The 87,535-nt window shown below is 70.3% G+C and carries 78 protein-coding genes and 1 pseudogene (1 of these 79 only partly in view); 26 read left to right on the top strand and 53 right to left on the bottom strand.

Features of this window, described 5'->3' with window-relative positions; all coding sequences use genetic code 11:
- The first annotated feature begins 533 nt into the window (after window positions 1-533).
- The gene (gene mobF, locus BLV96_RS40785; protein WP_143051100.1) at window positions 534-5,648 is read left to right on the top strand and encodes a MobF family relaxase; all 5,115 of its coding nucleotides are present in this window, start codon (window positions 534-536) and stop codon (window positions 5,646-5,648) included.
- 124 nt (window positions 5,649-5,772) lie between these two features.
- On the opposite strand, the gene BLV96_RS40780 is transcribed toward mobF, so the two are convergent.
- The 12 genes from BLV96_RS40780 to BLV96_RS40725 all read right to left on the bottom strand — a co-directional run bounded on the left by BLV96_RS40780 (window position 5,773) and on the right by BLV96_RS40725 (window position 17,822).
- Entirely contained in the window at window positions 5,773-6,207 is a 435-nt protein-coding gene (locus tag BLV96_RS40780) for a histone-like nucleoid-structuring protein Lsr2 (RefSeq protein ID WP_086681510.1), read from the bottom strand.
- 76 nt (window positions 6,208-6,283) lie between these two features.
- A complete protein-coding gene (locus BLV96_RS40775; RefSeq protein ID WP_086681512.1) occupies window positions 6,284-7,057 on the bottom strand; it encodes a deazapurine DNA modification protein DpdA family protein in 774 nt (257 codons plus the stop codon).
- Window positions 7,054-7,596, bottom strand: coding sequence for a VUT family protein (locus BLV96_RS40770; RefSeq protein WP_086681515.1), 543 nt, complete (start codon window positions 7,594-7,596; stop codon window positions 7,054-7,056). The genes BLV96_RS40775 and BLV96_RS40770 overlap by 4 nt, the downstream gene beginning before the upstream one ends.
- Window positions 7,593-8,264: a hypothetical protein gene (locus tag BLV96_RS40765; protein ID WP_086681518.1), complete on the bottom strand. Its 672-nt coding sequence runs from the start codon at window positions 8,262-8,264 to the stop codon at window positions 7,593-7,595. Before BLV96_RS40765 ends, BLV96_RS40770 begins: the two co-directional genes overlap by 4 nt.
- A complete protein-coding gene (locus tag BLV96_RS40760; protein ID WP_086681521.1) occupies window positions 8,261-10,117 on the bottom strand; it encodes a type IV secretory system conjugative DNA transfer family protein in 1,857 nt (618 codons plus the stop codon). Before BLV96_RS40760 ends, BLV96_RS40765 begins: the two co-directional genes overlap by 4 nt.
- A 42-nt stretch (window positions 10,118-10,159) precedes the next feature.
- A complete protein-coding gene (locus BLV96_RS40755) occupies window positions 10,160-11,281 on the bottom strand; it encodes a C40 family peptidase (protein WP_086681524.1) in 1,122 nt (373 codons plus the stop codon).
- Entirely contained in the window at window positions 11,278-12,546 is a 1,269-nt protein-coding gene (locus BLV96_RS40750; RefSeq protein WP_244180861.1) for an ATP-binding protein, read from the bottom strand. The genes BLV96_RS40755 and BLV96_RS40750 overlap by 4 nt, the downstream gene beginning before the upstream one ends.
- Window positions 12,547-12,812: 266 nt before the next feature.
- Complete coding sequence (locus tag BLV96_RS40745; protein ID WP_244180860.1) at window positions 12,813-14,321, bottom strand: SCO6880 family protein; 1,509 nt, start codon at window positions 14,319-14,321, stop codon at window positions 12,813-12,815.
- Window positions 14,318-15,811, bottom strand: coding sequence for a hypothetical protein (locus BLV96_RS40740; protein ID WP_143051099.1), 1,494 nt, complete (start codon window positions 15,809-15,811; stop codon window positions 14,318-14,320). Before BLV96_RS40740 ends, BLV96_RS40745 begins: the two co-directional genes overlap by 4 nt.
- Window positions 15,745-16,560, bottom strand: a complete 816-nt coding sequence (locus tag BLV96_RS40735; protein WP_244180859.1) for a hypothetical protein — start codon at window positions 16,558-16,560, stop codon at window positions 15,745-15,747. The genes BLV96_RS40740 and BLV96_RS40735 overlap by 67 nt, the downstream gene beginning before the upstream one ends.
- Before the next feature lie 3 nt (window positions 16,561-16,563).
- On the bottom strand, window positions 16,564-16,854 hold the full coding sequence (locus BLV96_RS40730; protein WP_143051098.1) for a hypothetical protein: 291 nt from the start codon (window positions 16,852-16,854) through the stop codon (window positions 16,564-16,566).
- An 89-nt stretch (window positions 16,855-16,943) separates the two neighbouring features.
- The gene (locus BLV96_RS40725) at window positions 16,944-17,822 is read right to left on the bottom strand and encodes a P-loop NTPase family protein (protein ID WP_143051097.1); all 879 of its coding nucleotides are present in this window, start codon (window positions 17,820-17,822) and stop codon (window positions 16,944-16,946) included.
- A 218-nt stretch (window positions 17,823-18,040) separates the two neighbouring features.
- Here BLV96_RS40725 and BLV96_RS40720 point away from each other — a divergent pair, with 218 nt between their 5' ends.
- Complete coding sequence (locus tag BLV96_RS40720) at window positions 18,041-18,751, top strand: hypothetical protein (protein WP_143051096.1); 711 nt, start codon at window positions 18,041-18,043, stop codon at window positions 18,749-18,751.
- 30 nt (window positions 18,752-18,781) lie between these two features.
- Here BLV96_RS40720 and BLV96_RS40715 read toward each other — a convergent pair whose 3' ends face one another.
- Both BLV96_RS40715 and BLV96_RS40710 read right to left on the bottom strand, forming a co-directional pair.
- Complete coding sequence (locus BLV96_RS40715) at window positions 18,782-19,981, bottom strand: hypothetical protein (RefSeq protein ID WP_143051095.1); 1,200 nt, start codon at window positions 19,979-19,981, stop codon at window positions 18,782-18,784.
- Window positions 19,974-20,306, bottom strand: a complete 333-nt coding sequence (locus BLV96_RS40710) for an ImmA/IrrE family metallo-endopeptidase (RefSeq protein WP_143051094.1) — start codon at window positions 20,304-20,306, stop codon at window positions 19,974-19,976. Before BLV96_RS40710 ends, BLV96_RS40715 begins: the two co-directional genes overlap by 8 nt.
- A gap of 489 nt (window positions 20,307-20,795) precedes the next feature.
- On the opposite strand from BLV96_RS40710, the gene BLV96_RS40705 reads away from it, so the two are divergent.
- Window positions 20,796-21,974 (top strand): cytochrome P450, encoded by a 1,179-nt coding sequence (locus tag BLV96_RS40705; RefSeq protein ID WP_244180858.1) that lies wholly within the window; start codon window positions 20,796-20,798, stop codon window positions 21,972-21,974.
- Here BLV96_RS40705 and BLV96_RS40700 read toward each other — a convergent pair.
- Window positions 21,928-24,291, bottom strand: a complete 2,364-nt coding sequence (locus BLV96_RS40700) for an ATP-binding protein (protein WP_086681552.1) — start codon at window positions 24,289-24,291, stop codon at window positions 21,928-21,930. The two genes, BLV96_RS40705 and BLV96_RS40700, sit on opposite strands and share 47 nt — an antisense overlap.
- A 790-nt stretch (window positions 24,292-25,081) precedes the next feature.
- Between BLV96_RS40700 and BLV96_RS50995 the strand changes: the two are divergent.
- The 9 genes and pseudogenes from BLV96_RS50995 to BLV96_RS51595 form a co-directional block, all read left to right on the top strand.
- Window positions 25,082-25,597: pseudogene (locus BLV96_RS50995) on the top strand (protease pro-enzyme activation domain-containing protein); the annotation flags it as partial.
- 302 nt (window positions 25,598-25,899) lie between these two features.
- Window positions 25,900-26,991 (top strand): S53 family peptidase, encoded by a 1,092-nt coding sequence (locus BLV96_RS50990; protein ID WP_244180857.1) that lies wholly within the window; start codon window positions 25,900-25,902, stop codon window positions 26,989-26,991.
- 82 nt (window positions 26,992-27,073) lie between these two features.
- On the top strand, window positions 27,074-27,943 hold the full coding sequence (locus BLV96_RS40690; protein ID WP_086681555.1) for a L,D-transpeptidase: 870 nt from the start codon (window positions 27,074-27,076) through the stop codon (window positions 27,941-27,943).
- A 35-nt stretch (window positions 27,944-27,978) separates the two neighbouring features.
- Window positions 27,979-28,728: a hypothetical protein gene (locus BLV96_RS40685; protein WP_091390262.1), complete on the top strand. Its 750-nt coding sequence runs from the start codon at window positions 27,979-27,981 to the stop codon at window positions 28,726-28,728.
- Window positions 28,729-28,865: 137 nt separating this feature from the next.
- On the top strand, window positions 28,866-29,972 hold the full coding sequence (locus tag BLV96_RS40680; RefSeq protein WP_091390258.1) for a hypothetical protein: 1,107 nt from the start codon (window positions 28,866-28,868) through the stop codon (window positions 29,970-29,972).
- Window positions 29,973-29,997: 25 nt separating this feature from the next.
- On the top strand, window positions 29,998-30,471 hold the full coding sequence (locus BLV96_RS40675) for a cupin domain-containing protein (RefSeq protein WP_086682731.1): 474 nt from the start codon (window positions 29,998-30,000) through the stop codon (window positions 30,469-30,471).
- Window positions 30,472-30,575: 104 nt separating this feature from the next.
- Window positions 30,576-30,773 (top strand): hypothetical protein, encoded by a 198-nt coding sequence (locus tag BLV96_RS40670; protein WP_086682735.1) that lies wholly within the window; start codon window positions 30,576-30,578, stop codon window positions 30,771-30,773.
- Between the two features lie 2 nt (window positions 30,774-30,775).
- Window positions 30,776-31,885, top strand: coding sequence for a 3-oxoacyl-[acyl-carrier-protein] synthase III C-terminal domain-containing protein (locus BLV96_RS40665; protein WP_086682737.1), 1,110 nt, complete (start codon window positions 30,776-30,778; stop codon window positions 31,883-31,885).
- Window positions 31,886-31,924: 39 nt separating this feature from the next.
- Window positions 31,925-33,724, top strand: coding sequence for a hypothetical protein (locus BLV96_RS51595; RefSeq protein ID WP_425266210.1), 1,800 nt, complete (start codon window positions 31,925-31,927; stop codon window positions 33,722-33,724).
- Between the two features lie 481 nt (window positions 33,725-34,205).
- Here the strand turns inward: BLV96_RS51595 and BLV96_RS40650 are convergent, their stop codons facing one another.
- The 5 genes from BLV96_RS40650 to BLV96_RS40630 are packed head-to-tail and all read right to left on the bottom strand — an operon-like array spanning window position 34,206 to window position 37,540.
- Complete coding sequence (locus BLV96_RS40650; protein WP_086682746.1) at window positions 34,206-34,508, bottom strand: hypothetical protein; 303 nt, start codon at window positions 34,506-34,508, stop codon at window positions 34,206-34,208.
- Window positions 34,501-34,866 (bottom strand): hypothetical protein, encoded by a 366-nt coding sequence (locus BLV96_RS40645; protein ID WP_086682750.1) that lies wholly within the window; start codon window positions 34,864-34,866, stop codon window positions 34,501-34,503. Before BLV96_RS40645 ends, BLV96_RS40650 begins: the two co-directional genes overlap by 8 nt.
- Before the next feature lies 1 nt (window position 34,867).
- Window positions 34,868-35,950 (bottom strand): hypothetical protein, encoded by a 1,083-nt coding sequence (locus BLV96_RS40640; RefSeq protein WP_086682754.1) that lies wholly within the window; start codon window positions 35,948-35,950, stop codon window positions 34,868-34,870.
- A gap of 46 nt (window positions 35,951-35,996) precedes the next feature.
- Window positions 35,997-36,899, bottom strand: a complete 903-nt coding sequence (locus BLV96_RS40635; RefSeq protein ID WP_086682757.1) for a hypothetical protein — start codon at window positions 36,897-36,899, stop codon at window positions 35,997-35,999.
- Window positions 36,900-36,928: 29 nt separating this feature from the next.
- The gene (locus BLV96_RS40630; RefSeq protein WP_086682760.1) at window positions 36,929-37,540 is read right to left on the bottom strand and encodes a vWA domain-containing protein; all 612 of its coding nucleotides are present in this window, start codon (window positions 37,538-37,540) and stop codon (window positions 36,929-36,931) included.
- 148 nt (window positions 37,541-37,688) lie between these two features.
- Between BLV96_RS40630 and BLV96_RS40625 the strand changes: the two genes are divergently transcribed.
- Complete coding sequence (locus BLV96_RS40625) at window positions 37,689-40,577, top strand: AfsR/SARP family transcriptional regulator (protein ID WP_244180856.1); 2,889 nt, start codon at window positions 37,689-37,691, stop codon at window positions 40,575-40,577.
- Window positions 40,578-40,679: 102 nt separating this feature from the next.
- Here BLV96_RS40625 and BLV96_RS40620 read toward each other — a convergent pair whose 3' ends face one another.
- Entirely contained in the window at window positions 40,680-40,859 is a 180-nt protein-coding gene (locus tag BLV96_RS40620; RefSeq protein WP_086682763.1) for a hypothetical protein, read from the bottom strand.
- A 127-nt stretch (window positions 40,860-40,986) separates the two neighbouring features.
- Complete coding sequence (locus BLV96_RS40615; RefSeq protein ID WP_091390255.1) at window positions 40,987-42,213, bottom strand: MFS transporter; 1,227 nt, start codon at window positions 42,211-42,213, stop codon at window positions 40,987-40,989.
- 71 nt (window positions 42,214-42,284) lie between these two features.
- Here BLV96_RS40615 and BLV96_RS40610 point away from each other — a divergent pair, with 71 nt between their 5' ends.
- Window positions 42,285-43,127, top strand: coding sequence for a LysR family transcriptional regulator (locus BLV96_RS40610; RefSeq protein WP_244180855.1), 843 nt, complete (start codon window positions 42,285-42,287; stop codon window positions 43,125-43,127).
- Here the strand turns inward: BLV96_RS40610 and BLV96_RS40605 are convergent.
- The gene (locus tag BLV96_RS40605) at window positions 43,117-44,319 is read right to left on the bottom strand and encodes an amidohydrolase family protein (RefSeq protein WP_086672247.1); all 1,203 of its coding nucleotides are present in this window, start codon (window positions 44,317-44,319) and stop codon (window positions 43,117-43,119) included. The genes BLV96_RS40610 and BLV96_RS40605 overlap by 11 nt on opposite strands.
- A gap of 10 nt (window positions 44,320-44,329) precedes the next feature.
- Window positions 44,330-44,851, bottom strand: coding sequence for a GlcG/HbpS family heme-binding protein (locus tag BLV96_RS40600; protein WP_086672231.1), 522 nt, complete (start codon window positions 44,849-44,851; stop codon window positions 44,330-44,332).
- A gap of 158 nt (window positions 44,852-45,009) precedes the next feature.
- Here BLV96_RS40600 and BLV96_RS40595 point away from each other — a divergent pair, with 158 nt between their 5' ends.
- Entirely contained in the window at window positions 45,010-46,098 is a 1,089-nt protein-coding gene (locus BLV96_RS40595; protein ID WP_208608459.1) for a sensor histidine kinase, read from the top strand.
- A complete protein-coding gene (locus BLV96_RS40590) occupies window positions 46,095-46,718 on the top strand; it encodes a response regulator (RefSeq protein ID WP_208608458.1) in 624 nt (207 codons plus the stop codon). Before BLV96_RS40595 ends, BLV96_RS40590 begins: the two co-directional genes overlap by 4 nt.
- On the opposite strand, the gene BLV96_RS40585 is transcribed toward BLV96_RS40590, so the two are convergent.
- On the bottom strand, window positions 46,719-47,714 hold the full coding sequence (locus BLV96_RS40585; protein ID WP_086672227.1) for an aldo/keto reductase: 996 nt from the start codon (window positions 47,712-47,714) through the stop codon (window positions 46,719-46,721).
- A 47-nt stretch (window positions 47,715-47,761) separates the two neighbouring features.
- On the opposite strand from BLV96_RS40585, the gene pdxR reads away from it, so the two are divergent.
- Both pdxR and BLV96_RS40575 read left to right on the top strand, forming a co-directional pair.
- Window positions 47,762-49,078 carry a MocR-like pyridoxine biosynthesis transcription factor PdxR gene (pdxR, locus tag BLV96_RS40580; protein WP_086672225.1) on the top strand — a complete coding sequence of 439 codons (1,317 nt, stop codon included), beginning with the start codon at window positions 47,762-47,764 and terminating at the stop codon, window positions 49,076-49,078.
- A gap of 103 nt (window positions 49,079-49,181) precedes the next feature.
- Window positions 49,182-52,421 carry a GH92 family glycosyl hydrolase gene (locus BLV96_RS40575; RefSeq protein WP_086672222.1) on the top strand — a complete coding sequence of 1,080 codons (3,240 nt, stop codon included), beginning with the start codon at window positions 49,182-49,184 and terminating at the stop codon, window positions 52,419-52,421.
- Here the strand turns inward: BLV96_RS40575 and BLV96_RS40570 are convergent.
- The 5 genes from BLV96_RS40570 to BLV96_RS40550 all read right to left on the bottom strand — a co-directional run bounded on the left by BLV96_RS40570 (window position 52,408) and on the right by BLV96_RS40550 (window position 57,539).
- Window positions 52,408-53,346: an RNA polymerase subunit sigma-70 gene (locus BLV96_RS40570; RefSeq protein WP_086672220.1), complete on the bottom strand. Its 939-nt coding sequence runs from the start codon at window positions 53,344-53,346 to the stop codon at window positions 52,408-52,410. The two genes, BLV96_RS40575 and BLV96_RS40570, sit on opposite strands and share 14 nt — an antisense overlap.
- Window positions 53,347-53,383: 37 nt before the next feature.
- Complete coding sequence (locus BLV96_RS40565; RefSeq protein WP_086672218.1) at window positions 53,384-53,935, bottom strand: SLATT domain-containing protein; 552 nt, start codon at window positions 53,933-53,935, stop codon at window positions 53,384-53,386.
- A 38-nt stretch (window positions 53,936-53,973) separates the two neighbouring features.
- Window positions 53,974-55,032 (bottom strand): glycosyltransferase, encoded by a 1,059-nt coding sequence (locus tag BLV96_RS40560; protein ID WP_086672216.1) that lies wholly within the window; start codon window positions 55,030-55,032, stop codon window positions 53,974-53,976.
- A gap of 87 nt (window positions 55,033-55,119) precedes the next feature.
- Complete coding sequence (locus tag BLV96_RS40555; RefSeq protein WP_086672214.1) at window positions 55,120-56,598, bottom strand: serine/threonine-protein kinase; 1,479 nt, start codon at window positions 56,596-56,598, stop codon at window positions 55,120-55,122.
- A gap of 140 nt (window positions 56,599-56,738) precedes the next feature.
- Window positions 56,739-57,539, bottom strand: a complete 801-nt coding sequence (locus BLV96_RS40550; RefSeq protein ID WP_086672212.1) for an inositol monophosphatase family protein — start codon at window positions 57,537-57,539, stop codon at window positions 56,739-56,741.
- Between the two features lie 29 nt (window positions 57,540-57,568).
- Between BLV96_RS40550 and BLV96_RS40545 the strand changes: the two genes are divergently transcribed.
- The gene (locus BLV96_RS40545; protein WP_086672210.1) at window positions 57,569-58,267 is read left to right on the top strand and encodes a creatininase family protein; all 699 of its coding nucleotides are present in this window, start codon (window positions 57,569-57,571) and stop codon (window positions 58,265-58,267) included.
- Here the strand turns inward: BLV96_RS40545 and ribA are convergent.
- From ribA to BLV96_RS40515, 6 genes are read right to left on the bottom strand one after another with little or no spacing between them, the layout of a single operon-like run.
- Window positions 58,256-58,909: a GTP cyclohydrolase II gene (gene ribA / locus BLV96_RS40540; protein ID WP_167379900.1), complete on the bottom strand. Its 654-nt coding sequence runs from the start codon at window positions 58,907-58,909 to the stop codon at window positions 58,256-58,258. The two genes, BLV96_RS40545 and ribA, sit on opposite strands and share 12 nt — an antisense overlap.
- Before the next feature lie 13 nt (window positions 58,910-58,922).
- A complete protein-coding gene (locus tag BLV96_RS40535) occupies window positions 58,923-59,927 on the bottom strand; it encodes a lysylphosphatidylglycerol synthase transmembrane domain-containing protein (protein ID WP_208608457.1) in 1,005 nt (334 codons plus the stop codon).
- Complete coding sequence (locus tag BLV96_RS40530; RefSeq protein WP_086672208.1) at window positions 59,924-60,748, bottom strand: methyltransferase domain-containing protein; 825 nt, start codon at window positions 60,746-60,748, stop codon at window positions 59,924-59,926. Before BLV96_RS40530 ends, BLV96_RS40535 begins: the two co-directional genes overlap by 4 nt.
- A complete protein-coding gene (locus tag BLV96_RS40525; protein WP_086672206.1) occupies window positions 60,745-61,812 on the bottom strand; it encodes a glycosyltransferase family 4 protein in 1,068 nt (355 codons plus the stop codon). Before BLV96_RS40525 ends, BLV96_RS40530 begins: the two co-directional genes overlap by 4 nt.
- Window positions 61,809-62,207, bottom strand: coding sequence for a 6-pyruvoyl trahydropterin synthase family protein (locus tag BLV96_RS40520; RefSeq protein WP_086672239.1), 399 nt, complete (start codon window positions 62,205-62,207; stop codon window positions 61,809-61,811). Before BLV96_RS40520 ends, BLV96_RS40525 begins: the two co-directional genes overlap by 4 nt.
- 31 nt (window positions 62,208-62,238) lie before the next feature.
- On the bottom strand, window positions 62,239-63,201 hold the full coding sequence (locus BLV96_RS40515) for a zinc-dependent alcohol dehydrogenase (protein WP_086672204.1): 963 nt from the start codon (window positions 63,199-63,201) through the stop codon (window positions 62,239-62,241).
- Window positions 63,202-63,278: 77 nt separating this feature from the next.
- Between BLV96_RS40515 and BLV96_RS40510 the strand changes: the two genes are divergently transcribed.
- A complete protein-coding gene (locus BLV96_RS40510; RefSeq protein WP_086672202.1) occupies window positions 63,279-64,028 on the top strand; it encodes a CDP-alcohol phosphatidyltransferase family protein in 750 nt (249 codons plus the stop codon).
- On the opposite strand, the gene BLV96_RS40505 is transcribed toward BLV96_RS40510, so the two are convergent.
- The 4 genes from BLV96_RS40505 to BLV96_RS40490 are packed head-to-tail and all read right to left on the bottom strand — an operon-like array spanning window position 64,025 to window position 68,336.
- Window positions 64,025-64,984, bottom strand: a complete 960-nt coding sequence (locus BLV96_RS40505) for a DNA polymerase domain-containing protein (protein WP_086672200.1) — start codon at window positions 64,982-64,984, stop codon at window positions 64,025-64,027. The two genes, BLV96_RS40510 and BLV96_RS40505, sit on opposite strands and share 4 nt — an antisense overlap.
- 35 nt (window positions 64,985-65,019) lie before the next feature.
- Window positions 65,020-66,585, bottom strand: a complete 1,566-nt coding sequence (locus BLV96_RS40500; RefSeq protein WP_244180853.1) for a hypothetical protein — start codon at window positions 66,583-66,585, stop codon at window positions 65,020-65,022.
- Between the two features lie 48 nt (window positions 66,586-66,633).
- Window positions 66,634-67,425, bottom strand: coding sequence for an oxygenase MpaB family protein (locus BLV96_RS40495; RefSeq protein WP_086672198.1), 792 nt, complete (start codon window positions 67,423-67,425; stop codon window positions 66,634-66,636).
- 32 nt (window positions 67,426-67,457) lie between these two features.
- Window positions 67,458-68,336 carry a LysR family transcriptional regulator gene (locus BLV96_RS40490; protein ID WP_086672196.1) on the bottom strand — a complete coding sequence of 293 codons (879 nt, stop codon included), beginning with the start codon at window positions 68,334-68,336 and terminating at the stop codon, window positions 67,458-67,460.
- 70 nt (window positions 68,337-68,406) lie between these two features.
- Here BLV96_RS40490 and BLV96_RS40485 point away from each other — a divergent pair, with 70 nt between their 5' ends.
- Complete coding sequence (locus tag BLV96_RS40485) at window positions 68,407-69,666, top strand: FAD-binding oxidoreductase (RefSeq protein ID WP_086672194.1); 1,260 nt, start codon at window positions 68,407-68,409, stop codon at window positions 69,664-69,666.
- Between the two features lie 3 nt (window positions 69,667-69,669).
- Here the strand turns inward: BLV96_RS40485 and BLV96_RS40480 are convergent, their stop codons facing one another.
- Window positions 69,670-70,092, bottom strand: a complete 423-nt coding sequence (locus BLV96_RS40480) for a nitroreductase family deazaflavin-dependent oxidoreductase (protein ID WP_086672192.1) — start codon at window positions 70,090-70,092, stop codon at window positions 69,670-69,672.
- Window positions 70,093-70,197: 105 nt separating this feature from the next.
- Between BLV96_RS40480 and BLV96_RS40475 the strand changes: the two genes are divergently transcribed.
- Complete coding sequence (locus BLV96_RS40475; RefSeq protein ID WP_086672190.1) at window positions 70,198-70,662, top strand: MarR family winged helix-turn-helix transcriptional regulator; 465 nt, start codon at window positions 70,198-70,200, stop codon at window positions 70,660-70,662.
- Here the strand turns inward: BLV96_RS40475 and BLV96_RS40470 are convergent.
- The 3 genes from BLV96_RS40470 to BLV96_RS40460 are packed head-to-tail and all read right to left on the bottom strand — an operon-like array spanning window position 70,659 to window position 72,444.
- Window positions 70,659-71,018: a PLDc N-terminal domain-containing protein gene (locus BLV96_RS40470; protein WP_086672188.1), complete on the bottom strand. Its 360-nt coding sequence runs from the start codon at window positions 71,016-71,018 to the stop codon at window positions 70,659-70,661. The two genes, BLV96_RS40475 and BLV96_RS40470, sit on opposite strands and share 4 nt — an antisense overlap.
- Window positions 71,019-71,077: 59 nt before the next feature.
- On the bottom strand, window positions 71,078-71,725 hold the full coding sequence (locus tag BLV96_RS40465; protein WP_143051093.1) for a cytochrome P450 family protein: 648 nt from the start codon (window positions 71,723-71,725) through the stop codon (window positions 71,078-71,080).
- Between the two features lie 44 nt (window positions 71,726-71,769).
- Complete coding sequence (locus BLV96_RS40460) at window positions 71,770-72,444, bottom strand: GNAT family N-acetyltransferase (RefSeq protein WP_086672184.1); 675 nt, start codon at window positions 72,442-72,444, stop codon at window positions 71,770-71,772.
- Window positions 72,445-72,496: 52 nt separating this feature from the next.
- Between BLV96_RS40460 and BLV96_RS40455 the strand changes: the two genes are divergently transcribed.
- Window positions 72,497-73,339: a PaaX family transcriptional regulator gene (locus BLV96_RS40455; protein ID WP_086672182.1), complete on the top strand. Its 843-nt coding sequence runs from the start codon at window positions 72,497-72,499 to the stop codon at window positions 73,337-73,339.
- On the opposite strand, the gene BLV96_RS40450 is transcribed toward BLV96_RS40455, so the two are convergent.
- On the bottom strand, window positions 73,326-73,721 hold the full coding sequence (locus BLV96_RS40450; RefSeq protein WP_086672180.1) for a RidA family protein: 396 nt from the start codon (window positions 73,719-73,721) through the stop codon (window positions 73,326-73,328). The two genes, BLV96_RS40455 and BLV96_RS40450, sit on opposite strands and share 14 nt — an antisense overlap.
- Before the next feature lie 67 nt (window positions 73,722-73,788).
- Between BLV96_RS40450 and BLV96_RS40445 the strand changes: the two genes are divergently transcribed.
- Both BLV96_RS40445 and BLV96_RS40440 read left to right on the top strand, forming a co-directional pair.
- Window positions 73,789-76,131, top strand: coding sequence for a bifunctional salicylyl-CoA 5-hydroxylase/oxidoreductase (locus BLV96_RS40445; protein WP_086672178.1), 2,343 nt, complete (start codon window positions 73,789-73,791; stop codon window positions 76,129-76,131).
- Window positions 76,128-77,294: an acyl-CoA dehydrogenase family protein gene (locus BLV96_RS40440; protein WP_086672176.1), complete on the top strand. Its 1,167-nt coding sequence runs from the start codon at window positions 76,128-76,130 to the stop codon at window positions 77,292-77,294. Before BLV96_RS40445 ends, BLV96_RS40440 begins: the two co-directional genes overlap by 4 nt.
- Here BLV96_RS40440 and BLV96_RS40435 read toward each other — a convergent pair.
- The 8 genes from BLV96_RS40435 to BLV96_RS40400 all read right to left on the bottom strand — a co-directional run bounded on the left by BLV96_RS40435 (window position 77,239) and on the right by BLV96_RS40400 (window position 86,655).
- Window positions 77,239-77,949: a DUF2306 domain-containing protein gene (locus BLV96_RS40435; protein WP_086672174.1), complete on the bottom strand. Its 711-nt coding sequence runs from the start codon at window positions 77,947-77,949 to the stop codon at window positions 77,239-77,241. The genes BLV96_RS40440 and BLV96_RS40435 overlap by 56 nt on opposite strands.
- A gap of 123 nt (window positions 77,950-78,072) precedes the next feature.
- Window positions 78,073-79,476: a GH1 family beta-glucosidase gene (locus tag BLV96_RS40430; protein ID WP_086672172.1), complete on the bottom strand. Its 1,404-nt coding sequence runs from the start codon at window positions 79,474-79,476 to the stop codon at window positions 78,073-78,075.
- A 42-nt stretch (window positions 79,477-79,518) separates the two neighbouring features.
- A complete protein-coding gene (locus BLV96_RS40425) occupies window positions 79,519-80,514 on the bottom strand; it encodes an ABC transporter ATP-binding protein (protein ID WP_167379899.1) in 996 nt (331 codons plus the stop codon).
- On the bottom strand, window positions 80,511-81,494 hold the full coding sequence (locus BLV96_RS40420) for an ABC transporter permease (protein WP_086672168.1): 984 nt from the start codon (window positions 81,492-81,494) through the stop codon (window positions 80,511-80,513). Before BLV96_RS40420 ends, BLV96_RS40425 begins: the two co-directional genes overlap by 4 nt.
- Before the next feature lies 1 nt (window position 81,495).
- The gene (locus BLV96_RS40415; protein WP_086672166.1) at window positions 81,496-82,476 is read right to left on the bottom strand and encodes an ABC transporter permease; all 981 of its coding nucleotides are present in this window, start codon (window positions 82,474-82,476) and stop codon (window positions 81,496-81,498) included.
- Entirely contained in the window at window positions 82,473-83,576 is a 1,104-nt protein-coding gene (locus BLV96_RS40410) for an ABC transporter ATP-binding protein (RefSeq protein ID WP_086672164.1), read from the bottom strand. Before BLV96_RS40410 ends, BLV96_RS40415 begins: the two co-directional genes overlap by 4 nt.
- A 14-nt stretch (window positions 83,577-83,590) precedes the next feature.
- On the bottom strand, window positions 83,591-85,261 hold the full coding sequence (locus BLV96_RS40405; protein WP_167379898.1) for an ABC transporter substrate-binding protein: 1,671 nt from the start codon (window positions 85,259-85,261) through the stop codon (window positions 83,591-83,593).
- Between the two features lie 206 nt (window positions 85,262-85,467).
- Window positions 85,468-86,655, bottom strand: coding sequence for an ROK family transcriptional regulator (locus BLV96_RS40400; RefSeq protein WP_086672161.1), 1,188 nt, complete (start codon window positions 86,653-86,655; stop codon window positions 85,468-85,470).
- Window positions 86,656-86,787: 132 nt separating this feature from the next.
- Here BLV96_RS40400 and BLV96_RS40395 point away from each other — a divergent pair, with 132 nt between their 5' ends.
- Window positions 86,788-87,535 carry the 5' portion of an ROK family transcriptional regulator gene (locus BLV96_RS40395; protein ID WP_086672159.1) on the top strand. 482 nt of this gene lie beyond the right edge of the window, so only the first 748 of its 1,230 coding nucleotides appear in the window; the start codon lies at window positions 86,788-86,790; the stop codon falls past the right edge of the window.

Below are 87,535 nucleotides of genomic sequence, written 5' to 3'. Positions count from 1 at the left end.
CGAACGCTCAGCTGTGTCAGCAGCAGCTACCCGCGGCTTCCTCACCTCCAATCATGCGACTGGGCAGCTCACATACACCCCACCACCAGACAACCGAAGACTTTCCCAGGCCGAAAGTGCCCAAACGGCCAGCGGCGACGATCACAACCGCCGGCCAGCCTCCATGACAGCCGGAAGATCACTGCGTGACACGACCAAGTCATCCCTATCTTAAATTCGCCCGGACCATCGAACGAAGACGAGCTGTCCTGGCCAGCCTCGCTACGTCGGTGCGACGTCGCTACCTGTTACAGTCGTTAGGAATGGGTTACTGCGAACCTTCTCCGCAGGGCGCAGCTGGCAGTAAACGATACGGCGCCTGATCAGCGTCTACAGGCTCGCACTGGCGAGCATCGTATTGCTCTGCTCCGCCAGGTCCCAGCAACTGGACAGCCTGAGCAAGAAGCCAGATCCTTCATACGCGCCGTTCGAATACGCACCGTTACCGGTAGCCGGTGGGCGGCTCCGCCTTTTCGGCGTAGCCTGATGTGGACATGATGGGCTTGCGCAAGCTGAGCCCTGGTGGTCATGAGTACCTCACGAACACGGTGGCGTGCGCCGATCGCAGCCGTGAGCTCGCACCCGGCGAGCTGTTAAGTGACTACTACCTCTCCCGTGGTTACCCGGCAGGCCAATGGTTCGGCGCCGGAGCAGAGCACTTAGGACTCTCCGGCGCAGTCACCCCTGCCCAGATGAACGCCCTCTTCGGCGAAGGCCGCCACCCCAACGCCGACGCCATCGAAGCCGAGATGATCGCCGACGGCGCCACCGCCGCCGAAGCGCTGAAAGCCACCCGGCTCGGCCGGCGGTTCCCCCAGTACTCCGCACTCGATCACCTGCGCTCCCAGGTATCCCAGGCGTATAAGGACCACAACCGCCTGCACGGGCACCCGGTCGGCGCGCCGATCTCCGCGGCCACACGCTCCGAGATTCGGCGCGGCGTGCAGCTTCAGGCCTACCGCAAAGCCCACAAGAGCAACAGCCCCGTCAGCGACACAGAACTGAACAAGTGGCTCGCGGAACAGAAACGCAACCTCAAGTCCGCAGTCTCGGGGTTCGAGGCCGTGTTTGCACCGGACAAGACCGTCTCCATCGCCTGGGCGATGGCGTCACCCACCGGACGAGCGCGCATCGTCGGCATGGCCCGCGAAGCCGCGCTGGACACCGTGTCCTACATGGAACGCAACATCGCATACACCCGCCGCGGCAACATGGGCGAGGCCCAGGTCGACGTCAACGGGATCACCGCCGCATTGTTCGAGCACTGGGACTCCCGCGCCTCCGACCCGCACCTGCACTTCCACGTGCTGATCTCCTCGAAGGTGCAACGCAGCGACGACGGCGAATGGACCGCCCTCGACGGCCGCACCGTGCTGGCCGCGACGGTCACCGCGTCGGAGTACTTCGACAACCGCCTACGCGACCTATTCCGCGAACAGGGCGCGTCCTGGGTGCAGCGCGGCGCCGAAGGCGTGGACATGAAGCGTCCGGTGTGGCAGCTGGAGGGCGTCTCGGTCGAGCTGGTGAAGCTGTTCTCCCAGCGCCACCGCCAGTTCGAAGCCGCCCGCGCGAAACGCATCGTCGAGTTCACGGCCAAGTACGGGAAGGAGCCAACGCCGAAGGACATCTTCGCCATCGACCGGGCCGCCCAGTACGACAACCGCCCCGGCAAACAGCCACCGAAGACGCTTCCGGAACATCTCACGGCGTGGCGCGAGCACGCGCTCAGCATCGTGCCCGCGAAAGTCTTGGACACCCTCGCCGACCGCGTCTTCCTCAGCGGACGCGCCGAACCCGATGCCTTCGACATCGCCAAACTCGCCCAAGCGACAAGGGATGTGGTGTCGGACAACTACAGCCACTTCTCCTGGTGGAACCTCGCCGCCGAAGCCCACCGCCAGACCGCGCACCTGACAGTGCCCGTCGACAAACGCGAACAGCTCGTCGACGACGTCGTCGACACCATCCTCACCCAGCCCGACACCCTCGCCCTCGTCGGCCCGACCGCCGTCAACGAGCCGGCCTCGTTGCGCCGCCGCGACGGCGAATCCGTGTTCGTCGAGCACCGCTCGACCCGCTACACCACCACCGCAACCCTCGCCGCCGAAGGCGACCTGGTCGCCTGGGCCCGCCGCGGCGGCGGGCACCGCCTGCACACCGACACCGTCGACAAGGCCCGCGCGGGCCAAGGGCTGAATGCCGGGCAGACGGAGATGGTGCGCCAGTTCGCCCGCTCCGGACGGCGCCTGCAGCTCGCTCTCGCCCCGGCCGGGGCGGGGAAGACCTCGGCGATGAAGGTCCTGGCCACGGCGTGGCGGCGAACCGGTCACCGCGTCTACGCCTTCGGCCCGTCCGCCCGCGCGGCCCAGGAGCTCGGCGCGTCGATCGGGGCAAGGCCGCACACGCTGCACCAGCTGACCACCGCGCTGCGGTTCGGATTCGCCCACCGGGCGTTCCCGATGGAGGCGGGCGACCTGGTGATCGTTGACGAGGCGGCGATGGCCGGCACCCACACCCTGCACAAGGTCGTGAAGTACGCGCTCAAGAGCGGCGCCGACGTCCGGCTGATCGGCGACGACGCGCAGCTGGCCGCCGTCGAGGCCGGTGGCGCGATCCGGCTGCTCGCTCACGATGTCGGCGCGGTCCGGTTCCGGGAGATCGTGCGGTTCCGCGGCGACGACCGCAAGGAGCAGGCTGCGGCGTCGCTGCAAATCCGCGCCTGGAACCCCAAGGGACTCGAGTACTACTTCAACAGCGGCCGGGTCTCCGACGGGTCGCTGGAGACGATGCGCGACGCCGCGCGCTCACACTGGCAGGCCGACCTCGACGCCAGCGTGCAGTCGCTGTTGATCGTGCCGACCAACGAGGACACCGTCGCGCTGAACATCGACGCCCGCGAACGACGCCTCAACCGTGGTGCGGTCGACCGTGGCCGGGAGGTGGAGCTGCACAACGCGACCACCGCGAGTGTCGGGGACTGGGTCGTCACCCGGCACAACCAGCGGCTGCTGTCGCTGTTCGGCGGGCGCGACTTCGTCAAGAACGGCGACGTCTGGACCGTCACCGACGTGCACGCCAGCGGCAAGATCACTGTGCAACACAAGGTGCACAAGGCCACGATCACGTTGCCGGCCGGGTACGTCCAAGCCCACGTCGAACTCGCCTACGCCGCCACCATCAACCGCGTGCAGGGCATGACCAGCACCGGCAACGCCCACCTGCTGGTGCCGCCGACGATGACTCGCGAGCAGTTCTATCCCGGCATCACCCGCGCCATGCTGCGCAACTTCCTCTACGTCGTCACCCACCACCATGTGATCGACCAGCATCGCGAAACCCCCGAACCAGTGTCGGCGTGGTCGGTGCTGACCGGGGTGCTGAACCACTCGGGTGCGGAGGTGTCGGCGACCGAGACGCTGCGGGAGGCCCAGGACGCGGCGGTGTCGATGGGCACGCTGGTGCTGCGCTACAACTACACCGCCACCTACCGCGACGAGGACCGCTACCGCGCCATCCTCGCCCGCCACGCCCCGTCCACGCTGGACCTGGACAGCGAGCCGGCGCTGATCCAGACGCTGCGCAACGCCCACGACCTCGGATGGGAACCCGATCCCCTCGTCGCCGCCGTGATGCGCTGGCGCCAGTCCCTGGATGAGGCCGACAACCCCGGAGCGGCGCTGCAGGCCCGGATCACCACCCACCTCGGGCGGCGTCGGCCACCCTCTGCCACCGGGCCGCCCCAGCCGGCCGATGTCACCCGCTGGCGGGGCATCGTCGACGCGATCGCCCCGCACGTCGCCGTCGAAGACCCCGACTGGGAGAAGATCTGGCTCCGCGCAGCTGGTGCACTGGCGTTGGGGTTCGACGTCGACGCCGCGCTGACCGTCGTCGCCCATCAGCTCACCGCCCGTCCTACGGTGCCGGATCCAATGCCGGATGACCGGTACGCCGACGCCGCTCTCGCCGCCGAGCTGGAGCGCCGACGTGACCGCGGCGAGGCCCATCAGCGGGCTGTTCCGTGGCTGGCCCGCCCCGACTTCGCCCACGTCCGCCACCATCCAGGGCACGCGCAGTACCTGCACGAGATGAACCTCGCGATCGCCGAGCGCGTCGAGCACCTGCGCGCTGCAGTGATTCGCGAGCAGCCGAAGTGGGTGTCGGGGCTCGGGCCGCGGCCGGACAACCCGATCGCGGCCGAGGAGTGGGATGACCTGGTCGGCGTGGTTGCCGCCTACCGCGAGACGTTCCGCATCGACGGCGAGGCGCCGCTGGGCGCCAAGCCTGACAGCCGCGGGGCGCGGGCACACGCCTGGCACACCCTCACCGAGCGCTGGGAGTCCTTCGGCCAGCAGCACGAGCCAGCCTCAGCCACACCCGCGCAGCCTCGCCCTGCGGCCCGACGGACCGAGTTGGACGAGGTGTTCGCCGAGTTCGATCACGTCGAGGAACGCGTCGTCCTCGAGCCTCTGAACGTCCTCATTCGCCGCTACGAGCTGCTGGCCCGCGACGGCGACGAGGACCGCTACCTCGATGTGCTGGCCCGCTACGTCCCCGACGCGGTCAACGCCGGCGCCGAACCGGCCGCGCTGGCGGCGCTCGCTCGCGCCCAGGACCGCGGGTGGCAGGCCGAACGCATCGTCCGCGACCTCGTCGACGACCGCGGGTTCAGCTGGGCCCAGGACCCGGCCGCAGTCCTCGCCAAACGGGTCAACGACCACGTCCGGACCCACGATGCGCCCGCCCGAATCGCCCCCGCCACCGACGAGCAGATCGCCCGCTGGCAGCAGATCGTCGCCGCGCACCTGCCCAACGCCACGGTAACCGAGGAAAAATGGGGCATCGTGTGGCGCCACGCCGCCGGCGGCGCCACCCGCGGGCTCGACCCCGACTGCGCGCTCGCTGACGCCGCCCGCCAGGTCGCCGGGACCACGAGCGGCGCCGACCACGCAGATCCCCGCAAGACCGGCGTGGCCCTCGTCAGCGCGCTCGTGCGCCAGCACGACGCCGGCGCCGGCCACCACTCCGCCCTACCATGGCAGGCCCAGCCGGATCTCGTGCACGCGGCTAACCATCACGGTTCCCTGGAACGGCTGGCAACGATGAACGCGGAGATCACCGCGCGCACCGACCAGCTGCGGGAAACAGCTGTGCGGGAGCAACAGCCGTGGCTCGTACGCCTCGGAGGCCGCCCCGACGACGCTGCACTCGCGCGGCAGTGGGATCACCTCGTCGGGCTCGCTGCGGCGTACCGTGAAACCTATGGCATCGCCAACACCGATGCTGCCTCCCCGATCGGCAACCAACCGCCCGGCAACGACCTTCGCGCCGACGCCTGGCGGGACATCACCCGGCAATGGAGGCACCTGATGACCACACCTGACCGCGAAGACGCCGCATCGGACGTGATGCTGACCCGGGAGTCGCTGCGCGACGCCGCCGATGACTACGCCGCACGGTTCTTCGCCGGCCTCGCCGCCGAAAAGGCACAGGAAGAAGAAGCCGAGGCGGACACTGCCGCGGCCGCACGGCGCACCGAACTGGAAGAAGAGCTCGTCGACGGCCACGAGGCCGGCTACGGCGAAAGCTCTCACCGCGGACTCACCTACTGAACCCGGTGACAGACGACGTCCGGCGAAGGCGGCCATGAATCGTGCATGTGGCCGTCTTCGCCGGACGTCGTTGTCCTGCCTTCGTGGCCAGGCGCGCTATGTCAGCATCGTCACATGGGCGTGTTTACTTCTTCGTGGCCACGACCTTCTTGCGCGGCGCTCGCTTGCGCGCAACAGGGGCGGGTTCGTCGACGACGATGGGCTGGCCGTCGTTCGCCTCGAATGCCTCGATGATCTCGCTGGAAAGACGGCCACGCTCGGACACGGTGTAGCCGTTGTTGTTGGCCCACTCCCGGATCTGGCGTGACCGTTCACGGTCCGCGGCTGCGGTGCCGGGCTTCTTCGACTGCGTCGACTCACCTGCCGCCAGCCGCACCTTTCGGCCGCCGATCCGGCGTCCCGCGGCGACGTAGCGGGCGAGTTCATCACGTAGCGCGGCAGCATTGTCGTCGGACAGGTCGATCTCGTAGCTCACCCCGTCCAGGCTGAACGGGACCGTCTGGTTGGCCGCGCCACCGTCGATGTCGTCGACCATCTCCACGAGAACTTTCTGTGCCATAACGGCAAAACCTCCAGTTACTCCGGCTGCCAATGAGAAGTGCCGGACGGTGTCACTATAACTCACCACCGTCGGACTACGCCGCGGTTGTCATATCGTTTCCGGATGTTCCGATGGTCCGGAGGATCTTCTGTCGCCAGCGGAGGGCGAACTTCACGCAGTTGTTGCATCGACGGTGGCCGCGGCATTCCGCTAACGGCGGCTCCCACCGCGCGGCGAAGGACCAGGCTAGCGAGTCGCTACTGACGATGTTGTCGGCGTACCGGGCAAGACCCAAGGTCTTCGCTCCGAAGGCGTGCAATCGATAGCCTCGCTGGGCGAGCGAACGCACGACACCCTCGACTTCTGCGGTGTGCTGGCGCCGGCAAATACTCCCGACTCCCACCACGGGCGCCACGGCGAGATCGACACCGCGTTGCTCGTAGCGGTCTGCGCAGCGGTGATAGTCCTCGATGGTCTGACCTTGCAAGACTGGGATGAACGGCAGTTCGGAGTCGAGGGATCGCAGCTGCAGGTAGTTGTTGATGGTGAGTTCCTGGTGCTGTGCGACATCGAGTCCTGTGCGCGCGAGGATCGTGTCTTCGCACATGTGGTCTTGTGGGGCGGCCCAGAGCAGGCGACCGATCTCGTCGCGGTAGCGGCGAATCCGGGCCGCGTACTCTCGCGGACTGGGACCGCACGCCCACGTTCCACACCGCGAAAGCTGGCTGAACCCGCCGGAGTCGCACGCCCAGTCGCACGACGCGACCGGCAACGTCTTGTACCGGCGCAGCGTGCGGTCGGACACGAACAACGGCACATCGAGCAGCCCCAGCCAGTGCGGCCGATGCGTCCCTAGCAGAAACCTCATGGTCGGCGACGGACAAGGGCGGTGACAATCGTTCCGGCGACGACGCCGTACGTCTTGCCCAGCAGGTGACCTGGTGTCAGTGCAAGGGAGGTGAAGGCGATCGCCGGGAACAGCAGCGAGTCGACGGCGACACCCACGATCCCGCTGCAAAGCACGGCAACGACAACGCCCCGCCGCCGGACGGCGGCGGAGTACACGGCCGCGTCGAGTACTTCGCTGACTGCGAAGGACACTGCCGACGCCGTCGCGACGGCCGGTCCGGCAACCACATAGGACAGCGCCGTGCCGACAGCAATAGCCACTAGTGAGATCCGCAGCCCGGCGAGGCGTTGCACCCAGTCCCGGACCACGAGCACCGGACCCGCCACGTACACCGCGGCCGCAGCGTGCAAGCCGAACCCGACGCCAACGGCGCCGACGTGCTCGGCCAGCCAGTTCGCGCCGACGACGCACCCAACATAGAGCGCGACTACCGAAACACGCACGAATCCGGTGCCCGTTTCGCGCCTGCCCGACCGGCGACGCGAACCGGCGGTCATGGCCCGCTGGGCGTGGTTTGCCGGTCGTCGACGCCGGCCGCGTCCGCTGCCCGTGCTTGCCGTTGTCGGTGTTCCAGGGTGAACCGGTCGGGGCGAGCCGGTGCGCCGGCGGTCTTGTGGCCGTCGGATCGGCAGCGTTGATGAACCCACTCGGTGGCCATCCGCTCGGCGAAGCCGGGCCGCCAATGGTCATGCCAGTACTGCGCATCACGCGCGGTGGCCTGCTTGCCCAGGTGGGCTTCGCGCCAGGTGTAGGTGAGGGTGGCCAGTTCGGCGACCAGTCCGGGATGCTCCAGCCAGCAGTCGGGGATGGCGACCGCGCGAGTCCCGGGGTTGCCGACGTAAGTCTCGTTGTAGTACTGCACAAAGTGCGCGACCGTGAACAGCGAAGTTTCCCCGCGGTGCTCCGTGTCTTCGGCCGCGTCCGGCGGCAGGAACATCAGCCACCGCGCCAGCCGCGGATCGCTCTCCGGCTCCTCGGTCAGCTCTGCGAGCTTCTTCGACACCTGCTCGATCTGCCGGCCCAGGACCTCGGCCACGGTCTCCAGCCCGGCGACCACCTCGTTGAGCTCGTCCAGCGACCGCGGCTCGAGTTCCTCTTCACCGTCTGTTCGCCGCTCGTCGTCGCCGACGTCGTCCGGGCGTGCGGCGATGTCGTCGTCGTTCATCGCAGATCACCGCCGTCGGGCAGCAGCAGCGGGTAGCCGTCGGGGGTGATCGCGGCCCGCCCGGAGCGAATCGCGGCGACGTCGACCTGCAGTTGAGGCCAGTCCGGGCGTTGTTCGACGTCGACGGTGCGGCCGAGGATCGGGCGGAGGTTGCCGTGCAGGATCAGCACCCGGCCGCGATCGAGGGTGCGGATGTCCCCTGCGCGCAGCGTCGGGACGGTCTCCTCCCCGCTGGCGCCGCGCCCGACGCTGAACAGCCCGTCGCTGTGGTGCTGATGGGTGCGGCGGCGGTGGTGCCCGGACAACGTCGACAGCCACTCCAGCGTCTCGTCGTCCTTCAACCCCGGGAACGCGGTCAGGGTGAGGGTATTGTCGATCAGCTGCAACCGGCCCGGCTCGCCGTAGAGCTCATCCAGCTGGGAGCGGGACTGCGCGGACCAGTGGATCAGCACGCCGCGGCCGGCGGAGTCGGCGATGATCGCCGGCAACCGCGGCACCGGCGTCCCCGCGAACAGCTCATCCAGGATCGCGGTCGTCGGCGGTTCCAGCCGGCGACGTTTGCGGCGCAGTGCGGTGTCCTGGGCGGTGGTGAGGATCTGCTCAACCAGCGCGGTCAGCACCGGCCGGGCCTGCGGGGCCTGGTGTTCCCCGGCGATGATGAACAGGCTGCCGCGGCGGCGCAGGAACTCGTCGATGTCCAGTTCCTCGGCTGGGCTCGGGGTGGCGAAGTAGCGGATCGCCGGGTTCATGAACGGTTCGATCGCGCGCCGCACGCTCATCCAGACCGCGTCGGAGGTCTCTGCGACCATCCCGATCTCCGACTCCAGGTTCTGCGCCAGCTGCGGATACTGCCGCTCCAGCAGCTCGACGGGTTCCCGATCGGCGGGTTTGGCGATCGACCACCGCACAAGGTGGTCGACGGTGCGGTGATGGGTGGCGGCGGCGAGCAGGTAGGCCTGCATGACGATCGTGGCCCTGCCCCGAAACACCGCGTCGTTGCCGCCGACGTTCTCGAGCCCGAGCGAGGACGCTTCGATCAGCGTCTCCGCCCGCCGCAGCGCGACCGCGGGGTCGGCGCAGCCGGTGACTGGGGACCAGCGGGCGTGCGCTGGCCACGACAGCGTGCCGGTGGCATCGATCACCAGCACCGGCCCGGCGCCCGGGCGGCGGGTGCGGGCCAGCAGGCACCACTCGGCGAGGTCGTTCTTCGTCGTCGACGCCACCAGGGCACCCGGTGCGGCGAGGACCTTGTGCACCAGGTCGGTGCGGCTCTTGCCCGACCGGGTCGGCGCGATCGTCCCGGTCGGGGTCTCCAGCGAGGTGACCAGCTGCTGGCGGCGGGGCCCTTGGTGCAGCGGGACCGCAATCTGCTCGACGGGCGCGGTGCGGCGTTGTTCGTCGGTGAGGTCACCGCGGGTCCACCTTGCGGTCTTGCGTGCGGCTGTGACCGACAGAGTCTTGGCCATCTCGCGGCGGGTGGCGTGGCCTGAATCGGTCGGCGCGACGCGTCTCCAGACCGGGATCGCGGCGCCCACACTGAGCCCGGCGGTGAGCATGGTGATGGTGGTGAACCAGACGTAGAAAGCCAGCTGGTGCTCGCTGACCGCGCCCGACCACGGGACCGGCAGGCGTGGTCCTGGGTCGGCGGCGTGGAAGGCGACCGTGAGCGCGAAGCCCGCCCACGTGGTGATCGGGGGCCACGTCCAGCTACCGGTATGGAAGCCAGTGACCAGGACGGCGGCGCTGACGGCGATCGCGCCGAGGGCGCAGAGGATCGCCAGGGCGGCGATCGCCAGGCCCATCAGGGCGGCGTCGCGGTCGAGGTTGAGGGTGTCGGTGCGTGTGCGCGGCATCGGCCGCTCCTCCCGGACAGCGGGAGAGCGGCACCACGTTATTCATCGGAGTGGGCTCCCTCCCGGTGGTGGGGAGGGCAAACCTGGGTCGGCAATCCGGCGGATCGCGACGATCTTCGAGGTCCAGGCCGAGAGGGGTTCAAGGATGACGCCGGTGTCGGTGTCGTAGGCGTCGACGATCAGGCCGTGTCCGGCGTACATCCCGACGTGCCGCGGCACCTGCGCAGTCCCCCGCGAGCCGGGAATGAACAGCAGATCCCCGGGCTGCACCTGCTCCAGCGACGAGACGGCGTGGCCCGCGTGGGCCTGGCTGATCGTGCCGGCGGGGATCCCGATTCCGGCGGCGGCCCAGGCGGCGAGCATCAACCCGGAGCAGTCGTAGGCGTCCGGGCCTTTCGCGCCCCACACATAAGGCTTGCCGAGCTGGCCCAGAGCGAAGCCGACCGCGGCCCGCTGGCGCACGTCGGTGGGTAGCGTGAACCCCGGTGGCAGCTTCGTTGGGTCCACCTGGCTCGGGTCGCGGGGCACGTCGGACCCGCCCTGGTCCGGGCACAGCGTCTTCACTTGGACGGCTTTGGTACCGCCGCCAGCTGGCGGGGTCGGGTTGTCCGGTCCGGTCCAGAACTGATCCACGATCGCGGCGGCAGCAGGTTCGCGTGGGGCGTAGCGGTCCGGGAAACCGCTGTGCTGGACCGCTTGCTCCGCGTGTCCTGGTGCCATGGTGTCCCAGCCGGGCAGCGCGATGAGGGCGTCGAGGAACTTGCCGGTGGCGTAGACCGGGTTGAGGATCTGCTCGCGGGTCCCCCACCCTTGGCTGGGGCGTTGCTGAAAGACTCCTAGTGAGTCGCGGTCGCCGTAGTCGAGGTTGCGCAGCCCGGACTCGACCATCCCGGTGGCGATCGCGAGGACCGCGGCCCGCCGCGGCAGTCGACGTTGCTGGACGACGTCGACGACGGTGCGGGCGATATCCATCTCGTCGGCGCCCAGCTGCTGGCGGTCGACCACGATGGAGCCGCCGCCCGGGCCGCCCTGATCGCAGCCGCTCAGCTGCACGATCGTCGCGGTCGCCGCAGGCCCGATCATCAGCGCCAGCACGAGGATCGGCAGGAACACCAATCCGCCCAGAGCGCCGGCGACACCCGCGAGCATCCCGCGGGGCTTCATGACGACGTCGCCGATACGGCGTCAGCGGGGAGCGGGTTCGGCTTCGACACAAGCTGAGAGTTGGTATCGAAGATCTGCCGCTCGATCCGGCTGAGCACCGTCTGCACTTTCAGCCCGGTCCGGTTTTCGATCTTCCACAGCGCCCGGCCCTGCCGATCGTTCGCCCACCCGGTCGTTGCCTCGTGCTCTTTCTCCGACAGCGCAAGGACATCAGCCAGCTCGCTTGCCACGCGCGTCGACTGTCCAAGAAGGACACGAATCGAGCACAGCGCGAGCAGGTCGCGGGCGATGGCGACTTCCTGAGAGCCGGTAGCGCCGACAGAGAGAAAGTCGCCGGGCTTGTGACTGACCAGCACCTGGATCTTCCGCTCGGCTCGAGACAGCCGTAGTTCACTGTCCACCGCTTGAACGGCGCGAAGCCCGAGCCGGAGCTGTCGCCAGATCTCGTCGCGGACGACGATCCGCAGTTCCCCGTCCTCCTGCAGATCCGTCGCCAGCGACGACCACGACCCGAGGCAGGTCAGCGCGACGGCGATAGCTTGGTCGCCGCGGGTGCGTAGCCGCGAGAGGTCCAGGCTCTGGATCGGGGCGTCCCAGTCGACGGTGAAGTTCGTGGCTGCGTCGAACAAGCCGGCCAACGGTCCCGAGATCAGGTTGGCCAGCGCGTCGGTGATCGAGCGGAGGTGGTCCAGGAATTGGCGGCGGCCGGCGAACCGCAGTTCCTGCCACAGTTGCTCGTCCGGGTCGGCCAGTGCCTTGTGGACGTCGGGGATGGTGATGGGCTTGAGGTTGGTGTAGCCGTCGTGGACGCCGAGCAGCTGCCGCAAGACGGCGGAGACGGCGGCTTCGTCGGTGACGGTGGGCCGGTAGCCCTGGGCTTCGGCCAGCGCGACCAGCAGCTGCACCCACCGGCCCAGCACCCCGTCGAGCTCGTCGCGTTGCCGCTCGGTAGACCAGGTGTCCCAGCGTGCGGCCAGGGGGCCGAGGTCGAGGGCGTTGAGGCGGGCGGTGCTTCCGCGGCCGAGCATGATCGGCGTGACGCCCAGGGCGTGCAGCAGCGGGGTGTATTCGCCTTTGACGTCGCCGGAGATGAGGGTGCGGACGCCGGTGAGCATCATCCGCAGCAGGAACGCCACCACGGTGGAGGACTTGCCGCGGCCAGGTTCGCCGAACAGGATCATGTTGGGGTTGGTGCAGATCGCACGCAGGACGAACTCGACCGGGTGCAGGTAGAACGCGCCGCCGGAGTGGACGTCGTAGCCCATCCGCGCTCCGACCGCCGGCAGCGGGCTCGCCGCCAGTAGCGGGAACAACCCGCCGATTTCGTGCGTGCCGGCCTGATAGACCTGCAGCGGCGCTGCGACCGGCGACCAGCCGTGCCCAGGGCGGGCGAACCCGCGCCGCGGCGCGGCCCGCTGGTTCAGGCGGGCGTTGCGGCCGTCTGGACGTCGACGTTCCGTCGGTCGCGTACCGAGCGCGGGTCCGAAGGTGGCGAGCAGTTCCGCCGCGGTCCGCTCGTCGATGCGGCGGCTCACGATGACCCGCCCCGCAGCCGCGGCAGCCCGACACCGACGGGCAGGACGGCGGCAACGAACCCGGCGTCCTGGGCCAATTCCATCCGCAGGAGCTGGAAGCGGCCGGCGATGTCGTTCTCCAGCTTCGCCGCGTGGTCCTCAACGTTCCACGTGTCCGGGATCGTGACCGCCGCGGCGACGGCGAAGCGGACGATCCCGTGCCCAGCTGCGACCGCGTGCTCCTGCGCCCGCGCCCCGCCCGCCTCACGGGCTTCGGCGGCGCCGGAATTGAAGCCCTTCGAGGACTTCCAGTCCCGCACCACCCCCGTGCGGAACCGCAGCCGACGCACGGCCTTGCGAGACCGGTGCTGGGACAGGGTCTCGTAGTGGATGGCCAGGCTGCGGCGCTCGCCGGCGGTCTTGACCGCCAGCAGCCCACCCAGTGACCCGAACACCGTCCCGGCTTCGGGCATCAGCACCGAGTAGGACACCGTCGCGAAGCCATCGTGGTAGTACGCCCGGGCCGAGGGCGCTGGGGCATGTACCGGGCCCGCCGTCGCCCAGCGCACGCCGGCGTCGCCGTCGGCCTGGTGTCGGCGAGCGGCGAGACTCGCCGTGGTGGCCGGGTTGAACCCGGTGCGGATCGTCACCGCTAACTCGGGACCCGACAGCCATCTGACGCCGGTGGCGCCGAGCGACTTGAGCTTGTCCTCAAGCCCGTCCAGCACCCGGTAGAGCACCGCGGCACGGCCGGCGACCCCGCCACCAGCCGCGGCAGCCGGACGCCGCAGAGCGTCTTCGGCCCCGGAGAGGGTGACGAAGACTTCGTGCCGGACCGACACCGCCCCGACCAGCCGATCCAGCTCCTCGGACGCCTGCCGCGCGAGCGCCGGCGCATGCGGGACCTCGTGTTCGGCGCGCCAGGCGTGGTAGTCGGCACCGTCGTCGGGGACGGTGCGCACCAGCAGGGTCATCCGGTCGATGACCTCGCGGTGCCCGATCGACAGCAGCAAATTGCCCAGCCGGTTGGCCAGCCGCCCACACTGGGCGTCCGAGAGCATCCCGACGCCGGCGTGGGTGAGGCGGGCGGTGGCGCCCCACCGCCCATCGCCGGTGTCGTGGATTAGGCACACGCGACCGAGGTCCCGCAGCGGTGGACCGTCGGGAAACCGCAATCGGGCCAGCACACCGGGCAGATCCGGCTCGTCGAGATCCTCAGCCTGCCCGGCGACGGCGCGCGACTGCCACCGTGACCAGCCCAGTGCAATGCCGGCGCGGTAGAGCAGCAGGTGCCCGAGCCACCGCAGCGCCGGACGTCCGCGGACCGGCACCACGGCCAGCGTTGCCGCTGTGGCGCAGGACGCGGCCAGTATCAGGGCCTGGCCGAAGTGCCCGGACGCGAGCGCGAAGATCACCGGCACGGCCAGTCCCACGCACACGAGCGCCTGGACCGGAGTGAGGCCGATGACCCAGCCCGCGCGCTCCTTACGGGACAGTCCTTTGTAGATCCGAGTCGAAATGCTCACAGCAGCACCGCGGCTTCCTCGGCCTCACCGGCAGCCGCGCCGCCGCCGCCGTCATCCGGCGGCGGACCGCTCCCGGGCTTCGGCGCCGGCGGGGTCGGCGGACCGGTGTCGCCGGGTGGATCAGCGGGTGGCGGCTGTCCCTCGTCATCACCGTCGTCAACAGGCCCGGCCACGCTCGCGCCGCCGACACCTTCCGCGTCCTCGGCATCGTCGGCCCCGTCAGCAGCCGAATCCGCTGCCTCGGTCACCGAGCCGGTTCCCGATTCTTCTGCCCCGGATTTGGAGGTACCACCGTTAAGCGCATCGCCGCCGGATGAGCCAGCGTCGTCTGGCCCGCGGGTGCCGTGCTCGTCCTCGGCCGGCCTGGTGGTCGAGTCATCGTCGGCGGCGGCCTGGTCGAATCGGTCGACGTTGGCCTGCTCCTGGCCGTCGCCGCTGTTTTCCCCGTCGCCGCTGTTTTCGTTGTCCCCGAACTCTGTGCCGACTTTGTTCCGGAACGCACCGGCTATGCGCCCGGTGATGCTGTCGGCGCCGTAGGAGTCCAGCCCGGCGTCGGAGAGCTTGTCCCGGAACACGCCCTGCGGGTCGGAGTTGGGGTCGACGAAGGCGAAGAGCTTGAACAGCACCATTGGCACGCACAACGCGATGAGCAGCACGCCGATGCCGGCCAGGAGCCCGGACAGGCCCTGCGCGCCGCCGAGGATCGCGACGCCCAGCGTCAGCACGTACGCCAGGGCCGGTTTCATCCCGATGGCGACCAGGCCCCAGCGGAAAACCGTCCAGTACCACCGCGCGGTCGCGTCCGCCATGAGCCCGGCCGCGGCGATGGGCACGGTGGCGACCAGGACGTAGATCGCGGCTTCGCGGAACACCGCCTCGAAGGCGAAGCCCAACCCGGCGGGGATCACGCCGAAAACACCGGCGAGACCGAGCACGACGTTCTTGACCTCGTCGGAGAGTGCGTCGGTGAAGCCGGTCATGTTCAACGCGTCGCGGAAGTTGTCCACGCGCAGACCCGTGGACAGGATCGCTTCGGTCAGCCCGTCGGCGGCGGCGAGGAACGCCGCGAGCACGCTCACGGTGACCGCGAGGGCGATCCCGTACTGGATCGGGCCGGTGATCAGGCGGACGAAGCCCCGCCCACCGTGCAGAACCGTGGTGATGATCTGCCAGAAGAACATGCCCAGCGCGATGGCCCCGGAGATCCACAGCGTCATCGGCCACAGGATCGACACCGGCCCGTCCGTAGTGGACACGGTGAAGAGAGAGAACTGGTCGACCAGCTCGAACGCGGTACGCAGGATGAACAAGGCTGCCGCCCAGGTCGCCGCCATGAGCGGCTCGAGGACCCCGGCCGCGGTCGCTTTGACCCCCGCGCCGGCCAGCCTGCCCAGCGCCTTCAGTAACTCCAGCTCCGCGGGCGTCATCGAACGCCGCCCTTGTTCAGGGGCCGGTAGCCGGCCGCGACCGATTCGGCGCTGCCCGGCCACGCCGACGCCGCGTAGGCCGCGCGGGCGCCAGGGGCGATCCGCCAGGCGGTGCCGGTCCAGCGCAGGGCCTGGCAGTCACCGATGCCCATGCGCGTGGCCTCGCCCTGGTAGTCGAAGCTCAGCTGCCCGAGCGTGCACACCACCACGAACCGGCCGTCGTCGACGGTGCCCTTGATCAGGCCTTGGGTGACCTCGTAGGTCACCGTCAGGCCGGGCTTGAGTTCACCAGCGCGGATGCCGGCTTCGTCACGGAAGGCCGTGAGCAGCGCGAGCAGGCCGTTGCCTTGCGGCGATGGGGCGTGCGGGAGCGCGGCTTCGCCGTATGCCCGCAGATAGGTGGCCGGGTCACCGCCGCGCAGCGCCGTCTCGTTGAAGTCGGTCAGCCAGCCCAATGCCCCTTCGGCGGTGGCGGGGAAGCCGTCGGAGATCACCCGGTTCGCGATCGGGGCCGGTCGCGGGACGGTGATCGGCGGTCCGGCCGTGGCGGTGGTGAGTTCATGTGGCAGGGCTGCCTCGGGCGGCAGGGTCAGCATGGGACGGATGGCCAGCGCGGTCGCCTCGTCGACCGGCGCCGTGGGTGCCGGCGAGGGCGCAGCGCCCGGCGGAGTCGCTGTCGGCGGCGACGACGGTGGTGCTGTTTCTTGCCGGGCAACCAGCACCACGGCGACCGCGACAACGAGCAGGACGACGACGATGATCAGGCGGCGCGTTCGCGTGCGGGCGCGCGGCGATTCCGTAGAGGTGAACATGGCTCAGCCGCCCGCGAAACTGTTGATCAGCGACCAGCCGATGCCGTAGAGGATCGCGCCGGCGACGGCGCAGAGCATCATGACGACGCCGACTTTCCCGGCCCTGTGGTGATCGACCCAGCGACCACCGGCCCAGACGATCAGCCCGATGAAGAAGCCGGCGATGAGCGCGACGCCCGCGCCCCACTTGACGTTGTTGAGCAGCCCCAGGATCTTGTCGCCGCCGACCGGGGGCGGCACCGGTGTCGGGTTCGGGATCTGGACGAGCCAGTCGATGACACTGTGCGCGGACATCGCGCCCTCCACATCGCTCCGCCCGACGTCACGTCAGGCGGGTCAAGTGGGAGGGCGTTGAAGTTCTTTGATTGAGTGGCCGGCTGGTCTCAGCCGGTGTCGTGGTCGGCGACGCGGCCGTTGCTGTCGCGAGCGTGACGTGGCCATCGAGCGCGTCGGCGGCGTGTCCGCTGCGGCAGCACGCGCCAGGAGCGCAGGAGTTGGTCGGCCGGTGTCCGCAGTGACGACGGTGTCACGTCGGCGGTGATGCCGTGCGCGGCGACCTCATGATTGTGGGGAAAGAACACCGCTTCGGGTAGCAGAACGCTGGTGCGGCGCCCCGCAGTGCCCGCGACGCCCTTCGGCCACTGACGAGCTCCGACGACGAGCAGCTGCGTGGGTGGGGTCACTGTGCCCGCGCGCACCCACGGCGCCAAGCGGGCCAGGACTTGTTCGGCGTGGGCGAGTGCGGGCACGGTGGGCCGCACCACCAGCGCCGGAATCGGTGACGGGCTGCCGACCCGCAGCCACTGCCCCGGCCCGAGCGCGGGATCGGACGCCAGCCGCCACGGGTCGTGACCGATGTCGACCACAGTCACGTCCACACCCCGGCCGCCACCGGGGTGCCAGTACGGCGGTGGCGGGAACAGCACCGCCTCAGCGGCGAGATCGGCCACGTCCAAGCGCGCCAGGACTGCGCGGGCCCGCCGGGAGAACCGGATACCTGCTGCGGGGCCGGGGCCGTCCCGTCGCGGTCCATCGGCCCGCGCAGCACGTCCCAGTCCGGATCGGACCGGATCGCCGGCATCGACGAGCAGGACCGAGCGGCCCGCCAGCTGGAGCGCATCGGCGATCGCGACGGCGGTACTCGTAGCGCCGGCCCCGGGTGAAGCCGCCAGAATCGGTACGACCCGGCCGAACGGCGACCAGTCGACCAGCTCGGCCGTCTCCTCTGCGGGTGTGGCCTGCTGCCGCTCGGTCGCCGGCACGTCCACACGGGAGCGAACGTCCGCAGGTAGGTTCTCCGATGTGACCATGACGGGCCTCCCCTCAGCGGTGGTGGTGCGCCGGTGAAGGGTGCGGCGGTCACAGCGGGACCGTGCTCCAACCCCCTGGACGGGGTGGCGTAGGTTGCTTTCTCTCGGCAAACCGAAGACACTGGCAACGAGTGTGGCTCTTTGCTTCGATGGTAGACGCAACTCGCTAGGTGTCAAATGCCGGCATTACCGCGAAGCAAACGCCAGGTGATGACGGCAATGGTGGGGGCGATGTGGGACGACGATACGAAGATGAACCAGTATTCGATGGCTGGGAAAAAACTGCGCCCGAGTACCTGGACTCGCCGATACCGCGCCGCTCCTACGCCGCGCAGCAGCAGTTGACCCTTGAACTGCTCAACCTGGACACCTTCGCCGAGCGGCTGACGTACCTGTTCGATCACGAGTCGACCTACTACGTGCTCGACGGCGAACCCGTGACCGATCCCGACGAGATCGCCCGCTTGGCCGCCGACGAGGCCCCCGGGTTCCGGAGTTTCGTCGCCCCGGCGACGCTGGTGGCACGGTGGGTTCAGGCCCGTAGCGGGGAGACCTTGACCAAACAGGCCCTCCACAACTTCAAGGGCGGGGTCCGGGCGAACACGCGCCCGCAGATCAACGATGCCTTAGCCGAGTTCTGGCGAATCCATCACAAGTTGCTCTACCCCAATGTTCCGGCGGCGGCCTTCGAGCTGCCGCATGACGAGACCGACCGCAGAGCCCACGAGCTGATGACCGAATTCGGCGGCCTCGACGTCAACGCCCGGAGAATCGCCAGCTACCTCGACGGTGCCCACGAAGCCGACAAGCAGCAGCTGCTGAAAGTGCTGGAACGGATCGCCCGGACCGCCCGCGGCACCGGCCACGGGCGGCCCAGCTGACGGGTTCCGGCGACTTGTTGTCACGCTCTGCTACCGGCGGGGCGGCTTCGGTCCCAGTTTCTTCGCCAAGCGCCGTACTCGACGATCGCTCAGCGCTGTTCCGGTAGCTGCCAGCCACCTGGCTCGCTGGTCGTCGTCGACGGGCAGCCGCTCGGTTTCGGGCCACCACGCCTCGGTGTCGGCGTCGTCGGTGTTGCCCTCGGCGTGCACCGCCGTCGGCCGCGATAGCCGCGCGACGATGACGGCAATGGCGATCTCGATCTCGACGGCGGTCGCCATCGGTTCGATATCCATCTCGTAGAGCAGTACGAGGTCCCACAGGTCGTTGCGTATCGCGGACCGCGTCGAGGAATCGATCAGCTGATCCACGATGAGCAGCGCGTCCTCGATCTCGACCATCTGCTGGATCGAGGTCAACGGCGGCCGGCGGCGGTGGACGAGCAGAATCCGCACGCGCCGCCACAGCCGCTCGATGGCGGCCTCTTGGCGTTGTGTGCGGCGCTGGTCGCGTCGGTCGAATATTCTGCGGGTTGCGGCGGCGAACACCGAGCCGGCGATGAACAGCACCAGCCCGACGCCGTCGGTGAACACCGCGAAGTGGGTGCCGCGAGGCGGGTGATGCGGGTCGAACAGCAGGTGCAGGACGACGCCGAGCCGCCAGGACAGCCCGACTAGCGACACCGCCACCCCCAGCTGCGCCAGGATGACTCCGCCGCGGACCCCGGCTACCTCACCCATCGCGACCACGGTCAACCCGAGCAGCAGCGCCGCGAGCCAGCCGACCATGTAGGTCAGGTAGATCGCGCTGTAGAGCTGCGAGGGCAACGTGGGGTTCTGGGGCGACCCGAAGAAGGATGTGTGCGCCCCGGCCAGCACGTAGAGGGTGACCATCGCCGCGGCGCAGGCCACGAAGATCGTGACGACGCCGGGCATGGGGAGGCGCAGCTGCCCGAGGGTGTGCAGGAACGCGGCGGTGAAGACCATCGCCAGCATGGCCAGCAGGTTGTGGACCACGATCGCCACGTTGTGCAGGCCGGTCAGCTGATCGGCCCAGTCCAGCGTCATCGGGTCCCCGGCCGCCAGCGACATGGCCATACAGGCGATGCCGGCGGTCAGGAAGTGGCGGCTGAGGGTGTAGCCGAACCCGCGGTTGACCAGCGCTTTCCGGGCCGACTCGGTCACACCGGCGGCCGCGGCGCCGTACCACAGGAGCGAGACCGCGTCAGCCATCGGCACACAGGTGCCGGCGGGATCCGAACGCCGCCCGCAACGCCGTCCGGCCGGGCGGGAGCCGGTCGCGGTGGCGTGCCATCCCGGCCCGGATGTGGGCGCGCAACCGGTAGGCGAATTGTTCGGCTTCGATCTCCCAACGATCGTCTGGACAGGAGCGGCGGCCGCAGACGTAGTCGCCGGGGTGACCGAGCACCAAGTGCCCGACCTCGTGGTAGGTGATGTGGGCGACGTGCGCCGGCACGGCGGCGGCCGCGATCCCGAGCCAGCATTGCGTCCGCGCGCGGACCAGTAGCCCGCTGGTCCCGCCTCTCCCGGTCGGCATTCGGCCTAGAACGACGGCTATTCCTCGTTGTTCTCCGAAGGCGTCGATGAAGGCATGCACATCGAATGGGTATCGGATCGGCAGCGTGGCGATGATGCTGTCGCAGTGCCGGATGAACTCGTGATCTTCGTATTCTGTCGTCTCCACTGTCGCCCCTGGATGTTGGTTGGATCCAGCCGGTCCCCACCGGCCCCTTGGTCACGCTCAGCACTGATGACCTTCATCGAAGCAGGTCAGAGCGTTGCCGCCATACTGACGGACGCGATACACCTCAGACGCCCGGAGACGCCCGCTGGATCCCGCAGTGTTCGTTTGCGGGGGTGTTTGCGGTCGTTGCGGGGTGGATGCGGCGCCCGCATATTTCCCGCGCGGGCCGCATTCTTGCCTGGTGGAGGGTTGATTCCGGGGTCTGCGGCCGACTAGTCAGAAGTCATGGTGCTGAATTCGGGGGACGCGCCGACGCGCGAGACTGACAGTGATCCGGCGACAATGGCACGCGGGTTCAACCATCTCGATCCCGCGGTCGCCGAAACGGCCTACGAGACGCTGGGGACGATCCGCCGGGGGTGTCCGGTCGCGCGCAGCGGTGAGCTGGATGGGTTCGTTCTGGTGACCGGCTACGACGAGATCCGCGAGGCCGCGCAGGCACCGGACCGGTTCAGTGCCTACGTCGACGGGCTGGGCGCGGCGGCGGTGGTCACCGAGATGCGGGAGGCCGTGGCGCCGATGTTCGAGACCGACGACGAGCATCATCACCAGTGGCGGCGCGCGCTCATGGACTTCTTCACCCCGGCGGCCGCGGCGGCCCAGGAGCAGTACGTCCGGGCGATCTGCCGGGAAACGCTGCAGGAGCTGATCCCCCGCGGTGCGGCGGACCTGGTCAGTGGCTACACCCAGCAGGTGCCGCCGTTGGTGATCGGGCGGGTGCTCGGGCTCTCAGAACTGGAGCGGGCGTGGCTCTCGGAGCACGTGCGCGCTCTCTACGGCGCCGAGACCGTGAGCGAGGCCCAGCAGATCGGACGGGTGTACGCGGATTTCCTGCTCGGACAGATCCGCGAACGCCGCGCCTACCCCGGCGATGACCTGCTCTCGCGCATGGTCACCGCCGAGGTCGACGGGCGCATCACCGGCGAGGACGAGCTGATCAAGATGACGATGCTGATGGTCGCAGCCGGGCATCTGACCACCGCCGACGCCTGCGCCACCGCGATCCTGCAGCTCCTGGACGACCCCGCGCTGCGCGAGCGCGTGACAGGTAATGCGGGGCCGGTCGAGGCGTTCGTCGAGGAGCTGGTCCGCTACGAGCCGGCGGTTGCGGCCACCGGCCGTACCGCCACCGTCGACACCCAGCTCGGCGGGATGCCGCTCTCCCCCGGGGACCGGCTGCTGCTGGCGTGGGGCAGCGCCAACCGCGATGAACGCCGCTTCGACGACGGCGAGGTCTTCCGCCTCGACCGCGAGCGCAGCCGGACACCGCACCTGGGGTGGGGCGCAGGCGAGCACCGCTGCCTCGGCCGCCACCTGGCTCGGGTCGAGCTGCGGGTCATGCTCGAGGAGCTGCTGCGCGCGCTCCCCGATTTCCGCCTTCAGCCGGACGCCACCGTGCGGCGCACGTTCGGGATCATCCGCGGGGTGGCGGCGCTTCCGGTGCGCTGGAGCCGTCGCTGAGCGCCGAGGTGTGCCGATACCACTCGGCGAGCTCCGTGCGGCCGCACAGGTTCAGGCGCCGGTAGATCTTCGTCAGTTCACCCTCGACCGTCCGCGCCGACACATGCAGGGCAGCGCCGATCTCGACATTCGACATCTCCTCGCTGACCATCCGCGCGATATCCCACTGGCGCCGAGTCAGTCGCGGCGACACAGGGTCTGCCTCGCCCAGAGCGAACGCCACGATCTGCTCGTCACGCCATCGGCTCCCGGTCAGGCGGGCGGCCTCGAACGCTTCCTCGCCGATGCCGTCGATGATCGCGGCGATCGCGATGTCCCGGTGATGGCGCAACCCGGGCAGGCCGTTGAACCGGACGCCGTGGCGGGCCTGGAGGCTGTCCGAGCCGCCGTACAGGTGGGCACCGCCGACAAGATCGCCGGCCAGCACGCGTTTGCGGGCTTCCTCTTCCACCCCCCAGGCGGGCCCCCACAGGTCGCCGAGTTTCACCTGCGCGCGCAGCGCGTTGCGGGCGCTCGCCTGCAGCTGTGACCCTTCGGGCAGGCCGCGGGTCCATTCCGCCCAGGTGATCGCCCATTCCGCACCACGAGCGTAGGCCTCGTCCAAGCACCACTGCGACATGCGATCGGCCTCCTCGACGGGGCCGTGCAGACCCGCGGTAAACGCGTGGAAGAGCGCCGCCATGTAGGCCGAGCCATCTGCGCCGGCCGCGCGGAAACCCTCCCGGGCCGCCTCCAGCTTCGCGTAGCCGCTGCGCAGGCCCATCGCCAGCGCGTCATAGGTGCCGTCGATGAACAGCACCGCCGGGGCGTTCTCCATGCCGATGCGCCGGGCGAGGTCAAGGCATTCGTCGCGATGGGCTTTGCCGCGCTCGCGGGCGCCGATCGCGATCCAGATCCAGCCGACCATCGCCAGCGCCGAGACCCGCACCGGCGACGGCTCCGCGGGGGCGGCCCGCAGAAGGTCGTCGACCTGGCGACACACGGGAATCTCGGTGGCGAAGAAGTACGGCGCCCGGGTACGCAGCAGGTCGACCATGATCGTCAAACCCCGCTCCACCTCGCCGCGTTCGGCACACCACATCACCACCCCGGTGATGTTGCCGGACTCGGCGTTGACCCCGGTCAGCCAACACATCTCATCGCGGCCGAACCACCCGTCAGCCGCGTCGCGCACCAGCTGCGCGACCCATGCACAGAGGCGTTCCTCGATCGCGTCCTGGTCACCGAACTGTGTCAGGCGTCGCCGGCCGTACTCGCGCAGGTAGTTGTGCTGACGGTAGCGACCGTCTGCCGACGCGCCTTCAATGATCGAGTGCCGGACCAGGTAGTCCAGCGTCGTCAGGATCACCGCGCGGTCGACGGCGGCGTCCGCGCAGACCTGCTCGGCCGCCTCGAGGGTGAAGCCGCCGGTGAACACCGTCAGCCTCGCCCACACCCGCCGCTGCACCTCGGTGCACAGCTTCCAGGATTCACCGATCGCCGCGTCCAGAGCCAGATGATGAGCTTGGACTCCACGGGTTCCCGGGGCATATCTCAAGGCCGATCCGCCTTCCAGGCGTTCGAACACCACGCGGGGCGATCGTCCGGTGCTCAGCTGGGCCGCGACGAGTTCCAGGATGAGCGGAATGCCGTCGGACCAGCGGACCAGGCGGACGATGACCGACCAGTCGTCGTCTGCGGTCAGCGGCCATCCGGCGAGCGCAGCGCGGTCCTGTAGCAGCTTCACCGCGTCGCACTCTTCGGCCTCGACGCGGCCGGCGTCCTCCTCTGGGACGCGGAGGGGATTGAGGTGCACGATGCGGGCGCCGTGGATCTCCAGCCAGGCGCGGCTGGTCACGATGATCTGCAGGTGCGGCGCCCGGTTGATCAGCAGGTCCACAAGTTCCTGGACGGGCTTGAGCAGCTGTTCGCAGTTGTCCAGCACAAGCAAGACACTGCGGTCGCACAAGAAACCGATCAGCACGTCCAGCGGCCGGGCGTCGGGCTGGTGGTTCGCGACGTGTAAATCTGCGAGCAGCAAGTTGCAGATTCGCTCTACTGTCGCTTCGTCGCCGGCTTCACCGCTTATTTCCTCAAGGCGGAGGAAGGCGGCCGCGTCGTAGGCGTCGCGTCGCTGCTCAAAAGCCTCACCGGCCAGTCGAGTCTTTCCTACTCCGCCGCTGCCCGTCACCACCACTACCGGGTCGCCTTCGTCGATATAGCCCTCGACCTCAGTCACCTTGTGTGATTGACCGATGAGTGTCGTCGAATAGGCCGCACCCGGTATACCGGCACTCGGCAGCGGCCTACGCGCCATGACGCCGATGCGTTGCACCATCAATGACGCTGTTGCACCCTGCCGTGGCCTGCGACTCCGGCATTGCCCCTCCTCGCCCCGTTCCCGCTCGTCGCGGGCATCGATCGATGCCTTCGACGACCCCTCACTGACAAGCGCCGCGTCACCCGAGGTGTGCGGCGCTCCGCGTCATGTTTCGTACCACGGGTAACACCGCAGCCCTCAAGCATTAACCAATGCAACACTCGATCGGGTTAATCGTCAACAACCGGGTAGCGTCAGTGCAACTACCCTCGGTAGTCGGACAGGCTTTCGGTCGATCGGCCGAAAATGGCCTTGCATACGGCTTACGGAGAGCACTTAACGCAATACCTATCGCAACCTTGCGGAGTAACAGCTACTCGGCGCACTCAAGGACGCTTTATCAATGGGCCACACACGTTGACTTTTGCCGAGATCGGGCTATTGTTCGTCTCAGCAAGGCGGATCGTGTTCCACGCCGGGGGAGGCGCGGTGCATGCGCGGTCGGCCTACCCACGTTGGGACTTACTCGTGCTCAGACCACTGGCAACACTATACGCCGGGACGGCTCGCGGACCGCCGTTGTCGCGTCCCGCCTTCGGCCATCTCCGCACTTCGTTCGCACCGGTCGCGCAGCGACCTCCACGATGACCAGGTCCTCTGTGGGCCAGTTCCACACCTGCCGAAGTCTCCGCTCAGCCCCTCTTCGCGTATCGCTGGCTGCGGCACGAGGCACACCCTCCAGCACGTCCATCACTCGACGGGCATTCACGCTGGATGGCTTTTCCCTTTCTTTTAAGGAGAAACCTCGATGCACAGCCGTCTTTGGCATGCCCTCGCCGCGACCGCGGCCCTACTCGCCTCCACCGCGGCCACCGCCGTCGCGGCACCCAGCACCCCCGCCGGCGACACCGGTGACCGCGCGCCCATCGCCGGCAGCACCCCGGCCTGGGCCACCCCGAACACCGAAGTCGCCCACACCAACGGAAACACCGTGCGGCACATCCAGGTCGCCCTCGCGTTGCGCGACCAGCCCGGTGCCGAACACCTCGCCGCGCAACTGGCCACACCCGGCACCGCCGGACACGGGAAGTTCCTGTCCTCACAGGAGTTCCTCGACCGATTCGCCCCGACTCAGGACACCGTCGAGCAGATGTCGCAGTGGCTGGGCACCCAGGGCTTGCACGTGACCGGGGTCAGTGCCAACCGGCACTTCGTCGACGCCGAAGCCCCGACCTCAGCGCTGGAGTCGGCGTTCGGTACGAGGATCGCCGCATTCCGGACCCGGATCGACGGCGCCACCCGGACCCTTACCGCCCCGACGTCGCCGGTCACCGTGCCGGCCTCGCTGCGCGCGTCGATCACCGCGGTGCTCGGGCTTGACGACAGCGCCGCTCTGCTCAAGCCCCAGCACACCCGCCCGGCCGCGGCGGCGGAGCAGCACTGCGCGCGGTGGTGGGGCGAGCAGAACAACACCGACGTCCCGCAGAAGTACCCCGCCGGATCCCAGTCCAACTCCCTCTGCGGCTACACCGGCACCCAGGTCCGAGCGATGTACAAGCTCAGCAACGGAACACCGGGGCGGGTACAACGATCGGTGTCGTCGGCGCGTACAACTCTGACACCGTCGTGGCCGACACCAATCAGGCCGCCGCCCAGCTCGGCGTCCCGCCGCTCGCGGCGAGCCAGTACAGCGCGGTTCTGCCGCAGGGCGGTTTCACCGACGTCACCGAGTGCGGTGCCGACGGATGGGCCGCCGAGCAGACCTTGGACGTGCAGGCCTCGCACACCATCGCCCCGGCCGCGAAGATCCGCTACTACGCAGGGAAAACCTGCAAGGGAACCGGGCTCTACGACGCGTTCAACCAGGCTGTCACCGACAACGCGGTGGACGTGATCAGCAACAGTTACGGCAACGCCGACGGCGAGTCCAGCTTGCCGCAGGCGGCGCGGGACCAGTTCAACTCGATGGCGCTGCAGGCGGCGATCCAGGGCCAGACCATCACCGTGTCCACCGGCGACGCCGGCAACAACTCCGGCCCCGTCGGCCATCCGACCGCCAGCTTCCCGTCCTCGAGCCCCTGGGTCGTGGCGGTCGGCGGGACCAGCGTCGGCCTCGATCAGAACAACCAGCCCAAGGTGCTCACCGGATGGGAGAACAGCGGCAACACCCAGTCCGGCGCCACCTGGGCGCCGCAGCGCGACGCCGACGGGCCGTTCGCCTCCGGCGCCGGCGGCGGCACCTCCGCCCTCTACGACGCGCCGGACTGGCAGGCCGGCGTCGTTCCCGACGGGAAGAGGGCGGTCCCGGACATCGCGGCGCTGGCCGACTCCTACACCGGGATGCTGGTCGGGCAGACCATCAGGGGCCAGTTCGGCATCGGCTCCTACGGCGGCACCTCGCTGGCGTCGCCGTTGATCGCCGGGCTCGTCGTCGACGCCCAGCAGGCCCGCTCCGGCAACGCCCGCGCCGGGCTACTCACCCCCGTCCTTTACGGCCTGCGCGAGTCCGGCGCGATCGCGGACGTCACGCCGCAGAAGGCCGGGGTGTGGACGCCGATGATGCACGCCTTCGGCGGCGTCGCCGTCCCCGGCGGGCAGGGCAGCTACCTGATCGACTTCGACGCCCGCCCGCAGAACCTCCAAAGCGGTCCCGGCTGGGACAACGTCACCGGCCTCGGCACACCCACCGACGGCTTCATCTCCGCGCTTTCCCAGTAACCACAGCCTCATTTCGCGGTGGGCCCGCGCGACAGCGGGCGGGCCCACCGCGGCCTCCAACGACTTGAGGAAGGACTATTCCATGTCCGAGACGCCACAGCCAGCACCGAACAGGTGGCGGGTGCTCGCGCTCTGGCTGGCTGGGATCGCGTTGGTCGGCACCGCGGGCGCGCTGCTCGCACCATCGCAGCCCGCACCCGACCGCGGTCGCGGCGCCGAGCCGGTCGAGCTGGGCGTCGAACTGCAAGCCCCGGTCGTGGCCGCCCGGGCGATCCCGAATCTCGCGGGGCTGCCGGAAGCCAGCACCTTCAGCACCATCCCGGCCGCTCCACAGGACGCGACAGCAGACGAGGTCCCGGACGGGCAGCTCGTGAATCCGACCGTGCCGGTGCCGGTCTATGACCAGCCCGGCGGAGCGGCCATCGCCGTCCTGCAGACCACCCAGCTGGGATCCGACACGTGGGTTCCGGTCATCGTCGAGGAACCGGGCTGGGTTCAGGTGCTGCTGCCGTCGCGACCGAACGGTTCCACCGGCTGGCTGTCCACTCAGGACAACACGCTCACCATCAAGTGGACGACCGACCGCGTCGTGATCGACCGGGCCGCGTTCCGGCTTACGCTCTATCGCGACCACCAGCAGATCGGTACCTGGAGCGTGGGCGTCGGCACCGCGGCGGCACCGACTCCGGCGGGGCGGACGTTCGTCCTGGCCTCGATGACCGACGCGAAGCAGAAGTTCAGCCCTGTGATCTTCCCGCTCGGGATTCACTCCACGACCTTCTCTACCTACGGCGGCGGGCCTGGCACCACCGGCATCCGCGGCTGGCCCACCACCGACGTGTTCGGCCGACCGTCCAGCGACGGATGCATCCGCGTCCCTGCCGACGCCCTGGCCACCTTCACCAATCCCATCGACCCGGTGCCCATCGGCACCCCAGTCCTCATCCGCTAATCCCATCGCGCCAACACTTTCTGGAGAGATCAGACATGAACACTCGTACCGCACTTGCCGCCGCCGGAGCCGGCGCGCTCCTCATCGGCACCCTCACCACCCTGGCGTCCAGCTGCACCCCAGCGACCGCTGCGCCGCCCGCCCTCGCGGCCGCCGCAGCGACGTCGACGGCGACCGGGATCTCCGTCTCCGGAGGCGAACACCTCACCGCCCGGCCGAGCGTGTCCAGCAGCGGCGCGATCAAGACCGCCGGAGGCTCGGTCTCCACCCCGAGCGGCGCGGTCGTGGCCAGCGGCATCAGCCTGCAGGCCGGCGCCGGATTCGCCGAAGCCCGGGTCGCCTCGGTGCGGGTCGGTGGGACCACGGTCGGACCGTTCACCGCAACCTGCCGCAACGCCGCCATCACCACCAGCGCACCCAAGGGCGGCAGCGGCAACCTCAAAGTCTCACCCGGCGGGCACGGCACCGCGGCGGTCATCACCGTCACCACGAGCACCGCGCCTACCCGCACCAGTGGCTCCGGCGGACCGACGGCCAAGCCGACCGCGGGCACGGTGATCACGGTGACTGTGGCGACGGTCAGCTGCGGCGCCGGGACCCCGCCGCCGCCGACGGGCAACCCGCCCACCGGCACCCGACCGGCACCGACGCACAAGCCGGGCGCCCCCGGAACATCCCGCCCAGTCAAGCCGGGCGAACAGCACCAGCAGCAGGGTGACAACCCGGGCGACCGGACCGCACCCAAGCCGCAGCCCAAGCCCGGCCACGTCACCGTTACCGGCTGACACCACCGGGCCGCGCGGGCCCGCCCCCCTCAATCCTCCATCGCGGGCCCGCGCACCCCTCCCGATCCCACGTCCCCGCCGGGCGGCCCTCCCCACGCCCGCACCACCACACAACCCACCCACCAGGGGAGATACTCATGTCCACCCTCGTTTTTAGCCACGCCAGCCACGAGTACTTCGACGCTGCGTCGTCCGAGGACGTCCGGGCTGTGCATTTCGTCGGCTCGCTGCCCGCCATCCTGACCGGCGACTACCACACGACGATGCAGTGGTTCCTCGACCACACCCCTGACACCGCGTTGACCGGGCTGCCCTGCGACCCGGACCCGCGATGGATCATCGACTGGCTCGACGGCCTCGCCACCGTCGACGCCCTCGAACCCGTGCGCACCGGTGCCTCCGCCGACTACGACGACATGCCCACCTACCGCCTCAAGCGCGGCCGCTGGCTGGAATCCGAGGACCTGTCCCTTGGCCGCGCCGCGCACATCGACGCCGTCATGGCCGCCCGCACGCAGCTGCACAGTGACCGCGACTTCCCACCGCACCAGGTGTCGATCCCGAACCCGTACGACCTGTCGCTGTTCACCTTCGGCACCCCGACCGCCGCAGTCACCCATCTGCCGGTGTTCCGCCAGGCCGTCCTCGACGACGTCCACACCATCCACCGCCAGCACGGCAACCAGGTCGTCTACCAGCTCGAAACCCCCGCCGTCCTCGCGACGCTGGACCGCACCCCAAGGCCGCTCTGGCCGGCGGCGGTGCGGGCGCTGGCCAAGCAGGTCGCGCGAGTCCTCGCCGACGGCCCCCGCGAGGCAACGTGGCGGATCCACCTCTGCCACGGCGACCTCGGCCACCAGCCCCTGTTCGCCCTCACCGACCTCGTGCCCGCCGTGCAGTTCCTCAACGCCCTGCACCACCAGCTGCGACGGCTGCGGATCCCGATGCCCGCCGCGCACATCCCGATGTGCACCGGCACTCAGGCCCCCTCGACGGATCTGCGGTTCTACCGGGCGCTGCGGCACCTGCGCCGCGACATCGACGTCATCGCCGGCCTCGTCGACGAAACCCACCCCAAAGACTCCCGCACCGCGCTCGGGCTGGTCGAAACCGAACTGGACCGCCCCGTCCTGGCGGTCGCCGCAGCCTGCGGCCACGGCCGCCGGCTCGTCCCCGACGCCGTCGCCAACGCCGCGCTCGCCTGCGAACTCGCCCACCACACCACCGACACCCCCGCCCGCTGAACTCAACTCCGAAAGGACCGTCGAGATGGACACCACGACCACGCCGATACCGTCCGCCGCCGGCCAGCTCGCGAACGAAGGTGAGACGCTCACCCCGATTCTGCGCACCGGGATCGTGCCCACCCGCGCGCTGTCAGGCGGCCGGATGCACCTGCCCGGCGCCACCACACTCGCCCCGCAACGCCACGACACCACCGAAACCGCGATCGCAATCATCAGCGGCCACGTCGCCGTCCTCTCCGGCAACGCAATGCAGCCCTACCACCCGCGCGCGGGCGACATGATCTACATCCCCGCGACCCTGCCCTACGCCGTGGTCAACCTCAGCAACAACGCCTCCGTCCTCGCCCAGGTCTTCCGCACAGACCCCGGCTTCGACACCGACGTGCACCGGATGCCTGAACTTGACCAAGCCGTCCGCGACCAGATCCCCGACCTGCGCCGCGCCCACCACAAAGCCCTGCTCACCCGCCGCAGCGGCCGCGCCCGCCGCACCTAACCCATCCCGCCAAGCCGTCCCGCACAACCACGCCACCCGCCGGACCTTCCGGCGCCTCCCCGTCACCCGGCGTGCCCACCCACCGGCTCAACCGGGGAGACCCCATGCGCACCTGGATCACCGACACCGCCCGTCACCTACTCGACAATTCACCGCCCGGCGGACCGCTCACCCTCGACGAAATCGCCGCCTGCGCTGGCATCACACGCCACCACCTGCAGGCCTACTACGACTCCGTCGAGGAAATCACCGCTGACCTCGCCCCCACATCGGCGCGGCCCAACCAGGTCGGGCGGTGCTGAGGATGCGCTGGAGCAATCTGCACCTGCGTGGCGTCGGAGCAGCACTCGGCGACATCGTCGCCGTCAACGACCTCGAGTCCGGGCGAACACTGCGCGCGTCGACCAGTCAGCGTGGTGTGTCGATCGCGCGCAACAGCACGGGGATGGACCTGGCTGTGCGGGCGGGCCGCAACGCTCTCGCCAGCGTGGCCATGACCACCACCGGGCCGCTGCCTGTTCCCGACCTGCACTTTCACGCCGCGATCTGGCGCGGCAGCCGCGGCATCGACTTCTGGTCCCGCGCCGCCTACGTCCGATCCCGCCTCGGCCTTCCAGCAGGCCGCGGTATCGCCAGCGAGCTCAACGCCATGAGCAACAGCCTCGTCGGCGGCATCGACATCTCCGCCCGCGTCCTCGCCGGCAGCCCCGACCTCGACACCGTCCTGCTCACCGGCGGCGAAACCTTCGGCCCACCCGCCTTCGACCACCTCACCGCCGACCACGGCATCGCCTACGGCGACGGCGGCTCCGCCCTCATCCTCGGCCGCCACCCCGGCTACGCCCGGATCCTCGCCACCAGCTCCTACACCGACCCCACCCTCGAACAACTCCACCGCGGCAACCACCGCTTCCTCCCCGCCGGCAGCACAGAACTCGGCATCGAACGCGTCCGCGAGCGCAAACGCCAATACACCGACGCCGTCGGCGCCGCCTCCGTCGCCCGCCGCAACCACGACGGTGTCCGCGCCGTCATGAACGAGGCACTCGGCGACGCCGGCCTCAACCTCGGCCAGCTGCGCTGGGTGCTTCTGCCGCACTACGGACGGCACCTGCTCGACACCCAGTGCCTGCAACCGCTCGGCATCACCGCCGATCTCACGCTCTGCCACGCCGGCAACCAGTGGGGCCACATCGGACCCAACGACCAGATCATCGGCCTCACCCACCTCCTCACACGCGGCGCCGTCGCACCCGGCGACCACGTCGCGCTGCTCGGCATCGGTATCGGCATGACCTGGACCGCCGCGATCCTCCGCATCGACACGGTGCCACCCGGCTTGAACACCCTCGCCCCCGTTTTGCGCTGGCCCTGGCGCACACCGGAGCACGAACCCGCACACGCGCGGCGCTGATCAACACCCGCCCCGCAGGCCGAGCTCCAAGGACTTCCCATGCCCGACACCTACGCCCCGTCACGCCTCGACCAGGCACTCTTCAGTCCGCCGTTCATCGTCATCGACGACGACAACGCCGCCCACACGATCACCCGCGACCTCGATGGCGCCGTCGACATCCTCAACACCCGCCCAGCCGCCCGGGCAATCGTCGGGGCCCTCCGGCAACCCATGCTCGCGATCGACATCGACCCCACGGACAAAGGCGCAGGCGCCGAAGAAGGCGACGTTGTTGCCGAACAGCTGACCCTCTGGGCCGACCGCTACGGCCTGCCCTGGCTCCGCCGCGCATCCGGCCGCCCCGGCCATACCCACCTCATCATCAAAACGCCGGCCTACCTGCGCCGAGAACTCCAGATCGTCCTCCGCACGGTCGCCACCCGGCAGGACGTCTCCGCCACCCTCCGATCGACCCTCCGCCTTACCTCCTCGCCCCACCGGCACAACCTGCCCAGCCCAATCGTGAACTTCACGCTGACAGCGGCCGACGCGCCTCAACTCCCCGACTCTCCTTCGGCTCGCACGTCACGGCCCGCACGGCGACGAAGCAGCGGCGGCCGCAGCAGATCCGAAGACGAGTACGGCCACGCCCTCGCGCTCGCCCGCGCCGGCCACACCACCTCGCACGCCTGGGCCTTCGCCAACCTTGCCGGAACCAAGGCCCGCGGCATCGGCGAAACAGCCTGGCGGAGATGGTTCTGGGCACCCGCCACCACGATCGCCGCCGCCGAACGCAGTCTCACCGAAGAGCAGGCATGGGACCTCTTTCACCAGGCATCCCCCACGCAAGCGGCTCACGTCGGCAGGGACGCCTGGCGCCACAGCCGTTGGCTACCAGCTCTCCAGGAGGCGCAAGAGAGCAGACCACGACGCCGTCGCCTCGGACCGCACCGAGCCGGCGAACGCCTGGACGAGCCACCGCTGCGTCGGCTGCAACACGTTCAGACCGTGCTTCAAGCTGCGGTCGATCGACGCTTGGCTCGCGAATCCGGTGTCGCGGTGCACACCCGTACGATCGCCGGCGTACGAGTCAGCAGCTTGCGGGCGGCCCTTGACGCATTCGCGCACGCGTTTCTCGCCACCGGAGGCTCAATCTCTGTACGCGACTGGGCCGAACGAGCAGGCCTCGATCCAAAAACCGTCCGCCGAGCACGAGATGCCGCTCTCAACCTGGGGATCCTCGAACGCGTGCACCGCTACGCAGGTGGACAGTCGGACTGCGACGCATACACCTTGACCGAAAGTGCAGCGGCTGGCCAAAACACGGAATTAACTTCCCCCACTCTGTACACCCCCACCCGCGGACAAGCGGACCCCCTCAGGCTGCGATCGCAACATCGACGCGACAGGCATCAATTCGCATGCAACCGCACCCTGAGGGCCACCGCCGCTGGTGCCAGCCTTCAGGGCCCCACAGACGAACCTCTACCTGCTACCTGCTTCGACACCGTTCCTCATCGGCAGCGTGAACTCGCTGGAGTCGACCGCCCGCATTTCCGAGATGGCAACTGTCTCCATCGCGTCGATTGCCTTTGCGGGGATCGAGATACGCCCTCGCGTCCGAATCGCCGGGAAGGCACCTTCATCTACGGCACGGTAGATAGTCATCGCGGAAACGCCGAGCAGTTCTGCTGCTTGACCAACGGTCAAGAAACGCGGCGCACTTACAGTGGGGTCGGACATCACAGACCTCCGGTGCTATGTGGCAAGGGGAGGCTGGTGTCGACGATCCAAGTGACCGCCCACATCGACACCATTAACTTCAGCATCCGCCGGAAATATCAACTCGTCAACTAGTCCCGACGCCGTCTCCCGAAATGAAGCTCGCAGCTGACCTCAGGCGGCTGATCACTCTAACGGAGGCACGGGCAGCGCCGGCGCTGAGCACACTAACCCAGGTGTTCACGCAAACCATGCGGCTTAGAGGTTGACCTCCCGAGCCTGAGCCGCCGACGAGCGTGCTCGCCTCGCCGCGACAGCAAAGGGGACCAGCGCCACCTCGCTGCACGTCGTCGCCGTCCTCTGTCATGATGAGGCCATGCGACCGGTCGGTAGCGATGCGAGTACGGCAACACGCCTGTCCAGCGTGTGCTCTACGCCACACTTCGGGCGACCCGGCATGACCCATTTCGTGACCCGAAACCGTGTTAAACCGTGTGGTTTCTGGGGTCATACGGCACAGCCGTGAGGTCATAGTGGCTGGTAGAGGCCTTGGACGGCACTGTCACCCACTCTCCTAAAGCGGGTGTCGCAGGTTCGAATCCTGCCGGGGGCACCTTCAGGTACGGGCCAAGCGCAGAGCGACACCGAGCATCACGCCGGAGAGCACGACGAACAGCAGGGTCGTGACGCCGAGCAAGATAGTTTCTCCGTGGCGATTCGCCGTGCGCAAGCGGTGGTTCGCGGCCAGCGCCACCACGGCCGCCGCGATGGGGATTGCCCACGACCAATGGGGATAACGCACTATGCCCCAAATGGCGAAGCCCGCGAATACCAAGCTGAGGAGCCACACTCCGAAATACGCCTTGCGGAGAATGGCGTCGGTGTCGAACAGCGGGGAGCCGTTTCGCTCGTCAGCCATCGAGCCAGTCCACCTCGGAGAAGTCTTCTTCATCGTCCACAGCGTCTGAGCGGCGGGGCGGCGCGGGTTTGGCCTCTGGGGCCGCCAACTGTGTCAAGGCATTCCGCCCCGCTTCGGCTTGTGCGTCCTTCTCTCCTTCGGACAGGCTGCCGTACCACTCGGCGAAACCCGGCGTGCTCGCGGCGAGTACGTCCGCATACAGGTTCGTGCTCAGGATCCCGCGCGGAGTCACGTTGCCGGCCAAGAGTTCGCGGGCCATCTCCGCCGCGGCCGGGTTGGCCGTCGAAGCCGCCAGCTTGGTCAGGAGCTCGTGGCGGGCGCGGTTCCGGACCGGGTCCGCGGAGAATTCCGGCGACATCTCAGGCTCCCGGGTGGTTGTAGCCGGCGGGCAGGGGGTGCGCTTCGAAGCTGCCACCGGAGCCGATGACGTCGAGGATGCCACCGTGGATCAGGCGGATCGTGTTCTGGACGTTCATCAGCAGGTTCGTCATCTGCTTCCAGCCGTCGACCACGTTCTTGCACTCCAGCGCGGCGAGGCTCCAGAGGACAGCCGGGCCGACGACGGTCTCGGACAGCACTCCGCCCGCGGCGAGTTCGACCGCACCCCAGAAGATGCTGTCGAAGATGTCCTGGATGACGTCGTTGATCGTTTCGGAGAACTCCCAGACGCCCTGCGCCGCTTCACGGTACTTGTCGTGCAGGGTGCCGAGGCCCGCCGCGTAGTCGTTGACCGTGCCGGCCAGGCCGCTGAAGTACTGGAACGCCTCGTTGGCCGCGTTCCCTGTCCAACTGGTCAGCAACGTGGTGATGTTCATCTTCACGTCTTGGGCGAGGTCGCCACAGAAGAGCGACAGCGAGTTCAGGGCGTCGGACGCCTTCGCGAACTGCTCCCAGTCGCCGGCCACCCAGTTCGAAAACTCCTCGACCGGGTTGACCTGGATGGTCGCGTCCAGGAACTGCTGCGTCCAATAGCCCGCGCTGATCAGGTTGCCCAGGTCGTTCACCAGCTGGATCGGGTTGGTGAAGTCGGCCGCTTGCGGGGGCTTCAATCGTTCCGCCGGATGGGTGGTCTGGCGGACGGCCTGCGTACTGGTGTCGGCGGGCAGCCCCGGTACCGACGGCATCTGCGGCGGGTTTCCGGGGTCGGGGTACGTCCGGTCCAGCCGCTCGGCCGAACCTTGGTCCACCCGGTCGTACATCTGCCGGACGCGGTCGAGTTCGGCGCAGCTCGCCTCGCACACCGTGGCCAGACCGGTCAGCGCCTTGACGATCTCACCCTTGGCCTGTTCGTGACTGCCGACCAGGTCGGCGATCAACCCCGGCTGCGCGCCGATCTGGAGGTTGGCCTCGGCGAACCCTTCTGCGGCCTTCGCGTCGCCTTGGTGGTTTCCGAGGATTCCGCCGTACAGCCCGACTTGGAAAGTGTCCACCGTGAACGCCACGGGCTACTCCCTAGCGTAGTTGATCAATCGCAGAGAGTATGACAGCTCACGGCTGAACCGCCCAGCGAACGCCATAAGCCAAGCCTGGTGTGAGACCCCTGAACCGCAAGTGGACCTCACCCGTCGAGTCCACTTGCTCCGGACGTCCCTCGTACCCCGGGTCCGACACGTCCCTCTGGAACGCCCCCTCCAAAGCCCAAACGGCAGGAGGAGCCCCACCAAACCGAACCCGTAGGTCAAAAGCATCACAACGCTGCCGAGGCACCGAAACCATGTACGGCGAGATCGACGGCGGCCGGAACAACACCGCGCACTCCCACGACTCCCCTCGGGACAACGGCCGAGGCAACTCCAATCCGTACCCCCACCGCGACGACGTCTCCATCCCGCGATCGACCAACGAACCTCCATACAAAACAGTCACCGCGGGTTGACCGGCGGGAAGCGACACAGCCAGGTCAAGAAACTCCAACCCCTCCTGATCAGCCACGATCCGGCGCCGCTCCAAGACCAACGGCTCGTCCACTACGCAAGCGATCGACAACGACGTCGTGTGCCAACGGTCCGATGGAGAAACAACCGGCGACGAAGACGACCACGCCAGCTCCGCCAGCAGCACGATCGCCTCGTCCACGCGACGGCGGACCGTTCGCGGGTCACGGTCCACCCGGGATGCCGCCCACCTCACCCGGTCCTGGTACAGCGGCTGGCGGGCCTCCGCGCAGATCGCGAAGGCCGCCAGCGCCGCCAAGCGCAAGTCGTCCGGGAGGTGGGCCGCCAGCTCGGAAATGAGTTCCGTCACCTTCTCGCGGATCGCCACCTGGCCGTCGTCCGACGACACCGCGCAGGCCGACCTCAGATACGGCCCCACTCGGTCGTCGACTCGGCCTGCCAGGCCTCGGCCCTTGCGCAGCGTCTTCAGCTCCTGGACCAGCTCAGCGCGCTCCACCGTCGTTCTCCTTCAGTGCGTCTCCATCTTCAGCACCCCCTTCCGGACAGCCTGCGGTCACGCGGTGGACCGGAAGTGGACAGAACGTGCATCACCGAGGCGATCAGCGCCGTTCCCAGGCGGACGCCGTCCCGGCTCAGGTAGCTGCGGAACGTTCCGATGCGCCCCAGGGCCTCTTCGTCCGCGTCGCCGACGCCGAACGTCACCACCCGGGGGCAGCACGCCCACGCCGGGTCCGTCAGGACCGAGTACGCCGGCGGCCAGGTCACCGGGTCCGTCGGCTGGCCGTCGGACAGGAAGAACACCATCGGGCGGTGCACCCGGACGCGGTGCGCCGCGAGCAGGCGGAGGTCCTCGTCGATGACGTCGCGCAGGAACGTGAACGCCGGCCCGAAGTTCGTTCCCGCGCACGCCCCGGGCGCGGGAAGGTCCACCAGGCTGTCCATGGGCAGCATCCGCTGCACGATCGAAGGCTCCGCCCCGAAGCCGATCACGCTGCACAGCACGCGGTCGGTGATCGACGCGTCCGCGTGCACGGCGCCGCGGAACTCGCGCAGGCCCTGGTTCAGTTCGTCGAGGTGGTCGGCCATCGAAAGCGAGACGTCGCACGCCACGTAACACGGCAACACGTCGGACCCCATACCGGTTTCTCCTTCACCCCTGATTCGACCGGCGGAAGCCTCGCAACCCGGTGTGTATCGAACGTGCAAGAAATGCGGATTACCGAAACTCCAACGGCCGATTGCGCGACATCAATCGGGGAAAGCAAGCTGACGCCGGGGAGGCTGCGTGGAGTTCCGGATGCTCGGCCCGCTGGAGGCATGGCACGACGGCGCGCCGGTGCCGCTGGGTGACCAGCAGCAGCGGTTCGTCCTCGTCGTGCTGCTTCTGAACGCGAACAAGCCGGTGTCGACCGCCCGGCTCACCGAGATCGTCTGGACCGGCCGGGAAACGAAACCCACCCTGGTCCGCGGCTACGTCAAACGTTTGCGCGACGTCGGCGTGAGCATCGAGACCACCCCTACCGGCTACCTCCTGCGGATCGGTGACGACCAGCTCGACACCGTCCGGTTCGAACGGCTGCGCGCCGAGGCCGGCCGGGCCGATGACCCGCGGCGGAAGATCGAGCTGCTGCGGGAGGCCGTCGGGCTGTGGCGGGGGCGGTTCCTCGAGGACATCGACATCGACCGCGTCGGCGGGCCGGAGGTCGTGGTCCCCGAGGAGACGCTGCCCGACGCCGTCGGGGACCTCGCCGAGCTGGAGCTGGACACCGGCGACCACCGCTCGGCGCGCGACCGGCTGCGGCCGCTCGTGCGGTCCGATCCGGCCAGCCAGAAGCACGCCGGGCTCCTCATGCGCGCCCTGCTCGCCGGCGGTGACCAGGTCGGCGCGCTGCGCGTGTTCCAGAGCACCCGGGCCGCCCTCGGCGAGCTGCGGATGGCGCCCGGTCCCGTGCTGCGCAACCTCGCCGCGCGCGCCGAGCACGGCGAACCGCCCAGCTCGCTGCCGTCGCGGCCCGGCGGGTTCACCGGGCGCGCCACCGAACTCGCGACCATCGAGGCGGCCGCCGCGGCCGGCCGGAGAGCGGTCTGGGTCAGCGGCGCCCCCGGCGTCGGCAAGACCGGCCTCGCCATCGAGGCGGCGCACCGGCTGCGTGACCGCTTCCCCGACGGGCAGCTGCTGGCCCGCCTCAACGGCTTCACGCCCGGCGTCTCCGAGACCAGCGTCGGCGACGCGCTCACCGAGCTGCTGGTCGAGCTCGGCGTGCCCGCCGAACAGATCCCGGCCACCGTCGGCCGGAAGGCCACGCTCTACCAGACGACGCTGTGGGGCACGCGCACGCTGGTCGTGCTGGACAACGCCGCGTCGCCGGAGCAGGTCCGGGCGCTGCTGCCCGAGGCGGACGGCTGCCTGGCCGTCGTCACCAGCCGGCACATGGGAGACGTCGGTGAGCCGGTCCGGCTTTCGCCGCTGCCGCCGGACGAAGCCGCCGAGCTGTTCACCGCGCTGACCGGCCCGGCGCGGGTGCGCGGGCGGGCGGCCGACGTCGCGTTGGTCGTCAAGCGCTGCGGTTACCTGCCGATGCCGATCCGGGTGGCCGCCGCGCTGTTCCGGCGGCACGAGCGGTGGCCGCTGGAGCACCTGCTGCACCTGCTCGAAGAAGACGGCCCCTGGGGCGAGGACGACGGCATCGCCGCCGTCCGGGTCTCCTACCAGCAGCTCGGCGAGCCCCAGCGCGCCATGTTCCGGCTGCTCGGCAGCCTGCCCGGGCCGGACGTCGGCGTCCCGGGCGGCGCGGCGCTTGCCGGCTGCGACGTCGCCGAGGCGCGATCGCTGCTCGACGACCTGCACGAGGTCAGCCTGCTCGAGGAGGCCGCGCCGGAGCGGTACCAGATGCTGGACCCGCTCAAGGAGTTCGCCGCCGTCGAACCGGCGTCCGAGCAGGCTTTGGTGCGGCTGCTGGACTTCTACCTCGTCACGCTGGCGGCCGCGGTCGGCGCCGCGTACCCGTTCGACCAGGCGCAGCTGCCCGCGCCCGGCCGGTCCTGCCCGGTGACGCCGGAGTTCGCCGACGAGGCCGCCGGGCTGCGGTGGATCGTCGCCGAACGGGACAACCTCGTCGCCGCGATCCGGTACGCCGCGCGGCACGGCCTGCCCGAGCACACCTGGCGGCTGGCCGTGCTGCTGTGGCGCTACTTCAACACGACGAACCAGTTCGAAGACTGGATCGGCACGCTCGAACTCGCGTGGGAAACCGTCTCGGCCGATCCCGGCAACGACCAGGGCCAGGCGCACGTCCTGCTCCGGCTGGCCACCGCGAACGACCGGCGCGGGCACCTCGCGCAGGCTTTGGAGCTGGCCGCGCGGGCGTTGCCGAAGTGGCGCCGGCTCGGCGACCCGCGGGGCGAAGCGGCGACGTTGTGCGCGCTCGCGATCCCGACGATGGAGCTGGGCAAGCACGAGCAGGCGATCGCCCATCTCGAGGCGGCGCTGGAGAAGTACGAGCAGAGCGAAGACCGGCGGGGAGAGGCCCACGCGCTGAGCATGCTCGGCTACCTCAACGAGTTGCACGGCAACCTCGACGTCGCGCTGCGCCAGCACTCGGCGGCCGCGCGGCTGCTGCGCGAGGTCGGGCACGTGCAGGGGCTGGCGCACGCGGTGAACAACCTGGGGTCCGTGCAGGAGCATCTCGGTCTGCTTCCGGAGGCATTGGGCAGTTACACGGAGGCGCACGGGCACGCCGCTGAGGTCGGCGACCACTGCGTCGAGGCGTATGCGCTGAACAACATCGGCAACGTGCACCGGAAGCAGGGCCGGTTCACGCAGGCAGTGCGCTACCACGACAAGGCGCGCGAGGTGGCGGCGAACGTGCCCGACGCCGACCTGCGCACCCAGCTCTACCTCGACCGCGGCGCGACCGCGTTGGCCCGTGGGGCCTGGCGGGACGCTTTGACGGCGGGCGAGGCGGCGTTGGATCTCGCTGTCGGGGACGGGAACCGGACATACCAGGCCCGGGCGCACCGCGGGGTCGCGCAGACGCTGCACGCGATGGGCGAGCACGATCGGGCCGCCGAGCATTGGGACGCGGCCGAGGCCGGGTTCGCCGAGCTTGGACTGCCCGATGCCGACGAGGTGCGCGCCGAACGCGCGGCGCTGGAGTGCTGCGCCGCGCGGTGACCAGGGCGGCCAGGGTCGCGGCGACGCTGCCGGCAATGGGCTGGTAGGAACGCGCCACGCCGTGACCGGGCCGGCCGGGTTGGGGCCGGCCCGGTGGGCGGGTCACCCGTGCCAGGGGTTGCCGTCGGTTCCCGCCGGGGGCGGGGTGCTGCTCGACGGCGGCGGGGTGCTGCCGCCGCCGTCCGCGGATGCCGTCGTCGAGCCGATGATCGGCGCCGCGGCGACGATGCAGAGGGCGAGCACCGGGCCGGCGATCTTGGCCAGCTTCTTGGGCATGGACATGACGAATCCTCCAAGAGAATGGGGTTTGACCAGGGATTCCGGAGGAAGTTCCGGCCCTGCAACCAGGATTCGTCACACGAGCGAGAGCAACAAGGCGTTTCCTGTTTCCTGTTCGAATAGGAAACAGTCAACTGCCGGGAAACAGAAGAGCGCCGACGAGAAGGAGCGCGCCGGCCGTGGCGAGGGCCGTCGTGGTCGTCGTCGCGTTCAGCAGAGCACCCAAGACCGCCACCCCCACAACGGCACCCGACTGACGAGACGCGTTCAGCGCTCCGCCCGCGATGCCTGCCAGCTCACGGGGTGCCGAGCCAACCACGGCCGTCAGCAGCGCGGGAATCGCCAGCGAGACACCGAAACCCAGCAGCGCCAACGCCACCACCGACGAAGCAGGAAAGAATGCCTGCAGGAAAGCGCCCGACGCCATCAGCAGGAAACCCGAGATCGCCGGGACGCGCGAGCCGATCCGGGCCACCAATCGACCCGTGAAGATCGGGTTGAACGCCGTCGGGATCGTCAACGGCAGGAATGCCAGCCCCGTCGACGACGGCGAATACCCGCGCGATTGTTGGAAATACAGCGACAGCACGAACAACACGCCCGACAAGCCGAAGTTCACGATCGCGCCCGCCAGGAGGTTCCGGGACAGCAACGACACCGGCAGCATCGCGTCGGGACGCCGTTGCGACGCCACGAACACCCCGGCCGCCGCCAAGGAAACCCAAAGCACCCAGAAGACCGACTCCACCAGGGCGTACGTCAATGTCGACAAAGCGACTACCGTTAACAGCTGCCCCACCCAGTCGACACGGCCCGGCTTCGGCGGCGTGGCCGGGGCCGAGCGGCAGAGCACCGAAGCGATCAACGCCACCGGGACGTTCACCAGGAAGATCGCGCGCCACCCGAAGGCCTGCGTCAGCACTCCGCCGAGCAGCGGGCCCGCCACCAGGCCCGTTCCGCTCACCGCCGCCCAGACGCCCATCGCCTTCGCGCGGGCGGCGGGTACCGGATAGGCCGAAGCGATCAGCGACAGCGAGGACGGCACCAGCAGCGCACCCGCCACGCCGAGCAACGCTCGCAGCGCGATCAACGCCGTCGGCGAGAACGCCAGAGAAGACAACAGGGACAACGCGCCGAACGACAGCAAACCCGCGAAGAACACGCGGCGGGCGCCGAAGCGGTCCGACCACGCTCCCGCCGTCAGCAGGAACGCCGCGAACGTCAGGGTGTAGCCGTTGGAAATCCATTGCTGTTCGGCCAAAGACGCCGACATCGACGGCAACGCCACCGTCACGATCGTCGTGTCCAGCATGACCAGGAAGTAGCCCAGCGAAAGGCCCGTGAGAAGTCTTGCCACACCACGAACCCTGGACGTTCCGTGACACCGGCGGAAGCAGGGAGTTACGATGGCGGGTATCGGGAACGCCGATGGGGGCCCTCATGGAACTGCGCCACCTGCGCACCTTCCGCGTCGTCGCGCGGACGCTCAACCTCACCCACGCCGCCGCCGAGCTGCACTACGCGCAGTCCAGCGTCAGCGAACAGATCCAGGCCCTCGAGGCCGAACTCGGCGCCAAGCTCTTCGACCGGACCAACCGGACGCTCACCGCCGCCGGGAAACGCCTGGCAGGGTACGCCGATCAGGTGCTCGAACTCGTCGAGGAAGCGAAGGCCGCCGTCGACGACGAACGCGGCGAACCCGACGGCGACCTGACCATCGGCGCCCTCGAAACCCTGTGCGCGCACTGGGTTCCCGGCATCCTCAGCGACTACCGGACGCGGTGGCCACGCGTCAAGCTGATCCTGAAGGAGGGTGGCCGCGGCGAGCTGTACCAAGGTGTCCGGGAGTCCGAAATGGACGTTTGCTTCACGTTCGGCGCGGCGCCGCAGGATCCGACGTTCGCCACCCGGAAGGTCGGCGAAGTGCCACTCGTCGTCATCGTCCCTCCTGGACACCCGTTGGCGCGGAAGGAAGAGATCCGAAAGGAAGACCTCGACGGCGTCGGATTCCTCGCGACACCCAAGGGCTGCGGCTTCCGGGAAATGCTGGACCGGCTCGACGGACCCGTCATCGACACCGAGGTCGGCAGCCTCGCCGCCCTCGGCCGGTGCGTCGCCGCCGGGATGGGCTGCGGGCTCGTGCCCGCCGTGGTCGACCACCCCGGCGCCGTCGCCGTTCCGCTCGCCGGCGAGACCACCGACGTCACCATGACGTGGCGGCGGCGCGACGAGCACAAACCCGGCATCGCCGCGCTGCTCGCTAGCGCTTGAGCACCGTCAGGCCGTCCGCCACCACGACTCCATTGTGGACGACCGTCCGGTCCTTGCCTCGGTCCATCACCGCGCTCGTCGGCGTTTCGCCGTCCACCAGCACGAGGTCCGCTCGGTCACCCACCGCCAGACCTGGCCGGTCGTCGATGCCGGCCAAGCGCGCAACAGAGGGGCTCATGATCGACGCGCCACCCATCGTGGCCACCGCCAGCGCCAGCTCCACCAGCGAGTCCTGGCGGAAGCCGCGGGTGAACGCCAGCTGCCACGTGCGGTCCAGCAGGTCGCAGTTGCCGTACGGGCTCCAGTAGTCGCGCTGGCCGTCCTCGCCGAGTCCGATCCGGACACCCGAAGCCACTAAGTCCACAAGGGACAGTTGACCCGACGCCGACGGCGCCACCGTCGTCATCGCGATGTCCAGCTCGGCGAAGTCGTCGATGACCCGGCGGCTGACCGACTCGGAGATCGAGCCCAGGTCGTACGCGTGGGACATCGTCACCTTGCCGCGCATGTCCAGCGCCCGGACGCGCTCGATGACCAGGTCCGTCGAGAACAGGCCGAGGTGGCCCGGCTCGTGCAAGTGGATGTCCACTTCGGCCTGGTGCTTCTCGGCCAGGCCGAACACCGCGTCCAGGTGCCCCTTGGGATCGCGGTCCAGCGTGCACGGGTCGATCCCGCCGATCACCGTCGCGCCGGACCGCATCGCCGCGTCCAACAGTTCCAGCGTGCCGGGTTCCCGCAGGATGCCGGCCTGCGCGAACGCCATCACCTGTACCTCGGCCTGGTCCGCGAACTTCTCGCGAGCCGCCAGAACGGCGTCGAGCTTCTCCAACCGGCAGTCGACGTCGACCTGCGCGTAGCTGCGGACGCGCGTTGTGCCGTGGGCGATCATCCGTTCCAAGGTCCCCGCCACCCGCGCAGGCAGCGGGACCTCCGCCGAGCGCCAGTTCTCCCGGTCGTTCGTCATCATCGCCACGACACCCGGGCCGCCGGTGTGCGGCCGGAACGGCAGCCCGATCCGCGTCGAGTCCAGGTGCACGTGGACGTCGCTGAACGCCGGGAACAGCAACCGGCCGCGGCCTTCGACGGTGGCCTGAGCCGAAGGCGAGTGCGGCCGGACCGCCGCGATCCGGCCGCCGCTCAGTTCGACGTCGCTGCGCTCGCCGCCCCAGGGGCGTACATCACTGATCAACACGATCGACACGCTACTTGCCGAGCGCGTCCACACCGGCCTGGGCGAACGCCTCGTCCTGTGCTCCGGACGGCGCACCGGCGACCCCCACCGCGGCGATCGGGGCGCCACCGGCCGTGACCGGGACCGCGCCGGCCAGGAACAGGGTCCCGTCGATGTCCTTCAGCGTCGGGGCCTGCTGCAGGCGGCCGACCAGCTCGGACGTCTTCGCGTTCCACGACACCGCCGTGAACGCCTTCTCCTGCGCCGAGCTGTAGGACTGCGGGCCCGCGCCGTCGCCGCGCAGGGTCAGGATCGTGTTGCCGTCGCGGTCCACCACGGCGACCGACACGTGCTGGCCGGCCTTGCCGGCGGCGTCCAACGCGGCCTGCCCGGCCTTCGAAGCGGCGGCGATCGACAGGTGCGACGTCTGGATGACGCCCTTGGGCGTGGCCGGTGCCGGAGCCGCGGTGGCCGGGACGGCGGCGAACGAAACCGCGCCGACGGCGGCGAGCCCGGCGACGGCGGCGGCGATGCGGATGCGGGTCGAGTTCATGGTGTGCTCCTGGTCAGCGAGGGGTTCGATGACTCCAGCTTCAGCCCGGAACCGGGTGGTTCCGGTCGTCGTCCCGGCTGACACCGGGGTCATCCGATCGGCTGATGCGCGGCCTCCGGGCCGGGTCGACGCTGGTGCCGGACGAGGAAGGAGCCAGCATGGACGGCATGAAAGACGCGAGGTGGCTGGCCGCGGCCATGCACTCGGCGTTCTTCCTGCTGGTGCTCGCCTCGGCCGTCCGGTTCCTCACGCGCCACGACGGCAACCCCCTGGCGCCGTGGGTGATCGCGTTCACCGGGGCGCTGGTCGTCGCGTACGGCGCCGGCCTGTTCGTGGACCGGCACCTCGCCTGGCTGACCGTGGTGCTGGCGCTCTGGGTGGTGCTGGTGGTGCTCGCCCCCAGCTTCGCGTGGTCGGCGATCCCGCTGCTGGTCACCGGCCTGCGCACGCTGCCCACCGGGCAGGCCCTAGCGCTGGTCGGGGTGATCACGGCGCTGGTGGTCGTCTCGCAGAACCGGCTCGCCGACGGCTTCGACCCCAATCTCACCATCGTGCCGATCGCGATCGCCGTGGTCACCGCCGCGGTGATCACCTACATGCGCCGCCAGGCCGAGCGGCTGCGCGAGTCGGAGCGACGCGCGGGCGTGCTGGCCGAACGCGGCCGCGTGTCGCGGGAAATCCACGACGCGCTCGCGCAGGGCCTGTCCAGCCAGGCGATGCTGCTGCAGGCCGCCGACCAGGCTTGGGACCGGCCCGAGCTGGCCCGCGAGCACTTGCGCGCCGCCGAGCGCGTCGGCGCGGCCAACCTGTCCGAAGCGCGGCGGCTCGTGCAGGACCTGGCGCCCGCCGACCTCGCCGGCGCCACGGTGGAAGAGGCGTTGCGGGCCGTGGCCGGCCGGGCCGGGGTGCCGGTCGAAGTCCGCGTCGACGGCGCCGAGCCGCCGCTTCCAGAGCGCGTCCAGTCCACTTTGGTGCGGATCGCCCAGGGCGCGCTGGCCAACGCGCGCGAGCACGCGGCCGCCGGGCACGTCGTCCTCACCCTCACCTACCTCGACGACCAGGTCGTGCTCGACGTCGCCGACGACGGCCGGGGGTTCCTCGAAGCCGCGCCCTCCGACGGGAACCGCGGGCACGGGCTGCCGGCCATGCGTGTCCGGGCCCAGCAGCTCGGTGGCAGGCTGACCGTCGAGTCCGCGCCCGGCCAGGGCACGGTGATCTCGGCCGCGATCCCGCTGGAGGCTTCGTGAGTATCAGCGTGTTGGTGTGCGACGACCACGCCGTGGTGCGCGCCGGTTTGCGCGCGCTCCTGGCGGGCGCCGAAGGCATCGAGGTCGTCGGCGAGAGCGCGAGCGGCAAGGAAGCCGTCGCGACCGCCGCCGCGCTGCGCCCGGACGTCGTCCTGATGGACATCCAGCTCGGCGACGGCATCGACGGGATCGAGGCGACCAAGCGGATCCGGAACACCCCCAGCGCGCCCCGGATCCTGGTCCTGACCACTTACGACACCGACGCGGACATCAGCCGCGCGATCGCCGCCGGGGCCACCGGCTACCTCCTGAAAGCCGGGTCCGCCACCGAGCTGTACGCGGCGATCGAGGCGGCCGCGGCGGGGCGCACCGCGGTGTCCCCGCCGGTCGCCGACCGGATGATGGCCCAGCTGCGCGCGCCGCGGCCGTCGCTCACCGGCCGCGAACGCGACATTCTCCGCCAGCTCGCGCAGGGCCTGGGCAACAAGGAGATCGCCCGCGCGCTCTTCATCAGCGAGGCGACGGTCAAGACCCACCTGAGCCGGATCTACGCGAAACTCGAAGTGGACACTCGCGCGGGAGCGGTCGCCGTGGCCAAGGAACAGCGCCTGCTGGACTGATTACGCATTGTCCAAAAGGGACAGCTGGTCATCGGACAGGTCCAAAGTGAACGCCGGCGCGATCGACTCGTAGTGCTCCCAGGTCCGCGGCCCGATCAGCGGGATCACTCCCTTGTGGACCAACCACGCCAACGCGACCTGGTTGCCGGACGCGCCCAGTTCCGCAGCCACCTTTGACACCGCGGCCAACCGGGCTTCCGAGTCCGGACCGGCGTACGCACGCCAGATGTGCGTCGACTCGCGGTAACCCGGATCGTCGTAGATCCCCCGCAGCAGCGCCGAATACGCGGCCAGCGAGACGTCCGGGTGCAGCGACAGCCAGTCGAGCAGCTCGCCGCCCGCGATCGACGGGACGTCGGCGCCGGTGGGTCGCAGGTACGAGTGCTGGACCTGGACCGCGACCGGGGACGCCCAGCCGTTCGCCGCGGCCAGGCTGTGGATGCGTTCCAGACGCCACGTGCGGACGTTGCTCCAGCCCGTGTACCGGACCTTGCCCGCGCGCACCAGACCGTCCAAAGCGGACAGTGTCTCCTCCAGCGGCTCGCGGCGGAGGTCGACGTGGACGTAGTACAGGTCGATGTGGTCCGTGCCCAGGCGGCGCAGGCTTTCCTCCACCGAACGCCGGATCACCGCCGCACTCGCCCCTTCGTACGTGCGCTCCCGGGCTTCCCAGTCCGTCGTGCCGTCCGGGCGCGCGGCGGCGCGGGCCGCCGGCAGGTCGAGCGGCTGCGCCGACACCTTCGTCGCCAGGAACACGCGGTCGCGGCGACCGCGCAGCAGCTTGCCCAGCACGGACTCGCTTTCGCCGCCGGTGAACGACGGGCCCGCCCACCACGCGTAGCAGTTCGCCGTGTCCAGGAAGTCGCCGCCCGCGTCGAGGTACGCGTCCAGGATGCGGGCCGACGTCGGCTCGTCGGTCGACGTCCCCATCGTCATGCAGCCCAGCGACACCTGGCTGACGCGCTGACCGGTCCGGCCCAGTTCCACCTTCTTCATGACCACGAACCTAGAAGAGAATCGGTCCGGTACTACAGTCCAATCCCGTGGCCAGATCACAGACCAATTGGGGCGTCCTCCTGGACCTGAGCGGGCCGGGGCCGAAACACGCCCAGCTCGCGCGGGCCCTGCGCACGGCGATCCGCGGGCTCGAAGACGGCGCCGCCGTGCCGCCGAGCCGCCAGCTCGCCGCCGACCTCGGGTGCTCGCGGTGGGTCGTCACGCAGGCGTACGCCCAGCTCGTCGCCGAGGGGTACCTCGACGGGCGCACCGGCTCCGCCACCCGGGTCCGGCGGATCGGCAGCGCCGCCGAGCCGAAGCGGCCGGTGCCGGTCGAACAGCCGCGCTACGACCTCGCGCCCGGGCTGCCCGACCTGCGGCACTTCCCCCGGCAGCGGTGGGCGGACGCGGTGCGCGGGGTGCTCACGACCGTGCCGCACACCGACTTCGGCCTGCCCGATCCGGCCGGCCACCCGCGGCTGCGCGCGACCCTCGCGGACTACCTGCGGCGGGTTCGCGGCGCCGCTCCCGGTGACGTGCTGATCTGCGGGGGCGTCACCGACGGCGTGACCCGCGTCTGCCGCGCCCTGCAGGAGCAGGGCATCACGCGCCTCGCCGTCGAAGACCCCGGCTGGACGCGGTTGCGCCGTGCGGCCGCGAACACCGGGATGGCGATCGACCCGGTGCCGGTCGACGGCGAAGGCTTGGACGTCGAGCGGATCCCGGCCGGGACGCGGGCCGTGCTCGTGACGCCCGCGCACCAGTTCCCCACCGGCACCGTGCTCTCGCCGCGGCGGCGGGCCGACCTGATGGCCTGGGCGCGGGACGTCGACGGCCTGGTCCTCGAGGACGACTACGACGCCGAGTTCCGGTACGACCGGCGGCCCGTCGGCACCTTGCAGGGCACCGACCCGGGGCGGGTCGCGCTCTTCGGGTCGGTCAGCAAGACGCTCGGCCCGGCGCTCGGCCTCGGCTGGGCCGTCATCCCTCCACAGTGGACTGCCGACGGGCACGCGCCGCCGGTGCTCGACCAGCTCGCGCTCGCCGGCTTCGTCGAAAGCGGTGGCTACGACCGGCACCTGCGGGCCGCGCGGCTGCGGTACCGCGCGCGGCGCGACCGGCTCGTCGCCGCACTGGGAAACGTCCACTTGTCCGGGGTCGCGGCCGGGCTGCACCTCGTCCTGCACCTCGAGCGGGAGGCGGCCGAAGTGGTGCGGGAGGCGCGCGCGAAGGGCGTCAAAGTGACCGATCTCGACGACTACCGCGTCGCGCCCGGCGAGCCCGCGCTGGTGCTCGGGTACGGCAACCTGGCTGACAACGCTGTCGAACCCGCGGCCCGGTTACTGCGCGAAGCCGCGGGCTGAGGTCTTCTCAAACGCCCATCGAGGTGGAAAGCTGCTGTCCGAACCACGGGCCTGACCAATGGTCCGCTTCTGACAACGTTGTCATCTCCTGGGAGGTGCGCCCATGTGGTCGCAGAGCAGACGGATGGCCGCCGCGGTGGCCGCGGGGGTGGTGGTCGCCGGCCTGGCGCCCGCCGTCGCCCAGGCCGCGCCCGCGCCGGTGGATCCGGTCGGCCTGGTCAACCCGTTCGTCGGCACGCAGAACTTCGGCAACACGTTCCCCGGCGCGAGCGCGCCCTTCGGCATGGTGCAGGTCAGCCCGGACACCGGCGGTCAGGGCGGCTACGACTACCTGCAGAACGCGATCTACGGCTTCAGCCAGACGCACCTGTCCGGCGTCGGCTGCGGCGTCATGGGCGAGCTGCCGATCATGCCGACGACCGGCGCCGTCGACAACGTTGACAAGAACGCCTACAAGTCGGAGTACAGCCACGACGACGAGCACGCCGAGCCGGGCTACTACCGCGTCGGGCTCAAGAAGTACGGCGTGAACGCCGAGCTGACGGCGACCGCGCGCACCGGCTGGCAGCGCTACACCTTCCCCTCGACCGGGCAGGCGAACGTCCTGTTCAACACCGGTCAGGCCAACCAGTCCGTCAAGGACTCCGAGATCCACGTCGTCGGCGACCGGACCCTCGAAGGCCGCGTCAAGGCCGGCGGGTTCTGCGCCGGGCACGACGAGCACACCGTCTACTTCACGGCGACGTTCGACCGGCCGTTCAGCTCGTTCGGCACCTGGCGCGACTCGACGCGCACGCCGGGCGGCCGCGACGCCGCGGGCACCGGCGGCAACGGCGCCTGGGCCAGCTTCGACGCGACCACCGACCACGACGTCGTGCTCAAGGTCGGCCTGTCCTACACCGGGCTCGACGGCGCGCGGAAGAACCTCGCGGCGGAGACGTCGGGCTACGACTTCGACGCGACCCGGGCCGCCCTGCACCAGCAGTGGGTGGACAAGCTGGGCGCGATCAAGATCGGCGGCGGGACGACCGAGCGGCAGACGGCGTTCTACACCGCGCTCTACCACGCGCAGCTGCACCCGAACCTGGCCGGCGACACCGACGGCGCGTACACCGGCTTCGACGGCAAGGTGCACACCGCGAGCGGTTACACGCCGTACCAGAACTTCTCGCTGTGGGACACCTACCGGCCGCAGAACCAGCTGCTCGAAATGCTCGAACCGCAGGTCGCGCGCGATGTGGCGCTGTCGGTCGTGGCGATCGGGCGTGACGGCGGGTGGCTGCCGAGGTGGGCGCTGGCCGAGAGCGAAACCAACATCATGACCGGCGACCCGGTGACGCCGTTCCTCGTCGAGGCGTGGTCGAAGGGCCTGCTCGCCGGGCACGAGGAAGAGGCGTACGCGCTGCTCAAGAAGAACGCGACGAGCACGCCGCCCGCCGACTCGCCGTACAACGGGCGCTCCGGCGTCAACTACTACAACGACCGCGGGTACATCCCGAGCGGCCTGGAACTCGGCAAGGACTGCGCGGCCAAGGGCGGCGACAACGACTGCGAGCACCCGGCGTCTGCGACCATGGAGTACTCGGCGGCCGACGCGGCGCTGGCGTTGATGGCCCGCGGGCTCGGCCACCAGGCGGACGCGAAGATGTTCGCCGACCGCGGGCAGTGGTACCGCAACCTGTGGGACTCCTCGATCCAGCAGTTCCGCCCGCGCACGACCGAGGGCACGTTCCTCGCGCCGTACAACCCGGTCGACGCCGACCACCAGTTCCACGAGGGCGGCGCCTACCAGTACCAGTGGCTCGTGCCGCAGGACCCGGGCGGGCTCGTCTCGCTGATGGGCGGCAAGAAGTCGACGGAGAAGCGGCTCGACTCCTTCTTCGCCTACGACAAGCTGCTTTCGGACCCGGCCGGGACGGCACGCAACGACTGGATCTCCAGCCCGTACGACTACTACGGCAAGGCGACGTACAACCCGAACAACGAGCCCGACCTGCTCGCGCCGTACATGTACCTGTGGGCGGGCGCGCCGGCCAAGACGGCGACCGTCGTCCGCGCGGCGATGACGTTGTTCACCACCGGCCCGGACGGCATGACCGGCAACGACGACCTCGGCACGATGTCGGCCTGGTACGTCTTCTCCTCGCTCGGGCTGTACCCGACGATGAGCGGCGCGAACTTCCTGGCGCTGTCGAGCCCGCAGTTCGAGTCGGCGACCGTCCGGATCGGACAGTACGGCCGGTCGCAGGGCGGCACGCTGACCGTGAACGCGCCGGGTGCTTCCGACGCGAACCGGTACGTCCAGAGCGTTTCGCTGAACGGCCGGAACGTCCGGTCGACTTCGCTGGACTGGTCTTCCGTGGCCCACGGCGGCGTGCTTTCGCACAAGCTGGGGTCCAAGCCGTCTTCGTGGGGTGTCGGGTCCGAGCCGCCGTCGGTGAACAACGCGGCCGGTGACGGGCGGCGGCACGTCGACGCGTCGCTGCGGCAGACGTCCGTCGTGATCCCGGCGGGCGCGGCGCAGCAGGTGCACCTCGACCTGGACGTCCTCGCGCAGAACCCGGTGCTCCAGCCGGTTACGGTCTCGGCGACCGCGCCGGCCGGGTGGAAGGTCCGGGTCCAGCCGGTCGACCTCATCTGGTCGGGGCGGTTGCCGGTGCAGAAGACCGTGCCGATCACGGTTTCGGTGCCGGCCGGGACGGCTTTGGGCACGTATCCGGTGCAGGTCAAGGTGTCCGGGCTGGGTGCGAACAGCGTTTCCCGGTCGGCGACGGTCGAGGTCCGGACGCCGTCGGCTTGCGCTGCTTCGGGCACGTCGTGCGCGGTGGATCTCGGCCGCGACTACAACCACGACGGGACGGCGACGGTTTCGGCGTCCACGGAGGGCAACTTCGACGGCGGCGGCTGGAGCTACGACGCTTCGCTGCTGCCGGCGGCGGGCCCGGTCGTTTGGGACGGCGTCACGTACGCGGCTCCGGACGCTTCGGGGACTTCGCCCAACTTCGTCGAGGCTCGCGGGCAGTCGTTGCTGCTGCCGGCGGGCCAGCACACGGCGTTGCGGCTGGTCGGGTCGTCGCACAACGGACCGGTGACGACGACGCTGACGGCGCACTACACGGACGGCACGAGCGCCGACCTCGCGGCGACGTTCGCCGACTGGGCCGGGTCGGGCGCGTCGGTGGTGCTCGACATGCCGCACCGCATCAAGGCGGGCAGCGGGGTGGACGGGCCGCCGGTCCGGTTGTTCGGGATTTCGGCGGAGTTGGACGGCGGTAAGACGCTGCAGTCGGTGAGCCTGCCGAACGACCCGCGGGTCGAGATCTACGCGCTCACCCTGGCGTGATGGTCCGGTTCGCCGGGTGCGGCCCGGCGAACCGCTCCACCAGGTCAGGGAAGCCGAACACCGTGATCCGCGCGATGCCGCCCTTGCCCAGCGTCAAGACCGCCACCCCGAACGGCTCGCCCCGGTACCACGCCGCCGCCGCGGGCTGGCCGTTCGCCCGGGTCGGCGTCATGTGCCACTCGCCTGGCTCGCCTATTACGTGTCGCAAGAATGCGACACAAGTCTTCTTCCCGGCGAACCACGAGCGGGACGGGACCGGCTCGATCACCGCGTCGTCGCGCAGGATGCTCTCCAGAGCCGCCAAGTCGGAGTTCGTGAACGCGCTCATGTAGCGGTTCAGCAGCGAAATCTGCTCCGGCTCGGTCAGCTCGCTGACCTCGTAGCCCGCGTCGAGGGTCGCGCGGGCCCGTTGGAGCATGCTCTTCACCGCCGCTACCGACGTGCCCAGCAGCTCGGCGACCTCGGCCGCCGGGAACGCCAGCACCTCGCGCAGGATCAGGACCGCGCGCTGGCGTGGTGGGAGCAGCTGCAATCCGGCGATCAGGGCCAGGCGGACGCCGTCGCGGGCCACGGCGATCTCCGCCGGATCCGCTGACGACGGCGTGATCAACGCGTCCGGGATCGGGCGGGGCCACTGGTCGCCGGGCTCGGCCGGGACCGGCGGGGCGTCCGGGTCCGGAGCCGGCCCACCCAGCCCGGACGGCAGCGGCCGGCGTCCGCGCTGCTCCAACGCGGTCAGGCAGGCGTTCGTCGCGATGCGGTAGAGCCACGACCGCACCGACGCCCGGCCCTCGAAGCGGTCGTACGCCCGGAATGCGCGCAGGTACGTCTCCTGCACGACGTCCTCGGCCTCGTCGGGGGTGCCGAGCATGCGGTAGCAGTGGGCCAGCAGCTCGCGCCGGTATTGCTCGAAATCCACGGTCACACTCTTGTCGACCGGCGCGGGCGGCGAAAGGAATCGGTCAGGGCGCGGGCCGGACTTCGGGCTGGGGTGCCCGGTCGTGCTTGCGGAACTCGACCCACCGCCGGCTCACATCGGCCCAGAGTTCCTGCTGTTCGGCGTAGAAGGCATCGAGCCGGTCGCGGCGGAGGTCCGCGGCGGCCGTGGTGACCAGGTAATAGTCCATTTCGTCGCGCAGCCGGTTCATCCGGTACTGCGTTTCCTCCATCAGCAGCCAGCGCGAGCGCCAGGTGAAGAACGTTTCGAGGCCGGTCAGCACGGTGACCGCCGCGACCAGCGGTAAGGCGATCGAGGCGCGCCGGGGGATCTCGGGGATGCCGAGCACGATCGTGGACAGCGCGGTGAGGACGAGGGCCGAGATCCGCACCCGGGAAGCGGGCTTCTTGAACCGCTTCTTGCGGGAATCGATCCAGTCGATGTCCGCAGAGACGAGGTCGCGGAAGCCGAGGAAGACCTCTCGGAGGGGGAGGTCGGGCTGCCGCCCGACCAGCTCCAGGAAGCCGCGCTCGGAAGAGAGTTCGGTCGGCGACGAGGTCCGGCTTCGGGGCCACATCCGGCCAGGTTGGCGGAGGGCAGGCCCCGCGGCAAGCGTCAAGCCACGATGCGCGGCTCGGACGCCAGCCTCGACAACGCCTCCGTCAACCGCCGCGCCGCGACCTCCCACTCCTCCAGTGCGCTGCCCCTGCCCAGAGCCGCCGTGCGCAGGGAACGTCTCAGCTCCGGGTCCGCGTACCAGCGGTGCAGCGCGTCGGCCAGGGCGTACGGGTCGTTCGGCTCCACCAGGACCCCCGGCATCTCGCCGTCCGCGTCGACGCCCAGTGCGTCGTACACCCCGCCCACCTCGGTGGCCAGCACCGGGATGCCGCGGGCCAGCGCCTGCGCGACGAACATCCCCGACGTCGCCGCGCGGGCCGGGATCACCAGCAGGTCCGCCGCGTTGTAGGCCTCGCCGAGGTCCACCGCGTCGCCGGCGAGGGTGATGCGGCCGCCGAGGCCGAGCCGCTCGATCGACCAGCCCAGCTCGTCGACGTACCCGCGATCGACCTCCAGCGAACCGGCCATGACGCACGACAGCGCCAGGTGGTCGACCTCGCCGAGGGCCTGGACCAGCAGGTCCTGGCCGTTGCGGCGGGTGACGTCGCCGACGCACAGCAGCCGGGACACGCCATCGGCGCCGGCCGCGAGAGGGGCCGCGTCGGTCCCTGGCTTGGCCACGTAGACGCGGCCCGGGTCGAGGTCGTGGCGGTCGATCAGCAGCCGGGCCAGCCACGGGCTCGTCGCGACGACCATCCCGGCCATCCGCAGCGTCTCGCGCTCGCACGCGTCGAGCTCGGCCGCGTGCGCCGGGTCCAGCCCCGGCTCGTCGGCCAGCGCCTGGTGCACCAGCACGGCCAGCCGCAGCCGGCGCGCGTGCGGGACGACGATCTCGGGCACGCCGGACGCGATCACACCGTCGAGCAGCACCACCGTCCGGTCCGGCAACGCGGCCAACGACCTGGCCAGGCGGCGCCGGGACGTCGCGTCCGGCTCCGGCCAGTCGCCGGCCATCGGCAGCTCCAGCACCGGCTGGCCGACGGCCGGCAGGTTCTGGCACATGCGCTTGTCGTACGTGTCCGCCGCCGGCGGCACGGCGGGGAGGAGGAACACCATCGGGTCGGCAGGCCTCATCGCTCAACCTCCAGCATGGATCGACGGCGGGACGGCTCACCCGTCACACGCGGCCGAGAGCTGAACGGTTCAACTCTGGGCGTCGATCATCCAAACGCCGTTCACCTGGACGAGGGTGAAGGTGTTCGTGTCGGACTTGCCGTCGCTGTAGGTGATGCGCGCGGTGACCCGGTTCCCGGACTCCTGGACGTTGGTCGCCTTCACCGAGCTGTACCGGCTCCAGAAGCCCGTGTATGTCTGGTACGTCTGGTGCTTCGAGGCCCGGAACTTCTCCGTCAGGAGCTTCCACGCCTCCGCCGGGTTGGCCGGCAGCAGGTTGTAGTAAGCGACCAGCGCCTGTCCGGCGGTTGTCGTCGAGGACACCGGCGAGACCGGCGGCGACGTGGGCGAAGCCGTGGTCGACGGGGTCTGCGAGGTCTCGGGCGTCGGAGTCGGCGACGGGGTCGCCGACGCCGATGCCGACGTCGACGTCTCCGGCGACGCGGGCGGGGCGGCGGTGTCCGTCGGCGGCTTCTGCCGCACGACCAGCAGGATCGCGACGACGACCGCGACGCACAGCAGCGCCGCGCCCGCCCCGACGGCGATCAAGCCTTTACGCGCGCCCGGCGTCACCGCGGCGACGTCACCGCCCGGCGGCACCGCGACCGTGGCCGGCACGGTCGGCACCGCGGCCACCGCCGGGGCCTCCGCCTCCGGGATCGTCGCCGCGAGCACCGAGTCGCCGGGCTCCGCGTCCGGCAGCAGTGCCCGCAGCTCGCGCTCGACCTCGTCCATCGACGGCCGCTCGTCCGCTTCGGTGGCGAGCATCCGCAGCAGCAGCGGGGTCAGCCGGCCCGCCTTCTCCGGCGGCTCGATCTCCCCGCTGGACGCCTTGTAGAGCAACGCGATCGGGTTGTCCGCGGTGCCGTACGGCGACTTCCCCTCGACCGCCGCGTACAGCGTGGCGCCGAGCGAGAAGACGTCGGCGGCGAAGTCCGCGTCCTCGCCGCGGGCCACCTCGGGCGCCAGGTACGCGGGCGTGCCGGCGATCTCGCCGGTGGCCGTCAGCTTGACGTCACCGATCGCGCGGGAGATGCCGAAGTCGGTGATCTTCGCCGTGCCGTCCTCGGACACGAGGATGTTGGCCGGCTTCACGTCGCGGTGCACGATCCCGGCGCGGTGCGCGCCGGCCAGCGCCGAGCTGATCTGCGCGCCGACGCGGACGGCGTCGTCCACCGAAGCCGGCTCCTCGCCGATGACGACGGCCAAGCTCTTGGACGCCAGGTATTCCATGATCAACCACGGCCGGTCCTCCTCTTCGAGGACGGCGAACACGGTGATCGCGTGGGAATGCTGCAACCGGGCGGCGATCCGCGCCTCGCGCATGGCGCGGTTCTTCGCCTCTTCGGTGCGGCTTTCGTCGTGGTCGTGCGGGAGCCGGAGTTCCTTGATCGCCACGGTGCGGTCGAGCATTTCGTCCTGGGCCCGCCACACCGTGCCCATCGCGCCGCCGCCGATCGGCTCCAGCAGCCGGTACCGATCGCGGATCCGGCGACTTTCCACGAGCATCCACCATTCTCAAAAAGTGTGCCGACGAGATCCGGCCAGCATGCCAGGATCATCCGCCGGCCGGTACCAACGTAGCGGAAGACCTTGGACGGGCAGTGCAATCGTGCGTTGTGGCGCTGCCCACCGTGTACCCGCAAATCTTAACGAACAACCCCGTACGCGCGATCAAGTGCGTCCACGATCTCGTTGCGCAGCCCCGCACCGACGGCGATCGTCGACGACGAACCGACCGTGTGCTCGCTGCCGTCGCGGTCCACGACGGCCCCGCCGGCCTCGCGCACGAGCAGCACGCCGGCCATGGTGTCCCACGGGTTGTTGGACAAGATCAGTGCGGCGTCGAGCTTTCCGTCCGCCACCCAGGCGAGGTCGATGGCCGCGGTGCCCAGCATCCGGATCTTCTGCGCCCGCGCGCCGAGGTCCGACAGCAGCCGCAGGCGCGTCGCGTTCTTCTCTTCCGCCAGCCGGCCGATCGCGAAGTCACCGACGGCGATCATGGCGTCCGACAGCTCCGTCGCGGTGGACGCGCCGACGCGCTCTCCGTTCGCGAAAGCACCTTCGCCGCGCGCCGCGGTGTACGTGACGCCGAGGTACGGCAACGCGATCGCGGCGACCGTGCTGTGCTCGCCGTCCACCAGGGCCAGGGAAATCCCGCAGAGCGGAATTCCGCGGGCGAAGTTCGCGGTGCCGTCGATCGGGTCGAGCGCCCACCAGCGACCACCGTCGTCGCCGCTGCGACCGCGCTCCTCGCCGAGGACGCCGATCTCCGGCGTCTCCGCGGTGAGGAACTCCCGCAGCGCGTCCTCGACCGCCGTGTCGACGTCGGTCACCAGGTCGCGATCACCTTTCGCGGAAACGGAAAAGCTCGGGCGCGACCGGACGATCTCCGTCGCCTTCGCCACGGCTTCGCGCGCGACGTCGAGTAGTGCGGCATGCTCGCTCATGACTCCAACCTAAGTAAAGGGACGTGCTCATGACCGACCTCTTCCCGCTCACGACCACCGTCGAGGAGCAGGCCCGCGGGGCGTCGGTCGCGGTGCTGCCGGTCGGCAGCTTCGAGCAGCACGGCGCCCACCTCCCCCTGTCCACCGACACGGTCATCGCGGCGACGCTCGCGAAGGCCGTCGCCGAGGCGTACCCCGTGCTCCACCTGCCGCCGATCACCATCTCGTGCTCGCACGAGCACGCGGGGTGGGCCGGCACGGTGAGCATTTCGGCCCGCACGCTGCACGCCGTGGTCACCGACGTCGCCGCGTCGCTGAAGGCGTCCGGGGTCGGACGGCTCGTGCTGGTCAACGGGCACGGCGGCAACTACGTACTGTCCAATGTGGTCCAGGAGGCCGCCGGCGCGATGGCGCTGTACCCCGGCGTCGCGGACTGGCAGGCCGCGCACACCGCGGCCGGCCTGCGGACGTCGCTGGACGACGACATGCACGCCGGCGAGCTGGAGACGTCGATCCTGCTGCACGCGCACCCCCACCTCGTCCGGCCGGGTCACGAGGACGCCGACCACGTCACCGACCGGGAGCACCTGCTGACGCTGGGCCTGCGGGCGTACACGGAGTCGGGGGTGGTCGGCCGCCCGTCGCTGGCGACCGCGGCGAAGGGGCACGTCGTGCTCGACACGCTGGTCCAGCGCTTCGCCGGGGTCCTCGAGGCGCTAGGCGCCTGAGAAGACCTGGTCCAGGTGCGGGAGCAGGTGGGCCATCCGCTCGGCCTTCGTCCGCAGGTACCGCAGGTTCTCCGGGTTCGGCGGAACCAGCAGCGGCACCTGCTCGCTGATCCGGATTCCGTAGCGGGTGAGCTGCTCGACCTTCTGCGGGTTGTTCGACAGCAGCCGCACCGACCGGATGCCGAGGTCGGTCAGGATGCCCGCCGCCGCGTGGTAGTCGCGGGCGTCGACCGGGAGGCCCTGCGCCACGTTCGCGTCGACCGTGTCGAGTCCCTCGTCCTGCTGCAGCCGCATCGCCTCGAGCTTCGCGAGCAGGCCGATGCCGCGGCCCTCGTGGCCCTGGACGTACACCAGCACGCCCGAGCCCTCCTCGACGATCCGGTCCAGCGCCGCCGCCAGCTGGTCGCCGCATTCGCAGTGCGTCGAGCCGAAGACGTCGCCGGTCAGGCACTCGCTGTGCACCCGGGTGAGGGCGCCGAGCGGCGAGATCTCGCCGTACACCAGCGCGACCTGCTCGGTGCCGGCGCGGTCGAGGTAGCCGACCGCGCGGAACGTCCCGTGCCGGGTCGGCAGCCGGGTCTCGACGACCCGCTCGACCACGGCCCGGTGCGGCAGGTCCCCGATGCTTTCGCTTGCGGTCATGGTCTCCACCTCTCTATCCCCGAGCTTTCACGTGAAAGCTAAGGGGAGTTACTGCCTCCGGATCGCTTTCACGTGAAAGCTCCGTCCGGCGCACCCCAGCGACGCTCCGGACGAGCAGGACACCGGCGCCGGGCAGGCTCGCGACCAGCGTGAGCACGCCATAGACGACGGCGACGGTGACACCTTGGGCGGCGCCCAGACCGGCCGCGCCGAAGAGCAGGGCGCAGACGCCCTCGCGCGGGCCGAAGCCGCCGACGTTGAGCGGGAGGCCCATCGCGAGCAGCGCGAGGACCATCAGGGGCACGAGCTGCCCGACCGGCGCGTCGACCCCGGCGACGCGGGCGGCGACGACGAACAGCGCCAGGTGCCCGGCCAGCGTCGCGACCGACAGGAAGCCCACGCCGGGCCACGTCTCGCGGGTGAACAGGCCCAGCCGCAGGTCGGCGAGGGTGACGGCGAAGCCGCGGCGGACCTTCGACGGGCTGTGGATCCAGCGCCCGCCGAACACCCGGCCGGCGACGACCGCGGCGACGGCGGCCAGCACCACGACGATCCCGGCGCTGGTCACGACCTCGCGGAACGCGCCCGGGACGGCCTCCGGCGACACCAGCACGACGGCGACGGCGGACGCGATCAGCACGAGCTGGCCGGCCGTGCGCTCCAGGACGACGGCGCGCACGCCGCGCGGCACGTCACCCGAGTCGCGGCCGTGCTGCACCGCGCGGTGGACGTCGCCGAGGACGCCCGCGGGCAGCACGCCGTTGAGGAACAGCGCGCGGTAGTAGTCGGCGACCGCGGTGCGCACTGAAAGCCGCAGGCCGAGCCGGGTGGCGACGATCTGCCAGCGGCCCGCGCTGAACACCGTCGTCGCGAAGCCGATGACCAGCGCGGCCAGCACGCCGGGCGTGCTGATCCGGCCGAGGCCGTCGAGGAAGGCGTCGCTGCCGAGCTGCCAGACGAGGACGCCGAGGATGGCGAAAGCGCCGAGGATCCGCAGCCAGGCCAGCGCGCGCTTCACGCCGCCACCTCCAGGCTCGGCGGCAGGACCAGCAGGTCGCCGTGGTGGATCACCGCGCGCAGCTCGCCGGCCTGGGCCATCTCGAGCCGGCGCTGTAGGTAGACGTCGGCGACCGGGCGCAGTTCCGGCAGCTGCTCGACGGCGGCGCCGACCCAGCCTTCGAGCCACTGCCGCTGCAGTTCCGCCTGGTCGGGGCCGAGCCGCCAGGCGCTTTCAGCACGCCGCACGGTGGCGCCGAGCCGGTCGAACGCGGTCGCGGCGACGTCCACGGCGTTCGGGCCGAGCAGCCGGCGGCCACCGGCGATCCGGCGCTGGTGGGCGTTGAACGCGGCGGCGATCGCGGGGTCGAGCGGGTCGGCGGGCGAGAGCTCCACCCGGCCGGTCACCGAGAGCATCAGCAGCGCCGCGCAGCCGGCCTCGACGACCGCCTTGGCCAGGGCCGTGACCTCGTCCCGGGTCAGCAGGTCGAGCAGCGCGGACGCGGTGACCAGCGACGTCCCGGCGAGGTCGGCGGCCCGCAGCGCGGTGACGTCGCGCTGTTCGGCGACGACGTCGACGGGGCTGCCGTCGAGCGCGGCGGCCGGCAGGGCGGCGCGGGCGTGGTCGAGCAGCGCCGTGTCGTGGTCGTGCAGGATCCAGTGCTGGGTGCCGGGCAGCCGCGCGGCGAGCCAGCGGCCGAGCGAGCCGGTGCCGCAGCCGAGGTCGCGGACGGTGAAGTCGGCGGGCAGGAACTCCCGCAGGGGTTCGAGGAGCCGGCCGGCGCGGGCCGCGGCGTCGGCCGGTTCGCGCAGGTAGAGCCAGTCCGAAGAGAACTCACTCATGCCGCCGCCTCCTGCCGCTGCAGGACGTCGGCGATCCGGCGGGCCGTGTCGTCCCAGCCGGTCAGGGTCGCGCGGCGCAGCTTCGCCGAAGCGCGCAGCCGCGTCCGCAGGTCGGGTTCGGTGAGCCAGCGGCGCAGGGCGGCGCCGAGCGCCTCGACGTCGTCGCCGGGCACGAGCATGCCGGGCACCGACCCGTCCGGCGCGACGCCGACGGTGTCGGGCAGCGCGTCGACGTCGGTGGTCAGCACCGGGACGCCGCGGGCGAGGGCCTCGGTGACGACCATGCCGTAGGTCTCGGCGCGCGAAGGCAGCACGAGCAGGTCGGCGGTGTGGTAGGTCGCGGCCAAGGCCGCGCCGGTGCGCGGGCCGGTGAGCGTGAAGCGGGCGCCGAGCCGGTGCTCGCGCAGCCGCTCGACGTACTTCGTCTCGCGGCGGATCCCGCCGACGCATTCGCAGGTCCAGCGCAGGTCGGCGACGGTTTCCAGGGCCTGGGCGAGCACCCCCTGGCCCTTGCGCGGGGTCACGTTGGCCACGCAGACCAGCCGGGACATCCCGTCGGTGCCGATCGCGGGCGGCGCGGGGTCGACGCCCGGCGGCACGGCGTGCACGCGGTGCGGGGCGAGGCCGTGGTGCTCGACGAGCCGGCGCGCGGCCCACTCGCTGGTCGCGACGACCGAACTCGCGGCCTGCAGCGTCTCGCGCTCGAGCGCGTCGAGCTCGGCGGCGAGCGCGGGCGGCAGGCCGGTCTCGTCGGCCAGCGGCAGGTGCACCAGCACCGACAGCGAGAGCCGGCGGGCCTGCGGGACGATCACCTCGGGCACGCCGCAGGCGACCAGGCCGTCGAGCAGGACCGCGGTCCCGGTGGGCAGCGCGGACAGCAGGTGCCCGAGGACCGCGCGGGCCTCGGTGTCCGGGCGCGGCCAGCTGCCGGAGACGGCGATCTCGTGGACGTCGAAACCGGCCTCGACCAGCCGGTCGCACAGCCGGCGGTCGTAGGTGTTGCCGCCGGACGGGACGGACGCGTCGTCGACGTCCCCGGGGAGGACCACGTACAGGGCGTTCACAGCGCACGCTCGTAACTCGCCCAGGCGACGTGCGATTCCTTCAGCGAGACGGCGATGCCTTCGAGGCCGCGCGCGCCTTCGCCGAGGCGTCCGACGTGGACGGCGTCGGCGAGGCGGTCGGCGATGACCTTCGCGAGGAACTCGGTGGAGGTGTTGATGCCCTTGAACACCGGCTCGTCGTCGAGGTTGCGGTAGTTCAGGTCGCTCAGCACCGCCCCGAGCTCTTCCGTGGCCTTGCCGATGTCGACGACGATGTTGTCCTCGTCGAGCTCGGCGCGGCGGAAGGTCGCATCCACCACGAAGGTCGCGCCGTGCAGGCGTTGCGCGGGACCGAAGACTTCCCCGCGGAAGCTGTGGGCGACCATCACGTGGTCACGGACGGTGATGCTGAACACCAAGACCTCCGATGCGTTCGGGTGGACGTGGTCACTGCGGCTGATACACAACACGGAGGCAGAGGGCGGAAAGTTCATTCGCGGCCAACCGGGGTAACACGGTTGGAAGATCTTCAAACATGCACTCGTCGCTGACCAGCGCTTCGAACGCCGGATCGGCCAGCAGTTCGAGGGCGAGGCCGAGCCGCTGGGCGTAGTCGCGGTCGGGCCGCGCGACCGTCCCGACCTGGCTGCTGCGGATGGTGAGCCGTCGCGAATGGAAGTTCTCGCCGAGCGGCACGCTCACCCGGCGGTCGCCGTACCAGGACATTTCGACGACCACGCCTTCCGGCGCGAGCAGTTCCAGCGCGCGTCCGAGCCCGGCCTCGGACGCGCTCGCGTGCACGACCAGGTCGCAGCCGGCTTCAGCGGCTTCAGGCGTCGAGAAGTCGACGCCGAGCGCCTCGGCGATCTCCGCGCGTGCCGGGTCGACGTCGATCAGCTGCACGCGGGTGGCCGGGAAGCCCTGGAGCAGTTTCGCGACACTGCAGCCGACCATCCCGGCGCCGATGACGGCGATCCGGTCGCCGAGCTTCGGCTTCGCGTCCCAGACGGCGTTCACCGCCGTCTCGACGGTGCCGGCGAGGATCGCGCGGCCGGGCGGGACGGCGTCCGGCACGACGGTCACGGCGCTCACGGGGACGACGTACGCGGTCTGGTGCGGGTAGAGGCAGAAGACGGTCTTGCCCTTGAGCGCGGCCGGCCCCTCCTCGACGACGCCGACGTTGAGGTAGCCGTACTTGACCGGGCCGGGGAACTCGCCCTCCTGGAACGGCGCGCGCATGACGTCGTGCTGGCTCGCCGGGACACCGCCGCGGAAGACGAGCGTTTCGGTGCCGCGGCTGACGCCGGAACACAGCGTCCGGACGAGAACTTCGCCCTCTCCCGGCGTGGGCAGGGCCACCGGCCGGAGCGCGCCTTCGCCGGGGCTTTGAACCCAGAAAGCCTGTTCCACGTGTTCTCCCTTGCAGGCGACCGGAGGCTGTGTCGCCGCCACCTTATGAGCAGCCGTGCCGATTCGCGGAGTGAAAGATGATCAAGAACGACGTTCTCCTACGCTCGGTGGTACCCCTGTCGGTGCTCGCCGCCGGGGTCTTCGCGAGCGGTGTCCTCGCCGGGGCGACCGGGCTCGCGTACGGCGTGGCGCTGGTGCTGCTGACGGGCTGGGGCCTGCGGCGCAGCGGCCGGGGCGCGTTCGGCCCGGCGGACTGGATCACGTTCGCCCGCGCGGTCCTGGTGGGCTGTGCGGCCGAGCTGATCGCCGCCGGCGGTCACCCGCTGTGGTGGCTGGTCGGGCTGGTCGGGGTGGCCCTGGCGATGGACGGTTTCGACGGCCAGGTCGCCCGCCGCACGGGCACGGCGTCCGAGTTCGGCGCGCGGTTCGACATGGAGGTCGACGCCTTCCTGATCCTGCTGCTGTGCATCCAGGTGTCTCGGACGCTGGGGCTCTGGGTGCTCGCGATCGGCTTGATGCGCTACGCATTCGTTGCGGCGTCGTGGGCGCTGCCGTGGCTGACCGCGCCGCTGTACCCGAGCATGGCGCGCAAGACGGTCGCCGCGGTGCAGGGTGTCGTCCTGCTGGTGGCGGTTTCCGGTCTGCTTCCTTGGGCTTTCTCGTTCGCGTTGGTCGTGGCCGCCTTGGTGGCGCTGGTCTGGTCGTTCGGCCGCGACACCGTGTGGCTGGCCCGCCACCGCGTCGCCCAGCAGCGGCCGGTCGCGGTCATCCAGCTCCCGCGTCGCCTGCACGGTCCCGCCTGGCGCGGCCACAACCAGGCGGCTTAGCCCGACTCGCGAGCGGCCCGGGCCCGGCGCTTGCCCTCGTGCATCGCCACCACCCGGGCGATCGGGATCGTGTGCCCCTCCGCCACCAGGTCGTCCGGCAGCGTGAACGGCTCCGGCATCTCCGCCGTCCACGCGTCCACGGCGTCGCCGAGCAGCCCCGCGGCCGTGCGCACCGTGAAGTCCGCGGGCTTGACGCCGTCGAGATCGGCCCACGGGACCGGGAACGACACGGGCGCGCCCGGCCGGTGGCGGGGGCTGTAGACCGACACGACGGTCGCGCCGCCCGCACGCGTGGAATCCAGGAACACCTTGCCCGCACGGCGATCCTTGACGAACTCGGTCGTCCCGAGCGCCGGGTCGATGCGCTCGGCGCGGGCCGCGACCGCCCGTGTCGCGGCGGCGATGTCCTCGATCGCCTGGCCCGGTGCGAGCGGCACGAAGACGTGGACGCCCTTGGAACCACTCGTCTTCACGGCGCCGTCGAGACCGTCGTTGCGCAACGCTTCGCGCACCAGCTTCGCGGCACCGACGGCGAGGGAGAAGGGGCCGTCCTCGGGCGGGTCGAGGTCGAGGATCAGGTGCGTCGGGCCGTTGCCGGGTTCGCCGCGGTAGAGCGACGTGTGGAACTCGATCGCCCGCTGGTTGCCGAACCAGATCAGCGTGCGGAGGTCGTTGCAGAGTGCGTAGTGGACGTCCCGTTTGGACGTTTCGGCCCAGACGCTGACCCGCTCGACCCAGTCCGGCGTGTACTTCGGCAGGTTCTTCTGCATGAACGGGCCTTGGCCGCGCAGCACGCGCAGGACGGTCAGCAGCCGGTCGCGCAGTTCCGGCAGCATCCGCTCGGAGACGGCTTCGAGGTAGTCGAGCCACTCCCGCTTGGTCACCCCCGCGCCGGGGAAGACCTCCTGGTCGAGACTGCTCAGCTTGACGCCGTGGCGTACCTCGTCACTCATCAGCCCACCCTCGCGTCATCGCGCGAAGCGGTCAACTCTCAGAAGGGCAGCTGGCTCCGGAGCCGGTCGAGCCAGCGGTCGACGGTGGCCTCCGCCCGGTCCGGGTCGTTGACCTGCCGGGCGGCGTCGGCGCGCTGCCGGACGTGCTCGCCGACCGTCGACGCGTACTGCGGCAACGCGTAGACGTCCTGCCAGTACCCGGCCCGCATCTCGACCGCCGCCACCTTTTCGTAGCCCGCCGTCGCCTTGGCGAAGTCGAAGCCATAACGCGTGCCCGCCGGTTCGGGGCCGTTCGCGGTCACGACGATCACCGTCGGCCGCGCCTGCATGACGACCTGCGTCGGGTCGGCGCCGCGGGCGATCGCCGCGTCGTTGAGGCCGATGTAGTCGATCGAAGCCCAGCCGCTGTAGTACGGGATCGCGCCGGCGTCGGTGACGGCGAGGCTGCGGGCCGGCGCCGGGACGTCCGCTTCGGCGAGCCCCTTCCCGATCGCGATGTGCGCGCGCTGCAGGTCGGGCCCGTAGTTGGCGATCACGCCGAGGTCGGGCGCGGTCGCGCCGGCGACGGCCGACCAACCGACGGCGACCAGCCCCAGCACGGCTCCGACGAGGCGCTGGGTCAGCGTCCCGACGGCGATCCCGGCGCCGAGGCAGAGGACCGGGATCGCGTGGTCGGCGAAGCGGTCCAGGTAGTCCATGGTCGGACCCGACACCGCGTAGGTCAGGTAGGTGACCGCGACGGTGCCGACCAGGAGCCCGCCGGTCGCCCGCGTCGCCTTGCGGATCAGGAGCGAGAGGGTCAGCAGCAGGAGGGGCAGGAGCAGCAGCGTCGTGTGCTTCGTCCACAGCCAGCCGGAGTCGAGGTTGCCGAACTTGACGTAGAAGGTGTTCGGGAGCAGCTGGCCGTAGAACCGCCAGCGCCAGACGAAGTACGCGGCGCCGACGACGACCGCTGCACCGGTCCACACCCAGCGCTTGGTGCCGCGTTCCCGCACGAACCACACGACGAAGACCGGCAGCGCGGCCAGCACGCCTTCCGGCCGGAGCATGCCGAGCAGGAGCAGCAGCACCGGCGGCTCCCACGTCCGCACCGGCTCCCTCGCGAGCACGCGCAGGCCGAGCACGACCACGCGCAGCAGCACCGCGGCGAACGCGGCCGTCTCGAGACCGGCCGTGATGTGGAAGTAGGTCGGCAGGAAGACGACGTACGCGCCGGCCCCGACGAGCACACCGGTGAGCCCGGCGCGGCGATGGCCTTCGCGGACCAGCAAGTACAGCGTTCCCAGGCCGAGCACCAGCGACGTCACCTTGGTGAACAGCGGCAGCGCCAACCCGAGCCACGCGCCGAGCCCCGACCAGACGACCCAGGCGAAGTTCGTGAAGCCCTCGACGCGCGGCCCGTCGACGTTCCAGACCGGGCCGTGGCCGGCCGCGAGGTTCGCCGAGTAGCGGAAGCTGATGAACGCGTCGTCGATGGTCAGGAACCAGGCGGCCCAGGCACCGACGAGGAAGAGCGCCACGAGGACCAGCGACACGACGAGCAACGGCGTGCGGCGGGTGGTCCTGGTCTCTTCGGGCACGGTGCCGGTATCGATCGCCGTCATGGCATCCCCTCGGGTGGCTTCGCCGACCCGACACTTTAACGAGGTGCTTCAGACCAGCGGACGTCCGGTGCGCAGCCGGCGGCGCAGGTCCCAGAGGCAGACGTTGTACGGGAAGCGCCGCAGGGGTCCGGGCAGCACGCGCGTCACCCGGCCGACGTTCGCGAGGAACGCCTCGAAGCGACGCTGGTCGGCGGACGTCCAAGGCAGGCGCATCTCGTCGCGGAAGTGCTGCGGCAGGAAGCCCGTCGTCACGAAACGGCTGAACCGCCGGCCGACCGCGGCCGCCGGCGCAGGCAGATATCGCAGGTCGACGAGGTCGGTGAGGTATCGGCGGACGGTGTCGTCGATGCCGGTCGCGGCAACCCCGGCGGCCCAGTACTCCTCGAAGGCAGTGCGGTCGGCGGGCCACATCTCCGGGCGGACCTGCAGCGTGGTGCCGAGCCGGGCGGCGTCCCGGTAGAAGCCGGCCGGATCGCCGCCGACGAAGGCCAGGTAGACGTCCTCGAAGCCCTTGTACAAGCATGCGGCGACCCACAGCTGGAGGTCGGTGTCGAAGGCGTTGTAGGCGACGGGGCTTCCGTCGCTCGACCGCACCTGGGCGTGGGCGGCGTTGACCCCGCGGCGGTAGGCGGCGCGTTCGGCGTCGGTGCCCATCGAGGCGACGGCGAGGTAGGTCAGCGTGGTCCGCGTCCGCTTGAGCGGGTGCCGGAAGAGGTTCCCGCTGTCGACCTTGCTTTCGAGCACGCCGTACCCGACGGGCGCGCGGGCCAGCTGCATGATCACGTTGGCGGTGCCGGCCAGCAGCCCCGCCCCGACGACAGCGTCCCGGAGCTCGGTCACGCTCTTCAGGGAACGACACTGTTGACGACGTGTCAAGAGCGGTAGCTACCCCGGGCGAACGCGATCAACGCCCGAGCCGCCGGGCTCAGCGGCCCCTCCGTCCGCCAAGCCAACGCCAGCACACCCCGCAGCCCCGGCCCGCTGATCGTGACGACCCGCAGCTCGCCCTCGTGGAAGCGGCCCAGCGACTCCGGCACGATCGCCACCCCCAGGTCACGCATCGCCAGCTGGACCAGGACGTTCGGGTCCGCCGCCTCGAACGCGATCCGCGGCGTCAGCCCCTCCCGCGCGAACGCCGCGTCCAACGCCGTGCGCAGTCCCGTGCCCTTCGGCAACGCCATCAACGGCAGGCCTGCCAGGTCCGCGATCGTCACCTCGGCGCGGTCGGCCAGCACACCCGACGTCACCGCCACGAACGGCTCGTCGATCAGGACCTGCGTCGCGATGCCCGGCGGTGGGTCGGTCGACAAACCGACCACGGCCAGGTCGAGCCGGCCTTCGCGCAGGGCCGCCAGCATCGTGTCCGAGTTCGCCTCGGACAGCGTGATCTCGACCGCCGGGTAGCGCTCGTGGAAGCGGGCCAGCAGGTCCGGCAGCTTCACCGGCCCCGCCGACGTGACCGCGCCGATCGCGACCTGGCCGCGGACCAGCCCGGCCAGCTCGTCCACGGCTTCGCGTACTCCTTTGACCGCTGCCAGCGCCGCCCGGGCGTGGGGCAGTGCGGCGGCGCCGACGTCGGTCAGCCGGACCGTGCGGCCCGACCGGTCCAGCAGCTCCTGCCCCAGCTCGCGTTCGAGGCGCTTGACCTGCGCACTCACCCCCGGCTGGGCGACGTGCAGCCGTTCCGCCGCGCGCGTGAAGTTGCCTTCCTCCGCGACCGCGACGAAGTACGCGAGCTGGTGCAGTTCCATAAGTGTTGATTCTAGTCGTCAGACAATCCAGATCTTGGACTTCTGATCGTCGCCGTCCGAAGCTGGAGACATGCAGACATTCCGACCCGGCCAGGACGGTTACGCCGAAGAGATCGCCGGTTTCCAGACGTCCGTGGCCACGCAGCCCGCGGTGGTCGTCGCCGCCGAGAGCGCGGACGACGTCGTCGCCGCCGTGAAGTACGCCGCCGAGCACGAGCTGACCGTCGCCGTCCAGGCCACCGGACACGGCCTGACCGCCGGCACCGACGGGCTGCTCATCAGCACGCGCCGGATGACCGGCGTCGAGATCGACGCCGAGACCGCGCGGGTCGAAGCCGGAGTTCGCTGGGGTGCCGTGATCGAGGCCGCCGCGAAGCACGGCCTGGCCCCGCTGAGCGGCTCGTCACCGGACGTCGGCGTCGTCGGCTACACGCTCAGCGGCGGCTTCGGATTGATGGCCCGGCGCTTCGGCCGCGCGGCCGACCACGTCCGCGCGATCGACGTCGTCACCGCCGACGGCGAACTCCGCACGGTGACGCCGGGAGACGACCTCTTCTGGGCCCTGCTCGGCGGCCGCGCCGGCTTCGGGATCGTGACGGCGCTGGAGTTCGGCCTGGTCCCGATCACCGAGCTGTACGGCGGCGGGCTGTACTTCGACGCGGCGGACCTGCCCGAGGTGCTGCGCGCGTGGCGGACGTGGGCGGTGGCCGCGCCCGACGAGCTGACGACGTCGATCGCGCTGGTCGCCTTGCCCGACCTGCCGTTCCTGCCGGCACCGATCCGCGGGAAGCACGTCGCCAACGTCCGGATCGCCTACCTCGGCGAGGACGGCGACCGGCTCGTCGAGCCGCTGCGGACCGCCGCGCCGGTCCTGCTGGACACGCTGAAGCGGTTGCCGTACACGGATTCCGGGTCGATCGCGAGCGACCCGCCGCACCCGCACCCCTACCACGGGACGAACGCGACGGTGGAGGTGCTGAACGACGCGATGCTGGCGGCGGTCGTCGAACACGCGGTACCGGAGACGGTGCTGATCATCGACCGGCTGGGCGGCGAACTGGCCCGTCGCCCGGCGGCGGGCGCCGGTTGGGACTCGGCGGCGGAGTTCGTGGTGCGGGCGCTGTCGGTCGTCGAGGACGACGTCGACGCGATCCGCCGGGCGCACGCGAAGCTGTTCGACGCGCTGGCGCCGTGGTCGACCGGCCGGCTGCTGCCGTTCCTCTACGGCGAACACCCGGCCGCGGACCTGGCGGCGACCTTCCCGGCCGGGGACCGCGCCCGGCTGCAGCAGCTCAAGGCGAAGTACGACCCGGCCGGGCGGTTCGGCTGAGCGTCAGCGCTCGAAGACGACGATCGGGATGAGCCGCGTGGTCTTCGTCTCGTACTCGGCGAAGCCCTCGGCGTGCGCGACCATGCCCGCGTACAGGCGGTCGCGCTCGGCGCGGTCTTCGATCACGGTGGCGGTGGCCTCGAAGGTCTCGGTGCCGACCTCGATGGTGACCTTCGGGTTGGCGACGAGGTTGTGGAACCAGGCCGGGTTCTTCGGGGCGCCACCCATGGACGCGGCGACGACGTACTTGTCGCCGTCGCGGGTGTAGACGAGCGGCGACAGGCGCTCCTGGCCGCTCTTCGCGCCGATCGTCGTGAGGAGGAGCACGTTCTTGCCCTCGAAGTAGTTGCCGACCTTGCCTTCGTTGGCCCGGAACTCCTCGACGACCTGGGTGTTGAAGTCGTTCATGTCGGCTGGCGTAGTCATGGGATCCCCTGGTTGTGGCCGGTACGCTCGTTCGTGTCGCGAGGTAGGTTCGGGACTACGAGAAGCGTTTGCTTTGCAAACAAAGCTACCGACGGGAGACGGGCGGTGTCAACGGAGGCCGGATTGAGCCTGGAAGACGGCGTGCGCCGGCTCCTGCTGCTGATGCCGCGCCTGGTCGGCCGCGCGAAGCGAACACCGGTCCCGGCGGAGCTGAACGGCTGCGCGCTCGCGCCGCGGCACCTGTCGCTGCTGTCGTACCTGCTCTTCGACGGCCCGATGACGGTCACCGAGCTGGCGGGCCGCCTGGAGGTCGCGCCGACGACGGCGAGCCTGATGGTCGGCGACCTCAGCCGGCAGGGCGTGCTGAACCGCGACGAGGACCCGGCGGACCGCCGCCGCACGATCGTGAGCATCACGCCGGAACGACGTCCGGCGGTGGACGCGTGGCTCGCGCGCGGCGCGCAGGCGTGGAGCAACGCGCTGGCGCCGTTGACGCCGGCCGAGCGCCGGCTGGTGATCTCGACGTTGGAGGCCTACGAACACGGAACGTGCGAAGGCCCCAGCTGCTAGTCCTCCGCGCGCTTTTCGCGGGCCAGCTTGCGCTGCGCCTCCGCGCGTTCGCGGCACTTGCGGAGGAACTCCTCGTCGTCGTCCGGGTTCCCGGCCGCGAACCGGCCCGGGCGGTCGTACTCCGGGTACGCCGGCGCGTTCCGCTCGTACGGCCCGCGCGCCCGCGCCACGTGCTGCGGGCGGCCCGCCACCAGCCAGACGATCGACCCGACCAGCGGCACCACCAGCACGACCAGCAGCCACAACCCCTTCGGCAGGTTGCGGCAGGACGACTCGTCCGTCGTGATCACGTCGACCAGGCAGAAGATCCACAGCCCGAGCGTGACGAAGCCCAAGAGGCCATCGAAATACAGCATTTCCCGCGCCTTCCCCCAAGAAGATGAAGGCGTAATTAGTAGCAGAACCCGCCGCGGGGTCAGCCGCGGGTCGCCGCGAGCACGCCGGTCGCGAGCGCGATCGCGTGCGCCGGCCCCGGGCACTCGCGCGGGCCCGCACCGAACGGCGTCCCGGCCAGCGGCACCAAGACGTCCTCGCCGCGCACCCGGCGCCGGGTGTGCGACACCGGCGGGTCCGCGCGCAGCACTTCCGCCACCGCCTCCTCGGGCCGTTTTCCCGCCCGCACCAAGGGAATCGCCTTGCCGATCAGCCCGGCGGTGGCTTCGCAGGCCTGGATCAGCAGGCTGATCCGCGCGGCGGCGAGTTCGTCGGCGGTCCCACCGCACGCCGTCACCAGCCGGCTCAGCGCGGCTTCGGCTGCCGCGGACGACGGCACGTGCGGGTGGTAGACGGCCGCGACCGCCACGACGTCCGAAGGCACCACCGGCAGTCCCAGTTCCGCTGCCAGCACCCCGACGACGACCTCGCGAGCGTCGCCCGCCGTTTCGAAGGCCTTGCGCCGCAACACTTCCGGGTCCACCTCCGCCAGCAGTGAAACGCCGAGGGCGCGCCGACGGGTGTGGTCGGGACCATTGCTGAACCGGGAAACCGAAGCCCGCAGCCAAGCGACGCTCCCCAGCGGAACATCGACGGGAACGGGCGGAACGGGAGCGGAAAGCGAAGTCATGAGGCAAAACTAGCCACGGAAAACGTCGGCGACGGCCGAAGCGTCTACAGGAGCGACGCCGGGAACCACGTCGCCTGCGGGCCACCGCACCGCGTCACCCGCGGCACGGCGTGTTCGAACCACCAGGCCTCGGTGACGCGGCCGTCCGGCAGCCGGTACGTCGGCGGCCCGGCGACGCGCGCGAGCCCGGCGGCCTGCAGCGAGCGCGCGCTCGCGATGTTGCCGACCTCGGCGCCGGCGCGCACGCGCGACAGGCCGAGGTGGTCGTGCGCCAGCGTCAGGCCGGCCGCGAAGAGGATCCGGCCGTTGCCGCGGCCGCGGTAGTCGGGCGCGAGGTAGCCGCCGGTCTCCGGGCCGCCGTCCTCGCCGGTGTGCACGCTCACCAGCCCGACGCACCGGTTGGCCTCGACGTCGATCATCACGAGGTCGACCGACTGCGGATCGGGCGACACCCAGTCCGGCCCGGTCCCGGGCACGACGCGCAGCGCATCGGCCCGCGCGCGCCGCGCGACGATGGAGTCGGCCTGCCAGCCGAGCCACCGCTGAGCGGCGGGATCACTGCCGCAGGCAACGGCGGCGGCGTACTCCCACGCGGTCGGCGTCCGGAAGAGGAACCGTCCCTCGCGCAGGACGTGGCCCTGCCGGTCGCAGGTCCGTTTGGTCATCAGACGGCCCCGCCGGGTGAGCCGGTCGAAGATCCCCTTGGTGGCTGGCAGCATCGCGGCGAAATCGTAGCGGAGCGATCGGAGCGGGAGGCGTTATTGTGGCCCGATGACGGCCGTACCCGAGGCAACCGAACTGGACGGCTCCGGCCGTGCGGCCCAGCCTCGCCAGCTCATCGTGACGGTGTACGGCCTCTACTCGCGCACCGAGGGCGGCTGGCTCTCGGTCGCCTCGCTCATCGACCTGCTGGCCGCCGTCGGCGTCGACGAGCCCGCCGTGCGCTCCTCCATCTCGCGGCTGAAGCGGCGCGGCATCCTCGAAGCCGTGCGCCGCGGCGCGACCGCGGGCTACGAGCTGTCCGACGACGCCCGCGACATCCTGCGCGAGGGTGACGAACGGATCTTCCGCCGCGGGCGCGCGACCCCCGCCGACGGCTGGCTGCTCGCCGTGTTCTCGGTGCCCGAGACCGAGCGGCACAAGCGCCACCTGCTGCGCACCCAGCTCGCCCGGATGGGCTTCGGCACCGCCGCCTCCGGCGTCTGGATCGCCCCGGCCCACCTGCACGCGGCGACCGAGGAGGCGCTGACGCGGCTCGGCCTGGCCGGGTACGCCGACCTGTTCCGCGCCGACCACCTGGCCTTCGGCGACGTCCGGGCGAAGGTCCGCGACTGGTGGGACCTCGACCGGCTCGACGACCTCTACACGACGTTCCTCGACGAGCACGGCCCCGCGCTGCGGCGCGAGTCGGTGACCGACGAGCAGGCCTTCGCCGACTACGTCCGGGTGCTGACCGGCTGGCGGCGGATGCCCTACCTCGACCCCGGCCTGCCCGCGGAGTTCCTGCCCCGCGACTGGTCCGGCATCCGCGCGGCCGACCTGTTCTTCCAGCTGCACGCGCAACTGGAAGACCCGGCCCGCGCGTTCGTCGCGAAGTCGATCAGCTTCGGCTGACGACCGCGAAGCCCTGCACCTCGACCAACGCTTCCTCGTCCCACAGCCGCGAGACGCCGATGCCGGCCATCGCCGGGTACTCGGTGCCCGCGAGCCGCTTCCACACCGCGCCGATCTCGCGCGCGTGGGCCCGGTAGTCCGCCATGTCGACGATGTAGATCGTCACGCTGCACAGGTCTTCCGGGACGCCACCCGCCGCGCGCAACGACGTCAGCAGGTTCCCCAGCGCGCGCTCGAACTGCTCGACCACGCCGTCGCCGACGATCTTGTTCGACGCGTCCAGCGCCGTCTGGCCGGCGAGGAAGACGACCCGGCCCTCGGCCACCACCGCGTGCGAGAACCCGGACGGCTTGCCCAGCTCCGGCGGGTTGATGCGTTCCATGCGGCACACCGTACGCCATCTTTCGCGTTATTGACGGTCGTACCGGTGACGACATATCCTCGACGACGTGCGTATCGCGGTCATCGGTGGCGGCCCGGCGGGTCTGTACTTCGCCGCGCTGGCGAAGCAGCTCGGTCCCGGTAACGAAATCACCGTCTGGGAACGCAACGCGCCGGACGACACGTTCGGCTTCGGCGTCGTGTTCTCCGACGAGACGCTCGGCGGCATCGAGCACGCCGACGCGGTCGTCCACGAGGCCATGACGGCCGAGTTCGCCCGCTGGGACGACATCGACGTCCACTACCGCGGCACGGTCACCACCTCCGGCGGCCACGGCTTCGCCGCGATGAGCCGCAAGCGCCTGCTCGGCATCCTGCAGAGCCGCTGCGCCGAACTCGGTGTCGGTCTGCACTTCCGCGAGGAGGCGCCGGCCGACCTCTCGGGCTACGACCTCGTCATCGCGGCCGACGGCGTCAACTCCGCGATCCGGGCCCGGTACGCCGAGACGTTCCGGCCGAGCGTCGAGACCCGCCGCTGCCGCTACATCTGGCTCGGCACGGACCTCGTGTTCGACGCCTTCAAGTTCTACGTCCTCGAGACGCCGGCCGGGATCATGCAGATCCACGGCTACCCGTACGGCCGCGACGGCTCCACGTTCATCCTCGAGGTGCAGGAGGACGTCTGGCAGCGGACGTTCGGGCCGATCGCGGCGGCGTCGCTGCCGCCGGGCGAAAGCGACGAGAAGTCGATCGCGTTGATCCGCGAGCTGTGCGCCGACGTCCTGGGCGACCACAAGATCATGGCGAACAACTCGAAGTGGGTTTCGTTCGGCACGGTGCGCTGCGAGACGTGGGTGCACGGCAACGTCGTCCTGCTCGGGGACGCGGCGCACACCGCGCACTTCTCGATCGGCTCCGGCACGAAGCTGGCGATGGAAGACGCGCTCGCGCTGGCCGCGTGCCTGCACGAGAACGACGGCGTCGCTTCGGCGTTGAAAGCCTATGAGCTGGAACGGCGTCCGGTCGTCCAGTCGACGCAGCGGGCCGCGCAGGCGAGCCTGGAGTGGTTCGAGAACATCGCGCAGTACACCCACCAGGAACCGCCGCAGTTCGCGTTCAACATCCTCACGCGCAGCCGCCGCGTCACCCACGACAACCTCCGGCTGCGCGACCCCGAGTTCGCGGCCGAGCTGGACCACTGGTTCGCGCGGTCACTCGGGACGACGTCGCGGCCGCCGATGTTCCAGCCGTTCTCCCTGGGTGGCTTGGAGCTGCCCAACCGGATCATCGTGTCCCCGATGGACATGTACTCCGCTGCGGACGGTGTCCCGGGTGACTTCCACCTGGTGCACCTGGGCAGCAAGGCCCTCGGCGGCGCCGGGCTGGTGATGACGGAGATGGTCTGCGTCTCCCCCGAAGGCCGGATCACCCCGGGCTGCGGCGGGTTGTACACGGCCGAGCAGGAAGCAGCCTGGAAGCGCGTCGTCGATTTCGTGCACGCGCAGTCTCCCGCACGCATCGGTGTCCAATTGGGACACTCCGGGCGCAAGGGGTCGACCAAGCTGATGTGGGACGGCATCGACGAGCCGTTGCCGTCGGACAACTGGGAAGTCTGCGGCCCCTCGGCGCTGCCGTACTCCTCGCGGAACCAGGTCCCGCGTGAACTGTCCACATCGGACCTCGCCGAGATCCGGTCGCAGTTCGTCTCGTGCGCGGAGGCTGCCGCTCGCGCCGGGTTCGACGTCCTCGAACTCCACTGTGCACACGGCTACCTGCTGTCGTCGTTCCTCTCGCCGTTGACCAACCAGCGGACCGATTCCTACGGCGGCTCACTGGAAAATCGGCTGCGCTTCCCACTGGAAGTCTTCGACGCGGTGCGGGCCGTCTGGCCCGCCGAGCGGCCGATGACCGTCCGGATCTCGGCGACCGACTGGTGCGAAGGTGGCATCGACGCCGACGACGCCGTCGAGATCGCGCGCGCGTTCGCGTCTCACGGCGCCGCGGGCATCGACGTCTCGACCGGCCAGGTCGTCACTGAAGAACGTCCGCAGTACGGGCGCAGCTACCAGACGCCGTACGCCGACCGGATCCGCAACGAGGTCGGGCTCGAGTACGGGATCGCGGTGATCGCGGTCGGCGCGATTTCGTCGTACGACGACGTCAATTCGCTGATCCTGGCCGGCCGCGCGGACCTCTGCGCACTGGGCCGCACGCACCTCTACGATCCACAGTGGACGCTGCACGTGGCGGCCGAGCAGGGTTATCCGCTGCCGTGGCCGAAGCCGTTCGCCGCGGGCAGCCGCAAGCCGCAGACCGGCCGCAGCGACGGGCCGGAGCCGCGTCTCGACCTCGTCCGCTCCGGGCCGACGGGGACCGCCCATGCCCGCTGGCGACCGGGAGCTCCGTCATGACCTTCACCCTCGACCCCGACCAGCAGGCGTTCGCCGCGGAGGTGCGGCGGCTGGGTGCGGAGCAGCTGCGTCCGCTCGCCGAGTCCGGTGTGGAGGGTGCGGTGAACCGGCCTCTCCTGAAGGAGATGGGCGCGCTCGGCCTCCTCGCGCGGCTGTTCCCCGGCGTCTCTTCGGGGTCGCCGTCCCGCCAGGCCGCGGCGACCGACCTCTGCATCCTGCGCGAGAACCTGGCCACGGTGAACACCGAGGCCGAGACGGCACTCGCGTTGCAGGGCCTGGGGAGTTACCCGATCCTGCAGTCCGGACAGGACAGTCAGGTCGCGAAGTGGCTGCCCGCGGTGGCGGCCGGCGACGCGGTGGCGGCGTTCGCGCTGACCGAGCCGGACGCCGGTTCCGACGCGGCGGCGCTGTCGCTGGCCGCGGAACCCGACGGCGACGGCTGGCGTCTGACGGGCTCGAAGATGTGGATCTCGAACGCGCCCGAAGCCGACTTCTACACGGTGTTCGCGCGCACCACGCCGGACGCCGGTTCCCGGGGAGTGAGCGCGTTCGTCGTCCCGGCCGACCGCCCCGGCCTGGGCGGCGAGCACCTGGACCTGGTGAGCCCGCACCCGATCGGCACGGTCACGTTCGACGGCGTCGAGGTCCGGCGCGAGGAGCTGCTCGGCGAGGAGAACCGAGGGTTCGCGGTGGCGATGCGGACGCTGGACCTGTTCCGCCCGAGCGTCGGCGCGTTCGCCGTCGGAATGGCCCAGGCGGCGCTGGACGCTGCTGTTTCCCATACGAGTCAACGGGAAGCGTTCGGCGGTCCGCTGATCAAGCAGCAGGCGGTGGCGCACGCGCTGGCGGAGATGGCCACCCGCACGGAGGCGGCGCGTCTGCTGGTGTACGCGGCCGCGGGTGCGTATGACGCGGGCGAGCAGAACCTGGGCGGCCGCGCGGCGATGGCGAAGCTGTTCGCGACGGAGGCGGCCCAGTTCGTCGTCGATTCGGCGGTGCAGCTGCACGGTGCCCGCGCCTTGCGACGCGGGCACCTGCTCGAGCACCTCTACCGGGAAGTCCGCGCGCCACGCATTTACGAAGGGGCGTCGGAGATCCAGCGGACGATCATCGCACGCTGGCTGGCTTCTTCGCGGGCCGGCGCTCCAGGATCAGCTGGCTGACGATGACCGCGAAGGCCAGCCCGCCCCAGGCGGAGATGGCGCCGACGCTCTGGCTGTAGGCGAGCGTGCTGCCGCCGAAGGTGGTCGGGATCTGCGGTTCCAGGATGATCATCGCGATCGGCGAGATCACGCGGTTGACGATGATCGAGAAGGTCAGCGTGACGCTGCGGATCATCCACTTGCGGTGGTCGCCGAAGCGCCGCTCGCGCACCGCCCGCCAGCCGGCGATGGTGCACCCGATCCACAGCACGGCCCCGAGCACGTCGCTGACCCGGGTGACCGGGCCGAACGGGCTCTGCGACCCGATGGTGAGGGCCATCAGCCCGGAGGGCAGCACGCCGGCGAAGACGTAGGCGCGGCCGACGTTGCGGTGGATCACGGGGTGCGTCCGCCGCAGCCAGGGCCAGATCTGCAGGACGGCGCCACCCATGGCGATCGAGCCGAAGACGACGTGCCCGACGAGGAACCAGTAGTGCGCGGGGAAGCCATCGGGCTGCGGAACCCGCGACTGGGCGGGGTCGAGGGCCAGGTAAGGCGGCAGCGAGAAGGACAGGAAGGCAAGGACGAGCAGGGCCAGCGGACCGATCCACGGACGCCGCCACCAGGACTTTCGCGTCGTCTGAGGTACGGGCCGGGCCGCGGTTCGGACTGCCATGATTCCCCTCCGTCGTCGGGATCCGTCCCAGCCGACGTTAGGGGTGGCACGGCAGCGCGAACCATGGTGCGCACCACCGGCGCGGGGGTGGGGCGTACCCCACCCCCGATCAGGTGACCTTGCTCAGCTGCCCCGGACCCGGCGCACCGTGTCGCGGTAGAAGTAGCCGCTCTGCTTGATCGTGCGTTCCTGCGTCTCGTAGTCCACCCGGATCAGCCCGAACCGCTTCGCGTAGCCGTACGCCCACTCGAAGTTGTCCAAAAGGGACCAAGCGAAATACCCACGCACATCCGCCCCGGCCTCACGAGCCGCCGCCACCGCAGCGATGTGCGAAGCCAAGTAAGCCGTCCGCTGCTCGTCACGCACGAACCCCGACGAGTCCGGGTCGTCGTCGAACGCCGAGCCGTTCTCCGTGATGTACATCGGCAAGCCCGGGTAGTCGCGGCCCAAGCGGGTCAGCAGCTCCGTGAACTTGCCCGGCAGGATCTCCCAGCCCATCGCCGTCGTCGGCTCGCCGAACGGGACCACCCGCGATGCCGGTACCCCGTCCTCGTCCACCGAAGCGCCGCTCTCGTCCACGCCCGAGAACTGCTGGCCGAAGTAGTAGTTCACGCCGAGGAAGTCCAGCGGCGTCGAGATCACCGAGAGGTCGCCGTCCTGGATCGGGAGCTTTACGCCCCGCGAGGCCAAGTCGTCCACGACGTCGGTCGGGTAGCGGCCGTGCACCAGCGGGTCCAGGTAGACCCGGACGCCGAGGCCGTCCGCCTGCCGCGCCGCGCGGACGTCCTCTTCGGACTCCGTCGCCGGGTCCGCCGTGCACATGTTCAGCGTGATGCCGAACTCCGTGTCCGCCGGGGCCGCCTCGCGCATGCGCTGCACCGCGAGCCCGTGACCCAGCAGCAGGTGGTGCACCGCGTGCAGCCCCGCCGCGTAGTCGCGCCGCCCGGGCGCCATCACGCCGTGCACGTACCCGTGCATCGCCGAGCACCACGGCTCGTTCAACGTCGTCCAGTGCCGCACACGATCGGACAGCCGGTCGAACACGAGCATTGCGTAGTCCGCGAACCGGTACGCCGTGTCACGCGCCGGCCAGCCGCCCGCGTCCTCCAGCTCCTGCGGCAGGTCCCAGTGGTACAGCGTGAGCCACGGCGTGATCCCGCGGTTCAGCGTCTCGTCGACCAGCCGGTCGTAGAACCCGATCCCGGCCTCGTTGACGCCGCCGCGGCCACGCGGCTGGACTCGGGGCCACGCCACGGAAAACCGGTAGGTGTCCGCGCCGAGCTCGCGCACCAGCTCGATGTCCGACGGCATCCGGTGGTAGTGGTCGCAGGCGATGTCACCGTTGTCATTGTTGTCGATCGCCCAGGGGACCTGGCAGAAAGTGTCCCAAATGGACGGAGTGCGCCCGTCTTCCGCGACCGCGCCTTCGATCTGGTAGGCGGCGGTGGCGACGCCCCAGCGGAAGTCCGGCGGCAGCGTGTCGATCAGCGCCTGCTGTTCGGCGGTCGCGGCGGTGGTCTCGGTCAAGGCGGGTCTCCTCCAGGTGGGACCGGATAGGACAGACGGCGTTCAGGGGGTCGCGACCGGGTGCAGGAAGCAAGCCACTTCCCGCGACGGGTCGCCGCCGGGCAAGCCCAGCTCGGGCACCTTCGAGTCGCACGGCTCGAAGGCCTTGGGACACCGCGGGTGGAACGCGCAGCCGGCCGGCATGCCGCGCGTGTCCGGCGGTGATCCCGGGATCCCGGCCAGCTCGCGGCGCGGGCCGCGCAGCGCCGGGAACGAGTTCAGCAGGCCGAAGCTGTACGGGTGCAGCGCGTCCCGGTAGAGCGCCGACGCCGGTGCCTGCTCGACGATCCGGCCGCCGTACATGATCGCGATCCGGTCCGAAAACTCGACCAGCAGCGACAAGTCGTGCGTGATGAACAGGACCGAGAAGCCCAGCCGCTCACGCAGTTCCACGAGCTGGCCCAGGATCTGCCGCTGCATGACGACGTCGAGCGCCGTCGTCGGCTCGTCCATGATGACGACGCGCGGTTCGAGCGCCAGCGCCATCGCGATCATCACGCGCTGGCGCATGCCGCCTGAGAGCTGGTGCGGGTACGCCTCCAGCCGGTCGGCCGAAATCCCGACCAGCTTGAGCAGATCACGGGCCCGCGCCACCCGGCTCGCCCGGCTCGTGCGGGGCTCGTGCGCCTTGATGACGTCGACCAGCTGCGTCACGACCTTGTGCACCGGGTTCAGCGAGTTCATCGCACCCTGGAACACAATGGACGTTTCCGCCCACCGGAAGTCCCGCAGCTGCTTGTCCGTCAATCGAAGGACGTCGTAGGGCTCGCCGTCGGCGGGGTGGTAGATCACCTGGCCGCCGCGGATCACACCCGGCGGCGCGAGCAGCCGCGTCAGCCCGTAGGCCAAAGTGGACTTCCCGCTGCCGCTCTCCCCGGCCAGGCCGAGCACTTCGCCGCGGTGCAGCGTCAGGTGCACGTCCCGGACCGCGCGCACGGCCTCGTCGCCGACGCCGTAGTCGACGTCCAGGCCCTTGATCTCCAGGACCGGGTCCATCATGACTGTTCCTCCCGCCCGAGCACGGGCGTGAAGCCCACGCGCATGCGATGCGTCCGTCCGTCCGCGCCCTTGACGCGTGCCTTGCCGCTGCCGCGCAGCCGCGGGCTGACGAACTCGTCGATGCCGAAGTTGAGCAGGGACAACGCGGTGCCGAGGATCGCGATCGCCAGGCCGGCGGGCACGAACCACCACCACGCGCCCTGCGCGAGGGCCTGCTGGCTCTGCGCCCAGAACAGGATCGTGCCCCAGTTCCAGTTGGACAGTCCCGAGACGCCGACGAACGCGAGCGTGATCTCCGACATCACCGCGAAGATCACCGTGCCGACGAAGCTGGACGCGATCACCGCGGTCAGGTTCGGCAGGATCTCGAAGAAGATGATCCGCCACGTCGACTCGCCGGTCGCCCGGGCCGCTTCGACGTATTCCCGGCCGCGCAACGAAAGCGTCTGCGCCCTGAGCACTCGCGCGCCCCACGCCCACGACGTGAACCCGATGATGACGGCCACCAGGTAGTCGCCGCCGGTGGGCACCGCGCTGCCGATGATGATGATCAGCGGCAGCGCCGGGATCACCAGGAACACATTGGACAGTGCGGACAGCCCTTCGCCGGGCGTCCCGCCGAGGTAGCCGGACGTCACGCCGACGAGCACCGCGAGGATCGTCGCGACGATCCCGGCGGTCAGCCCGACCAGCATGACGCTGCGGGTGCCGACCACGACCTGGCTGAAGATGTCCTGGCCGAGGTGGGTCGTGCCGAACCAGTGCCGGCCCGACGGCGCTTCCATCAGGTCGTTGCTGCGCGCCGACGGGTCGAACGGCGCGATCCAGTCCCCGATGATCGCGATCACCACGAAGAAGACGATGACCGCGAGCCCGGTGGCGGTCTTGCCGCCGGTCAGGAAGCGGAACCGCTTCCGGCGCACGACGGCGTCGACGGGGAGGGCTTGGGCGGCTTTGACGTCCGCCGCGGGTACGGCCATGTCAGCCCTCCTTCCGGGTGCGCGGGTCGAGCGCGAGGTAGGCGACGTCGGCGAACAGGTTCGCCACCAGCACCGAGAGCGTGATGATCAGGAAGATGCCCTGCATCAGCGGGTAGTCCTGCGAGCCGACCGCCTGGAACAACTGGTAGCCGACGCCGGGGTAGGAGAACACGATCTCCACCAGCAGCGTGCCGCCGACGATGAACCCGAGGGCCAGCGCGAAACCGGACACGCTGGGCAGCAGCGCGTTGCGCGCCGCGTACCCGACCATCACCCGGCGTTCGGGCAGGCCCTTGGCGTGCGCGACCGTGACGTAGTCCTCCGACGCGACGGTGACCATCATGTTGCGCATGCCCAGGATCCAGCTGCCCATCGAGCTGATCAGGATGGTCAGCGCGGGCAGCAGGCTGTGCTGGATCGCGCTGCCGATGAACGTGCCGTCCCAGCCGGGCACCGTGCCCGGGTCGTAGCCGCCGGACGACGGGAAGAAGCTGCCCGGGCCGGCCAGCAGCGTCAGCGCGATCAGGCCGAGCCAGAAGTACGGGATCGACGAGAGGAACGTCGTCACCGGCAGCAGGCCGTCGACCCACGAGCCGCGCTTCCAGCCGGCGACCACGCCGAGCCCGGTGCCGAGCGCGAAGCCGACGATCGTGGTGATGCCGACCAGGATGATCGTCCACGGCAGACTGTCGCTCAGCAGGTCCGACACCGGCGACGGGAAGAACGTGAACGAGACCCCGAGGTCGCCCCGGAAGAGCTGCCCCCAGTAGTCGAAGTACTGGGAGATCAGGCTTTCGTTCTTGTCGAGCCCGAACAGGACGTACAGCGACTGGACCGCGTCCTGGCTGATCATGCCCTGGTTCTTGGCGATCAGCGACTGCACCGGGTCGCCCGGGATCATCCGCGGGATGAAGAAGTTGATGGTGACGGCGGCCCAGGCCGTGAAGACGTAGAAGGCCAGCCGTTGCAGCAGGTACCTCATCGGGCGGCCCCGTCGTACAGCCAGCACGCGGCCCAGTGGCCGGGTGCGTCGTCGACCTCGAACCGCGGCGGCAGGTCGGTCTTGCAGCGTTCCATCGCGACCGGGCAGCGCGGGTGGAACCGGCAGCCGGACGGCGGGTCGATCAGGCTCGGCGGTTCGCCGGCCCCGCGCTCGGCGGGCACTTCGCCGGGGTCGAGCTCGGCCGCGCCGCCGACCAGCCGGTCGGGATCGGGCGCGGAGTCGATGAGCAGCCGCGTGTACGGGTGCGCCGGGTTCTGCGTGATGGTCTCACTGTCGCCGCCTTCGACCATCCGGCCCGCGTACATCACCATCGTCTCGTCGGCGAAGTAACGCGCGGACGCGATGTCGTGCGTGATGTACAGGATCGCCAGGTGCAGGCGTTCCTTCAGGTCCCGCAACAGGTTCAGCACGCCGAGCCGGATGGAGACGTCCAACATGGACACCGGTTCGTCGGCCAGCAGGGCCTCCGGGTCGGCACCCAGCGCCCGCGCGATCGCGACCCGCTGGCGCTGCCCGCCGGACAGCTCGTGCGGGAACTTGTCGATGTACCGCTCGGGCGGCGTCATCTGGACGCGGGAAAGCAGGTCGTGCAACGACTTCTCGAGGTCGTCGCCCGCCCGGCCGTGGATCTTCAGCGCCCGCGTCAGGTGGTAGCGCACGGTGTGCACGGGGTTCAGCGACGCGAACGGGTCCTGGAAGATCATCTGGACCCGCCGGGCGTAGGCGCGGAACGCCTTGCCGTGCTTGATGTTCACGGTCTCGCCGTGCAGCTTGATGTCGCCGCCGGTGCGCGGGTAGAGCCCCGCGAGCAGGCGCGCGACCGTCGACTTGCCCGATCCGGACTCGCCGACCAGCGCGGTGACGCGGCCCCGCTGGAGCGTCAAGGTGACGTCGTCGACGGCCTGGACCGCGCGGCGCGGGCCGGTGAGGGCCGCGCGCCCGCGTCGCCGCACCGGGAAGTGTTTGGTGAGTCCCGCCGCCTCGAGAACGACGGGGAGGTCCCCCTCCGACCCGACGGCGATGGGGTCGGAGGGGGCGGGGGCGGCCGCGTCGCCGCGGCCGTCCCCGGTTTCCGTCATGACTGAATCCGCCATCAGGCCGCGGGCTTCAGGTGCAGGACGATGTCGAGCGCGTTGCGCAGCGTGGGCTGCGCCGGGCCGTACGGGTTGGCCTCGTCCGGCCAGCCGACCCAGTTCTTCGTGCTGTACTCGCCGCCGGAGTTGGCCGCCGAGGTCGGGACCATCGGCTGCTGGTCGATCATGATCTTCTGCAGCGTCGCCATCGCGGCGGTGCGGGCGGTGTCGTCCTCGGCGTTGGCGTAGGTCTCGAGCGCCTTGGTCGCCTCGTCGTTCTTGAAGCGGCCGTAGTTGCCGTTGATGCCACCCTGGCCGGTCGGCTTGTAGCGCGTGCCGTCCATGACGTCGCGGTACATGTCGTACGGCGTCGCACCGTCGTTGGTCCAGTGCATCAGACCCTCGAAGTCACCGGTGTCGACCGACTTGATCCACGCGTCCTGGTTCATCTTCTCGACCGTGGCGGTGATGCCGATCTGCGCCAGGTTGTCCTTGATGATCTCCAGGTCGGTGATGTAGTCCGACCAGCCCGACGGGACGGTGAGCTTGATCGTGACCGGCTTGCCGCTCGGGTCGGCCAGCTTGTCGTCGTTGAACTTGTAGCCCGCGCCGGTCAGCAGCGACTTCGCGCCCGGGACGTCGACCTGGACCGTCTGGCCCTTGTACTGCGGCGCGATGAACGAGTCGCCCGCCGGGGTCGGGATGCCGGTGACCTGGTCGTTCTTCGGGTAGAAGTAGCCGGCCTCGCCCTGGTTGAAGATGTCGTCGCGGTTGATCACCTTGCTGACCGCCTGACGCAGCTTCGCGTCGTTCCACGGCGCCTTCTCGGTGTTGAACCACAGGCCGTGCACGGCCAGCTGCGCCGGGAACCACAGCTTGTAGTGCTGCGGGTCCTTGTTCGTGTAGACGGCCTTGTAGTTCGGGATGAAGACGAAGCTCCACTCCGACGCCCCGCTGACCAGCGCCGCGACCTGCGCGTTGTTGTCGGTGTAGGAGGTGTAGCGGATCTCCTTGACCTTCGGCGCTTCCTGCCAGTAGCCGGCGTCGCGGCGGGTGACGATCATCGTCTGCGGCGTGAACGACTTGAGCGTGTACGGCCCGGTGCCGATCGGGTTCTTCACGGTGTCGAGCGCCGGGTCCTTGACCGACTGCCAGGCGTGCTTCGGCACGACGAGCGTCTGCAGGATCTTGAGCTGGTTGACGAACTGGGAGGTCTCGAAGCCCAGCGTCACCTGGTTGCCGGCCGCGGCGATGTCCTTGTACGGCACGGCGTCGACGTTCAGCGCCTTGTTGTCGCGCAGCAGCTGGAACGTGTAGGCGACGTCCTCGGCGGTCATCGGCTGGTTGTCCGAGAACTTGACGCCGTCACGGACGGTCAGGACCAGCTTCTTGTAGTTGTCCGACCAGTCCCACTTCGTCGCCAGCCACGGCTTGCCCGGCTCCTGCGGCTTGACGCGGTTGTGCATGACCAGGGGCTCGTAGATCATCCACCGGTAGCCCATGTTGGACAGGGCGGAGGTCTCCAGGAACGGGTTGTTGTTCTCCGACTGCGGGCCATCCGGCTTGCCCACGTTGAGCACCTGGTCCGGGTTGCTCTGCGCGGCGTTCGAGCTGCCGCCCGAACACGCTGTCAGGCCTCCGAGGGCCATGACGGCCACCAGCGCTGCGACGATGGAGCGCTTGACTCGCATCGTTCCTCCTAGTCATCGACGACGTGCGTAGGTGTCGACTGGTAGCGAGCCCCGACCGCCGGCGACCGAACGACGCCCAGAAGTCAACCCGGGTGACTCGGGTCACGTCAATAACACGGCGGTAACGTTTTGTACCTAAGTTTAAGTAATAAAAGAACTGGCGGTCCAGACCTGTGGCGGTGATTACTCCTTGCGACGCAAGGAAATCAGCCGGTCCGGCCACCGTTCGCGAGCAGCTGCGCGATGGGCAGGGTGGCCGCGCCGAGCGCGACCGCGTCCGGCCCGAGGCTGCCGAGGACGACCTCGGTGCGCCCGGCCAGGTAGTCGAGCGCGTGCCGGCCCACCGCGTCGCGCACGGCGGGCAGGATCGCCTCCCCCATGATCGCCCCCGCCGAACCGGAGAGCACCACCCGGTCCGGGCTGAGCAGGTTGATCAGGTTCGCGATGCCGATCCCCAGGTACTCGCCGGTCTCGGCGAGGACGTCGGCGGCGGGGCCGTCAGCACGGGCTTCCTCGACGATCCGCGCCAGCTCGTTGTCGCTCTCGTCCCCGATGACCGGTTGCTCGCCGACCCGGTCGGCGTAGTGCCGGACGACCGCCTCGGTGCCGACGTAGGCCTCCAGGCAACCGTGCGAGCCGCACCGGCAGGCCGCGCCGGCCGCCTTGACGACGGTGTGGCCCCACTCGCTGGTGGTGATGTCGGGGTGCGACGGCCCGGCGGTCGCGACGGCGGCCCCGACGCCGACGCCGAGCAGCGCGACGATGGCGCGTTCGGCACCCCGGCCGGCGCCGCGCCAGGCCTCGACCTGGCCGAGCGTGCGGGCGCGGTTGTCCAGGTGCAGCGGCGCGGCGATGTGGGGGTGGATGAGGTCGGCGAAGGCGACACCGCGCCAGCCGAGCGTGGGCGCGTGCACGATCCCGCCGTCACGCACCGCACCGGGCACGCCGATCCCGACGCCGAAAACCGCGTCCGGTTCGCCCCCTTCGAGCACTTCGGCGATGCCGGTTCGCACCAATCCGGCCACTTCGTCCGGGTCGAGCCGGGTGCCGACGAGCGGGTGCCGGACCGTGCCGAGCGTCCCGAGGGCGCAGTCGAACAGGCCGACCTCGACGTGCGTTTCCCCGACGTCGACACCGACGACGTGCCCGAACCCGGGCCGCACGGCGAGCAGCGTGCGCGGCCGCCCGCCGTCGGATTCGACCGAGCCGGCCTCGGCGACGACGCCGTCGGCGATGAGCTCGGAGACGACGTTGGTAACGGTGGCGGCCGAAAGTCCCGATTCAGCTACTAGTTCCAGCCTGCTGACGGGACCGCGGAGGTACAGGGAGGAGAGGAGTGCCGCGCGGTTGTGCCGACGGAGGTCACGAGTCGTTTGGCGTACCACCTGGGTCACCTGGGGGATTCTGCCAGACGCCGCCCATGTCACTATGGGTTCGGGACTTAGTTCACCACTTAATACATAGCCACAACTTACGGTGATCAGGCATCCTGGTCGCAGCCGGTAAGAGTTCCAGATGGGTTGCCCATGGCGAGCAAGCGCACCACCGTCCGTGATCTGCGGCGGCACAACCGTTCCCTGCTGCTGTCGAAACTGTACTTCGACGGCCCGCTGTCGCGGCACGAACTGAGCCAGCTCACCGGATTGAGTGCGGCGACGGTCAGCAACGTGACGGCCGAGCTGGGCGAAGAGCGGCTGATCACGGAGGCGGGCCAGGTCGAGTCGGACGGCGGCCGGCCGAGGGTGCTGCTGCGCGTCGACCCGGCGTACGGGCACGTCGCAGGCGTCGACATCGGCGAAACGGGCGTCAAGGTGGAGCTGTTCGACCTGGCGATGAACCGCCTGGCAACGGTCGACCACCCGCTCCCGAAGGCCCCGGACCCGGCAACGGCGGTCGAGCAGGTGACATCGGGGTTGCGCGAGGTGTTCGCGGGTTTCGAGGACGCGAGCGTGCTCGGAGTGGGAATAGGCGTCCCGGGCACGGTCGAGCAGGGCGAGCGGGTACTGGTCCACGCGCCGACAGTCGGCTGGGACGCGGTACCGCTGGTGTCCCTGCTGCAGGAGGCGGGAGTGTCCCTGCCGCTGTTCGTGGACAACGGAGCGAAGACCCAGGGCCAGGCGGAGATGTGGTTCGGCGCGGGCCGGGGAGCACGCCACGCGGTGATAGCACTGATCGGCTCGGGCGTGGGCGCGGCGGTGGTGACGGACGGGACAACGTACCGGGGATCAACGAGCAGCGCGGGCGAGTGGGGCCACACAACAATCGCGTACGGCG

Source organism: Amycolatopsis pretoriensis (assembly GCF_900107925.1).
Classification (GTDB): Bacteria; Actinomycetota; Actinomycetes; order Mycobacteriales; family Pseudonocardiaceae; genus Amycolatopsis; species Amycolatopsis pretoriensis.
This window is presented reverse-complemented; position numbering and strand designations above follow the sequence as displayed.

Bases quoted from the DNA above. Each gene is read 5' to 3' on its own strand.
- mobF (WP_143051100.1), top strand. From the start codon at position 534: ATGATGGGCTTGCGCAAGCTGAGCCCTGGTGGTCATGAGTACCTCACG.
- BLV96_RS40780 (WP_086681510.1), bottom strand. From the start codon at position 6,207: ATGGCACAGAAAGTTCTCGTGGAGATGGTCGACGACATCGACGGTGGC.
- BLV96_RS40775 (WP_086681512.1), bottom strand. From the start codon at position 7,057: ATGAGGTTTCTGCTAGGGACGCATCGGCCGCACTGGCTGGGGCTGCTC.
- BLV96_RS40770 (WP_086681515.1), bottom strand. From the start codon at position 7,596: ATGACCGCCGGTTCGCGTCGCCGGTCGGGCAGGCGCGAAACGGGCACC.
- BLV96_RS40765 (WP_086681518.1), bottom strand. From the start codon at position 8,264: ATGAACGACGACGACATCGCCGCACGCCCGGACGACGTCGGCGACGAC.
- BLV96_RS40760 (WP_086681521.1), bottom strand. From the start codon at position 10,117: ATGCCGCGCACACGCACCGACACCCTCAACCTCGACCGCGACGCCGCC.
- BLV96_RS40755 (WP_086681524.1), bottom strand. From the start codon at position 11,281: ATGAAGCCCCGCGGGATGCTCGCGGGTGTCGCCGGCGCTCTGGGCGGA.
- BLV96_RS40750 (WP_244180861.1), bottom strand. From the start codon at position 12,546: ATGGGCTACGACGTCCACTCCGGCGGCGCGTTCTACCTGCACCCGGTC.
- BLV96_RS40735 (WP_244180859.1), bottom strand. From the start codon at position 16,560: ATGTTCACCTCTACGGAATCGCCGCGCGCCCGCACGCGAACGCGCCGC.
- BLV96_RS40730 (WP_143051098.1), bottom strand. From the start codon at position 16,854: ATGTCCGCGCACAGTGTCATCGACTGGCTCGTCCAGATCCCGAACCCG.
- BLV96_RS40715 (WP_143051095.1), bottom strand. From the start codon at position 19,981: ATGGCTGACGCGGTCTCGCTCCTGTGGTACGGCGCCGCGGCCGCCGGT.
- BLV96_RS40710 (WP_143051094.1), bottom strand. From the start codon at position 20,306: ATGCCGACCGGGAGAGGCGGGACCAGCGGGCTACTGGTCCGCGCGCGG.
- BLV96_RS40705 (WP_244180858.1), top strand. From the start codon at position 20,796: ATGGCACGCGGGTTCAACCATCTCGATCCCGCGGTCGCCGAAACGGCC.
- BLV96_RS40700 (WP_086681552.1), bottom strand. From the start codon at position 24,291: ATGGTGCAACGCATCGGCGTCATGGCGCGTAGGCCGCTGCCGAGTGCC.
- BLV96_RS40690 (WP_086681555.1), top strand. From the start codon at position 27,074: ATGTCCGAGACGCCACAGCCAGCACCGAACAGGTGGCGGGTGCTCGCG.
- BLV96_RS40685 (WP_091390262.1), top strand. From the start codon at position 27,979: ATGAACACTCGTACCGCACTTGCCGCCGCCGGAGCCGGCGCGCTCCTC.
- BLV96_RS40680 (WP_091390258.1), top strand. From the start codon at position 28,866: ATGTCCACCCTCGTTTTTAGCCACGCCAGCCACGAGTACTTCGACGCT.
- BLV96_RS40675 (WP_086682731.1), top strand. From the start codon at position 29,998: ATGGACACCACGACCACGCCGATACCGTCCGCCGCCGGCCAGCTCGCG.
- BLV96_RS40670 (WP_086682735.1), top strand. From the start codon at position 30,576: ATGCGCACCTGGATCACCGACACCGCCCGTCACCTACTCGACAATTCA.
- BLV96_RS40665 (WP_086682737.1), top strand. From the start codon at position 30,776: ATGCGCTGGAGCAATCTGCACCTGCGTGGCGTCGGAGCAGCACTCGGC.
- BLV96_RS51595 (WP_425266210.1), top strand. From the start codon at position 31,925: ATGCCCGACACCTACGCCCCGTCACGCCTCGACCAGGCACTCTTCAGT.
- BLV96_RS40650 (WP_086682746.1), bottom strand. From the start codon at position 34,508: ATGGCTGACGAGCGAAACGGCTCCCCGCTGTTCGACACCGACGCCATT.
- BLV96_RS40645 (WP_086682750.1), bottom strand. From the start codon at position 34,866: ATGTCGCCGGAATTCTCCGCGGACCCGGTCCGGAACCGCGCCCGCCAC.
- BLV96_RS40630 (WP_086682760.1), bottom strand. From the start codon at position 37,540: ATGGGGTCCGACGTGTTGCCGTGTTACGTGGCGTGCGACGTCTCGCTT.
- BLV96_RS40620 (WP_086682763.1), bottom strand. From the start codon at position 40,859: ATGTCCATGCCCAAGAAGCTGGCCAAGATCGCCGGCCCGGTGCTCGCC.
- BLV96_RS40610 (WP_244180855.1), top strand. From the start codon at position 42,285: ATGGGGGCCCTCATGGAACTGCGCCACCTGCGCACCTTCCGCGTCGTC.
- BLV96_RS40600 (WP_086672231.1), bottom strand. From the start codon at position 44,851: ATGAACTCGACCCGCATCCGCATCGCCGCCGCCGTCGCCGGGCTCGCC.
- BLV96_RS40595 (WP_208608459.1), top strand. From the start codon at position 45,010: ATGGACGGCATGAAAGACGCGAGGTGGCTGGCCGCGGCCATGCACTCG.
- BLV96_RS40585 (WP_086672227.1), bottom strand. From the start codon at position 47,714: ATGAAGAAGGTGGAACTGGGCCGGACCGGTCAGCGCGTCAGCCAGGTG.
- BLV96_RS40575 (WP_086672222.1), top strand. From the start codon at position 49,182: ATGTGGTCGCAGAGCAGACGGATGGCCGCCGCGGTGGCCGCGGGGGTG.
- BLV96_RS40565 (WP_086672218.1), bottom strand. From the start codon at position 53,935: ATGTGGCCCCGAAGCCGGACCTCGTCGCCGACCGAACTCTCTTCCGAG.
- BLV96_RS40560 (WP_086672216.1), bottom strand. From the start codon at position 55,032: ATGGTGTTCCTCCTCCCCGCCGTGCCGCCGGCGGCGGACACGTACGAC.
- BLV96_RS40555 (WP_086672214.1), bottom strand. From the start codon at position 56,598: ATGCTCGTGGAAAGTCGCCGGATCCGCGATCGGTACCGGCTGCTGGAG.
- BLV96_RS40550 (WP_086672212.1), bottom strand. From the start codon at position 57,539: ATGAGCGAGCATGCCGCACTACTCGACGTCGCGCGCGAAGCCGTGGCG.
- BLV96_RS40545 (WP_086672210.1), top strand. From the start codon at position 57,569: ATGACCGACCTCTTCCCGCTCACGACCACCGTCGAGGAGCAGGCCCGC.
- ribA (WP_167379900.1), bottom strand. From the start codon at position 58,909: ATGACCGCAAGCGAAAGCATCGGGGACCTGCCGCACCGGGCCGTGGTC.
- BLV96_RS40530 (WP_086672208.1), bottom strand. From the start codon at position 60,748: ATGAGTGAGTTCTCTTCGGACTGGCTCTACCTGCGCGAACCGGCCGAC.
- BLV96_RS40510 (WP_086672202.1), top strand. From the start codon at position 63,279: ATGATCAAGAACGACGTTCTCCTACGCTCGGTGGTACCCCTGTCGGTG.
- BLV96_RS40500 (WP_244180853.1), bottom strand. From the start codon at position 66,585: ATGACGGCGATCGATACCGGCACCGTGCCCGAAGAGACCAGGACCACC.
- BLV96_RS40490 (WP_086672196.1), bottom strand. From the start codon at position 68,336: ATGGAACTGCACCAGCTCGCGTACTTCGTCGCGGTCGCGGAGGAAGGC.
- BLV96_RS40485 (WP_086672194.1), top strand. From the start codon at position 68,407: ATGCAGACATTCCGACCCGGCCAGGACGGTTACGCCGAAGAGATCGCC.
- BLV96_RS40480 (WP_086672192.1), bottom strand. From the start codon at position 70,092: ATGACTACGCCAGCCGACATGAACGACTTCAACACCCAGGTCGTCGAG.
- BLV96_RS40470 (WP_086672188.1), bottom strand. From the start codon at position 71,018: ATGCTGTATTTCGATGGCCTCTTGGGCTTCGTCACGCTCGGGCTGTGG.
- BLV96_RS40465 (WP_143051093.1), bottom strand. From the start codon at position 71,725: ATGACTTCGCTTTCCGCTCCCGTTCCGCCCGTTCCCGTCGATGTTCCG.
- BLV96_RS40460 (WP_086672184.1), bottom strand. From the start codon at position 72,444: ATGCTGCCAGCCACCAAGGGGATCTTCGACCGGCTCACCCGGCGGGGC.
- BLV96_RS40455 (WP_086672182.1), top strand. From the start codon at position 72,497: ATGACGGCCGTACCCGAGGCAACCGAACTGGACGGCTCCGGCCGTGCG.
- BLV96_RS40450 (WP_086672180.1), bottom strand. From the start codon at position 73,721: ATGGAACGCATCAACCCGCCGGAGCTGGGCAAGCCGTCCGGGTTCTCG.
- BLV96_RS40440 (WP_086672176.1), top strand. From the start codon at position 76,128: ATGACCTTCACCCTCGACCCCGACCAGCAGGCGTTCGCCGCGGAGGTG.
- BLV96_RS40435 (WP_086672174.1), bottom strand. From the start codon at position 77,949: ATGGCAGTCCGAACCGCGGCCCGGCCCGTACCTCAGACGACGCGAAAG.
- BLV96_RS40425 (WP_167379899.1), bottom strand. From the start codon at position 80,514: ATGATGGACCCGGTCCTGGAGATCAAGGGCCTGGACGTCGACTACGGC.
- BLV96_RS40420 (WP_086672168.1), bottom strand. From the start codon at position 81,494: ATGGCCGTACCCGCGGCGGACGTCAAAGCCGCCCAAGCCCTCCCCGTC.
- BLV96_RS40415 (WP_086672166.1), bottom strand. From the start codon at position 82,476: ATGAGGTACCTGCTGCAACGGCTGGCCTTCTACGTCTTCACGGCCTGG.
- BLV96_RS40410 (WP_086672164.1), bottom strand. From the start codon at position 83,576: ATGACGGAAACCGGGGACGGCCGCGGCGACGCGGCCGCCCCCGCCCCC.
- BLV96_RS40405 (WP_167379898.1), bottom strand. From the start codon at position 85,261: ATGCGAGTCAAGCGCTCCATCGTCGCAGCGCTGGTGGCCGTCATGGCC.